This is a genomic window from Pseudarthrobacter defluvii, assembly GCF_030816725.1.
GTDB classification, from domain to species: Bacteria; Actinomycetota; Actinomycetes; order Actinomycetales; family Micrococcaceae; genus Arthrobacter; species Arthrobacter defluvii_A.
The window spans coordinates 1-115,343 of sequence record NZ_JAUSYG010000001.1 but is presented as its reverse complement, the minus strand read 5'-3'; the positions used below and the strand labels follow the sequence as shown (position 1 = coordinate 115,343).

At 63.7% G+C, this 115,343-nt stretch carries 83 protein-coding genes, 3 rRNA genes and 5 pseudogenes (1 of these 91 running past the window's edge); 38 read left to right on the top strand and 53 right to left on the bottom strand.

The features are described from left to right. Both QF031_RS00455 and QF031_RS00450 read right to left on the bottom strand, forming a co-directional pair. A protein-coding gene (locus QF031_RS00455; RefSeq protein WP_307422606.1) for an MFS transporter crosses the window boundary here: on the bottom strand, positions 1-90 show its 5' end (the start). Its footprint begins 1,428 nt before the window's first position; only the first 90 of its 1,518 coding nucleotides appear in the window; it begins with the start codon at positions 88-90; its stop codon lies beyond the left edge, outside the window. 1 nt (position 91) lies between these two features. After that, entirely contained in the window at positions 92-1,084 is a 993-nt protein-coding gene (locus QF031_RS00450) for an LLM class flavin-dependent oxidoreductase (RefSeq protein ID WP_307422603.1), read from the bottom strand. Between the two features lie 140 nt (positions 1,085-1,224). Here QF031_RS00450 and QF031_RS00445 point away from each other — a divergent pair, with 140 nt between their 5' ends. Beyond that, positions 1,225-2,097 carry an aldo/keto reductase gene (locus QF031_RS00445; RefSeq protein WP_307422600.1) on the top strand — a complete coding sequence of 291 codons (873 nt, stop codon included), beginning with the start codon at positions 1,225-1,227 and terminating at the stop codon, positions 2,095-2,097. 64 nt (positions 2,098-2,161) lie between these two features. After that, the gene (locus QF031_RS00440) at positions 2,162-2,857 is read left to right on the top strand and encodes a type 1 glutamine amidotransferase domain-containing protein (RefSeq protein ID WP_307422597.1); all 696 of its coding nucleotides are present in this window, start codon (positions 2,162-2,164) and stop codon (positions 2,855-2,857) included. A gap of 107 nt (positions 2,858-2,964) precedes the next feature. Here QF031_RS00440 and QF031_RS00435 read toward each other — a convergent pair whose 3' ends face one another. After that, positions 2,965-5,298, bottom strand: coding sequence for a chromosome segregation ATPase (locus QF031_RS00435; RefSeq protein ID WP_307422594.1), 2,334 nt, complete (start codon positions 5,296-5,298; stop codon positions 2,965-2,967). Positions 5,299-5,480: 182 nt separating this feature from the next. Here QF031_RS00435 and QF031_RS00430 point away from each other — a divergent pair. After that, a pseudogene (locus tag QF031_RS00430) lies at positions 5,481-6,117 on the top strand (transporter substrate-binding domain-containing protein); the annotation flags it as partial. 65 nt (positions 6,118-6,182) lie between these two features. Here QF031_RS00430 and QF031_RS00425 read toward each other — a convergent pair. Continuing rightward, positions 6,183-6,338 carry a hypothetical protein gene (locus tag QF031_RS00425; RefSeq protein WP_307433576.1) on the bottom strand — a complete coding sequence of 52 codons (156 nt, stop codon included), beginning with the start codon at positions 6,336-6,338 and terminating at the stop codon, positions 6,183-6,185. Further along, a complete protein-coding gene (locus QF031_RS00420; protein ID WP_307433027.1) occupies positions 6,310-6,882 on the bottom strand; it encodes a maleylpyruvate isomerase family mycothiol-dependent enzyme in 573 nt (190 codons plus the stop codon). The genes QF031_RS00425 and QF031_RS00420 overlap by 29 nt, the downstream gene beginning before the upstream one ends. Before the next feature lie 330 nt (positions 6,883-7,212). On the opposite strand from QF031_RS00420, the gene QF031_RS00415 reads away from it, so the two are divergent. From QF031_RS00415 to catC, 4 genes are all read left to right on the top strand, one after another. Then, positions 7,213-8,586 carry an MFS transporter gene (locus QF031_RS00415; RefSeq protein WP_307422589.1) on the top strand — a complete coding sequence of 458 codons (1,374 nt, stop codon included), beginning with the start codon at positions 7,213-7,215 and terminating at the stop codon, positions 8,584-8,586. Positions 8,587-8,661: 75 nt separating this feature from the next. Continuing rightward, positions 8,662-9,576, top strand: coding sequence for a LysR substrate-binding domain-containing protein (locus tag QF031_RS00410; RefSeq protein WP_307422586.1), 915 nt, complete (start codon positions 8,662-8,664; stop codon positions 9,574-9,576). After that, complete coding sequence (locus tag QF031_RS00405; protein ID WP_307422584.1) at positions 9,573-10,673, top strand: mandelate racemase/muconate lactonizing enzyme family protein; 1,101 nt, start codon at positions 9,573-9,575, stop codon at positions 10,671-10,673. The genes QF031_RS00410 and QF031_RS00405 overlap by 4 nt, the downstream gene beginning before the upstream one ends. A 29-nt stretch (positions 10,674-10,702) precedes the next feature. Then, the gene (gene catC / locus QF031_RS00400; RefSeq protein ID WP_307422580.1) at positions 10,703-10,981 is read left to right on the top strand and encodes a muconolactone Delta-isomerase; all 279 of its coding nucleotides are present in this window, start codon (positions 10,703-10,705) and stop codon (positions 10,979-10,981) included. Between the two features lie 28 nt (positions 10,982-11,009). Here the strand turns inward: catC and QF031_RS00395 are convergent, their stop codons facing one another. From QF031_RS00395 to QF031_RS00370, 6 genes are all read right to left on the bottom strand, one after another. Continuing rightward, a complete protein-coding gene (locus tag QF031_RS00395; RefSeq protein ID WP_307422577.1) occupies positions 11,010-11,345 on the bottom strand; it encodes a helix-turn-helix domain-containing protein in 336 nt (111 codons plus the stop codon). Further along, positions 11,317-13,839: an AAA family ATPase gene (locus QF031_RS00390; RefSeq protein WP_307422576.1), complete on the bottom strand. Its 2,523-nt coding sequence runs from the start codon at positions 13,837-13,839 to the stop codon at positions 11,317-11,319. The genes QF031_RS00395 and QF031_RS00390 overlap by 29 nt, the downstream gene beginning before the upstream one ends. A 60-nt stretch (positions 13,840-13,899) precedes the next feature. Beyond that, the gene (locus QF031_RS00385) at positions 13,900-14,727 is read right to left on the bottom strand and encodes a 1,6-dihydroxycyclohexa-2,4-diene-1-carboxylate dehydrogenase (RefSeq protein ID WP_307422574.1); all 828 of its coding nucleotides are present in this window, start codon (positions 14,725-14,727) and stop codon (positions 13,900-13,902) included. Continuing rightward, complete coding sequence (gene benC / locus QF031_RS00380) at positions 14,727-16,298, bottom strand: benzoate 1,2-dioxygenase electron transfer component BenC (protein ID WP_307422572.1); 1,572 nt, start codon at positions 16,296-16,298, stop codon at positions 14,727-14,729. Before benC ends, QF031_RS00385 begins: the two co-directional genes overlap by 1 nt. A gap of 124 nt (positions 16,299-16,422) precedes the next feature. Next, a complete protein-coding gene (gene benB / locus QF031_RS00375) occupies positions 16,423-16,959 on the bottom strand; it encodes a benzoate 1,2-dioxygenase small subunit (RefSeq protein WP_307422570.1) in 537 nt (178 codons plus the stop codon). Positions 16,960-16,994: 35 nt separating this feature from the next. Beyond that, on the bottom strand, positions 16,995-17,834 hold the full coding sequence (locus QF031_RS00370; protein ID WP_307422568.1) for an SRPBCC family protein: 840 nt from the start codon (positions 17,832-17,834) through the stop codon (positions 16,995-16,997). Here QF031_RS00370 and catA point away from each other — a divergent pair. Then, entirely contained in the window at positions 17,833-18,714 is an 882-nt protein-coding gene (catA, locus tag QF031_RS00365) for a catechol 1,2-dioxygenase (RefSeq protein WP_307422566.1), read from the top strand. The genes QF031_RS00370 and catA overlap by 2 nt on opposite strands. A 93-nt stretch (positions 18,715-18,807) precedes the next feature. Continuing rightward, a complete protein-coding gene (locus tag QF031_RS00360; RefSeq protein WP_307422563.1) occupies positions 18,808-20,091 on the top strand; it encodes a benzoate/H(+) symporter BenE family transporter in 1,284 nt (427 codons plus the stop codon). 60 nt (positions 20,092-20,151) lie between these two features. Here QF031_RS00360 and QF031_RS00355 read toward each other — a convergent pair whose 3' ends face one another. Then, the gene (locus QF031_RS00355) at positions 20,152-20,340 is read right to left on the bottom strand and encodes a hypothetical protein (protein ID WP_307422559.1); all 189 of its coding nucleotides are present in this window, start codon (positions 20,338-20,340) and stop codon (positions 20,152-20,154) included. 152 nt (positions 20,341-20,492) lie between these two features. Between QF031_RS00355 and QF031_RS00350 the strand changes: the two genes are divergently transcribed. The 4 genes from QF031_RS00350 to QF031_RS00335 all read left to right on the top strand — a co-directional run bounded on the left by QF031_RS00350 (position 20,493) and on the right by QF031_RS00335 (position 26,128). Then, positions 20,493-21,089 carry a TetR/AcrR family transcriptional regulator gene (locus QF031_RS00350; RefSeq protein WP_307422558.1) on the top strand — a complete coding sequence of 199 codons (597 nt, stop codon included), beginning with the start codon at positions 20,493-20,495 and terminating at the stop codon, positions 21,087-21,089. Positions 21,090-21,221: 132 nt separating this feature from the next. Beyond that, the gene (locus QF031_RS00345) at positions 21,222-22,760 is read left to right on the top strand and encodes an aldehyde dehydrogenase family protein (RefSeq protein ID WP_307422555.1); all 1,539 of its coding nucleotides are present in this window, start codon (positions 21,222-21,224) and stop codon (positions 22,758-22,760) included. Next, positions 22,761-24,401: a GMC family oxidoreductase gene (locus QF031_RS00340; RefSeq protein ID WP_307422552.1), complete on the top strand. Its 1,641-nt coding sequence runs from the start codon at positions 22,761-22,763 to the stop codon at positions 24,399-24,401. 149 nt (positions 24,402-24,550) lie between these two features. Continuing rightward, a complete protein-coding gene (locus tag QF031_RS00335; protein ID WP_307422549.1) occupies positions 24,551-26,128 on the top strand; it encodes an APC family permease in 1,578 nt (525 codons plus the stop codon). Positions 26,129-26,216: 88 nt separating this feature from the next. On the opposite strand, the gene QF031_RS00330 is transcribed toward QF031_RS00335, so the two are convergent. Then, positions 26,217-27,488 (bottom strand): wax ester/triacylglycerol synthase domain-containing protein, encoded by a 1,272-nt coding sequence (locus QF031_RS00330; RefSeq protein WP_307422546.1) that lies wholly within the window; start codon positions 27,486-27,488, stop codon positions 26,217-26,219. Positions 27,489-27,600: 112 nt separating this feature from the next. On the opposite strand from QF031_RS00330, the gene QF031_RS00325 reads away from it, so the two are divergent. Together QF031_RS00325 and QF031_RS00320 are read left to right on the top strand one after the other, a co-directional pair. Further along, positions 27,601-28,173, top strand: a complete 573-nt coding sequence (locus QF031_RS00325; RefSeq protein ID WP_307422545.1) for a hypothetical protein — start codon at positions 27,601-27,603, stop codon at positions 28,171-28,173. Next, positions 28,170-31,025 carry an ATP-binding cassette domain-containing protein gene (locus QF031_RS00320; RefSeq protein ID WP_307422541.1) on the top strand — a complete coding sequence of 952 codons (2,856 nt, stop codon included), beginning with the start codon at positions 28,170-28,172 and terminating at the stop codon, positions 31,023-31,025. Before QF031_RS00325 ends, QF031_RS00320 begins: the two co-directional genes overlap by 4 nt. Before the next feature lie 20 nt (positions 31,026-31,045). Here QF031_RS00320 and QF031_RS00315 read toward each other — a convergent pair whose 3' ends face one another. Then, positions 31,046-31,840 (bottom strand): DUF6994 family protein, encoded by a 795-nt coding sequence (locus tag QF031_RS00315; RefSeq protein WP_307422539.1) that lies wholly within the window; start codon positions 31,838-31,840, stop codon positions 31,046-31,048. Positions 31,841-31,910: 70 nt separating this feature from the next. Then, positions 31,911-35,555, bottom strand: a complete 3,645-nt coding sequence (gene metH, locus QF031_RS00310; protein WP_307422536.1) for a methionine synthase — start codon at positions 35,553-35,555, stop codon at positions 31,911-31,913. A 366-nt stretch (positions 35,556-35,921) separates the two neighbouring features. On the opposite strand from metH, the gene QF031_RS00305 reads away from it, so the two are divergent. The 10 genes from QF031_RS00305 to QF031_RS00260 all read left to right on the top strand — a co-directional run bounded on the left by QF031_RS00305 (position 35,922) and on the right by QF031_RS00260 (position 48,481). Beyond that, a protein-coding gene (locus tag QF031_RS00305) for an IS5 family transposase (protein WP_307422534.1) occupies positions 35,922-36,819 on the top strand; the annotation gives its coding sequence in 2 pieces (ribosomal slippage) (positions 35,922-36,272 and positions 36,274-36,819; 897 coding nt in all). A 383-nt stretch (positions 36,820-37,202) separates the two neighbouring features. Further along, complete coding sequence (locus tag QF031_RS00300) at positions 37,203-40,064, top strand: SIR2 family NAD-dependent protein deacylase (protein WP_307422532.1); 2,862 nt, start codon at positions 37,203-37,205, stop codon at positions 40,062-40,064. Positions 40,065-40,829: 765 nt separating this feature from the next. After that, entirely contained in the window at positions 40,830-41,945 is a 1,116-nt protein-coding gene (locus QF031_RS00295) for a hypothetical protein (RefSeq protein WP_307422529.1), read from the top strand. Between the two features lie 598 nt (positions 41,946-42,543). After that, positions 42,544-43,050: a phage integrase N-terminal SAM-like domain-containing protein gene (locus QF031_RS00290; RefSeq protein WP_307422526.1), complete on the top strand. Its 507-nt coding sequence runs from the start codon at positions 42,544-42,546 to the stop codon at positions 43,048-43,050. A 78-nt stretch (positions 43,051-43,128) separates the two neighbouring features. After that, positions 43,129-44,691 (top strand): IS21 family transposase, encoded by a 1,563-nt coding sequence (gene istA / locus QF031_RS00285; protein ID WP_307422523.1) that lies wholly within the window; start codon positions 43,129-43,131, stop codon positions 44,689-44,691. After that, a complete protein-coding gene (locus QF031_RS00280; RefSeq protein ID WP_141002472.1) occupies positions 44,688-45,434 on the top strand; it encodes an ATP-binding protein in 747 nt (248 codons plus the stop codon). The genes istA and QF031_RS00280 overlap by 4 nt, the downstream gene beginning before the upstream one ends. Positions 45,435-45,454: 20 nt before the next feature. Next, positions 45,455-46,270 carry a tyrosine-type recombinase/integrase gene (locus QF031_RS00275; protein ID WP_307422520.1) on the top strand — a complete coding sequence of 272 codons (816 nt, stop codon included), beginning with the start codon at positions 45,455-45,457 and terminating at the stop codon, positions 46,268-46,270. A 5-nt stretch (positions 46,271-46,275) separates the two neighbouring features. Further along, positions 46,276-46,608 carry a helix-turn-helix domain-containing protein gene (locus tag QF031_RS00270; RefSeq protein WP_307422516.1) on the top strand — a complete coding sequence of 111 codons (333 nt, stop codon included), beginning with the start codon at positions 46,276-46,278 and terminating at the stop codon, positions 46,606-46,608. A gap of 181 nt (positions 46,609-46,789) precedes the next feature. Next, complete coding sequence (locus QF031_RS00265; protein WP_307422514.1) at positions 46,790-48,136, top strand: hypothetical protein; 1,347 nt, start codon at positions 46,790-46,792, stop codon at positions 48,134-48,136. A gap of 66 nt (positions 48,137-48,202) precedes the next feature. After that, positions 48,203-48,481, top strand: coding sequence for a hypothetical protein (locus QF031_RS00260; protein ID WP_307422510.1), 279 nt, complete (start codon positions 48,203-48,205; stop codon positions 48,479-48,481). Positions 48,482-48,580: 99 nt separating this feature from the next. On the opposite strand, the gene QF031_RS00255 is transcribed toward QF031_RS00260, so the two are convergent. Then, a complete protein-coding gene (locus QF031_RS00255) occupies positions 48,581-48,883 on the bottom strand; it encodes a DUF4193 domain-containing protein (RefSeq protein WP_307422508.1) in 303 nt (100 codons plus the stop codon). Positions 48,884-49,180: 297 nt separating this feature from the next. On the opposite strand from QF031_RS00255, the gene cspE reads away from it, so the two are divergent. Continuing rightward, positions 49,181-49,384 carry a transcription antiterminator/RNA stability regulator CspE gene (cspE, locus tag QF031_RS00250; protein WP_104046164.1) on the top strand — a complete coding sequence of 68 codons (204 nt, stop codon included), beginning with the start codon at positions 49,181-49,183 and terminating at the stop codon, positions 49,382-49,384. 362 nt (positions 49,385-49,746) lie between these two features. Here cspE and QF031_RS00245 read toward each other — a convergent pair whose 3' ends face one another. Next, a complete protein-coding gene (locus tag QF031_RS00245; RefSeq protein ID WP_307422505.1) occupies positions 49,747-51,315 on the bottom strand; it encodes a hypothetical protein in 1,569 nt (522 codons plus the stop codon). Between the two features lie 874 nt (positions 51,316-52,189). Between QF031_RS00245 and QF031_RS00240 the strand changes: the two genes are divergently transcribed. Further along, positions 52,190-52,756 carry a recombinase family protein gene (locus QF031_RS00240; protein ID WP_307433024.1) on the top strand — a complete coding sequence of 189 codons (567 nt, stop codon included), beginning with the start codon at positions 52,190-52,192 and terminating at the stop codon, positions 52,754-52,756. Positions 52,757-52,910: 154 nt separating this feature from the next. Here QF031_RS00240 and QF031_RS00235 read toward each other — a convergent pair whose 3' ends face one another. After that, positions 52,911-53,519, bottom strand: coding sequence for a hypothetical protein (locus QF031_RS00235; RefSeq protein WP_307422502.1), 609 nt, complete (start codon positions 53,517-53,519; stop codon positions 52,911-52,913). Between the two features lie 494 nt (positions 53,520-54,013). On the opposite strand from QF031_RS00235, the gene QF031_RS00230 reads away from it, so the two are divergent. Continuing rightward, positions 54,014-55,177 carry a hypothetical protein gene (locus QF031_RS00230; protein ID WP_307422500.1) on the top strand — a complete coding sequence of 388 codons (1,164 nt, stop codon included), beginning with the start codon at positions 54,014-54,016 and terminating at the stop codon, positions 55,175-55,177. 392 nt (positions 55,178-55,569) lie between these two features. On the opposite strand, the gene QF031_RS00225 is transcribed toward QF031_RS00230, so the two are convergent. The 17 genes from QF031_RS00225 to QF031_RS00145 all read right to left on the bottom strand — a co-directional run bounded on the left by QF031_RS00225 (position 55,570) and on the right by QF031_RS00145 (position 80,194). After that, positions 55,570-57,522: an eCIS core domain-containing protein gene (locus QF031_RS00225; RefSeq protein ID WP_307422497.1), complete on the bottom strand. Its 1,953-nt coding sequence runs from the start codon at positions 57,520-57,522 to the stop codon at positions 55,570-55,572. A 315-nt stretch (positions 57,523-57,837) separates the two neighbouring features. Next, positions 57,838-60,195 (bottom strand): hypothetical protein, encoded by a 2,358-nt coding sequence (locus QF031_RS00220; protein ID WP_307422494.1) that lies wholly within the window; start codon positions 60,193-60,195, stop codon positions 57,838-57,840. Continuing rightward, on the bottom strand, positions 60,192-63,071 hold the full coding sequence (locus QF031_RS00215) for a baseplate J/gp47 family protein (protein ID WP_307422491.1): 2,880 nt from the start codon (positions 63,069-63,071) through the stop codon (positions 60,192-60,194). Before QF031_RS00215 ends, QF031_RS00220 begins: the two co-directional genes overlap by 4 nt. A gap of 140 nt (positions 63,072-63,211) precedes the next feature. Further along, the gene (locus QF031_RS00210) at positions 63,212-66,199 is read right to left on the bottom strand and encodes a putative baseplate assembly protein (protein WP_307422489.1); all 2,988 of its coding nucleotides are present in this window, start codon (positions 66,197-66,199) and stop codon (positions 63,212-63,214) included. Next, positions 66,196-66,558, bottom strand: coding sequence for a GPW/gp25 family protein (locus QF031_RS00205; protein ID WP_307422486.1), 363 nt, complete (start codon positions 66,556-66,558; stop codon positions 66,196-66,198). The genes QF031_RS00210 and QF031_RS00205 overlap by 4 nt, the downstream gene beginning before the upstream one ends. 5 nt (positions 66,559-66,563) lie before the next feature. Then, the gene (locus tag QF031_RS00200) at positions 66,564-66,905 is read right to left on the bottom strand and encodes a hypothetical protein (protein WP_307422482.1); all 342 of its coding nucleotides are present in this window, start codon (positions 66,903-66,905) and stop codon (positions 66,564-66,566) included. A gap of 26 nt (positions 66,906-66,931) precedes the next feature. Next, positions 66,932-67,483 (bottom strand): phage baseplate assembly protein V, encoded by a 552-nt coding sequence (locus QF031_RS00195; RefSeq protein ID WP_307422480.1) that lies wholly within the window; start codon positions 67,481-67,483, stop codon positions 66,932-66,934. Beyond that, positions 67,480-68,616 (bottom strand): hypothetical protein, encoded by a 1,137-nt coding sequence (locus tag QF031_RS00190; protein WP_307422476.1) that lies wholly within the window; start codon positions 68,614-68,616, stop codon positions 67,480-67,482. Before QF031_RS00190 ends, QF031_RS00195 begins: the two co-directional genes overlap by 4 nt. After that, positions 68,613-68,996 (bottom strand): LysM domain-containing protein, encoded by a 384-nt coding sequence (locus tag QF031_RS00185; protein ID WP_307422473.1) that lies wholly within the window; start codon positions 68,994-68,996, stop codon positions 68,613-68,615. The genes QF031_RS00190 and QF031_RS00185 overlap by 4 nt, the downstream gene beginning before the upstream one ends. Beyond that, positions 68,993-69,655 carry a hypothetical protein gene (locus tag QF031_RS00180; protein WP_307422469.1) on the bottom strand — a complete coding sequence of 221 codons (663 nt, stop codon included), beginning with the start codon at positions 69,653-69,655 and terminating at the stop codon, positions 68,993-68,995. The genes QF031_RS00185 and QF031_RS00180 overlap by 4 nt, the downstream gene beginning before the upstream one ends. Beyond that, the gene (locus tag QF031_RS00175; RefSeq protein ID WP_307422465.1) at positions 69,652-71,709 is read right to left on the bottom strand and encodes an eCIS core domain-containing protein; all 2,058 of its coding nucleotides are present in this window, start codon (positions 71,707-71,709) and stop codon (positions 69,652-69,654) included. Before QF031_RS00175 ends, QF031_RS00180 begins: the two co-directional genes overlap by 4 nt. A gap of 262 nt (positions 71,710-71,971) precedes the next feature. Next, the gene (locus QF031_RS00170; RefSeq protein ID WP_307422462.1) at positions 71,972-74,263 is read right to left on the bottom strand and encodes an AAA family ATPase; all 2,292 of its coding nucleotides are present in this window, start codon (positions 74,261-74,263) and stop codon (positions 71,972-71,974) included. Continuing rightward, positions 74,260-75,531: a DUF4255 domain-containing protein gene (locus QF031_RS00165; RefSeq protein WP_307422458.1), complete on the bottom strand. Its 1,272-nt coding sequence runs from the start codon at positions 75,529-75,531 to the stop codon at positions 74,260-74,262. The genes QF031_RS00170 and QF031_RS00165 overlap by 4 nt, the downstream gene beginning before the upstream one ends. Before the next feature lie 925 nt (positions 75,532-76,456). After that, positions 76,457-77,182, bottom strand: coding sequence for a hypothetical protein (locus tag QF031_RS00160; RefSeq protein WP_307422456.1), 726 nt, complete (start codon positions 77,180-77,182; stop codon positions 76,457-76,459). A gap of 14 nt (positions 77,183-77,196) precedes the next feature. After that, on the bottom strand, positions 77,197-77,715 hold the full coding sequence (locus QF031_RS00155) for a phage tail protein (protein WP_307422452.1): 519 nt from the start codon (positions 77,713-77,715) through the stop codon (positions 77,197-77,199). 10 nt (positions 77,716-77,725) lie between these two features. Next, positions 77,726-79,243: a phage tail sheath family protein gene (locus QF031_RS00150; protein ID WP_307422449.1), complete on the bottom strand. Its 1,518-nt coding sequence runs from the start codon at positions 79,241-79,243 to the stop codon at positions 77,726-77,728. A 6-nt stretch (positions 79,244-79,249) separates the two neighbouring features. Then, positions 79,250-80,194 (bottom strand): hypothetical protein, encoded by a 945-nt coding sequence (locus tag QF031_RS00145; protein WP_307422447.1) that lies wholly within the window; start codon positions 80,192-80,194, stop codon positions 79,250-79,252. A 247-nt stretch (positions 80,195-80,441) separates the two neighbouring features. On the opposite strand from QF031_RS00145, the gene QF031_RS00140 reads away from it, so the two are divergent. Then, on the top strand, positions 80,442-80,573 hold the full coding sequence (locus QF031_RS00140; RefSeq protein WP_307422444.1) for a hypothetical protein: 132 nt from the start codon (positions 80,442-80,444) through the stop codon (positions 80,571-80,573). Positions 80,574-80,593: 20 nt separating this feature from the next. Here the strand turns inward: QF031_RS00140 and QF031_RS00135 are convergent. The 6 genes and pseudogenes from QF031_RS00135 to QF031_RS00110 form a co-directional block, all read right to left on the bottom strand. After that, a pseudogene (locus tag QF031_RS00135) lies at positions 80,594-80,725 on the bottom strand (IS110 family transposase); the annotation flags it as partial. 520 nt (positions 80,726-81,245) lie between these two features. Continuing rightward, positions 81,246-81,653: a pentapeptide repeat-containing protein gene (locus tag QF031_RS00130; RefSeq protein ID WP_307422441.1), complete on the bottom strand. Its 408-nt coding sequence runs from the start codon at positions 81,651-81,653 to the stop codon at positions 81,246-81,248. Positions 81,654-81,910: 257 nt separating this feature from the next. After that, positions 81,911-83,058 (bottom strand): IS3 family transposase gene (locus QF031_RS00125; RefSeq protein WP_307422438.1). Its coding sequence is split into 2 segments (ribosomal slippage): positions 81,911-82,785 and positions 82,785-83,058, totalling 1,149 coding nucleotides; the frame shifts between segments, so codons are not numbered across the junction. A 302-nt stretch (positions 83,059-83,360) separates the two neighbouring features. After that, positions 83,361-84,965 carry an ROK family protein gene (locus QF031_RS00120; protein ID WP_307422436.1) on the bottom strand — a complete coding sequence of 535 codons (1,605 nt, stop codon included), beginning with the start codon at positions 84,963-84,965 and terminating at the stop codon, positions 83,361-83,363. Positions 84,966-85,223: 258 nt separating this feature from the next. Beyond that, a pseudogene (locus QF031_RS00115) lies at positions 85,224-85,392 on the bottom strand (transposase); the annotation flags it as partial. A gap of 335 nt (positions 85,393-85,727) precedes the next feature. Next, on the bottom strand, positions 85,728-86,780 hold the full coding sequence (locus QF031_RS00110) for an LLM class flavin-dependent oxidoreductase (RefSeq protein WP_307422434.1): 1,053 nt from the start codon (positions 86,778-86,780) through the stop codon (positions 85,728-85,730). A gap of 174 nt (positions 86,781-86,954) precedes the next feature. Here QF031_RS00110 and QF031_RS00105 point away from each other — a divergent pair, with 174 nt between their 5' ends. After that, positions 86,955-87,899: an alpha/beta fold hydrolase gene (locus tag QF031_RS00105; RefSeq protein ID WP_307422433.1), complete on the top strand. Its 945-nt coding sequence runs from the start codon at positions 86,955-86,957 to the stop codon at positions 87,897-87,899. Positions 87,900-87,979: 80 nt separating this feature from the next. Here QF031_RS00105 and QF031_RS00100 read toward each other — a convergent pair. After that, a pseudogene (locus QF031_RS00100) lies at positions 87,980-88,474 on the bottom strand (nucleoside deaminase). Between the two features lie 1,437 nt (positions 88,475-89,911). On the opposite strand from QF031_RS00100, the gene QF031_RS00095 reads away from it, so the two are divergent. Continuing rightward, on the top strand, positions 89,912-90,694 hold the full coding sequence (locus tag QF031_RS00095) for a neutral zinc metallopeptidase (RefSeq protein WP_307422430.1): 783 nt from the start codon (positions 89,912-89,914) through the stop codon (positions 90,692-90,694). A 301-nt stretch (positions 90,695-90,995) separates the two neighbouring features. Here QF031_RS00095 and QF031_RS00090 read toward each other — a convergent pair whose 3' ends face one another. The 4 genes and pseudogenes from QF031_RS00090 to QF031_RS00075 all read right to left on the bottom strand — a co-directional run bounded on the left by QF031_RS00090 (position 90,996) and on the right by QF031_RS00075 (position 94,243). After that, entirely contained in the window at positions 90,996-91,307 is a 312-nt protein-coding gene (locus QF031_RS00090; RefSeq protein ID WP_307422427.1) for a putative quinol monooxygenase, read from the bottom strand. Positions 91,308-91,353: 46 nt separating this feature from the next. Beyond that, positions 91,354-92,182: pseudogene (locus QF031_RS00085) on the bottom strand (aldo/keto reductase). A gap of 52 nt (positions 92,183-92,234) precedes the next feature. After that, entirely contained in the window at positions 92,235-93,170 is a 936-nt protein-coding gene (locus tag QF031_RS00080) for an NAD-dependent epimerase/dehydratase family protein (protein ID WP_307422424.1), read from the bottom strand. A gap of 650 nt (positions 93,171-93,820) precedes the next feature. After that, positions 93,821-94,243 carry a hypothetical protein gene (locus QF031_RS00075; RefSeq protein WP_307422422.1) on the bottom strand — a complete coding sequence of 141 codons (423 nt, stop codon included), beginning with the start codon at positions 94,241-94,243 and terminating at the stop codon, positions 93,821-93,823. A 176-nt stretch (positions 94,244-94,419) separates the two neighbouring features. Here QF031_RS00075 and QF031_RS00070 point away from each other — a divergent pair, with 176 nt between their 5' ends. The 7 genes from QF031_RS00070 (at position 94,420) to QF031_RS00040 (ending at position 103,556) form a co-directional block, all read left to right on the top strand. Next, positions 94,420-95,463, top strand: a complete 1,044-nt coding sequence (locus QF031_RS00070; protein WP_307422420.1) for a LacI family DNA-binding transcriptional regulator — start codon at positions 94,420-94,422, stop codon at positions 95,461-95,463. A 129-nt stretch (positions 95,464-95,592) separates the two neighbouring features. Then, positions 95,593-97,050 carry an extracellular solute-binding protein gene (locus QF031_RS00065; protein WP_307422418.1) on the top strand — a complete coding sequence of 486 codons (1,458 nt, stop codon included), beginning with the start codon at positions 95,593-95,595 and terminating at the stop codon, positions 97,048-97,050. Beyond that, positions 97,047-97,976, top strand: a complete 930-nt coding sequence (locus tag QF031_RS00060; RefSeq protein WP_307422416.1) for a carbohydrate ABC transporter permease — start codon at positions 97,047-97,049, stop codon at positions 97,974-97,976. The genes QF031_RS00065 and QF031_RS00060 overlap by 4 nt, the downstream gene beginning before the upstream one ends. A gap of 8 nt (positions 97,977-97,984) precedes the next feature. Beyond that, on the top strand, positions 97,985-98,896 hold the full coding sequence (locus QF031_RS00055) for a carbohydrate ABC transporter permease (RefSeq protein WP_307422415.1): 912 nt from the start codon (positions 97,985-97,987) through the stop codon (positions 98,894-98,896). A 22-nt stretch (positions 98,897-98,918) separates the two neighbouring features. Then, a complete protein-coding gene (locus QF031_RS00050) occupies positions 98,919-100,433 on the top strand; it encodes a glycoside hydrolase family 32 protein (protein ID WP_307422412.1) in 1,515 nt (504 codons plus the stop codon). Between the two features lie 157 nt (positions 100,434-100,590). Continuing rightward, positions 100,591-102,384, top strand: coding sequence for a helicase HerA-like domain-containing protein (locus QF031_RS00045; protein ID WP_307422410.1), 1,794 nt, complete (start codon positions 100,591-100,593; stop codon positions 102,382-102,384). A 179-nt stretch (positions 102,385-102,563) separates the two neighbouring features. Next, a complete protein-coding gene (locus tag QF031_RS00040) occupies positions 102,564-103,556 on the top strand; it encodes a hypothetical protein (RefSeq protein ID WP_307422408.1) in 993 nt (330 codons plus the stop codon). A gap of 128 nt (positions 103,557-103,684) precedes the next feature. Here QF031_RS00040 and QF031_RS00035 read toward each other — a convergent pair whose 3' ends face one another. The 7 genes from QF031_RS00035 to QF031_RS00005 form a co-directional block, all read right to left on the bottom strand. Continuing rightward, positions 103,685-104,503: a DUF559 domain-containing protein gene (locus QF031_RS00035; protein ID WP_307422405.1), complete on the bottom strand. Its 819-nt coding sequence runs from the start codon at positions 104,501-104,503 to the stop codon at positions 103,685-103,687. Positions 104,504-104,722: 219 nt separating this feature from the next. Further along, on the bottom strand, positions 104,723-106,741 hold the full coding sequence (locus QF031_RS00030; RefSeq protein WP_307422402.1) for an NHL domain-containing thioredoxin family protein: 2,019 nt from the start codon (positions 106,739-106,741) through the stop codon (positions 104,723-104,725). Next, positions 106,741-108,921 (bottom strand): cytochrome c oxidase assembly protein, encoded by a 2,181-nt coding sequence (locus QF031_RS00025; RefSeq protein ID WP_307422399.1) that lies wholly within the window; start codon positions 108,919-108,921, stop codon positions 106,741-106,743. Before QF031_RS00025 ends, QF031_RS00030 begins: the two co-directional genes overlap by 1 nt. Before the next feature lie 122 nt (positions 108,922-109,043). Next, on the bottom strand, positions 109,044-109,328 hold the full coding sequence (locus QF031_RS00020; RefSeq protein ID WP_011693739.1) for an HU family DNA-binding protein: 285 nt from the start codon (positions 109,326-109,328) through the stop codon (positions 109,044-109,046). A gap of 281 nt (positions 109,329-109,609) precedes the next feature. Then, positions 109,610-109,726: ribosomal RNA gene (rrf, locus tag QF031_RS00015) — 5S ribosomal RNA — on the bottom strand. A gap of 170 nt (positions 109,727-109,896) precedes the next feature. Beyond that, positions 109,897-113,024, bottom strand: a 23S ribosomal RNA gene (locus QF031_RS00010). A gap of 546 nt (positions 113,025-113,570) precedes the next feature. Further along, a 16S ribosomal RNA gene (locus QF031_RS00005) occupies positions 113,571-115,094 on the bottom strand. The 16S, 23S and 5S rRNA genes sit together here, the layout of an rRNA operon. Between the last annotated feature and the right edge of the window lie 249 nt (positions 115,095-115,343).

Here is a 115,343-nt window from a genome sequence, read left to right as displayed (position 1 = left end):
GATGGCCACGAGTCCCGTGGACAGCATCAGGGCAATGAGGATGGGCCCGCGCTCGGACCGGAACCCTACGCCGTCTTTTGCGTCGGCCATCCTAGACAGCCACCAGCCCTGCGGCCTGGGCCAGCAGCTCGACGGACCGCAAGCGCTCCTGGGTGCCGTTGCTCTGGTGCGCCACGATGAGTTCGTCGGCGTCCGCGTGCTTGCCGAAGCTGTCCAGGTAGTCGATGACGACGTCGGGCGTCCCCACTGCCGAGTACGTCATCATTTGTGCCATGTGCCGTCCCTGCGGCGAGTCCAGGATCATGTCCGCCTCGTCGTCGGTGAACTCCCGGGTGCCGCCGCCGAAGAACAGGGAGACGCGGGCACGCTTGGTGGCTTGGAACATTGCCTGCGCTCCGGAAGCGGAGTCGGCGGCGATCACGTTGACGCCGGCGATCACGTGCGGGGCATCCAGCTGCGCGGACGGCTTGAACTCGCGGCGGTAGATGGCCACCGCGTCCTGCAGGGCGGCCGGGGCAAAGTGGGATGCGAAGGCATACGGCAGGCCCAGCTGCGCGGCCAGGCGGGCGCCGAACAGGGATGAGCCCAGGATGTAGAGCGGGACGTTGGTGCCCTTGCCCGGGGTGGCTTCGACGCCCTGGATGCGGGTGGGGCCGGTCAGGTAGCCCTGCAGCTCGAGGACGTCCTGCGGAAAGCTGTCCGCGGACATGGGATCGCGGCGCAGCGCGCGCATGGTGTTCTGGTCGCTGCCCGGGGCCCGGCCCAGGCCCAGGTCGATCCGGCCCGGGTGGAGGGTTTCCAGGGTGCCGAACTGCTCGGCGATGGTCAGCGGGGAATGGTTGGGCAGCATGATGCCGCCAGCGCCCAGCCGGATGCTTTCGGTGTGCGCGGCAACGTGGGCGATCAGCACGCTGGTGGCCGAGGAAGCGATGGAGGACATGTTGTGGTGCTCGGCGTACCAGATGCGCCGGTAGCCCAGCTTCTCGGCGCTTTGCGCCATGGCCACGCTGCCTGCGAAGCTCTCCGCCGCCGTCTGGCCTTTGCCGATGGTTGCCAGGTCAAGGATGGAGAGGGGAAGAGTCACGTCGGGTGCGGCCTTTCAGGAGCGTTTCGTATGAGTCGCCGGCCGGATTGCGGCGGGCACTTCACGCATAACGACGGCGGAGCCCCGCTTATTTCTGTGATCCGGGGAATACTCAGCATACTGATGATGTTGCCGCCCCTATGAGCCAAGATTCAACGAACCAGCTGGAACTGTCCGCAACCATCGACCTCAAGGACCTGGGAACCGTGCACCGGCTCGGTTTTGGTGCCATGCGCATCGTGGGTGACGGTGTCTGGGGTGAGCCCAAGGACCGCCAAGCCGCCGTGGCCGTGGTGCGCCGCGCCGTCGAACTCGGGGTGGACTTCATTGACACCGCCGACTCCTACGGCCCCAACATCAGCGAGGAAATCATCGCCGAGGCGCTGCACCCGTACAAGGAGGGGCTGAAGATCGCCACCAAGGTGGGCTTCACCCGGACCGGGCCCAACAAGTGGATTCCCGTTGGCCGGCCGGAATACCTGCGCCAGCAGACCGAGCTGAGCCTGCGCAAGCTGAAGGTGGACACCCTGGACCTGCTGCAGCTGCACCGGATCGATCCCAAGGTGGACGCCGAGGAGCAGTTCGGCGTGCTTCGCGAGCTCCAGGACGAGGGCAAGGTCCGCGCCCTGGGCCTGTCCCAGGTGAGCGTTGAGGACCTGGAGGCGGCCAGCAGGCACTTCACGGTCTCCACCGTGCAGAACCGGTACAACCTGACTGACCGGTCATCGGAGGACGTGCTGCGCTACTCGGAGGAGAACGGGATCGGCTTCATCCCCTGGGCGCCCATTTCCGCGGGTGAACTCGCTCAGCCGGGCGGCCCGCTGGACGAGGCCGCCAAGCGCCTGGGCGCCACCACCTCGCAGGTGGCCCTTGCCTGGCTGCTGCGCCGCTCCCCCGTGATGATGCCCATCCCGGGCACCGGCTCCGTGCAGCACCTGGAAGAGAATATGGCCGCCGCCGGCATCACGCTCGACGACGACACGTACGCTGAGCTTGAAGCAGCTGGCAAGTAAGAACGCGGCTTCAGCCACTTACGTCAGCAAAGACACTCACGTCAGCAAGGACAGGAGAAACAGCATGGCAAACATCCTGATGGTCGTCTCGGCCGCGGATTCCCTCACCATGAAGGACGGCAACGAACACCCCACCGGCTACTGGGCGGAGGAACTGGTGGTGTCCCACCAGACCCTGATCGAAGCCGGCAACACAGTCCACATCGCCACGCCCGGCGGCAGGAAGCCCACCGTGGACCAGGTGAGCCTGGCCGCTGAGTCGGCCGGTGGCGAGGACCGGGCGCAGGGTTTCCGCGACTACCTGGCCAAGATCGACGGCGAGCTTGCGCACCCGCTGGTCCTGGCCGACGTCGACATTGCCGCCTACGACGCCGTGGTGATGCCCGGCGGCCACGGGCCCATGGCAGACCTGTACAAGGACGCCGACCTGGGCCGCATCCTGGTGGCAGCGGACCGGAGTGGCAAGATCATTGCGCCGTTCTGCCACGGCCCCGCCGGTCTGCTGAGCGCTACGGAAGACGGCGCGTTCGCTTTCAAGGGACGGCGCCTCACGGTCTTCACCAACGAGGAAGAACTTGGCGGCGGCACCGGGGAGAACACGCCCTGGCTGGTGGAGGACGCGCTCAAGGAGAAGGGCGCGGTGATTGAGAACGCCGCGGCCTGGACCTCCAACGTGGTCCGGGACGGCAACCTCATCACCGGGCAGAACCCGCAGTCCAGCGAGGACGTGGCCAAGGAAGTACTCGCGGCGCTGGGCTAAGCGCTGGGCTTACCTCCAAGCCCCACATCCAGAAGGGACCAGTTCGGCTGAACTGGTCCCTTCTTTGCGGCGCGCGTCGTTGAGCGCCGGTCTCTATGCCTTGTGCATCAGGCGGCGCAGCCTCCGTTCGCGATGGTTCCGTCGATGGCCTTGATCTGGTCCTGGATGCTTCCAAGTCGGGCCGTGAGCTGGTCAACAACGTCCTTCTGCGTCTTGATCGCCGCAGTATTGTTGCCCTTCTTGGCCTGCAGATCCCGCAGTGTTTTCTGTGCAGCGGTCAGTTGGTCGTCCACTGCGGTCAGCTGCGATTGCAGGGAAGCGAGATTGGCCTGTGCCGCGCTGATCTGGCCGGTGAGTTGGTTGAGCTGGTCCAGCAGCGGTGCTACCCGACCCTGCAGGCTAAGCACATCTGCCTCCGCGGCGGCGATCAGCTTATTGAGGTCGTTGAGCTTCGTCGACAGGCTGTCGCCCAGGAGGTTCAGCTGCGCAATCTGCCCCGTCTTCTCCGTAACCGCCTGGTTGGCTGCATCCAGCGTTGCCTGCAGGCCCTTGAGCTGGTCCTGCAGGGTGGAGATTTCCGATTGTTTGTCCTCCACCGCGGTGTTGGCCTTGGCCAGTGCATCCTGCGCCTGGGTCAGTGCAGCCTTCTTCGCTTCCAGCACCGCCTTCTGGTCCGTGATGGCCTGCTGGGCCTGCTCCACGTCATCGGCCATGCCTGCCAGGGGCGCTTCGAGGTCCGCCAGGATCTGCTCCTGGGCTGTTACGGCGCTTGCCGCGTCCTTCGCTGTCTGTTCCAAATCCGGAAGCTGGTTCTGCAGGATCCTGAGGTCGGTCTGCTTGCCCTCAACTGCGGCGTATGCATCTTTGGCCGCTGACTGCAGCGAGGAAACCTGCGACTTCAGGACTTCGATTTCACCCTGCTTGGTGGTGACTGCGAGGTTGGCGGCTTCAAGAGATGCCTGCAGCGGTGCAGCGTTCTTTTGCAGGGTGCTGCTTTCCTGCTGTTTGGACAGCAACTGGGAATTCAGGCTGTCCACCTGTGCCTGCAGAGTCTTCAGGTCACCCTGAAGCCCTGAGATTTGTGTGTTCTTGTCCGTGATCTGCGTGTTCACAGTGGCGAGCTGCGCGGCGACGGCGTCGCGCTTGGCGATCAGGTCACGCTTTTCCTTTGAGTTGCCGTTGATTGCATCGATCTGTTTGTTCAGGTCAGCGATCTGCGTCTCCAGGCTGGTCTTTTGTGCCTGCAGGGCGGCGAGGTCCTTCTGGGCCTGGGCGATTTGGGCCTGCTTGGCGGCAATCTGGCTGGTCAGCGTCGTGATCTGGTTCTGGAGGCTGGTGATCTCGGCGTTCACGGTGGAGATCTTGTCGTTGTTGTCGGTGACGGCCTTGGCGGCTGCCGCCGCGTCGGCCTGGAGCGTTGCCAGGCCGGCCTGTGCTGCTGTGATCAATGCGTTCTTGGCGTCGAGGGCTGCCTTGGCCGCGGACGCCGTGGATTTCAGAACGGTGAGCTCCGCCTCTGCCGCGGCGATCTGGTCCTTCTTCGCGGTGACGGCTACGTCGGCGGTTGCAGCAGCATCCTGAACCCTGGCCAGCGTCGCCTTGGCCGCCTCCACCTTGTCTTGCTGGGTCTTCAGTGCGTCCGCGGCAGCTGTTCCTGCAGCCTCAAGCTCCTTCAGCTGGGCCTCAGCCCCGCTCACTTCCGTCTCTGCTGCGGTCACAGCGTCGGCGGCCTGCTGCGCCTGAGTGATTAGGGCTGCCAGGTCCGCCTGGGCCTGCTCGATCTGGGCTCCCTTGGCCGCGACGTCCGCGGCGGCCTTGGCGGCGTCCTGCTTCAGCGAGTCCAGCACGGCCTCAGCGGCGACGATTGCTTGGGTGTTGGCGGTCTGCTGTGCGGCCAGATCGGAAGCCTTGGCCTTGAGGTCGGCGGAGGCAGCCTGGGCGGTTTCCAGTTCCTGCTGCAGCGGCGCCAGTTCGCTGGCAACGCCTGCCTGCTGGCTCTTCAGGTTTGCAATGTCAGTCTCCGCAGTCTTCACCGCAGTCGTTAGACCCTCCTGCTCGAAGGTCAGCTTGTCCACCTCCGCCTGCGCTGCTTCTACCTCGCTGTCCAGCTGAGTCTCCTGCGCCCCAAGATCGACCAGCGCCTGCTGCGCTGCCGCAACCTGCGCCGTGAGCGAGTCTGCGGAGGTTTGAAGCTTCGCCTTTTCTGCCTGCAACGCGGCAATCGCGTCGGCGTTTTTCTTGGCCGCGGCCTTCAGCAGATTCTCCTGCACGGCGCCGCGGTGCGACAGCTGGTTGACCACGCCGTTGCACATGCCGGTGGTGGACGTCGTAGCTGCGTTTGCCGGCTGGACCAGCACCATGCTCGTGGCGAGCAGCCCTGGCAGGACAATAGCGGCTGCCAGTCGGCGGGTGCGGGCAGAGGGGGACGGGGAAGTGCGCATGCGAGCTCCTGTTGAGGCCATTGCAGCGGCCCACTCTGGCCGCTTTACATAGCCCACCGTAGGGTCCGGCATAGGGGTAGAACACGCGTAATCACCACTTGTCTTTTTTCCCCGAGTACTCGCTTTCTGCTGAATCCGTGACGGGCCTACTCGGCTGCCGGGCAGGTGACGGACGAACCGCCCCCAAATTTGACCGCCCCGGTCGTCCGGTTAACTGCTATGCAGACCCCGCGGCGGCGGCGCTCGTCCCGGAGGCCGTCAATGCCGACGGCAAGCTCACCGTGGTGACCACCGGAGGCGCGGCACCGCTCAGCCTGTTCGCGACGGACAACAAGACCCTGATCGGCAGCGAGGTGGACATCGCCTATGCAGTGGGCGGCGCGTTGGGCCTCGAGGTCGAGGTCCTGCCGGTGGCGTGGGCGGACTGGCCGCTGGGCATCGAATCGTCCAAGTACGAGGCCGTGCTCTCCAACGTCACCGTCACCGAGGCGCGCAAGGAAAAATTCGACTTCGCCACCTACCGCAACGACCTCCTGGGCTTCTACGCCAAGAGTTATTCCGGCAGCGGCGAGATCAAGGAAGCCAAGTACGTGGCCGGCAAGAGGATCGTCGTGGGCTCCGGCACCAACCAGGAAGCCATCCTGGTGCGCTGGGACGAGGAGAACAGGAAGAACGGCCTGGCTTCCATCCAGTTCCAGTATTACGACGACGATTCAGCCTCGAGCCTGGCCAAAGCGGTTGGGCACGCTGGAGGGCGGCTGGCCGCTGAAGGTCGATCTCGCCTTCACCACGAAGAAGGGCAACGGGCCGGCGGTCGCCGACGAAGGAATCCCCGCCGGGTGTGTCAGCAATCCGCTGGTGCCCGGCGGGGTCTTTCTATGGCTTTACCAGGCCGGCAGCGCGGGCACCGGGCCTGCCGCCTCAACATCATCGGCGGCGCCGCGTGCCAACCATTTCAGGAGGCCCTCCCGGTCCGACTCAACCCGCAGGGCGCCGTCACCGATGACCCATTCATCCCGTTCCTCGGTTACCAGCGTCATCCCCCGGCGCCCCCTTGGCGCGCATGGCCCGTACCACGGCCTCGATGGCGTTCAGCAGCGAATCGGGGTCGGCTTCCTCGATGGTCCAGGCGGTTTCCAGGTCATGGTGGTGCACCACCACCTCGGCAATCCGCAGCGCCACAATGGACGTGGCCGGCAGCTCCCGGCCGCCCACCTTTACTTCCGGTACCGCAAGCTCTCCGGTCAACCGCTGGGCTTCACCGGCGAAAGCGGTGGCCGAGTCCCGCACTTCAGCCAGGAGCTCCTCCCGCGGCATGGCAGCAAGGGCTGCGATAGCCTCCGCGCGCGCTTCAGGGGACGCGTACAGCTGGCGTTCCTCCCCGGACGTGGCCCAGTCGATCAGCCCGACCAGGGCGCGTCCGCTGGATGCGACGTGCGCAATAACTTCGGCACGGGTCCAGCCTTCACACAGCGAAGGAGCAGCCAGTTCTTCATCGGACAAGGAGGAGACCGTGGCAAGGAACATGTCCGTCTCCCGGCCCAGGCGGGACAGGTCTGAGTGCAGCCGTGCTGGATTGTTCATTCCGCCAGCCTAACCGCGGCGCCAGGCCCCCGGCCATGGTTACGGGCCGCCTGGTTCATACCGGCCGCGTATGGACTAAGACTGGTCCTCCCACCACCGCCAGAAAGCCGCTGCCGCCGGGTGCGTTTGGCCTGTTCCCGCGGGATCCATCACAAAAACTACCCCTTTGATATGCGGAAACGGCACAATGCACCCCCGGCGGGAAACCGGGTATTCCCCTCATATGCCGTGCGTCACATTGCCTGTCAGGCTGGGTTGCCGAGGCCCCGGCGCGGATCCATCCGAATCCCGCGACGCCTCCCCACCCGCCCCCCTGAAAGGACATGCGCCATGACGCTGCCGCACCCCCCATCCACGATCTCCGGAAACCCGGGAAAGGAGACCCGGACAGCCAACTGGGTGGCTTTCGTCATCTGCGCCGCCCTCCTGTTTGATGGCTACGACCTGGTGGTCTACGGCACTGTCCTTCCGGGACTGCTCGCAGACGCGGGCCAAATCGGTCATTTTGATGCGGCCACCGCCGGGCTCCTGGGATCCTGGGCCCTGATCGGGGTGCTGGTGGGGTCGCTGGCATGCGGGGCGGTCGGTGACTTCTTCGGCCGCCGCCGGCTGATGCTCGCGGGCATCGCGTGGTTCTCCCTGGGCATGTTCGCTACCGCCCTGGCCACGGATGTCACCGCCTTCGGTGCCCTCCGGTTTGCCACCGGGCTGGGCCTGGGCGTCGTCATCGCCAGCGCCGGCGCCACGATGGCCGAGTTCGCACCCGCGGGACGGCGGCAGTTCTACAACGCGATCGTCTACTCCGGGGTCCCCGCGGGCGGCGTGCTGGCATCCGTCCTGGGCATCGCGTTCCTGGACAGCATCGGCTGGCGCGGTCTCTTCATCATTGGATCCCTGCCCCTCCTGGTCATCCTGCCCATTGCCTGGCGGAAGCTTCCGGAATCCCCGCGGTGGCTGCTGGCCCGGGGCCGGGAAGAGGAAGCGCTGGCCGCTGCATGGCGCACCGGGGTGCCGCTCGCCGAAGAGCAGGTGATCCGGGAGGCCGGCGCCGTCCCGCGGAAATCCGGGTTCGCCGCCGTCTTTTCCCGCCAGTTCGCCGTGGCATCCATCCTGCTGGGCCTGATGTCCTTCTGCGGGCTCCTGCTGACGTACGGGCTCAACACCTGGCTTCCAAAGATCATGGAGGGCTACGGCTACGGCCGGACCTATGCCCTGTTCTTCCCGCTGGCCCTGAACCTCGGTGCCGTGGTGGGCGGACTGGTCGCTTCCCGGATGGCCGACCGGAACGGACCGCAGCGGGTTATCGCTGCCACGTTTGCCCTCGCCACCATTTCCCTGGGACTGATGACGTTCAGCTTTCCCCTGCCGCTGCTCTTCACCTTCATCGCCACCGCAGGGGTGGGAACCCTGGGCACCCAGGTGCTGGTCTACGGTTTTCAGTCCAACTACTTCACCACCAATGCCCGGGCCGCCGGCGTCGCCTGGTGCGCCAGCGTGGGCCGGCTGGGCGGGGTCCTGGGACCGATCATCGGCGGCTGGCTGGCAGCGGCGGGGATCGGCGGGGCAACAGCCTTCTACATTTACGGGGCGGTGGCCCTGCTCGGCGGCGCCGTCACCGTCCTGGTACCGCGCCAGCACAAGGTGGAGGAAGCTTTGCCCGTAGTTGAAGAGAAGCAAGATTACGTCGAAAAAGTATCTAAGTAAGGCTCTTTATGGTTACTCTATGAATCAATGAGGCAGCGTCGCGCCTCCCCCGACCCGTTAGAAAGGTGGCACCGGATGGAAATCCGCCAGCTGAACTACTTCATCGCGGTCGCGGAGGAACGGCACTTCGGCAGGGCGGCCAAGCGCCTGCACATGGCCCAGCCGCCCCTGTCCCAGCAGATCCGCCAGCTGGAAGACCAGCTGGGCGTCCAGCTCCTCAACCGCACCACCCGGCGGGTGGACCTGACGGCGGCGGGCCAGCTCCTGCTGGACCGCGGCCGCCAGATCGTCAACGACGTCGAGACGCTCCGGGCGGATGTCTACCAGGTGGGCAAGGGCGCCACCGGCGTCCTCCGGGTGGGGTTCTCCGGCTCGGCAACCTACGGCGTCATGCCCCGGATCGCGCGGCTCACCAAGCAGGTCCTTCCCGGCCTGTCGCTGGCGCTGAACGGCGAGATGCTGACGCCGTCCATGGAAGCGGGGCTGCGGAACGGGACCCTGGACGCGGCGCTGCTGCGTCCCCCCGTTGCGTCCGAGGAGATCGACTACCGCGTCGTCACCCAGGAGCCACTCGTCGTCGCGCTTCCCTCCTTCAGCGCCCTGGCGGTGGACCGGCCCGTGGCCATGCACGAACTGCAGGACCAGGACTTCATCGCCTACGCTCCGGAGTCCGTGCTGAACCGCATTACCTCGGACCTCTGCCGCCAGGCAGGCTTCCAGCCGCGGATCACGCAAGTGGTTGGTGAGACCTCCACAATGCTGGCGTTCGTGGCCGCGGGCGGTGGGATCGCCGTCATGCCGTCCAGCGTGCGTGCCTTCCAACTCGAAGGCGTCGCTTACCGGGAGATCGACAATGCTCCGCCGGTGGAACTCGCCGTCGCCTGGCTGCGCGGCCACCGGTCCGCCCTCCTGCAAAACTTCCTGGACGTTGTGGCCACGGCAACCGCTGACGCCTCCGCTCCCGCTGATGAAAGGCACCTCCCATCATGAAGATCGCAGCCATCGAGGCGATCCCCTACTCGATCCCGTACCGCCACCCGCTCCATTTCGCCTCCGGCTCCGTGCACGAGGCCGACCATGTCCTGGTCCGTGTCCACACCGATGACGGCGTGGTGGGAACCGCAGACACCCCTCCCCGCCCGTACACCTACGGTGAGACGCAGAAGTCCATCGTCGCGGTGGTGCAGGATGTCTTCGCCCCGCAGTTGGTGGGCATTGATGTCTTTGACCGGGAAAAGATCCAGGCCGTCCTGGCCCGGACCATCCACAACCAGACGGCCAAGGGCGCGGTGGACATCGCCGTGTGGGACGTCATCGGCAAGACCCTGGGGCAGCCTGTGACCAAGCTGCTGGGCGGCTACACCGACTCGCTGCGCGTCTCCCACATGCTTGGCTTCAAACCCGCCGAGGAACTCCTGGCACTGGCCCTGGAGTTCCGGGAAACGTACGGCATCAACACTTTCAAGCTGAAGACAGGCCGCCGTCCGCTGAACCTGGACATCGAGGCCGCCAGGGTGCTGCGGGAAGGCCTGGGCGAGGACGCCGAGCTGTACATGGACGCCAACCGCGGCTGGACAGCCAACGAGGCCGCCGAGGTACTGCGCCGCACCGCCGACCTCGGCCTGCAGTTCCTGGAGGAGCCGGACGATGCCCGCGAAGTCCTGGGCCGCCGCCGCCTGGTCACCAACTCCCCCATCCCCATTGCCGCGGACGAGTCCGCCGCCAACCTGGGCGAGGCTGCCCGCGAAATCCTCACTGGCGGGGCCAACCTCCTGTCCGTCAAGACCGCCCGGTCCGGCTTCACCGAAGCCGCCAAGATCGTTGGCATGGCCGAGGGCATGGGCATCGACGTCTACATCGGCAACCAGATCGACACGCAGGTGGGCACGGTGGCCTCGGTGGTGTTCGGCGCAGCCTTCGCCCACACCGCCAAGCGCGCGGCGGAGCTGTCCAACTACCTCGACATGACCGATGACCTGCTGGCCCGGCCGCTGGCGATCACCGGCGGCCGGATCCGCGTTCCTGAAGGTGCCGGTGCGGGCACTGACGTGGATGACGACAAGCTCGCCCACTACCGCACAGACTGACACCCACCCCTAGCACCGAGAGGTCATCCATGAAGTACCTGGTCCATATGGACGTAAACCTGCCCGCCGGCATGCCTGCCGAAGAAGCCGCCGCAATCAAGGCCACGGAGAAGGCCTACTCCCAGGAACTGCAGCGCTCAGGGAAGTGGCCCGAGATCTGGCGCGTGGTGGGCGAATACGCCAACTACTCCATCTTCGACGTCGACTCGAACGACGAACTGCACGGCATCCTGCAGGACCTTCCCCTGTTCCCGTACATGGACATCACTGTTGTTCCGCTGGCCAAGCACCCTTCGGACGTGAAGTAGCTACCGGTTAGCGCTGCGGCGTTGCGGGTCAGTCCTTGGCCCGAAACGCGGCCGCCAGTTCGCTGCGTGACCGGATTCCCATCTTCCGGTACAGCCGCGTCAGGTGGTACTGCACCGTCTTTTCGGCCAGGAACAGGGCCCGGGCCGCCTCCTTGTTGGTTGCCCCGGCAGCCACCAGCTCGGCCACGGCCTGTTCCTGGGCCGTGAGCTGTTGATGGTGGCCGCCCACCGAAGAAAGCACCGGATCCGCCGGGTCCGGCAGGTTCCCCACGTCCAGGCCCGTGGCCTTCAGCTCACGGTCGCACCGTTCCACGTACGTTGCCGCGCCGAGGGTGTCATACAGGTCCCGGGCCGCCCGCAGCACCGATGACGCCAGACGGCGCTTTCCGGCCCGGCGCATGCTTTGCCCGAACGCAAAACTGATCCGTGCCCGCAGATAGGGGCGGTTGAGCCCGCGAAGGTGCCCCAGCGCCGCCTCGAAGTACTCCCTGGCCGTGTCCGGGTCCCCCTGCGCGGCCAGCAGCCGCCCCCGCGCCCACGCCACGCGGGCCAGGTCCGAAGGCACTTCCCGCTCGCGATGCACTCCTTCGAACGCGGTGAGGAACGTCTCTGCGGCATCGAGCTTGTCGGTCATGACCAGCGCGTTGACGTAGGTGTCCTGCCACGGCCAGAAGGACACCCGTTGATCGGTCCAGGGGTCCAGTTCCGCCAGCGGCTGCAGGGCAGCCAGTGCACTTTCGTAATCCGCCCGTGCCTCGTGGAAGCGGGCACGCGCCAGGCTGGCCGGGACCTGCATGGCCCGGTAGGTTCCCGGCTGCACCGCGGCCTGTGACACGTAGTAGCGGGCCCGGTCCCAGTCGCCCCGCATGGACCACAGCTCGGCGGCCGTCCAGTACAGCAGCGGCCGGATCAGCGGCATCCGCGAGGTCTCCAGCCGGACGCTTGCCCGGGAGATGGTGGCGGCGGCCGCGTCCCAGTTGCCCAGCACAAGGTGGGTGCGGGCCAGCCAGGCCTCGGCCCACAGGGAGATCCGCAGCGATCCCCCGGGGATCGGTAGGGGCGGCCGACTCAAAATTCACCAGCGCGGACTCGGCGTTGTCCAGGCGCAGGGCCAGCCAGCCGGCACCCATCTGCACCCGCTGCTTCTGGGCATTCTCGGCCGCCTGGGCAGAGGCCCGCTGGTAGGAGGCCTCGGCGTCCGCTATCCGGCCCTGGGCATAGAGGCCCAGTCCGTAGATGGCCTCCGACTCGATGTGCGCCGGAGTTCCGGCCTCCGTGAGAGCCATGGCGCGTTCGGCCCAGCCGGTAATCATCGGACCGTCCCAGGAGGCCACCCCGTGGAGGACGAACCGCTGGGCCACCTGTGCTGCCGCGGCGGGTTCACGCTGCGGATTGCTGGTGCGCCAGGCCATCTCCAGTTGGCTTTGGGCGCTGTCATTCTGGCCGGACACCGTGGACAGGTACCCCAGCACCGAGGAGCGCAGGGGCGACGGCGGCAGGGCATCCACTGCCCCGGCCCATGCCTGCGCCTGGGCCACGTTGCCGGAGCCCACCAGGGCGTCGACGGCTTTCAGGAGCCGAAGGTTCCGGGCGCGGATATCAGGAGACAGCCGCGAGGCGGAGAACAGCGCGGTGGAGGCATCCTGCCATGCGCCGACCATCGCCTGCCGCCGCGCGAACTCTTCCAGTTCCGTGGCCAGGGCTTCGTCTGCGGCCGGGGTGGCCGCAAAGCGGTGGCCCAGCTGTTCGCCCTCGGACTGGACAACCTCGGCCGCCTTCCGGTGCAGGGAAATGCGCCGGCTGGGGACGATTTGTTCGTAGACGGCTTCCGCGGTGCCGGGTTCGAGGAAGGCGACGGCGGAGCGGGACTGGTCCACGGACAGCCCCAGCAGCCCCGCACGGTGCCCCTCGTCGAGCGCCGGCATGACGGATTCCAGGCCGCCCACCCTGGCCACCTCGGCCAGGCCCGCGCCGGGGCCGAGCACCGCTGCGGCTTCCGCGGCGGCGGCCAGGGCGGGGGACGCTGCGGCCAGGACGCTGCGGACCCTGGCGCGCACCCGGGAGGTGGGCGGCAGGGAAGGGAACCACGACTGCCACGTTTCCGGGGGCAGCTCACGGAGCAGCTCCACGATGGACTGGGCAATCCCGCCGGTGTGCGTCACCAGGCCATGGGCCGCCGTCGCGCTGAGGTCCAGGCCGAACAGGCTCCGGGCCAGGTCCTGGACCTGCTGCGGCGAGAGGGGCTCCAGCGGAATACGGGCCACCTGATGGCCGGTGAGGAAGTCGAGCACGCCGGCGGGGACGCGGGGCGCGTCAACAGGGTTGAGGGTCAGCAGGAACAGGACCCGCTTGTCGTGCAGCCTGCGCATGACGAAAGTGAGGATGCGCAGGCTCTCCTCGTCGAGCTTGTGGACGTCGTCGACGGCGACCACCACACTGCCGTGCGTCTGCAGGCCTTCAAGATGGGTGCTGAGCGTGGAGGCGTAGTTGACCACCTGGTCAGGGGTCAGGGAGGCGACGGGCCCCGGCGCCAGGGCCGGGCCGCCGTCGTAATCCTTCGCCGTCCGGAGCGGCAGGGTCCGCATGAGCTGGGAGTAGCCTGCCAGGGCGAACTGCGCCTCCCAGTCGTCCCCCATCGCGGACAGCACGCGGACGCCGCGGGCGGCCGTGCGGCAGTGGTCCAGGAAGAGTTCCAGAAGCGCGGTTTTGCCGGAGCCCGAGGGGCCGGACAGGACAACAGTTCCCACCTTGCCTTTGCGGACACTTCGGAGGATTTCCAGCAGCTGCTCGAACGCCGCGGCCCGGCCCGCCAGCGGGAAGTCCTCCGCCATCTCGCCCTGGGTGGAGCCCGCTGTCATGGCCGCAATCCTACCGGAGCGGCCCGGGCGCCCCTGGTGCCGCGCGTCCAGCACCGGCCCCTACCCCAGGTCGCCGCCGGCCACCGGGAGGATGCTGCCGGTCAGGTAGGACGCCTCGTCCGAGGCAAGGAACACGATGGGCGCCGCCTGCTCGTCCAGGGTGCCGTAGCGCTTCATGAATGAGGAGTCCACCGTCTGGTCAACGATGGTCTGGTACCAGTCCTTCTCGGTGGCGGATTCGGCGTCCGGCCCGCGCTTGACCTTCCGCGGCGGGGCTTCCGTGCCGCCCGGGGCGGTGGCCACCACGCGGATGCCGTGCCCGGCCACCTCCATGGCCAGCGACTGGGTCAGGGCGTTCACGCCACCTTTCGCCGCGGCGTAGGGCACCCGGTGCATTCCGCGGGTGGCCACCGAGGAGACGTTCACGATTGTGCCGGAGCCCTGCTCCATCATGGCCGGCAGGACTGCCCGGCAGGTCCACAGCGTGGGAAAGAGCGAGCGGCGGATCTCCTTCTCGATCTTCTCCTCGTCGTACTCCTGGTAGGGGCGGGCCCAAATGGTGCCGCCCACGTTGTTGACCAGGACGTCCACCCGTCCGTGGGCCGCGAGCGCGGCCTTGATGGCCTGGGTGGCGCCGGCGAAGGTCTCCAGGTCCGCGGTGACCGCCGTGGCCGACCCGCCCGAACCCGACACCTTGGCGGCTTCCCCGATGCCGCGGGCAACGTCGTGGACCAGGTCCGCGCGGTCCACCAGGACCACGGCACCGCCTTCGGCGCCGATGCGCTCGGCCACCTTCTGGCCGATTCCCTGGGCGGCACCGGTGACGACGGCGACCTTGCCGCCGAACCTGCCCGGGGTCACGTATTGCCCGGCGTACGGCGCAGCCATCAGTGGGCAACCTTGGCGTCGATGGCCCCGACCATGGTCCCCTTGGCATCCTGGGCGTGGGCCATGATGACTTCGCGCAGCCTGGCTTTGTCCCCGCGTTCAAAGGCGTCGACGACGTCAAGGTGGTCCTGCGTGACGCGCTCGAAGATCGGCGTGCCGGCTTCGAAGGCCGCGGCCATCTGGGCGTGGACGTCCAGGCGCCGGTAGGACTCGAGGAGCATCGGGTTGTCGCAGACCATGAAGAGGTACTCGTGGAATTCCTCGTTGGTGCGCGCGAACTCCTCGGGGTCCGTGATGTTCCCGCCCCGCACCGAGCCGGTGGTGGCTTCCGCGAGCCGGCGGAACTGGCGAAGTTGCTGTTCGCTGAGCCTTCCCAGCAGCAGTTCGCTGACCGCAAGCTCCAGGCCCATGCGGGCGTCCAGCTGGGCGAAGCTGTCCTCTTTCCGGAAGTCGAGGCGCCCTGTTTCCAGCGAGGACACGGCCTCGCCGCGGCTCATGGTGTCGCCTTCGGCCTGGATCTTCCCGGCCGGTGCCGGGGCGCCGGTTTCGGCGTCGCCCCCGGTGGTCTCCTTCGGCGCGAAACGTTCGAAGTAGAAGTTGGCGGGCTTGATGCCTTCGGCATCCAGCCACTTGGAGACGGCGTTGACCATGGGGGGCGGCCCGCAGAGGTAGATGTCCACGTCGCCGTCGTTGAGGTGCTTCGGTTCGATGATCTGGGTGACGTAGCCGGTGTGCGGGGCGGAGGTGCCGGGCTCCGAGGCGATGTAGTCCCAGGTGAAGCCGGGCAGTTTCGCCTCGTAGGCGCGGAGCCAGTCAAGGCCCACGATGTCGGCCTCTCGGGTGAGCCCGTAAATGAGGTGGACCGGGGTGGACGGCGGGTTTTCGGAGAGCTTTTCCAGGATGGACAGCAGTGGGGCCAGCCCGGTGCCGCCGGCCAGGAGCAGCAGGGGCCGCTTCGGTTCGCGCAGGAAGAAGGATCCGTAGGGGCCGGTGAATTCGATGGCGTCGCCTACTGCGGCGCGGTCGCGCAGGTACTCGGACATGGCGCCCTGCGGGGTCACGCGGACCATGAAGGACGCATCGTCCACCTCGGGGCCGCTGCTGAAGGAGTAGGAGCGCTCGGCATCGGTGCCGGGGACCTTGACGTTGACGTACTGCCCGGGGAGGAAGGCCAGCGCGTCACGGTTCTCCACCTCGAGGGTGAAGGACACCGTGGTGTCGGTGTGCCGGTTGAGCTCCTTGATGGTGGAGGTGAAGGACGCGGCTGCCGTCTTCGCCGATTCGGACGTGGCCGGGATCTGGATGGCCAGGTCGGACTCCGGCACTGCCTGGCAGGTGAGCAGGTAGCCCTTTTCGAGTTCCTCCTCCGTCATGGCATCGTCGATGAAATCGCCCGGGTCGAAGGAACCGGAATCACAGAAGGCCTTGCAGGTGCCGCAGGCGCCGTCCCGGCAGTCCGAGGGAATGTTGATGCGCGCCTTATAGGCGGCATCCATGACGGTCTCATAGTCGCCGACCTTGATGACTTTGGTAACGCCATCTTCGAAGCTGAGGGCTACTTTGTGGCCCATGGGGTCCTCCTGACTGGCCGGGCGCGCCATCGCGGCCCGGAAAAAGTTATGGCGTGCCCGGCGGGCACAGTGGTGGAAGCTGCCGTGCGGCGCCCGTACGTCCCGGGCGCCGGCTGCAGGCGGGTCAGATCATGTAGACGTCCACCACGTGGTGGATGTAGTCGTTCTTCAGGACCACTCTCTTCTTCAGGATCACCGGCTGCGGACCGGAAAGGTCCAGCGTGTAGTAGCTGGTGCCGAAGTAGGTGTCCGTCGTGTTGTAGCGGAAGTAGAGGGTGAACCAGTTGAAGCGCACCTCCACCTTGCCGACGTCGTTCGCCAACACCTCGACGTCCGTGATGTTGTGGCCCGTGCGCGGCTCCGGGAGGGAGGTGGCCGAAGACCTGTCGGTCTTGATCCGGAACACCCGGTCCTCGATGCCGCCGCGGTTGTCGTAGTAGATCAGGGAGATCTCATTCTGGGGATCCTGCGTCAGCTGGTCGTCCACGTCCCAGGCCGGCATCCAGAATTCGGAGTCCGGGTGGTAGCACTCCAGCCATTCATCGAACTGGCGGTCATCCAGCAGGCGGGCTTCCCGGTAGAGGAACGCCCGGACGGTTTCGAGGGTTGCGATCTCCTCCGCGGTCTTCAGGACCGGGGCGGTGTGGGTCAGGTTGGTCATGGGTTCTGCGCTCTCTCTGGTTCCGGCGGGCTCTCTCAGGCGATGACGGGAACGGATTCCAGGGCGGAACACTCCTCTTCCTCCGCCAGGGCCCGGTCCATGACTTCCTTCCAGTAGCCGTGCTGGATGGGGTAGAGCCCCTCGTCTTCGGTGCGCACGCCGGAGGCGATCACCCTGGTCATGCCCAGGGCCTGCGCCTGCTCATCCGGGCCGGCGATCTCGTGTGTGGAGCCGCGGGTCATGTCGTTCCACGGTGCGCTGGTGGCCCAGTAGGTCTTGTTGCAGGAGCGGAATTCCTCCAGGTCGTCCGGCGTGGCCATGCCCGTGGCGTTGAAGAAGTCCTCGTACTGGCGGATGCGCTTGGAGCGGTTCTCCTGGGACTCGCCCTTGGGGGCGATGCAGTAGATGGTCACCTCGGTCTGGTCCGCGGAGATCGGCCGGAAGTGGCGGATCTGCGAGGAGAACTGGTCCATGATGTAGACGTTCGGGTACAGGCAGAGGTTGCGGGAGATGTTGATCATGAAGTTGGCCATCTCCTCGCCGTACTTGGCTACAAGCTCGTCGCGGCGGTCCCAGAGCGGGCGGTCCTCGGGGTTGGTCCATTCCTGCCACAGCAGCAGGTGGCCGTGGTCGTAGGAGTAGAACCCGCCCTTGACCTTGCCCCATTTGCCGGCGTCCATGGCCTTGGTCTTGTTGGCGGAGTCTCCGGCGCTGCGGCGGGCCGTGGTGGCTGCGTAGTTCCAGTGCACGGCGGTGACGTGGTAGCCGTCCGCCCCGTTCTCGGCCTGGACCTTCCAGTTGCCGCCGCCCCGCAGGCAGCGTGGGGAGCAGGAGCCCTTCCTGTCCCATTCAACGAAGAAGGTGGACATCGTCATGACCCAAACCCCAACGGACAGCCGCACGGAAAACGAAGGCACCGCCGTCGAAGCAGGCTCCAAGGCAACCGAACGGTTCGCCGCGTCAGGAAAGCTCTCCCGCGTGGATGTATCCAAGGAACGGCTGAGCCTGCTGGCCGGCGCACTGATCAAGGCCGCCAACGACATCGTCGTCGAGCACCAGGTCACCTACGAGGAATACAACGCCCTCAAAGCATGGCTGATCAAGGTGGGCACGGACGGTGAATGGCCGCTGTTCCTCGACGTCTGGCTTGAACACACCGTGGAGGACGTGAACTCCCAGGACCGTCCCGGCACCGTGGGCACCATCGAGGGTCCCTACTACGTTCCCGGCTCTCCGGAACTCCAGACGCCCGCCACCGTGGAAATGCGCGACGACGAAGAGGGCACCCCGCTGCGCTTCACCGGCCAGTTCACCGACACCAACGGCAGCCCCATCCAGGGCGCCCAGGTGGAGATCTGGCACGCCGATGCCGCCGGCTTCTACTCCCAATACGCCCCGGGCCTGCCCGAGTGGCTCTTCCGTGCCACCGTCAAGGCCTCCGACGACGGCCGGTTCGAAATCAACACGATGCGTCCGGCGCCCTACCAGATCCCCACGGACGGGGCCTGCGGGCAGCTGATCAGCGCCGCGGGCTGGCACGCCTGGCGTCCGGCGCACATCCACATCAAGGTGTCCGCACCGGGCTACGAACCGGTCACGCAGCAGCTGTACTTCCCCGGCGACCCCCACAACGCGGACGACATCGCCTCGGCCGTGAAGCCTGAACTGATGCTGGACCCCCGCCCCCGTACCGACGGGAAGGGCGAGGAAGTAGTTTATGACTACGTCCTGGCAAAGCAGGGCCAGAAGAAGTAGCACGCAAACTGGGAGACACCCCCCCGCACGGAGGCGCTCCGGAGCTGATGCTTCGGAGCGCCTCCGGTTTTTCCGCGCCAGCCAGGAGTTCCGATGAGCCATCCCCGCCCCGACCCGGCCGCCACATCCGTCGGGTCAGCCCCGCCGGCCCCGGCGCCTAAACCCCTGCTGGAACGCCCGGGGGTCCGGCCCGCAGGCCCGCGCCGGGTTCTTCGCGACCTGGGCTTGTCCTATGTCTCCAACGGGGCCATCGGGCTCATTTTCGCGGCGTCCGGGCCTATCGCCGTCACCCTGGCGGTCGGAACGGCCGGCGGCCTGACCGAGGGCCAGCTGTCGTCCTGGGTTTTTGGCATTTTGTTTTCCGGCGGGGCGGCCACGCTGCTGATGTCGCTGATCTACCGGCAGCCCCTGGGCTTCGCATGGTCCATCCCCGGCACGGTGCTCCTGGGACCGTCCCTTCAGCACCTGGCCTTCCCCGAAGTCGTCGGGGCCTTCTTCACCTCCGGCGTGCTGATCCTCGCCCTGGGCGCCACCGGGGTGGTGCGCAAAGCCATGGCGCTGGTGCCCATGCCGCTCGTGATGGCCATGGTGGCCGCGGTATTCCTGAAGTTCGGCACAGACATCGTTGCCTCCACCCAGGACAACCCGGCGGTGGCTGCTCCGATGGTGGCCGCGTTCTTGGTCCTCACCGCAGTTCCCAGCCTTGGCAGGTTTCTGCCGCCGGTCCTGGGCACGCTGGTGGCAGGCTGCATTGCCGTGGCCGCCAGCGGGCAGTTCAGGCTGCCGCCCGGCGGACCGCTCCTGGCCACCCCGGTTTTCACCGCCCCTGCATTCACGTGGGCTGCCCAGCTGGAGCTGGTGGTTCCGCTGGCCCTCACCGTGCTGTTCGTCCAGAACGGCCAGGGCATCGCCGTCCTCCGCGCCGCCGGCCACCGTCCGCCCGTGAATGCCTTCGCCATTGCCTCCGGCGCGTTTTCGGTGCTGAACGCCGGTTTCGGGGCCGTTTCGGCATGCGTTACGGGCCCCACCAACGCCCTGTTGACCTCGTCCGGGAAGAGGGAGCGCCAGTACACGGCGGCCGTGGCGTACGGGCTGCTGGCCCTGGTGTTCGCAGCGTTTGCCCCCACGCTGACCCGGCTGATGCTGGCCGCGCCCAAGGAGTTCGTCCTGGCACTGGGCGGCATCGCGATGCTGCGGGCCCTTCAGCAGGCCTTCGTCACGGCCTTCGCCACCAGCTTCACCCTGGGTTCGCTGGTGACGTTCGTGGTGACCATCTCCGGCATGAACCTCTTCAACATCCACGCAGCGTTCTGGGGCCTGGTGATTGGCTACGGAGTGTCCCGCCTGCTGGAGCGGGCGGACCACGCCCAGCCGTGAGCCGGACCGGGCGTTTATGCGTGCCCTGGTGCCCTGGTGCCCGGCAGGGATCCTTCTGCGTCAGCTCAGGTCCGGTTCCAGCGCCCATGCCAGCCGGTGCAGGAGAGTCGCGGTCCTGCTCCTGAAGGCCAGCCAGGCAACCGATGCCCACCCGGACTTCGTGATGACTTGCGGGGCGTTGGGCTGCGCGCTTTCGCCCGCGCGGATGGGGCCGGCGAATAAGAGGGCAAGAAGGCTTGCGCTTTCCATCGTTCTCCAAGATGTACTGGTCAATCCCGGTGTACAACCACCGTGCCCTGCGGAAGAAGGCTTCAAACATCATCAGCGGCCCCGTCGGATTGCGGGGAGGGCGTGGCGGTACCGCGTTATGCACGTGCAGTGTTAGGCAATAGTCTGGCCAGATGGGGACCAGTGCCGTGAATTCCGGCGAACAAGTGGACAGGCAGACCCGGATTCTCGAAGCGGCGATGGACCTGCTGTCCCGCCACGGGATTTCGGGCGTGAGCATGCGCGCCGTGGCGCGGGAAGCCGGCGTGGCGCTGGGCCTGGTCAACTACTACTACGACGACAAGACCACCCTGATCCGCGCTGCCCTGCGCCGCGTCGATGAGCATGACCTTTTACTCGTCGCCCCGGACCCGTCCGTGGCGCCCGATGAACAGCTGCGCCGCGCGCTCCGGCGCGTTGCCGGCGCTGACCTTTTGACCACGCGCTACCTGTCCCTGCGCCTCCACCTGTGGGCCCTGGCCCAGGCGGACGAGGACTACGCACAGATCAACGCCGCCGCCTTCGACCGGTACATCGACGGGCTCGCGGCGCTGGTGTCCAGCGCCAGGCCCGGACTGTCCTGGAAGGCGTGCAGGGAGCGGGCGTCCGACATCGTGGTCATCCAGAACGGCATGTGGCTGACGGCGCTGCTCGGAGTGGACAAGGCCTCCATCGAGCGGAGCATCCAGCGCACGGAGGACATCGCCTTCGCACCCGGGCCGGGACAGTAACAGCGCCGGCGCCCAGCCGCCGAATACCGCTGAAGTACCCGCCGCAAGGCAACGCTAGCCCCAAAAGTAATGTTGAACAAGTGTTCAAGAAAACTATTGAACACTTGTTCAAGCTGCATTACTGTCCTTCCTATGACTTACGCCACAGCAACACAGGACGTCGCCCAGAACGCGGAAACCAGGACAGCATCCTCCCTGTTCATCAACGGCAGGTGGGAGCCCGCGGCCTCCGGGGCGGTGCGGGAGATCCGGAACCCGGCGGACGGCGAGCTGGTGGCCACGGTGTCCGAAGCCAAAAAGGAAGACGCCGAACGGGCCATCGCTGCCGCCCGCGCCGCCTTTGATTCCGGCGTCTGGTCGAGCGTCCCGGCACCGGAGCGCGGCGCGTTTCTCCTCAAGGTGGCCGCCGGCCTCCGCGAACGCCGGGAAGAGTTTGCCCGAGCCGAGTCGCTTGATACGGGCAAGCGGATCGCGGAAAGCCGCATCGACATGGACGACATTGCCGCCTGCTTCGAGTACTTCGGCAGGCTCGCCGGGCAGCAGGCAGGCCGCGTCGTGGACGCCGGAAATCCCGACGTCGTCAGCAGGATCGTCTACGAACCCGTCGGCGTCTGCGGCCTCATCACACCGTGGAACTACCCCCTGCTCCAAGCGGCTTGGAAAATCGCCCCCGCCCTGGCCGCCGGCTGCACCTTCGTCCTCAAGCCCTCCGAACTGACGCCCTCCACCAGCATCCTGGCCATGCAGCTGCTGCAGGACCTCGGCCTGCCCGACGGCGTGGCAAACCTCGTCACCGGTGCCGGCGCACAGGCGGGCGCCCCGCTCTCGGAACATCCCGACGTCGACCTCGTCTCCTTCACCGGCGGCCTGGAAACCGGCAAGCGCATCGCCGCGGCCGCCGCCGCCACCGTCAAGAAGGTGGCGCTGGAACTCGGCGGCAAGAACCCCAACGTGGTGTTCGCGGACGCGGACTTCGACGCCGCCGTCGACAACGCCCTGAACGGCGCATTCGTCCACTCCGGGCAGGTCTGCTCCGCCGGCGCCCGGCTGCTGGTGGAGGAATCCATCGCCGAACGCTTCGTGGACGAGCTGGTCCGCAGGGCCGAAAGCATTCGGATCGGGGGGCCTTTTGATGACACCGCAGAAACCGGGCCCCTGATCTCCGCCGCGCACCGTGACAAGGTCCACGCCTACGTCCAGCGCGGCATCCAGGAGGGCGCGCGGCTGCGCACCGGCGGTTCGGCGCCGCAGGGAGAAATGTACGACGCCGGGTTCTACTACCAGCCGACCATCCTGGACCAGGTGCAACGCGGTATGTCCGTGGTCACCGACGAGGCGTTCGGCCCGGTGGTGACGGTGGAAACCTTCCGCACCGAGGACGAGGCCGTGGCCACCGCCAATGACACCATCTACGGGCTGGCCGGCGCCGTCTGGACCCAGGACGCGGGCAAGGCGCAGCGCGTGGCGTCCCGGCTGCGCCACGGCACCATCTGGATCAACGACTACCACCCTTACCTCCCCCAGGCCGAGTGGGGCGGCTTCGGCCAGTCCGGCGTCGGCCGCGAGCTGGGCCCCACCGGCCTGGCCGAATACCAGGAAGCCAAGCACATCTACCAGAACACCAGCCCCCAGGTCACCGGCTGGTTTGCTGACCACGGCAAGGAGAACTAGATGCACTACGACAACATCGAGGACGTGACCGAACGCGGGTTCGACTACGTCGTCATCGGCGGCGGGTCCGCCGGCGCAGCCGTGGCAGCACGGCTGAGCGAGGATCCGGACGTCACCGTGGCCCTCGTCGAGGCGGGCCCGGACGACCGCAATATCCCCGAGATCCTGCAGCTGGACCGCTGGATGGAGCTGCTCGAATCCGGCTACGACTGGGACTACCCCATCGAGCCGCAGGAGAACGGCAACTCCTTCATGCGCCACGCCCGCGCCAAGGTGATGGGCGGCTGCTCCAGCCACAACTCCTGCATCGCCTTCTGGGCCCCGCGCGAGGACCTGGACGAATGGGAGTCCAAGTACGGCGCCACCGGCTGGAACGCCGATGCCGCCTGGCCGCTGTACAAGCGGCTGGAAACCAACCAGGACGCCGGGCCTGACGCTCCGCACCACGGGGACTCCGGCCCCGTGCACCTGATGAACGTGCCCCCGGCGGATCCTGCCGGCGTCGCCCTTTTGGACGCCTGTGAACAGGCGGGCATCCCCCGCGCGAAGTTCAACACCGGCACCACCGTGGTCAACGGCGCCAACTTCTTCCAGATCAACCGCCGCACAGACGGTACCCGCTCCTCCAGTTCCGTGTCCTACATCCACCCCATCGTGGACCGCCCCAACTTCACCCTGCTGACCGGCCTGCGGGCCCGCCAGCTGGTGATCGACGCGGACAAGCGCTGCACCGGCGTGGATGTGGTGGACGGGGCCTTCGGCCGCACCCACCGGCTCACCGCGCACCGGGAAGTCATCGTGTCTACCGGCGCCATCGACTCCCCCAAGCTGCTCATGCTCTCCGGCATCGGCCCGGCGGCGCACCTGGCCCAGCACGGCATCGAGGTGCTGGTGGACTCCCCCGGAGTGGGCGAGAACCTGCAGGACCACCCGGAAGGCGTGGTGCAGTTCGAGGCCAAGCAGCCCATGGTGCAGACCTCCACCCAGTGGTGGGAAATCGGCATCTTCACCCCCACCGAGGACGGCCTGGACCGCCCCGACCTGATGATGCACTACGGCTCCGTGCCGTTCGACATGAACACGCTGCGCCACGGCTACCCCACCACGGAGAACGGCTTCAGCCTCACCCCCAACGTCACCCACGCCCGGTCCCGCGGGACGGTGAAGCTGCGCAGCCGCGATTTCCGCGACAAGCCGATGGTGGACCCCCGCTACTTCACCGACCCGGACGGACACGACATGCGCGTCATGGTGGCCGGCATCCGCAAGGCCCGCGAAATCGCCGCCCAGCCCGCCATGGCCGAATGGACCGGCCGGGAGCTCACGCCCGGGATCGGGGCGCAGACCGACGAGGAACTGCAGGACTACATCCGCAAGACACACAACACCGTCTACCACCCGGTGGGCACCGTCCGCCTGGGCCCGGCCGACGACGACATGTCGCCCCTGGACCCCCAGCTGCGGGTCAAGGGCGTCACCGGCCTCCGCGTCGCCGATGCGTCCGTCATGCCCGAACACGTCACAGTCAACCCCAACATCACCGTCATGATGATCGGCGAGCACTGTGCCGATCTCATCAAGGCGGACTATGCCGGCGCCGACGCCCTGGAAGAGAAGGAGCTCACCACGTCCCTCGCCTGAGCGGCGGGTCATCAAGGGGGCCGCATTCCCCAACAATGGCGGCCCCCGCAGAACGTTATCTCGCCGCACCCCAGGGCGGCCGGTCCCATCGTGCTTTTCTGAACTAGGAGTCCATATTGGAACCCAGCAAGAGTATTGATTCAAGCGGCATGGATGAATTTGGCTACACCCAGACCCTCGACCGGAGCATCGGCAAATTTGCCAGCTTCGCCGCAGGTGTCAGCTACATCTCCATCCTCACCGGTGTCTTCCAACTGTTCTACTTCGGCTTTTCCATGGCCGGACCGGCGTATGCCTGGTCCTGGCCCATCGTGTTCGTCGGCCAGCTGATGGTGGCCCTGTGTTTTGCCGAACTGGCCGGCCGCTATCCCGTTGCGGGCTCGGTCTACAACTGGGCCAAGCGGCTGTCCTCTGGGACCTCGTCCTGGCTGGCCGGCTGGCTGCTGCTGCTGTCCTCCATCATGGCGCTGGGCTCGGTGGCACTGGCCCTGCAGATCACCCTCCCCCAACTCTGGGAGGGCTTCCAGTTCGTCGGTGACGGCACCGGCCCCTACGACTTCGCCATGAACGGCGTGGTGCTGGCCACCATCATGATCACCATCTCCACCCTCATCAACGCGTTCGGCGTGAAGCTGATGACCAGGATCAACAGCATCGGCGTCTTCGTGGAGCTGGTCGCCGCCGTGCTGCTGATCCTGGCCCTTGGCTGGCACGTGGTGCGCGGGCCGGAGGTCTTCTTCCAGACGAACGGCTTCGGCGAAGGCACCGACCTTGGCTTCTTCGGTGTCTTCCTGATCGGCGCCATGGCCTCCGGGTACGTCATGTACGGCTTCGACACCGCCAGCTCGCTGGGCGAGGAGACCAAGGACCCCAAGCGCACCGCACCCAAGGCCATCCTGCGGGCCGTCACGGCGTCCTTTGTGCTGGGCGGGCTGATCCTGCTGTTCGGGATCCTGGCCGCACCGGACCTCACCGACCCGGCAGTGGGTTCTCCCGACGGCGGTCTGCAGCACATCGTGCTCTCCGTCCTGGGCGGCCCGTTCGGCAAGGCCTTCCTGGCCTGCATCGTGGTGGCCGTAGTGGTCTGCACCCTGGCCGTGCACGCCGCCGCCATCCGGATGATGTTCGCCATGGCCCGCGACAACAACCTGCCCTTCAGCCGGCAGCTCAGCAAAGTGGATCCGGTCCGCCGGACGCCCACGGTGGCGGCCATCGTCATCGGCGTCATCGCCGTCATCCCGCTGCTGGTCAACGTGATGCAGCCGGCCATCTTCACCATCCTGTCCAGCATCAGCATCGTGCTGATCTACCTGTCCTACCTCCTGGTCACGGTCCCCCTGCTCCGCAAGCGGCTCGCCAGGAAGTGGCCCATCCTGGACGACGGATCCGAGCCCGGATTCTGCATGGGCAAGTGGGGGCTTCCCGTGAACATCCTCGCCGTCCTGTGGGGCGCGGCGATGACCGTGAACCTGGTCTGGCCCCGTCCGGAAATCTACAACTCGGTGCCGCCGTTCGAGTGGTACCTGCAGTGGGGCGGGGTGTTCTTCGTGGCCGCCGTGGTGATTGGCGGGGCCATGCTCTACCGCCTGAAGATCCGCCATCAGACCGGGGTGCTGGCCGAGCACGCCGCGGCAGTGGCCGCCCACCCGTCGTCACGTGCCGAACGGCACGTGACGACGGAGGATGCCCTGGTCACGGACGGGGCCCTGGCAACAGAATCCGCGTAACACCTTCCGTAAGGGGCCGACGGCGGCACTCACCCGAGTGCCGCCGTCGGCCCCTTTGCGTCTGAAGACACTGTTCCAAGCACAACGCTCACCTGCCCAGGCGTGCCAGCTCCTCCCCCATGGCCCGCGCAAACACATCGCCTGGGACATTCGAGGCATCGAAGTGGATGCCGCAACACAGGTTGCCGGCGTAGGAGACCGCAGCGACGCCGAGCCGCACGTTGCCGGCAAGCACCGCAACCGGCCAGAGCGCGGTGACCGGAGCCCCCGCGAGGAGAAAAGCTCCTTTCGGACCCGGCACATTGGTGACGAACCCGCCCACCAGATGTTGCCTTCTGGCGAGGTGGTCCATGACGCGCGCGCCAATCGGGCCGCGCATGAACTCCAGGGTGCCCTGGTCCCTCGCCCGGAGCTTCTCGTCACGCGTCTGGGCTGCGATGAGCCGCAAGCGCTCATCTGGGTCCGGCTCGCCGAGTGGCAGCCGCACCAGCATGACTCCCACCTGGTTGCCCGCAGTGCCGCGGCGCCTCAAAGCCACCGGTTCCGAGACCGGCAACCAAGCCGGAACCGGTTCACCAGCCGCCAACAAAGCTGCCCGGAACCCAGCCGCGGACGCAGCCAGCAGTGCATCGTTGACGGTGGCACCCCGCGGGCGCACCGCCGTCTCAAGGGCTTCGATCTCAAAAGCGACGCCATGGTGGGCGCTGCGCTCACCGAGCAGCACCGTGCGGCCCACGCCCTGGCCCCATAAAGTTTTGCGGATGCGGTTAAGCCCCGTCCCAAGTCGACGAAGTGTGCTGCGCGGATCGTTCCGAGGATGGCGTCGCGGAGTCTCCGCCGGCCGGCGCACAGGCGGCTGGTTCAATGGGCTCTCCCCCGGTTCACCGGGGTCAAAAAGCCGCTGTACGATGATGGCTGCCGTCATCCCGTCGGCCACCGCGTGATGGATACGCAGCACGACGCCGAGTCCTCCCGCGGTGGCGCCCGGTACCACCAGGATTTCCCACAAGGGACCCTCCCCTGCCAGCGGCTGCCCCATAAGTTCGGCGCACCTGTCCCCGAGTCCTGTGAGGCCATCCACGGGCTCTACGGCGCGGATGTGGTGCTCAAGGTCGGGAATGGCTTCAATCCAGTGGTGTCGACGGCCTGCCTGGACGGCGCTTTTACGGAGTGCCGGCAACTCCGCAATCCGTTCACGGAGGACCGCCCTCAGCGCTGCGATGTCCGCGGTGCCGTCCGGTGCCAGGAAGCCGCCGGGTGCGAGCAGCGCAGCGACGAGGAACACGTTGACCTGGCCGGCGTGGTCGAGCACCAGGTTCGCCTCATCGGCAGGGGCCAGCCGTTGTGTCGCTGGGCGCATGTCTCGAGAGTAGCGGTGAAACAGCGGGACTGTCAGTGGTTCAAATGGAGACTTGGCGTCATACAAGGGGAGGGCCTCCTGCTCCGGGCGGGCAACGCCCTACCCTTGACAGGTGACATTGACTAAACTCCGCACCGCGTCCGCGGGCTCCCTCGCCGCCGCAGGCCTCCTGCTTACCCTCGCCGCCTGTTCCACGCCGGCCTCCACCCAGCCAAGCTCCTCGGCCCCTGCCTCATCTGCAGCTGCTTCGTCGAGCGCCAGCGCCGCTTCAACCTCTGACGGCCCCTGCGCGGGCGTGAAGGTCATCGTCGATTCCGGCGCCCTGAAGCAGTCCGCCGCCGACACCTCCACCTGCGTGTCCGTGGACGGGCCCACCGTGGCCGCAAAGGTCCTCGAAGAGGCCAAGGTCAAGACCGAGGGCACCACGCAGTACCCCAATGAACTCGTCTGCCGGGTGAACGGTGTGCCCGCCGCCGACTTCGACATCAAGCACAAGGACGGCACTTACCGCGAAGAGTGCAAGGGCATGCCCGCGGCGTTCGCGTACTGGTCGCTGTGGGTCAAGCCTGCCTCCGGCGACTGGGCTTACGCACAGGAAGGCGCGGCAACCCAGCAGGTCAAGCCCGGCGAGAGCCTGGAACTGCTCTTCCAGGTGGACGGCGCTCCGGCGGCACCCGCGTCATGACCTTCCGGCCCGCGCCGTTGCGCGCAGCGGCGGTTCTCGCTGCTGTGTTCATCGCGGCGCGGGTCGCCTACCGGGTCCTTTTCAACGGGGTGGCCACTGGCACCCCGGTCCTGCTGGACCTGCCGCCGCTGCGGCTTCCCGCCCCGTACGCCCATGTGGTGTTCCTGGGCCCGATCACGGCCCCGGGGCTGTGGACGGCGGTGCTGTCCGCGCTGCCAATCGCCGCGACCATCCTCGGCTTCGGCCTACTCAATTCCTGGGTGGATGTGTCCCGCGGCTTTGTCCGCCTGGCCCGCGGCGGCCCGCTGCAGGGCGTGGCCCGCATGCTGGTGGTGGCGTGGGCGGCGCTCCCCGCGCTGTCCGACGCCGTGGCCTCCGTTCGCCTGGCCTTCCGGCTCCGCGGCGAACGCTTCGGCCCGCGCGCCCTGGTCCCCGTGCTCGAACGGACCCTGGAGCACGCCGCCCGCATTGCTGCAGCCTTGGAGCTGCGCGGCTTCGGCAGCCGCGCGTCCTGCGAAGGACGTCACGACGACGGCGCGCCTCTTCTGGTGCGGGACGCGCAGTTCCGCATCGCTGACACATGCATCAGGGTTGATTCGTTTGCAGCGCCGGCCGGGTCCGTTGCGGTGATCACCGGGCCCACGGGCTCCGGCAAGTCCACCATCCTGCGCGGCCTCGCAGGCCTCCTTTCCCATGTGGACGGCGGCGAGCTGTCCGGTACCGTGCAGGTTGCCCGAACTGACCGCGCCGGCGCCCCGCCGCGCGATAACGCGGGGTTGGTGGGCGTCGTCCTCCAGAATCCGCGCGCCGCCTTTGCGACCACCCGGGTCCGGGATGACATCGCCCTGGCCCTCGAACTCCGTGGCGTGCCGTCCGCCGCCGCGAAGGCCCGGGTACTGGAAGTGGCGGATCGGGTCGGGGTTTCCGCGCTGCTGGACCGGGACGTCAGCACCCTCTCGGCAGGTGAGGCAACGCTCGTGGCCATCGCCGCCGCCGTCGTGGACCAGCCCCGGCTGCTGCTGGTGGACGAGCCCCTGGCCGACCTCGACGCCACGGCACGCAGCCGCGTCATCACCGTGCTCAGCACCCTGGCCCGCGAACACGGCGTGTGCGTCATTGTGGCCGAACACCGGGCTGCGGCCCTGGTTCCGGTGGCTGACTCCTGGTGGACCATCGAGGGCGGCGCGCTGGTGCCGGGCACCGCTCCCTCCCCCTCCGCTCCGGCCGTTGCCCGGACACTACCCGGTCCGGATCACGGCCGTGCCCCCGTGCTGACGGCAACCCACCTCGAGGTGCAACGGAAGGGCACGCCGCTGGTCCGCGACGCCTCCCTGGCCCTGCACCGCGGCGAGATCGTGGCGTTGGTGGGGCCTAACGGGGCCGGAAAGTCTTCCCTGCTGGTGGCGCTGGCCCTCGACGAAGGTACGGGCGCTGAGGGAACGCGCCGCTTGGAAATGGACGACGGCGGCAGGGTCGCCCTGGTGCCGGACGCCTCGGACGACCTTTTCACCAGGGACACGGTCGCGGGAGAGCTGCGGTCGGCGGAGCGGCGGCTGGCACGCAGGAAGAACAGCACGGCAGTTGCGGCGGCCCGCCTTACCCGGCTGCGGGGAGACGTCCACATTCCCATCGGGAACGAGCATCCACGAGACCTCTCCGCCGGCGAGCGCAGAATCCTGGCCATCACTCTGCAGACGATGGACAGCCCCGGGGTGCTGCTGATTGACGAACCCACCCGCGGGCTCGATCCGGCCGCACGCGCAGCGGTGGCGGCGGCCCTGCGCATGGCGGCGGATGACGGCGCCGCGGTCCTGATTGCCACGCACGACATCGACTTCGCCCACGGCCTGGGCGCCCGGATCCTTCCGATGCGGAACGGCGTGGCACCATCCCTGGAACCTGCGCCTGACCCGGAACCGTACGTCCCGGCACCCCGCATCCAAACATCCGGGCCCGCTCTTGCCGGAGCGCAGGCGGGGACGTCACCCGCTGAACAGGCAGACGTACCGGCCACCCATAGACCCCACCGGGTCCGGACGCCGCGGGGCGCCGAGCTTGCTGTCCTGGCTGCCGCCAACCTGGCCGCCCTGGCGGCGTTCTGCTGGCCCCTGCTTGCCGCGGCACTCCCCCAGGACGCTGCCGCCGCTACCCCGTACGCGGCCCTGGCCATCGCACCCGTGGCCGCGGTCGCCGTCGTGCTTTCCCTGGACGGGTCCGTCCGCTCGGCACACACGGTGGCGCTGCTCGGCGTGCTGGCTGCCGTCGGTTCCGCCGTGCGGGTGGCGAGCACCGGCGTCGGCGGCGTGGAGGCGGTGTTTATCCTGCTGATCCTGGCGGGCCGCGCGTTCGGTGCCCGGTTCGGCCTGCTGCTCGGTGCCGCCACGATTGCCGTCTCCGGTGCACTGTGGGGCGGGATCGGGCCGTGGACGCCGTTCCAGGTCTTCGCCTGCGCGTGGGTGGGCGCGGGAGCCGGGTTGCTCCCCCGCCGGGTGCGCGGCAGGGCCGAACTGTGGATGCTGGCGGCCTATGGCGTGGTGGCGTCCTATGTGTTCGGGCTGCTGCTGAACCTCTGGTTCTGGCCCTTCGCGGTGGGGGGCGGCACCGGAATCTCCTACGTTCCGGGCGCGCCTCTGGGCACCAACCTCAGCAGCTTCCTGCTGTATTCGCTGTTGACGTCGACGGCGGGCTGGGACACCCTGCGCGCCGTCACCACGGTGATCGGGATCGCCGTGGTGGGCCGGGCAGTGCTCGCCTCGCTGCGGCGGGTGAAGCCGGTGTCCGGCAGCGTTCCCGGCCCCGACGGGCAGGCGCGCTCCGCTCAGGCCCGGGACCGGCTACAACTCAGGGTTTGACGCTTCGGAACCTCAAGTAACTACTCGCGAACCTCGATGTCCGGGTGGTTCTCCTCGACCCATTTAGCCATGCGCTGCGCCCGCTTGTTGATGAAATCCAGTACGTTCTCCCGGTACTCCACGTACTCCGCAGTCGTGGCCGGTGTCCCGCGACGCTGGAAGTTGTCGAACGGCAGGAAGAACCGTACCTCGTTGTAGTCGGTCGTAATCAGGTCCTGGAAGTGGAAGAAGTCCACAAAACACCTGAACCCCTCCTCCCGCACACCGAAGAGCGCGAAGAAGTCCGCGTAGGCTCTGATGACATCGGCAAGCGGACTCTCCGGTTCTCCTGCGTAGTGACGCCTGATGCACTCAAGGGTGAGGTCCATGCGGTCAGAGATCAGCGACCTGATCCCTCGTGCCTGGTTCATGGTGGGTCGGTCCTTGGACCTGACGGGCCAAATCATCGCACTGCCGACGGTGTACGGCGGATTGAGGTAGCGGGCCCGCTGCTCCTCGGTCAGACCGGCAATGGCGTCGACCAAAGCCTTTGGACGCATATATGTCGTGTAGGAAGCGGTGATGGCGTCGCTGCCGTAGCAAAACCTCGCCCCGGAAGCGTCAGTGTAAATCAGGTACTCGTTCCGGCCGGCAGAGGAGGCGCTCGGGGAAAAGACATCGCCGGAGCAAAGTTCCTTCGTCCACAGCAGCTCGTGGTCTGCCCGGAGCCTCCCGCTGTTCGCATCCGGGTCGCCCAGCTCTTGGACGCCCTTGCCCCGCTTGGCCTTCCGGGACTCGTCGGTCATGTAGTCGAATGAGGTATCGAAAACGCGCATGGTGGGAGTGTATGCGCAGCTCAAGACATTTTGGAGGCTCTGGGCCCAAGTTACACCTCGAAGTACAGGCTCACACCTTGAAGTACTTCGCCTCCGGGTGGTGGAACACGAACGCGTCGGTGGACTGTTCGGGGTGCAGCATGAGCTCGTCGCTCAGGATGACGCCCATGCGCTCGGGCTTCAGCAGCTCGGTCACCTTGCGGCGGTCCTCCATGTCCGGGCAGGCGGGGTAGCCCAGCGAGAAGCGCGCGCCGCGGTAGTCGAGCTTGAACAGTCCGGCCTTGTCCTTGGGCTCCTCGGCCGCGAAGCCGAGCTCCTTGCGGATCCGGGCGTGCCAGAACTCGGCCAGCGCCTCGGTAAGCTGCATGACCAGGCCGTTGAGCTCGTAGTAGTCGCGGTACTGGTTGGCCGCGAACATCTTGGACGTGAACTCTTCGATCTTGGAGCCGGCGGTGACCAGCTGCACCGGCAGTACGTCGATCTGCCCTGATTCGCGGGACTTCACGAAGTCGGCCAGGCAGAGGTGCCGGTCACGGCGCTGGCGCGGGAAATCGAACCGCAGGCGGTCGGTGCCGATCGGGCCGCCTGACCCACCATCCGGGGCGAGCAGACCTGCCTGGCCCAGGACGCCGTCGGGATCCTCACCGTGGTGCAGCACCACCACCTGTTCCCCCTCGGAAACCACCGGGAAGTAGCCGTAGGCAACGGACGCGTCCAGCATCCCCTCGCCCAGGATGCGGTCCAGCCAGTAGCGCAGGCGCGGCCGGCCTTCGCGTTCCACGAGTTCCTCGTAGGAGGCGCCGTCCTCGCCGCGGCCGGGCTTGAGGCCCCACTGCCCCATGAAGGTGGCGCGCTCGTCGAGGAACGCGGAGTAGTCGTGGAGCGAAACGCCGCGGACGATGCGCGTGCCCCAGAACGGCGGCACCGGCAGGGGATTGTCGCTGGCGACGTCGGAGCGGCCGGGCATGGCTTCCGGCTCGGTCACGGTGAACTTTGCCCCGCCCTTGTGGATGCGCTTCTTCAACGGCGGCAGGCCGACGTCGTCCGGTGATTCACCGCGGGCCACGCGGACCAGCGGTTCCATGAGGGCAAGGCCCTCGAAGGCGTCCTTGGCGTACCGGACCACGCCGTCGAACTGCTCGGCCAGGTCCTGCTCCACGTAGGCGCGGGTGAGGGCTGCGCCGCCGAGGATCACGGGCCACTTCTTGGCCAGGCCGCGGGACTGCAGCTCGGCGAGGTTCTCCTTCATCACCACGGTGGACTTCACCAGCAGCCCGGACATGCCGATCACGTCCGCGTTGTGTTCCTCCGCCGCGGCCATGATCTCTGCGATGCCCTGCTTGATGCCGATGTTGATGACCTTGTAGCCGTTGTTGGTGAGGATGATGTCCACCAGGTTCTTGCCGATGTCGTGCACGTCGCCGCGCACGGTGGCGATCACCATGGTGCCCTTGCCGGAGGAGTCCGACTTCTCCATGTGCGGCTCGAGCAGGGCGACGGCATTCTTCATCACCTCGGCGGACTGCAGCACGAACGGCAACTGCATCTCGCCGGCGCCGAAGCGCTCGCCCACCACCTTCATGCCTTCGAGCAGGTGGTCGTTGATGATGCCCAGCGGGGTCATGCCTTCACTGCGGGCCAGGTCCAGGTCTGCTTCGAGGCCCTTGCCTTCGCCGTCGATGATGCGCCGTTCCAGGCGGGCGCCCGTGGGGAGGGCGGCGAGTTCGGCGGCGCGCTGGTCCTTGAGCGCTGCGGTGTCGACGCCGGCGAACATGTCCAGCATGCGGGCCAGGGGATCGTAGGTGGTGTTGCCGTCGGCGTCGTATTCGCGGCGGTCCCAGACCAGATCCAGGGCCACCTTGCGCTGCTCCTCCGGGAGCGAGGCGAGCGGGACGATCTTGGCGGCGTCAATGATGCCGCTCGTCAGACCGGCCTGGACGGCTTCGTGCAGGAACACGGAGTTCAGGACGATGCGCGCAGCCGGGTTGAGGCCGAAGGAGACGTTGGAGACGCCGAGGGTGGTGTTGATGCCCGGGTACTTCGCGGTGATCTGGCGGATGGCCTCGATGGTTTCGATGCCGTCCCGGCGGGTTTCCTCCTGGCCGGTGGCGACGGGGAAGGTGAGGCAGTCCACGATGATGTCCTCGACGCGCATGCCCCACTCGCCCACCAGGGAGTCGACCAGGCGGGAGGCGATGGCCACCTTGCCCTCGGTGGTCCGGGCCTGGCCCTGTTCGTCGATGGTCAGGGCGATCACGGCGGTGCCGTGTTCCTTGACCAGCGGCATAATGCGGGCGAAGCGGCTGTTGGGGCCGTCGCCGTCCTCGTAGTTGACCGAGTTGACCACCGGGCGGCCGCCGATGAGTTCCAGGCCGGCCTGCAGCACGGGAGGTTCGGTGGAGTCGATGACCAGCGGGAGGGTGGAGGCGGACGCGAACCGGGAGACGATCTCCTTGACGTCGGCCACGCCGTCGCGCCCCACGTAGTCCACGCAGACGTCCAAGAGGTGGGCGCCGACGCGGATCTGTTCGCGGGCGATGTCTACGCAGTCGTCCCAGCGTTCTTCGAGCATGGCCTGGCGGAAGGCCTTGGAGCCGTTGGCGTTGGTGCGCTCACCGATGGCCAGGTAGGCGGACTCCTGGTCGAAGTTCACGTGCTGGTAGAGGGAGGCGACGCCGGCTTCGCGTTCTTCGGGGATCCTCGCCGGCGCTGTTTTATCTTCGGTGGCCACGGCTTTGTTGCGGAAGGGAGCCAGACGTTCGACGACGGCGGCCATGTGTTCCGGCGTCGTACCGCAGCAGCCGCCCACCAGGCCCACGCCGAATTCGCGGACGAACTGTTCGTGCGCGGTGGCGAGTTCGGCGGGTGACAGCGGGTAGTGCGCGCCGTTGGCGCCAAGGACGGGCAGGCCGGCATTGGGCATGCAGGCGATGGCGACGGAGGACTGCTTGGAGAGGTGGCGGAGGTGCTCGCTCATCTCGTCCGGGCCGGTAGCGCAGTTCAGGCCGATGGCGTCGACGCCGAGCGGTTCCAGGGCGGTGAGCGCGGCGCCGATTTCGGAGCCCATGAGCATGGTTCCTGTGGTTTCGACCGTCACCTCGACGAAAATGGGCAGGCGGATGCCTTTGGAGACGATGGCCTGCTTGCAACCGTTGACCGCGGCCTTGGTCTGCAGGAGGTCCTGGCTGGTTTCGATGAGGAACGCGTCCGCGCCGCCGTCGATGAGGCCTTCTGCCTGGAGAGCGAAGGTCTGCTTGAGCCAGTCGTAGCTGGTGTGGCCCAGGCTGGGGAGCTTGGTGCCGGGGCCCATGGAGCCGAGGACCCAGCGCATGCGGCCGTCTGTTTCCTCTGCAGCCTCGGCACGTTCGCGGGCGATTCTGGCGCCTTTGCGGGCGAGCTCCCCAATTCGGTCGTCGATGCCATAGTCGGAGAGGTTGGACCAGTTGGCGCCGAACGTGTTGGTTTCGACGGCATCGATGCCGGTGGCGAAGTAGGCGTCGTGGATGTCTGCGATGACGTCCGGGCGGGTGTCGTTGAGGATCTCGTTGCAGCCCTCAAGGTTCTGGAAGTCCGTGTCCAGCTGGAGGTCGCGGCCCTGCAGCATGGTGCCCATGGCGCCGTCGGCGATGACCACGCTGTGGTTAACGGCGTCCAGGAGTGCCTGGGCGCGGGCGGGGCGGGGGACGGACTCGATGTCCAGTGCGAAACGAGGCATTTAAACAGGTTACGGGCGGCCGCGCCTGCACTGCGCTGTGTGTCTGGATGCTACGGGGGCGGGTGGTCCTAAGCTGGCCAGGTTCGGAGCCGGCCGGACACCTGCCGAAACCGATAATTTAGCTTACGTCAGTTCAGCCCAGCTCGGTTGGGAAGGCCGACTGCGTCGGTAGGGGTTTATGCGCAGCTCTCTTGCCATGTCCCCTGGCAGTTGAACTTCACACATTGAGGCTTTCGCGTCAGGCTTTGGTTGCTCGAGGGCCTGATACGGCAGTATCGTCCGCCTTGTGGCATAGGAGATACGGCCCGCTGACGGGCTAGGGCGTGTCTCCTAAATCCGGAACCTCTTACCCGGGATGCTTGATGTGTGTCTCGTACTTCTGTTTTGACTGACGGGCAGTGGGCCCGGATTCAGTCGTTGCTGCCGTCTTCTGTTGGCCGCCGGGGTCGTCCTTTCCGGGATGATCGCCGTGTAGTCGAGGGCATCATCTACCGGTATCGGTGCGGGATCGCCTGGCGGGATGTGCCGGCGGAGTTTGGTCCCTGGCAGACCATCTGGAAGCGTCACCGCCGCTATAGCGGTGACGGGACCTGGGACAGGATCCTGGCGGCCCTGCTGACGACCGCGGATGCCCGCGGTGAGGTGGATTGGTCGGTTTCAGTGGACTCGACGGTGAATCGTGCCCACCAGCACGGCACCAACCTTCCGCGCACCACAGGGGGCCTGCTCGAATTACATGAATCTGTTTGCTGAGCCCACCGATCACGCGATTGGGCGTTCCCGCGGCGGATTAAGCACCAAGATCCACGCCTTGGTCGATGGTAAAGGCAGACCCCTGGTGCTGCTCGTTGCCCCCGGCCAGGGCGGGGATGCGCCCATGTTCACTCATTTGATGAACCAGTTGAAGATCAACCGGACGGGTCCGGGCAGGCCGCGCACCCGCCCGGACCGTGTTCGCGGTGACAAGGCATACTCGTCCAGAGCGATCAGGACCCACCTTCGCGACCGCGGCATCGCCGCTGTTATCCCGCAACCATCCGACCAGATCGGCCACCGGAAACGACGCGGATCCACCGGCGGCCGACCCCCGGCCTTCGACAAGGAGGACTACAAAGGCCGCAACGTCGTCGAACGCAACTTCAACATCTTCAAGCAGTGGCGGGCCCTGGCGACCCGCTACGACAAACTGGCCCTCACCTACCGCGGCGGAGCAGTCCTCCGCGCGATCAGCATCTGGCTGACAGCTTTAGGAGACACGCCCTAGCGAACCTAGCACGCTAACGTTAGCCGTCGGGACTAGAAACCGGAACAGGTTGGGACTTAGATCAACGGTGTCCTCCGTCTGATGGGTGCACCAGAGAAACAGCATCCAAGACACGAGTCCTTGAAAGTCAAAGCCTCCGCCTTTCGCTGCAACAATAGGGGCTGGAGGTTGCCATGCTATTTGGCTGGCAATGGAGAAGCGAAGGACCCGGTTTGGAAGAGTTACAAGAGGCAATCGCCAAAGGCCGCTGCATTTTCATAGTAGGGACCGGCTTGTCTATTTCTGCTGCCGACCGGGCTACCTGTGCAAGTTGGAACGGGTTTATAGCTGAAAGTCTGAGCTACATGCGAGCTCGACAGATGGCACCGGACGCGTGGTACAGCATGATTAACTCAACCTTCGAGTATGCCGATAACAACAACGACACGGATGCCTTGATATCAGTTGCCGGACTCATACAACATAAAATTGCAGAAGCTGGCGGAATGGCACCAAACAACTGGCTGTCAGAGACTATCGGTAAACTACCGCTAGTCGATGACAGCTGGCCCCGTGCTCTGACGAGTGTTGGAAGTCCTATTCTGACGACCAACTACGATTCCTTGATAGAGCGAGCTACCGGTCGGGAAACTGTCACGTGGGAAAATAGTGCGGAAATCCAAAAGATGCTCGCCAATAATTCGACTAAGATCGGCCACCTTCACGGATACTGGGAAGAACCAGATTCCATAGTTTTCAGTCATGCTGACTACACTCGTCTGCTCAGCAGCAGTAGTGCCCAAGAGCTTCAAAGGGCTGCTTCTGCCTTGAAATCTATCGTTTATGTCGGCGTAGGCTCCGGATTAACTGATCCAAACTTCAGCCGATTGATCGAATGGCATCGATCGACCTTCAAAAATTCCGATCTCCAGCATTTCCGGCTTTGCAGAACTTCTGAGCTCGAGGCTCTCCAAGCAGAGCACCGTTCGGATCACATCCGGCCCGTCGTTTACGGGGAGCAGTACTCAGATTTTCCGGCGTTCTTGGGCTCGTTGTCCCCTCGCCCGGAAAATCATGTAGTTCTGTCAGAAACGGGACTTTTGCTTAGCCCCGTGCAGCTGGCGGTTGATGCCTTAGCTGACCGGGTCAGAATGCAATCCATAGTTTGCGAAAACACTCCTGATCGAGATGCCAGGAGAGTGGACGAACTATTGATCCCGCCCGTTCTTTTCCCGGTTGCAAGCGACCGTATACAAGCGGCAGAACAGATGAGCGACCAGAAGAAGGTCACCCGTTCTGATCCTCATGAGATCAGTCGATATAACGGGGTGACAGTGATTGTAGGAGACGAAAACTCAGGCCTAACTACCGCCCTCCAATGGATCCTGTCGGAGGCAGCAGCGGCCTCTGGAAAGCCGCCAATCCTCGTTGACTTCAACAGGTTCACCAAAGGCGGCAAGCCCTTGCTAGTTCAACTTAGGGCCGAAGGAAGATCCCTTGGCATTCTTCCGGCCAACAGAAATGACGTACCAGATTCGGTCATTGCCATCGACAACGTAACTCCTTACGCTGGACGCCTTTGTGACCAGATGATCGCGGATCTGCTTAGTCTGAACCTTCGCCAAGTGTTCATAGGCTGCCGGACAGAAAATGAAGCCGAACTAGTGGAGAGGCTACTCGCAGCTAACCTCACGCCGGAGGTACGGTACGTCGGTCCCTTCAACACGCAGGATGTAGTCAAGCTTGTCCGCTTGGCTACGCCAGTTCGGCCAGAGTCCGTCGCTACCCGAGTGATGTCTGTGCTGAATCAGCAAAACCTTCCGAGAACACCATTCATCGTCTCTCTTCTAGCTTCGATACTTCTTGCGGGAACCTCCATAGCGGCGAACAGTTCTCCCACCACCCTCTTGGACCAGTACCTGAGCCAGCTCTTGGGCCGCGGCAACGTGGATGAAGATGCGCGCTGGTCGATTGACTCGGGTCTTCGCGAAGCAGTATTGGCAGATTTGGCAATGTTGTTCGTTGAGCAAAGGGCCGGTTCGCTTCCCGGATCGGTAGTGACGTCCAGGGTGGAGACTTATTTTGAAAAACGCGATATTTCCGAGTCTGCCTTAGAAATTCTTGAATACTTCCGTGCTCAACGCGTCCTCAGATCCGACCGGAATCTTGTTCGATTCAGCCATCACAGCTATCTATATCTCTTTGCCGCCAAGGCAGCTGCTGAAGATGCCGAATTCCGTCAGACAATTCTCACGGATCCAACGCTTTTTGCACCGATTATTCGGCACTATGCCTCGCTGAAGAGGCAAGACACCGACCTGCTGGTACGAATGGAAGCCTACCTGGAGGCATCCCACATCCTCGCCGAAGAAAGAAGTCCGCTTCGCAAAGTGGAACTTGTCGAAGCACCCGAGGATTTTGATGATGAGTATGAGCTCGCTGAGTACGGAGACGACGACCCGGACGACGACACGGTCTCGGAGGACGACGATGTGCAGCTTCCCGAAGACCACCTTGTGCCCTACCAGGAAGCAGAAGCCTTCCCGCTGACAGTACCCGAAAATCTTCCCGCAGCGTACAGGTACTCAATTGTTGTAGACGTTGTTTCTACAGTTCTACGCGACTGTGACCAGGTCCCAGACCCGGCTCTTAAGTCCCGGCTTCTTCGGAAGGTTCTAACCGGTTGGGGCCGCTTCTTTGCGATGTTCTCTGATGACCCCGATCTCACCGAGGCCCTACGGAAGGTAGCCGAAACAACTGCTCACGCTTTGGAGATCCAGGAGGATCGGCGGCAGGAGTTCATCGATCGTGCAGCGGAGATGTTCCCGGCCATCTTCACCATGTCGGGGATTTCGGCCTCTCTCTCTTCGAGGAAGCTATTAAAGGCGCTGGATAAAGCTATTGATGATAAAGCCTTTGCAACTGATGGAGAAGGCGCTATTTCTGCAGCTTTCATGGTTCTTGACATCCATGAAGAAGGTTGGGCGAGCAAGCTTAGCGGCATCACCGAAGAGCACGTTACGCTTGAGGTCATTGCCGGGTTCTTTCACGACTTTTGTTCGTATCAATTCTTTGAGGCGTCAATGCCCGCTGCCGATGAGAATGCTTTGGCTCGCTATATTGCGGAATTGTCAGTGGCCAGTTATAGATTCAGGGACGAATCTCATCGGAAGGTCAGTGTGGCCAGGATTGAGCAAGTGCTCAAATCTAAAAAATCTCAACAGCGGGCCATGCGAGCATCCAAGGCAAGACCGATGCTGGAATAGTTTAGTTATTGATTGTCCAACTGGTGTGCCCTTACAAATACACGACGTGCAGAGCCTCTAACAGTCCGTAGTCGGGGCGCTCTGGGCAGGAGGACGATCGTCACTGTGGTCGTGGCTTTCTACAGTAGGCGCACGTCCACTTACAGTCTCTTGAGCACCGCTCCCCGGCCATTTGGAAACGCCGATAATGAAGATTCTGTAAAGCTGGCCCAGTTTTCTCCTGGTGCCATCGTGCAGCCCAAGGGAGGAGAAGGTCACTCCAACATGGCCCGACGCACGTCTTGGTAGACCGTTTCCCGGCTGATGCCTTAATCACGGACGAGGGCAACTTTAGAGACACCGCTGCCGGCGCCATGGACCAGTTCGGCCGCACGTTCCGGCGTGAGGATTCTCTTGCACACAGAAACGTGAAACGGGGATGCAATTGGAGGATTCATCTGCACGTGCCCGCTTGCAGCCACACCTCGAACTTCAAGTAACCCTTTAGTGTCAAACCGTAAGTTGTGGAAGGCTGGACGGATGGCTAAGCGGATCCCTAAGTGGATGGGGCGGGTAAGGGTCCCTGGCATTTCTAACCAAGCGGCAACTGATGACCTTTCGGGCCTGCAGCTACTTGCACTCTTGGCAACTTCGAGGAAGTGGGTGCACCGTCGCGTCACTGCCCTCCGCCTCGACGCTGAAGGTACGACTCGACAGAGTACGTCCGTAGACATAACGGTTCCAGAAGACATGGCCATACCCGCCAGCTCCAAGAATAGAGTCGTAGTGCCGCTCGGGATGCTGGTAAAGGGCGCTAAGCAACGCTTGGATGCAAAGCACGACGGCAAAGGCGTCGCCGTACTTGGTCGGGTGGACAATTCTAGGTTGGCTATCAAAATGTTGCATGACGCTGCGCGCAACTTGCCGCGCCTCTCCTCCGCGAATGAACCCGACGACGGCACGGTTTTCGCTGCTGTAGTGGAGTCTGATGCTGCTGATTCCTCAACCAAAGTGGACGCATATGAAGACTGGAAAGCATCGTCGCTAGACAGCCGAAATTTCACCGAGAGCCACAAACGAAGACTCTTACTGCTGGACATGCTTGTGGCTCGATTGGCTAAGAATTACCTCTTCTTGGTCGAACTTGATGCCGACTTGGTTGGTACTCGGACGACGTTGAAGTACTCCCTCGATGAAGACCTTCCGGAGTTGGAAGATCGGGGACCGCAACAGATTCGTTTCAAGCTCTCGATCCCTGACTATGGGTTCGCAGCAAGCCAGCACGTTGAGTTCGAGGTCCCGAAGGGTTTGTGTATTCAGTCGATCGACTTCGTGGCCTTTGATCGGAAGCTACTGGCCATCCAATCGTCTGGGCATTCTGTCACTAGTCCGACTCGAACGGCCCACGAGGTCTTGGCGCCTAAGTCCGTATTTCACACTGCGGATGCTTGGGTGGCAGCCGCTCCAGCGAGGCAAGGGGTCTTCTCCTTTTCTAAGTGGGCTGCCGTCATAACTACCTTCATCGTTCTGGCTACAATTCCAGTTCGAATATGGAACAACGAAGTACTCCGCCCCGAGGCCCTGATTCCCTCGCCTGCAGCCTCGATCATCCTTGTCACTCCGGCGCTCTTGTTATCATGGATGAGCAAGGAACCGGAGCACGAACTCGTCGCTCGTCTTCTTGCGCCACTGCGCGGCATACTTCTGGCCAGCGGAGGCATCTTGCTGACTATGGCGGTCCTGGCTGCTGTACCCGTCTCTCCCTGGATATGGTGGGGTTCGTGGTTCATCATCTATGGCGCCACCGCATGGATGGCAATCCATGCTTCAATAGTGTTTTCTAGCTACAAGAAAGTCGTAGGTCCAGACTATTCTTCCAGCATCGAAGGGAGGCTCAAATGAGCTTGATTCACGAGCATCGAAGAACCGGTTCAACGAGGCCCAGCGTTGTTATAGGACAAACACGGCTTTCAGACCTCAGCTCTGACTCGGACATCGAAATCAGTTCGGGAGGGGAATCAGTTTTTGGGTCGAAGAAACTGTCCCACACCGATGACGCCGTTTTCGAGTCTGCCATCGCTGACCTACTAGACGAGGTCCGTCAGGTCCGGTGGGCATCACGGAGACGACGTTAGCTCACTTTTTGAAATTTTGAAGGCTCACCTAGGCGGTGAGCCTTCAAAATTTAATGGGTGCGCCGCGAAAACACGAGCAGTCCCTTAGCAGGCACTCCCTCGTAAGCCCTAGCACGCCGATAATTGACCTTATGTCAAGCTGAATAGTGATTATTGCATCCGATGCACGATCACCCCTCCTCCGCCCATTGCCAAGCGGCATCCCGCGACTTGAACCAGAAAAGTGCCTGTGACTTGCGGAAACACCGTGCAGTCGGCCGGTCGGGCCCCTGGTAAGTCCACCAAGCGGCCTTCGTAAGCTGGAGTGCATCAAGTTGGAAATGGCCCTCGGATCCGCAGATTTGCGCCGGTTCTGCATTAATTGCATGATTCTTGCATCCAATGCAATGTATCGGGAGGTTTTCGTGGCGGTCGATTCAGCGGGACGGGTGCTCGACTTCGGCGCTGTGCGTTACCTTCACCCCGAGGACCACGTGTTCACCCAGATGCTTACCGGCTGGCGCAACCAGCAGTTGAGCCGGAACCTGTCGTTTGGCACCATCGAGGGCCGGGAACGGCTGGTGACGCGGTTCCAGGAGTTCACGAATGAGTATCCATGGCAGTGGACGCCGGCCCACGTGGACGAGTTCTTCGGGGATCTGCGCAGCGTGAAGCACGTCGCGCAGTCCACCATCCGGAGCTACCAGGCAGCGCTGAGGGCGTTCTGCGCCTACGCAGCGTCGCCTGAGTATGGCTGGGACCGGGTCTGCGAACAGTACTTCGGTACGCACCCTGCTCAGGTCTGTTTGAATATCCGCGCTTTTGGGGTCCATCCGTCGTGTGTTCGGGGGCCAACGGCCAGAGCGCGCAGTAGCGGTCCTGGGTGCCGGTAGTGGCGTGTTTGGGGGCCACCCCGATTTAGGCTCCTTCCGTCGTGTGTATAGGGCGCACGGCAGAAGGAGTAATCATCAATGGTACGGAAGATCAGAGCGAAGCTCGTGTTGCAGCTGCGCGCCGAGGGCCTGTCAGGCCGGGCGATCGCTGCGTCGCAGGGCATGTCCCGTAAGAGCATCACGGCGGTGCTGGAGGCTGCTGACGCGGCCGGTGTGGCGTGGGACGATATCGCCGACAGTTCAGAGGGCGAGGTCTATGCCCGGCTGTTTCCTGGGCGGGGTGAGCATCAGAGTGTGTTCGCGCAGCCGGACTGGGATCAGGTGCATAGGGAGATGGCCCGGGTCGGGGTGACGCTAAAGCTGCTGCATGGCGAGTACGCGGATTCACGCGCGGCTGCCGGTGAGCCGGTGATGGGTTATGACCGGTTCTGCAGGACCTATCAGCGGCATGTGCTGGTCACTGGGGTGGCGTCCCGGGTCGGGCACAAGGCGGCGCAGACGGTGGAGGTGGACTGGTCGGGCCCGACGATGCAGCTGACAGATCCGGTGACGGGCAAGTCGAGGACGGTGTATTTGTTTGTGGCTTGCCTGCCGTTTAGCCGGTACGCGTTCGTTGAACCCGCCCTGGACATGAAACAGGACACCTGGTTGCGGGCCCATGTGGCGATGTTCGAGGCCTTTAGCGGTTCGGTGCCGCGGATCGTGCCGGACAATCTGAAGACCGGCGTGATCAAGCATCCCCGCGAAGGCGAAGTCGTGCTCAACGACGCTTACCGGGAGATGGCGGCGCACTATTCAGCGGCGGTGCTGCCGGGGCGCATCCGGGCACCGAAGGACAAGGCGAGCGTGGAGAACACGGTCGCCCACGTGGCTACCTGGGTCATCGCCGGGCTGCGCCAGCAGCAATTCACCTCGTTGCTGGAGCTTCGCGCCGCCATCACCGACCGGGTAGCGGCCTATAACGCGGAGCCGTTCCAGAAACGGCCAGGGTCCAGGACCAGCGTGTTCGCAGCTGAAGAGCAGCCGCTGCTCACGGGGTTGCCGGCGGCCGCCTACGAGATCAGCAGGTGGGCCTACGGGCGCCGGGTGGGCCGGAACGGGCACGTGGTCTGGGAAAGGAACTACTACTCCGTGCCGTTCGCCCATGTTGGCACGTCGGTGGACCTGAGGATCACCGATCGGGTGCTTCAGGCCTACCGGGGCAGCGAACGGCTGACCAGCCATCTGTTGCTGCCCGAGGGCGCGACCAACGAGTATCGCACCAATGACGCGGACCTTCCCGCCGGCGAGAAATACCGGCAGTGGGACCCGGCCCGGGCGCGGGAATGGGCCGGACGGATCGGCCCGGCAGCGGTGACCGTGGTCAACCGGATCTTCGAGTCCGTCCCGGTCGACGAGCAGGGCTTGGACGCGGCATTGGCCGTGTTGCGGCTCTGCCGGCGTTATTCGGCCGAACGGGTGGAGGCGGCCTGCCGGCTTGCGTTGGCAGGCAGGGTGCGGTCCCCGCGGTATGCCCATCTTCAGCCGATCCTTGCCACGGAGCAGGACAAAGCCGCCGGGCTCAGGCCTCCACGGGATGAAGGAGTCGAACACGGCGGTTACGTGCGCGGCGCCGAGTACTACGCAGGTGGCGCCAAATGAGCGGGATCGATACTGAAACCAAGCGCAAGCTCCGTGAGATGGGTGCCGTCCCGATGCTCGAAGCGCTCGAGGCCCAGGACGAGGCACTCGTACTCGGCATGGCCTTCGAGGAACGGCTCCGCCTGGTCGTGGACGAGGCCCACTCCGGGTTCAATCACGCCAAGGTCGAGGGGCTGATCCGACGGGCCGGGCTACGCTACCCGGGCGCGGACCTGCGCCGGCTCGACCTCGTGGACGAACGCGGCCTCGACCGGAGCCTGATCGCCCAGCTCGGCACGTGCTCGTTCATTGAACGGCAGCAGAACGTCGTGTTTCAGGGATTCACCGGGTCCGGGAAGTCCTACCTCGGGTGCGCTCTGGCCAAGCAGGCCTGTCTGCACCGGATCCGGGCCCACTACGTTCGAATGCCCGACCTCGAGGAAGCCTGGGCGCTGGCGAAGGACAAGCCCTTGGGTGCCACGAAGTTCCTGAAGAAGTACGCGGCCTTCACTTTGCTGGTGATCGACGAGTGGCTCCTCGACCACCCCGACGAGGGCATGCGCAGCATGCTGCTGGAACTGCTCGAGCGCAGGTACGACACAGCTTCGACCGTGTTCTGCACGCAATACGCCAAGAAGGACTGGCACCAGCGGCTCGGCTCCGGGGTCCACGCCGATGCGATCATGGACCGCATCGTGCACAACACCATCTGGGTCGATACTGGCAACCACAACATGCGTGAACACGCCACCATGACGCAATAAGAAAACGTCGGTGGGAGCCGGTGGCCCCCATCCCCGCGGCCGCTGGCCCCCACCGGCAATATCACTGGCCCCCAAAGGCAAGATCGACTGGCCTCCAAGCCTTCAAATACTCAGTCTGTTTCGACTGGAACACCGCGGTCCATGCCCAGGCGACCGAATCGGCTCCTAAGCGGCGGCCCTTCACCCGGCAGGAACTGCAGGCGTTCTTTGACCGGGCCGATGACGAGGTGGACCGCATCGCTGGCCTGGGCCGCAAGGGCTGGCTGCCGGCCTACCGCGACGCGGTCCTCTTCAAGGTGGCCTACTGCTGGGGGCTGCGCCGTAACGAGGTCAGGCACCTGCAGACAGTGGATTTCTCCAGAAACCCGCACGCCCGGGAGTTCGGCAAGTACGGGGCGTTGCAGGTCCGATATGGGAAGGCAATGCGGGGTTCTCCCCCGAAACGCCGCAGTGTCCTGACAGTTTTCGACTGGTCGGCGGAGATCATCGATGACTGGCTGGAACGAGGACACCTACACATGACTGATGGTCTGGACCTGTTCCCCTCTGAACGCGGCACCCTTGTCTCCGAAACCGCCCTGAACCGCCGCTTCAACCGGTACTGCGAAGACCTCGGCCTCTCCCCCGGATTGGACATCCACTCGCTGCGCCGCTCCTACGTCACCCACCTGATCGAATCAGGAATGGACCCCTTGTTCGTTCAGCACCAGGCCGGGCACGAACACGCGTCAACAACAGCCCTCTACACCTCCGTCTCCAGCGACTACCGCGTCAAGACACTGCGCCGTGCCCTGGACTCCACCGTCCGGGACGCCCTTGCCGGAATGGAAGACTGAAGCTCATGAAACGAGAGATCGACTACCGGTGGCGGCTTGCAGAACTCATGGCAGCCCGGGGAATGCACAACAGCACCGACCTGAGCCCCCTGCTGAAAGAACGCGGCATCGAACTCTCCGCCTCCCAGGTCTATCGGCTCGTCACCCAGCGTCCGGAACGGGTTTCACTCATGATGGTCGCCGCCCTTTGTGACATCTTCGCCTGCGGACCACAAGATCTGGTCACCGTCACGGCCGCAGACGCCAATGTCCGCAAGGTCGCCTCGGATGCCAACGTCGTCGATCTGAACAAGACCGTCAGGCCCAAACGGGCCCGCGTGATCCGCGATGACGGCTGACATAACCTTGCGCCCCACAGTCCGCGGCCGCCCTCGCGCGACCGGCGCGTTCATCTGCGCCAGATGCTTCAGGGCAGCCGGTAAGCACCGCGCCAGCTGGCCTGAAGGCAGGATCTGCGGGACCTGCTTCGCAGTCGCCATGCGCACGCACGGACCTTGTCCCGGCTGTAGAACAGAGCGCATGCTTCCCGGGCGGTCTGCTGCCCACGGCGATCAACCGGTCTGTGTCGATTGCGCACATATCACCCAGGACTACCACTGCTCACGCTGCGGCACGGAAACCGAGCACTACCGCCAGGACACGTGCGCCCGCTGCTCGCTTCGGGACGACCTCAGCGTCCTGTTGCGCGTCGACGATGTCCGGGGATCGGAAGCGACGGCGACGAAACTGCTCGCCGCCCTCTGCGGAGCCCAGCGCCCCGAAAGCATCCTCACCTGGCTCCGCAAAACCGGCGTCCGCGACCTGCTCCAACGACTTGCCACCGGCGAGATCCAGCTCAGCCACGAGGCACTGGATCAGGAACCAAACAGCCTGCGGGTGGAACACATGCGCAGCCTGCTCATCCATCACAAGCTACTCCCGAGCAGGGACCACTACCTCGCTCTCTTTCAACGATGGCTCACCATCAAGCTCGAGGACGTTGACGACACCGACATCCGACGGCCCGTCGAGTCATTCGCCCGGTGGCACCACCTGCGACGCATCCGGAGCCTCTCCACAGACGGGAAACCCACCCGCGGCCCCGTCCATAGCGCGAAGCAGGAACTCACCGAAACCATCAAGTTCCTGACTTGGCTCAAGCTCACCCACGGGCGGACCGTCGCCTCCTGCCTCCAGGGCGACGTCGACTCATGGCTGGCCGACGGCCCCACCACCAGGCACCTCATCCGGACCTTCTTCGTCTGGGCGGTCAAGAACCGGACCTGCACCAACATCACCATCGGATTCCGACAAGCCAAGACAGTTCCCCTACTCACCCAGGGCCAACGACTCGCCATGCTCAAAGCCTGCCTCACCGACGAAGTGGACACCCTGTCCTATCGGGTCGCCGCCACACTCCTGCTGCTCTACGCCCAGCCAGTCGTGAAGATCGCCGCGATGAAAAGCACGGATGTGATCCTCACGCCGAATGGCCTGCGTCTGTCACTAGGGGAAGGAGATCCAGCGCCTGTGCCTGAGCCTTTCGCCTCACTGCTCACAGAACACGTTGCCTCACGCCCGAACATGCGCACTGGAAGCAGCTCGGGCAGCGAATGGCTGTTCCCCGGCTACCGGCCCGGGCAACACATCCACCCCAACACGCTCATGCTGCGTCTGAGGGAGGTCGGCATCGACCTCCGAGGCGCGCGCAACGCATCCCTCCGCGCCCTCGTCACCGAGGTGCCCGCCCCGCTCGTGGCCGAAATGCTCGGCTACAGCTACCAAGTCACCCAGAAACACGCCGCAGCGGCCGCCGAACCCTGGTCCCGCTATCCAAGAATCAACCCCACGCGGATAATGACCAACACCATAGGAATGGATCGATAGCCGCTCCTACACTTCCTCTGGAGCGGAGCCGGCCTCAGGACAATGGCCCGACAAACGGAGGCAAAGGTGGCAACAAAGGAAGAACTGCAGCGGAGACTTCAACGCATCCTCCGCTGGTTCCTTCCAGTAACGATCATCATGGTGATCTCCACCGTCCTAAGTCTCGTTGGTGTCGATTCGGAGCCATGGTTCTGGACTCGGACCATTCTCTTCGGCATCGCCGCCGTCGTATTCTGCGTCCAAGTCACCAGATTCTCGCTATGGCAGCGGGACGAGTACTGGCGGGAAAAAGGACGGGATCCTAAGCACCCGGACCGCTTCCCCTCGCGTGGCACTGCTGAATAGTTCCAAATCGAATAATGCTGGTTACCAGTACGCGTTCCGAGGGGGCGGAAAAGGCCTTAAATATGCTTGTTTGCTGGCTAACGCTTAGAGCAGGCTGCGTCAGCCTTCGCGCTCCACGCAGTAGGCATGGCCGTTGCTCTCCCGCGCCCGCTGGGACCGGTGCCGGACGAGGAAACAGGAATAGCAGGTGAACTCGTCCGCGGCCTGGGGAATCACCTGCACGATGAGCTCGTCAGAGATGATTTCGCCGCCAGGTATCAGCCCGTCGTCTAGGGCGTCGGCTTCGTCCAGTTCGGTGACGACGCTGCGGGCATCAGGGGCGTTTACGGTCTGCAAGTCCTCCAGGGAACGCTCCTGGGTTTCCTTGACGTCGGAACGGACTTCGTCGTAGTCGGCTGCCACGTTGGTGCTTCTTCCTTCAATCGTCGCTCTGATGCTCATTCCGGATGAGCACTGTAACGTGCACGGTTGCGCGGTTGTTCCTCAGGAGGCAGCGATATCGATGCGTCGAGTAAAACCCGCGCGCCGGCTGGTTACTCGAGGTCGGGTTGCCGCCAATTTCGTGGTCGTCCTCGGGAGTCCTGCCTTTGACCAATCTCTTGCCCGCCCCCAGTGCTCGCACATAGGCTCATGGGGTGAGTGGCGGGGACGGCAATCCGAAGAGCGGATCCGGCCCGCGACCCGAGAAGGAAAACAAGCATGGCAACAGGTACGGTCAAGTGGTTCAACGCCGAAAAGGGCTTCGGTTTCATTGCCCCCGACGACGGAAGCGCTGACGTGTTCGCACACTTTTCGGCAATCGCCTCCAGCGGTTACCGCTCCCTCGACGAGAACCAGAAGGTTCAGTTCGACGTCACCCAGGGCCCTAAGGGTCCCCAGGCGGAGAACATCCAGCCGCTCTAAGCGGTTGTAAAGAAGCTGGTCGGCACATGCTGGCCGGCTTTTTTCGTTCACACCACGCCGAGCCCGCCTCGTCATTCAAATGGCGTTCTCTTCGGCCCGGTAAGCCGGCACCCGCGAAACGTGGTTGTCCCCATTGGACTTCGCCTAAATGGCAAGAGCTGATAGCCGACTATGCAAAGGTGTGCCCGGCGTATCTCATCGGATGAATCCTGCGGGCCGTCTCCTGGTAAGTTCCGGGCCGCGCGGGTAGAGAGCTGTTGTGCACACCATTCAAGGGTTTTGCCCCATTCCGCTCGATGCCCGGACTATGGCATCAGCCGGGAACCTGTCTACCAATACCTTCGTCATGCAGGGCAGATTGACTAGGAAGTGACTTCCTTCCTGGTCAACGCCAGGCAGAACTCGTCGTTGAACTTGATTATAAGAGCTATAAGCATTCTGAGAGCGATGAGGTAAGTCCGGAAGTGTTCGGATTCGCTTGCGGAGGTTGGTTGCGATCCGTGCAGGTACATGTTTCGGAGCTCGGGCCCGTTGCTGAACTCGGTCTTGTTCAGGAAATAGTTGAAGTAGCTGGCTTCCCCTTCGGTCAACAGTGAGGACCTGCGGAGCACCCATCCGCGGGTTTCAAAGGCATCGACCGTCTCACGCCCATGGGGCGAGAGACGGTAGTACGCCGCAACCTGCTTAGTAAAGAGCCTGTGCAAGAGCATCAACTGTTGTGTGTCCGCAATCTCGATGCGCGCCCCGGTGTCTTCAACCACGCCCAGCTTGATCAGCTGATCCACAATGGACCGTTGGTGCTCCCGGAAGTCTGAGTACGAGACTTCATTTTGAATTAGAAGTTGAGCGGTGCTCTCGCCCTTGAGCGTGTCATTGATGTACTTCAATCTCGACTGGTCGTCGAAGAGTGTGTGGAGAACACCACGGATCTCCTCGTGGTCAGTTGCATAGACATACTTTCCGTCCAACAGGCTGGGTATTTGCTTGTAGAGCACGGGATCGGACGTAATTGAGAGGAGCTCCCTGTCTAGCTCCCCGTCCTGGACGTAATGCCTGAACTGGTTCACGAGTCCCTCCATCTCGGCGAACAGGTGACGTGCCCTCTCCAGATAGGAAGACGCCGCTGCGGACGGTGCGAAGGAGAAGTTGAGCGCGTCAAATTCCTCTACCAAGTAGGTATCAAAGAACCAGGCAATTACGGTCTCCAGACTGATGTCCCGTGAGGACAGATAATCCTGGTAGAGGCGCGTTTGCAGCAGAGAGCCAAGGTCTTTGGCATTGAACGCGGCACCAGTCTGATAATCCTTGCGCCCCGTAGTCGTCATAAACCTGTCGAAGATGCCCAGTTCAGCGGGGTACGACGGAAGCGTCAGTAGGGCTTGATCATCAGCAAATTCGAACAAGTGCTGGAAGTTATTCAGGATGCTTGCATTGTCCAAGGTCTCGTCAAACCAACTCCTGCTGTAGGCGAAGGTCGTCACCATATCATCGAGTTCCGCTTTCACAGGCTCGTGCTGGGAGTCGACGAGCTGCACTTCGACCCCGGTTTTGATCTTCACCGCAGATTCTTGCTTGAAAAGTTCCTGGACCAACCGTTCGCTTCGGCGTTTAGCCTTGAGTTTGAGTTTCGCGTCCACTCCTGCTTGGGCGTCGGTGGGGGCAGTCGCAACTAATCGAACATAGTTGAGATTTGCATCGGCACTATCTAGGTATTTATCCAGCAATTCTCGGGTGTCCGAGGGAGTGAAGCTATCCGGAAGGTTTATTTTGGTAGACGCATCTTTTTGAAGGTACTTCCGAACGAGATGCTCCGCGTTACTCACGTCAGCCATCAGCGCATCACGGATATGACTGTCATAGGCCGAGACGAGTCTCCTATTACCAAGCTTTTCGGCGAGGCTTATCCCGGCATGGGCAAGTGCCCGGAGCATGACTCGGGCATCGCAGCGCTCGAAGGCCTTGGTCTGGGCGAGAAGGTCCAGAAGATCAGACTGGTAATAGTACGGAACCCCGTGAGGTGAGCAACCAGGTTAGTGTTATCCATTGCGCCAATAAATTTGTAGGCCACGGCCCGCATTCTAGGGGCGAGTGCCTCCGCGGCCGCTCGTTCAACCGGGCTGTACGCGACGGGAAGAATCCCGGACTCGATGTACAACTGCACATTATACAGTTCAATGGCATCAGCTATGGTCCGCGGAGCTCCTGTGGCATCGAACTGAGAAATTATCTGTCCGATGCGCTCAAACTGCCAATACGACGCAAAGTCAGTTGGGCCATAGAACTTTACCTGCTTTGGTTCTTCGCTGCCTTCCGTCATGCTTCAATCAGTTCCCATCTGCCCAGAATTGCAGGACCGATGAGGTCCATTGAGAAGAGGATATCGGGCGCACTCCCCCGCCTCTTCCAATCGGCCGATCGAGGAATGAAGCGGCGGAGGGTTGACGGCATCTCCACTATCGCCCTCTGTGGTCGGGTGCTCTAATGCACTCGGCCGAGGAAGCCGTCGCGGACGCGTAAAACCAGTCTTGCTTAACCATTTCTACTGTTCACCGTGCTGAATAGTAGAAGAAGCGGTGTGCGAGCTATCGCCACCATCAGCCTGGCTCCTGCCTCAGCGGAGTGCTGATTGGCGCCGCCCTCTTCCATTGAGCATCGGATTGCGCGCTGCCCAGAAGGAACCGGCCCGCCTGTTTGCAGAGTGTGGAGTTGGAGCACATCAAACCTGACGAACCGGGGCAGCATGCCTTGACTTTCTTCTGAGAGGGGCCTAGAACTCAACCTGACAGGATGAGCTTGGAGGCACCGGTGACTGGACAGCGGATCGGGTACGTACGTGTGAGCACGCTTGACCAGAACGAGAAGCGCCAGCTCGAAGGCCAGGTTCTGGACCGGGTCTTCACGGATAAGGCCTCGGGCAGGGACACCGCGAGGCCAGAGCTTACAGAGTTGCTGCGGTTCGCGCGAGATGGGGACACCGTGGTTGTGCACAGCATGGACCGGCTGGCCCGGAACCTCGATGATTTACGTGCTCTTGTCCAGAGACTGACCCGCAAAGGCGTGCGGGTGGAGTTCGTCAAAGAGAGTCTGGTCTTCACCGGGGAGGACTCCCCCATGGCCAACCTCATGCTCTCCGTTATGGGCGCCTTCGCCGAATTCGAACGCTCCCTCATCAGGGAACGCCAAAGAGAAGGCATTGCCCTGGCCAAACAGCGCGGGGCCTACAAGGGGCGGAAAAAGACCCTTACGCCGGAAAGAGCGTCTGAACTCGTCCAGCGGGCCGGCAGCGGTGTACCGAAGGCCCTACTTGCCCGTGACTACGGGATCAGCAGGGAAACGGTTTACCAATACCTGCGCCAGGCCAAGGTGGAGTGAGGCACGTTCCCCTGCCTTGCGCCGTCGAGTGCAGGACCTGGGTTCGGGCGAGTTTGGTTGCCTGGTAGGTGTGGCCGGCCGTGCGGAGTCGCTGTATGAGTACGTTGCCGGTGCAGTGGCCGGTGTAAGCGACCCTGTCGCGGTCGGCAGCCGGTCACCGTCGAGGGCGAGAGCGAGTGCGATTTCGCCCGCCCAAGACGGCGGTGGCGGCATAGCCGGGATCACCGGGGCCAGCAGCAATCGCCTGGTAACGGTGCCCGTCCTCGGTGCGGGCGGTCACCTGGGAGTGAAACCAGCCCGCGCGCTGCGTGCCGGCGCTCGGGCCCGCACCTGGTGCCGGAAGAGAGCGGTCGAGCACACGCCGGGTCGGCGCGAACGCCATCACCTCGCCGTACTGAAGGGCGCGGCCGTAGGCCCAGCCCTGCAATGCGTTGCTGCGGCGCACTATCCGGGTGTTGAACGGAGCCATGATGAAAGGCGCGGTCCAGGTGCCGTCATCGGAACGGCGCACAGGACCGGCGTCAAGAGGCTGTTGTGTCGTCGGCTCCCGTATGCGGTCAGGGTTCAGAGCGTAAAGGTCCGCGGCTAATGACCGCAGGGCGGTGCTCGATCGCATCGCGTCGAGCTGCCCACGCATCGATTCGAGCGTGCCTCCGCTGATGCCAGCCTTGGCCGTAGCAACGAGTTGGACCTCGACCAATCCGCCGGCGCCATCGGCTTCTGCCGCCTGATGAAGGAGCAGTACGGCGAGGTCGGACGGCACGGAGTCGTAGCCGCAGGAGTGCACGATCCTGGCCCCGGCTCGTCCTGGCGAGAGCGTCGCAGCGATCGATCGCCTCCCGGACGAACGACACCTCACCCGCGAGGTCGGCGTAGTGAGTACCGGCCCGCGCGCAGGCATCGACGACAGGTAGTCCGTGTTTCGGATATGGCCGACGGTTGTGAAGAGCACGCGTGTGCCCGCGGCCAAGGCGGCGATCGAGTCCGCGTCCTCCGAGTCGGCTTCGATGAGGGCCCATCCGTGCGCCCCGACCGGCAACTGCGACCGAACCGCCCCCAGCCTGGACCTGGACCGGCCCGCGAGTCCGACTCGCATACCAGCCGGTGCATGCTCTGCCTCGGGTTGGTCAAGCGTTCTTTGTTCCCCTTACGCGCCCTCAGGACAGGGTTAGTGGCTCTCTCGATGTTTTCCGGAAGGTGCGAAGGCGCGCCGAGTATTTAGGAGTAGCAGGCCAGCCTCCATAGACTTGTCCTGCCATGAGGAGTACACCAGTAGCTGACGAAATGGTGTGGGCGGCCATTACCCGTCCGCCGGTCCCGCTTGTGTACCTGGACCTGAACCACTACATCCAACTGGCGAAAGCAAGCCGGGCTGCGGCCGGGCGCACAAACGAGACTGGCAAAGCCATCAAGGTGCTGCCCGGCTACCAGGCACTCCTCGAATCGGCGCGACGCGCAAAGGTTGAGCGTCGTGCGGTCTTCCCGCTGTCCTCTGTGCACTTTCTGGAGGTCGCTCACGCAGTCCCGAGCCCACGCCAGCGTGGACACGTCGCGGACATCATGGAGGAGCTGTCTGACTTCGCCTACATCCTCGGCCGTTCAGCCTTGGTGCAGTTGGAGATCTCGGCTGGATTGGACAAGCTCTATGACACGCCTGCCACCTATGAGGCCGCACCACTGCTAAAGAACAGCGCGCTCTGGGCCTTCGGTCATAACAGCGGATTCAGATTCATCAATGAATACACCGGAGAAGACCTTGAAGCTCAGCTTCGCAAGGAGTTGGGCGACGGAACGTTCGAGAACCAGCTGGCAGAGATGGACTACATACGTGAGCGAAAACTCCTGGAAGGTCCGCAGGATGCTGAGATCGCTGACCTTCGTAAAATTGGATATGCTCCCGAGACATACAAGGTCGCTTCACAGAGCCGGCTGGACTACGAGCTCCAAACGTCGGCCATCCTCGACGAAGACCCCTCCTGGCGGCGCGGTCGTTTGCGGGATCTCGTCTTTGGACGCGAGATCGCTCATGAGTGGATGGAAGTTTTCGTCCTCCATCTGCAAAACCGCGAGAAAGATGGGTTCAGGCACGACATCCCCGATGACTTAGTGGCCTTCTGGTCAGCCTTGCCGCAGGTTCAGGTCGCGGTCAGCATGAAGACCCGTTATCACCGGAATCCGGCACATCGGTGGAAAATCAATCACATCGCAGACATTGATGCCCTCGCGATAGCGTACGCCTATTGCGACGCACTTCTCACCGATGCCGAGGCCCGGGCCGCGCTCACCGGCTCTCGTGAGTTGCGCTCTTTCGGCGCCAACGTCCCTCGCAACGCGCAGGAGATGGCGGATTGGCTCGACGGCCTACCCGCTGCCCCGAGCCCGGACACCACCGTCAGCCATCTGCGCCATCGCCCTGCCTGAAAATTAGGTTGGTGTGGTCCGCCAGTCTCACAGCGATACACGTTGGGCCCCATTTAGCCCCCATTCAGCCCATCAGCCAACCGGAAAGCCGGTAGGTCCTGAGTCGCGGCAGCATTGAATTGATGCTCGAGACGCTTTGCAGCGGAGCGAACCACTCCACGCAAGTTGCTGCGTCACGTCAGGCTGGAGTGACAGCCCTCCCCCAAAGCGACACCTCGCTCGCCCATATGGCGCCCATGTAGCTTTACGGAATCTCCATTATCGGCGGTTAACTCGGACAAGTCGAAACAGATGAGAGATCGACACGGCTCGCTAATTCCGGGGCCGTCAGGGGGCAGGCGGGAACTCGGTGTGACGACAGCCCGGACTCCAAGTTTCCTTAAGACTCCAACTCATATGCACGGTCTCCGGCAAACTCCGGCAGTTAGTCGTTCGATGATCCGTGCGGCAACCACTGCAGGGGCGACCAAGCAGCGCCGTGTTACCCACCGAGCCCTCCCATGCCGTTCCAGATACACCGCCACGGGTGGCGAGTAGTGATAATACCAGCACACGAAACGTCGTCCCGGAATGCTTGCTAGGAGAACTTGATCCCTGAAACGGCGGAGCACCTCGATTTGAGGGGCGAGCGGGGTTCCATAGCAGGCGCTGGCTATGAAGCAACCATCGCCGACTCTGTCTTCGCCGTATCTGTTGACCAACTCCTGAAAAGAAGGCGGGATTACGGCAAAATGCACCACTTGGCTGAACTCAGTGGCGTTGTTGAAGAACAAGGTCGCGTTGTCCGCCTTCAACGGTTCGGCTCGCTCGGTAACCGGGGAAGTGCCGACCGTAATCGCGTTGGCATCCATGCTCCGGAAATTTAGATCGAGAATCGAGTCCGGCCTCCCGGGCCCAAAGATCAGGCGCCTGGTCAGGGACAAATCGAAGTGCACCGCAAGGGTGACATTCACGTACGGCTGCTTCTTCTGGTCCTCGATCTCCTTGATCACACGTCCGAGCCTGCGGAAACTTTCCTCGATTTTTCCAACCAGGAAGGTGTCGTAGTACGACTGGATTTGTTGCGTCAGGACTTTGCGGTACTTTTCCTCCGCTTCACGCTGCAGTTGTGCCAAATACGGAACCACGATGAGTTCCCAAATGACTGTAACCAGCAGTGCTACGAAACTCAGGGCAGCCCCGGCCGCCGCTCCGGCAGCCCCGACAGCGAAGCGACGGACACGTCCTGGTCCCCGAACAGCGGCGCCCTCCACAGCTCCCAAGCCTCTGGCTCCCTCAATACTCTTAGGGATCGCCGCTTCCACGGGAAGTTTGGGTGCGCCCGCCACCGGGAGCTTGGGTGCGCCTTCCGCCACCGGGAGCTTGGGTGCGCCTTCCGCCACCGGGAGCTTGGGTGCGCCTTCCGCCACCGGCGACGGGGACTCAGGGCCGGTACCCGGGCCCTTCTTCGGGGGCTCACTTCCACCAGGTTTCGGGGGTATCCGCGGGACGGGCTTGACGCCACGGTAGAGAGAGGCGGAATCAGGATCAACAATCCTAAGTTCGGAACCCAGCGGGAGGGCGGTGTTGACCTTTGAAACCTGCCGGGAGAGCTCCTTTCCGGTCCGGGTGCTGACCATCGGCTTCTCGGGCCCCTCCGGTTGGGAGTACGTGCTCCGGTCGCAGATCTGGCACGGCTCCTTTTCCACTAAAAGTGTCGCCTTCCGGATATCAAGCTCCTCCATCTTGGCGGTTGCCTTGCCCTCGACGTGCGAGGAGAACCCCTGACCACCCCCGCTCGTCAACTCGAACTGTCGGCCGTCCTCAGTGATAAGGACACCCACGATCGCGGTTGACCGTTGATTGGCCGGGACCAGCCGCACTCGGATCTCGTTGAGGAGTCGACGCTCTGCCTCGGTGAGGCCGCTGCTGCGGGGCGGAGGCGCTAGAGGATCCGGGTGCCGGGCCAACCGCAATCCACTGCGGCCGCGGACGGTCGTCCCCCCGCTGGACGCTGTACGATGGGAGACGTTCTGGGCCTCGCGCTCGAGTCCGTCGTCCGTTGAGGGCCCACCGCTCGCTACGCGATTCGTCGTCTGTTGCACGACGTGGGTCAGTTCGTGCGTGAGGAGTTGCACCCCGGCTGCCGTCTCCGGCGCATATCGCCCCGGTGCGAAAACGATGTGCTCGCCGACTGTGTAAGCGAGCGCGTGTTGCGCGCGGGAGTCATCTGCCGCCGCTGCGTCGGTGTGCACACGTACCGCCGAGAAGTCGTGACCGAACCTTGCCTCCATCGCAGCGCGCGTCGACGGGTCCAGCGGCACGCCACCGAGCGTCGCGGCTTTGGTGGCACCCTCTGCTGGCATACCGGCCACCTGCTGCACATCATGAACCACTGGAGGTACAGAATCCGCCAACTGCCGGGTAACCGCAGCGCGCTGCGATGACCGCGTTCCCGCGGTGCGTTTTTGTCTGTCATGTGCTGCCGCATAGACTTCGTACACTTCGCTCCAATCCACGGCCAGAAGGAACTGGCGTTGATACAACTTGTAAGGGCCGTTTTGCCCCGACAGGGGTTTGACCCGCCGCCGCCGCCGCCGGTGAACAATAGGTCGGTTTTGGAATTAGCGGATTTCTCTTCACGTGTTTCCGCGACTCCGGTTGATCGTCATTGGAACTGCTTAAGTCTGGTAGGTGACGTCAATGGTCCACCCTAGGGGCAGATAATCCTCCAGAGCGGCCTCTAAATTCATCCGGCGCTGGGACTCGAAAAGGGAATGGAATACACCCATTTCGGAGCCATCGTCGGCACCCTGGCGGAGCTCGTCTGCGCAGTCGTCCGCCAGTCGGCAGTAATTCGGTCGGCCGTAGCGCAGTTCGGGGTCCATGAAGACAGGTTTAACTCTGTCCGCCTCCGTGTCCTTGTCCGGGGGTGCCGCAGCGTCGATCACTAGGTCCGGTTGGCAGGCGTGCCGTCGCGGGGTGCGTGAGTCGGGTGGGACGTAGCAGTAGCGGATGCATCCTATCTGGCGGCGCGCTACCTTAATTTCGCCGAGAAAGGTGCTGTTCTGAGCCAGCTCCACCGCGTGGGTCCAGGTGCTGCCGATGACGGTGCTGGCATCCACTGTCAATAGTGCGTGCGCGCGGCGCTCATTCGGTGCTGTAATGGCTCGGAGTTGGGTGTCGGTGGCGTCCACTGTGCTGCAGCGCAGCAGCAGGCTCAGGGGCTCGGCGTCCACCTCGTCGCGCTGAACAATGATGGTGCCCGTGATGGTGTGGTCAAGTTCCACGCAGGTTCCGGCGGAAGCGGGATGCTCCTGCGCTGAGGCGAGCTTCGTATCCTCCTCGAGTACCGGAAGATCTGTCAGAATGAGGCTGGGTTCTTCCCCGTTCCGGGGCCAGCAGGCCGAGTCCAGCTCCCATCCGGGTACCAGGGTGCAGTGCCGCAGCAGGATTTCAGACGGGTGGCCGGTAATTCGCACGGGATGAGAGGCGACCATGATGCCGTTCATTTCCACCCGGCTGTTCTCTCCGCAGGCGATGATCATGTCATCAATGTCTGCCCGGCGCCCCGGCAGGACGATGGTGGGCCGGCATCCGTCGGCGGCCCGCAATGAAAACGTATGGTGTGCTGGGACGTCCACGGTGACTGGCTCGACATACAGCCCGCTGTCGGCCAGCACCACTACCATGCAAATCGGGGGCCGCGGGGAATCCTGCAGGCTCCGCACCGCTTCCATGATTACCGGCTGGCGTCCCTTCGCAACTACATGGACGATGGCGAAGGCACGCCGGATGGCGTCAGGATAGTGGGCTTCCAGGATGAGGCGGTTTAGCCGGATGCGGCCTGAGCCTAGCGGTGCGGCGTTGATCAGGCGCAGCGTTTCTTCGTCTAGCCGGTCCGCCTCCACAGGCCCCTCGCTGAGGTTTTCCGCCTGCAGGATCCGGTTGAGTTCTGCGTCCAGAGTAGCGTCCTGCTTCAGCTGCTGGGCCGGCTGCTCGTCCTTGGGAAGTTCGGCCAGTGCGCCGGGGGTCAGCAATGACCGCAGGTAGACGGTGAAGGCTCCGTCACCGGTGGCCAGGATGCCCGAGAGCACACGGCCGGCCTCGTTCAGGTGGCCGGGACCGAACAGGAAAGCTGAGACCGGTGGTGGTGCCTGCGGCCTTCGGTACTCGCCGCCGCCAAGGGCTGTGGCAAAACCGTAATGGTAGGAAGCAGTTATGCGACCGATCTGCCGGCGCTCAGGGAACATCACCCGGCCGCGCACCGGATCCACGGCGATGTCCTCCCCGAACACTTCGGGCCGCCAGCCGCTCAGGTCTTGTGCCTTTATCCGCTCGGCAGGAATCGGCACGCCATTTTCAAACAGGCACAGGCTCTGGTCCGGTCCGTAGAGGGCTTCGGCACGGTCCCGCAGGAAGGCAGTATCAATCGGCCGGGGAATCAGCGGCTCTATGTCCGGCGGATCCCCGCTTTCTTGGGAATCTGTGCGTTCGTACAAGGGCGCATCATTGCCCAACACGCTCAGGGTGAAGCAATTGGTCCGTTGGGGCAGCAGAAACGGGCGGACCCGGGTCAGCGGCCAGGACGGCAGGCGCCAGAGGTCAACCTTTAACTCGTGCGCACCACCACCTCCAGGGCCGATTTCGTCGGAGATGGCAGCGGGCCAACCCGCCACACTTGCAGCCACATCGTCGAGGACAGAGCGGGTTCCCTTGCGCCGGCGCAGCCTGAGGGTGTCGGCGACCGCACGGCGCGGGATGAGCAGCCTCAGGTCCTCCGCCCCGGACGCCCCGTCCTCCCCGGGTACCGGCAGTCGCCGGTACCCGACCAGGTCACCGAGGTACGGCACGACCCAGTCCTGGCAGGTTTCGATGAAGAGGTTGGCATACATGCTCCGGATGTCTGCCTCCAGCAGATCGGCCTGTTCCCCCAGAACACGGAGCAGGTCCCGGAGGGCATGGCCCTGTTCAGCGTCGCGGACCCGGATGATGCCGGGCAGCAATCGGTACAAGCGGTCGGGGTCGGGGGTCATCATGAGGTCACCTCGAAGGGAGTTAGCAGCATCGTTCCGGGCGCCGCGGGCGAGAGGTAGGCGATGTCACCGGGACCGACGACAGGCGCGGACGCCGAGTCTCCGGTCAGAAGGTCCTTGGCCCTTTGGGCGACATCTTGCGGTATTGAGGGCGAATCCGGGGTGCCGGTGCTGATGGCGCCGAACGCCTGCAGGTTCACCCAGGCCACGCCTCGGACTGTCTGGATGACCGCCATCGCTTCGCCCGGGCGGGCGACCTGGCCGATCTCCCGTGCTTCGAAGCCAAAGGCGCCAAACAGGGCCGCCTGGATCCGAGGCAGTACAGCTTCCCAGACATGGCCCTCCTGCAGCCGGACCTGCGCCCGCATTCCCAGCAGCAGTGCTTTGCGGATCCGCAGTCTGAGAGTCACGGCTGGATTTCCGGGTGTCTTCAGCACGTCACCGGGCCCGGGCCGGAAACCCCCGAATTTTCGGAGCGACTCCCGGAGGTTGCCGATCAGGGCCGACTCTTCCGAGAGCGGAACATCGTTCTCCCCAGCCAGGATCAGCGAGTAAGCCAACGGTGCCGGGTTTTTTGTTCCGGGGTTTTCAGAAGAGACCAGGGAAGCTTTTCCGATGCCTGCGAAAGCCCGCGCGAAATCAGCGAGATCGGACGCCGAGACGAGTCGGTCCAGCGCCGCGAGCCCCACTGGCGTCCGCCGCCTGATGCTCTCGACGCCGTCGTGGTCCGCCCCGCCAGAGGCCGCAAGGGGGTTCAGGACGCCGGTCACCCCTTGGGGGCGTGTGGCCAGCACGCTGATCTGCCCGGCCTTGACGTTCCCTGCGGACCCCAGGCCACTGCGGTACAAGGCCTTGACATTATTGGTGCCGGTGGGCAGCCTAGCGCCCAATCCGATCACGACGGCGGTGCCGCCACCGTCGTCGGTCTTCAGGACATAGCGGCGCTCCCCTGCCGCCGCAGCGGCGGGGTTCGGCTCTTCCTGCCACCTGATGTCATTGACGATGACTTGCAGCGTGGACTGTACACCGTCCGGGGTCGGGGCGGCAACGTACGTTAGAGGTCCCTGTTTGAGGCTGAACTGCTGGAGGGCCCGGCCGGCGTCCCCGCTGCCGAGCAGTTCGACGCGGCTCTCCCCGTGGGTTGCAGGCGCCACATTGCCGCAGAGCCGTACGGTGTCCCGCCGGTAGCTAAATTTCAGGCCGGGTTCGGCAAAGGACAGATAAGTGTGGATAGTGTCTTTGGACGCCTGTCCGTCCACGTCGTTCCGGGCCAGGTGTTTTACGGCCGTGATCATCAGCAGCTCTGCTGTCCGTACGCCGCTGACCGTCGGTTTCTTCCCGGAACCGCCAAGGTCCGAGCGCTCACCTGTCACAAGCACCCGACGTCCGGGGTGGAGCCCCTCGTAGTAGCCGTCCAACTCGAGGTAGTCGTCCAACTCGAGACGGTCTTTCGCCACCGGCTCTTGAATCGGCACCTCGACAGGCTCCAGCAGCTCGCTGTGCGCATAAATCACCGTTCCGCGTACAGCTATGTCTTCTTCCTCCCTGAGCCATGGCGCATCCAGGGTGAGCACCGTGACACGGGATGGCAGGATGAAGTTTGTCCGCGACATGGTGCGGACGTTCTTGACTGCGTAGACATCGACCCGCTCCTCGCCTCTGCCTTTCGCATCCGGTGCGCCCGGCCGCACGATCATCACCCGGCTCTCGGGAAGGATCTGGTCATAGACGGCGTCCAAGGCCAGCTCATCGCGCCCGAGGACCACCACTTCATCCCCCCGGAGCAGGGCCTCCGGGGCGGCGGCGCCACCGGCTGTCTCGGTCCCGGTCATAGTGCCATCCGCCTCGGTGGCGCCCGGCCCGGTGCCAGCGGGCTCCGTCAGGCTGATTACCCCGTCCTTATGCATCGGGCCTGTCCCGTCAGCGTTCCACTCCCGGTAACCGGTCACGACTCCAGGCTCGCCTTTGTAGACCGGAATCAGCGCGGCATTGTTGCCGTGCAGGGCAGCCTTGATCCGCATGGCATAAATGCGCACCCCTGCCTCGGCAGCACCCAAAGTGGTGCCGCCCAATGCTGCCCCCAGATGCTCCTTCAGCTGCGGATAGGACGCCTCCAACAAACCGTAGGCGGCGTAGGAGTTCTGTGTGAAAATATCCTCCGGACGGAGCTGCAGCCGCTCCCGGGTGCCCGTATACAGTGAGGGCCGCTGGATCAGGCTCTCGAGCAGCGCCTTGCTAATGGGCGCGGGACCCGTGGCCTCCGGTCGCGGCGACTCGGAGTCCAGTTCCACCCGGGTCCGGTCCTGTCCCGGCAGGGCCTCCACGGCCGCCGCCACGGCCCGCAGGGGACGTTCGTCCGGTTGGAACACACCCTCGAGCAGCAGGGTATCCCCCTTGCGCAGCCCTGTGCTGATGCCCTTAAAGTACAGCACCCGGCTGGACGGCAGGATCCGCTGAGGTTTGGTGAGCCGGGGCAGCATCTCGTTCCAGCGCGGTCGACCGGAAAGTTCCTCACTGGTTTCGAAGGGCTGCATGGTCTCGCCGGGTCCGGGCTGGCTGTAGGCGCGCGTGCCTCGTGGGACGTGCAGGACGGCCTGCTTGTCCATATCGTCCAGGGTGAAGGCCAGGTAGGCGTCGGCCGCGACGCCGGGTCTGGGGGCGTACCCGACGAGCCGCGCCAACTCCACGGCAGAGCGCCGGTCGGTGCAGGTGCGCAGATAGTGCTCGTTGACCAGGCGTTCATTGTAGAAGTTCAAAATGTGGCTCAGGCAGGACCAGCCCTCCAACAGCGCCATGGCCGGATCCAGCTGCTCCTGCAGCATCCGGGCCGTCAGCCTCCGTAGGGCCGGCAGATCCGAGCTGGAGAGCCGCCCGGTCATCCTCGCTAGCGTGGGCCCATAGCCGGCCTGGCCGAAACTCAGGGCCGCCCGACCGGGTGGGTTGGTTCCGCCCCGGCATCCTGCCCCGCAGGACCGGTCTCCGTCGCACCCGCCGGTATGGCACGCGCCGCAACCAGTGTTCATCGGGCCACCTCCAGTTTAATGCTCAGCCAACCGCGGTCCGGGACGTCGGGGTTCTGATCAAGCCGTGCTATTTCATTGGGATTCAGTTCCAGAAACCCGTCCGGCGGAAGACCCGTGCCCCCGATCCGTGCCAGTGACCTCACTGACGCCCAGGCAACACCCGGCACGGAGTGGGCAGCAGCGGTAATGGCGCTGACTGCGATGCCCTGCCCGAAGGTCAGCTCGTCCGGATGGAAGAAGCCGCGGCCGCCGTCGGGCCGGACACCATTGCTGAAGCGGTCTAGCAAGGCTCCCAGAACCGCGCCTTGGCGATGATGCGGGTGATATCCCACGGTCAGTTCCAACGTCAGCGGAACATAGCTGGCCGTGCCTACCTGGACCTCGTGGCCAATCCGCCGGTAGCGTTCCAAGTGGTTCTTCACCCCCGCCCGGAATTCGGCATCGTCGTCGACGGTGCCGAGGGGATCGACAGTGACCTTGATCACTACCGGTCCTTTCTTGGGTACCTGCATGAGCGCCGCCGCCCGCTGCACTGTTCCGGCGTAGTCCCGCATCACAATGGCCGCATAGTCCTCGGCAGTGATCGCCCGTTCCAGCCGGGTCCGGAAAGCGTGCGGGGCCCTCAGCCGCACCTGATCCACCGGTTCGGGATCGGTGCCGCCTTGGGCCGCCAACGGATTACGGACTCCGACAATGCTGCCCCCTTGGATCTTGCCGCGGCGCATGACGTGCCGGATCGCATCACTTCCCACGTTTCCGGCGGATCCGCCGCCGGTCCGGTACCAGGCAAGGAACCGGGTGTCGGGGGCCGGCCGCGCGCCCAGCACATTGTCGCCGAAGCGCAAATGGGCCACGCCGTAATCGTCCACTTCGACCACAAAATGGCGGTCATCGGTGTCACTGGCCAACAGGTCCGAGCGCGGCAGCCAGCGCTCATAGGGCAGGGGTGTACCGGTTGTGCCGGGCTCGGGCAGCCGTTCGAAGATCTCCAGCCTCGGGTGCGCGAATTCCACCGGGCTGAACAGTGCCACCTCCGGCCGGGCCGCGGCCGGGTCCTGCCGGAGCAGCCTGCTGGCCGGGACTCCCGCTTCGGGGGGCTGGCTGAAGACCAGCGGAGCGCCGGCCAGCACCGGCTCGTACTCCACAGGTCCTTCGGACCGGTCGCCCGGGCGTCCTTCCCCCACGCAGCACAGCTGCACGTTTGGCGCGGGAACAACATCGTGCGGTGGCGCGAACGGCACTGCAATGATGACGGTCCCCCGCTCGCCGCGCAGCCGGGCCGGGTCCGGTTCCAGGACCGTTTGCCCGTGGTCCACCAACAGCACGTTGCCGCGTGCGACGGCGAGATCTGTCAGCAGCGCACACTCCGGCGCCGGTCCGGTGGCTGAGAGCACCAGGGGGAACGGCAGCGCGTCGGCTTCGTCCCAGGACACTTCCACCACGGGGGTGTTCCGGAGTTGGTCCAGTCCGGGCTGGACGGCGGTGAGCCGGACGGCATGGCGATGCGCCGGATCCGCATCGGCGCTGCTTCCGGTCCCCGGATGAACGAGCTCCTCGAGGATCAGGATATCCCCCACCCGCAGTTGCTCCAGTCGGCGAGTACCGGCTTTTTCGTCTCGCCAGCGGTCCCGCAGGGTTGCCGCGACGGCGCCGCGGGGCAGGCAGCAATTTGTGGAGCCCCAGGTGTAGAAGACGAGGGTGTTGTGTGCTTCATAGAAGTGCAGTTGGTCCGTAGCGGCCAGTCCGTTTCCCAACATCTGCTCAAGGGCAAGGCGGTTCCGGCCGCGCAGTCTGCTGCCTTTGAGCGCATTGGGTGATCCGTAGCGGGCGATGGCATCGCTGACGGCGCCGGGATCCACCGAGACCATGCCCGGGTCATCCAGCAGGGTATCCAGCAGGCCGGCCAGTTCGGTGAGCAGCGCCGGAAGCTCCTCGGGGTTCTTTTCGGCCTCGAGCAGGGCCTTCAGCCGGTGTTCGGTCAGGCGTGACCGGACATGGCCCGGCACCGGGCCGACGCTGCCTGCGAGGTGCCGGACAAGCACCTCCGGGTCTGTTATGTCGTGTTCGCTGATATCGGAGCGGGCCGGCAACGGCAGGATTTCGAACACCCGGTAGCTGGCCTGTGGCAGCAGCCGCAACGTACCCGGGAGCACCTCGGTTTCCCCGGCGGGGATGCCCTCCGGGTGCGTCATGAAGGCCAGGTCATGGAGCTTCACCCGCGGATTGTCGCGGACCTGGAGACAGACCCAGGTCCGCGCGTTGCAGCCTTCATGCATCGGGTAGTCCACCAGCCGGACATGGCGCCGCAGGGAGGTCCGTAACCGAGCGGTGTCAAGATACGCTTCGGTCCCGACGGCGTCCTGGGCATAACTGAGCTGGTCCGCCACGTAGGCAAGGATCTCCACGAGCGTCAGATAGAGATCCGGGCTGTGCCGCTCCAGCCATCCCGGCAGGGTGGCGGAGAGCCGGTCCAGTAACAACTGCCGGAAGCTGGCATAGTCCTTGGCAAGATAATTCAGGTCGGGAACAGTGGTCTGCGGGGCGGGGCGGCCGGGGCTCCGGAGGCAGTCGATCTCCAGCGGCGTCTCCGGCAGGAACGAAAAGGTGGCGCTGCGGTAGCGCGGATCCACATCCTCGAGCGGAAACTCCGGGCTCGGTACCAGCCGCAGCACGTACGGGGAGCGGCTGCCGGTCTGGTCAAGGGGGATGACGGCGACGTCGTCCCGGTCCCGGTTTTCCCCCCGCCGGAAGACAGGATCGCCGGGTTGGACCGGCTCGGCATCGGGGCTCGCGTCAATCAAAATGTTCGCCGCGGAGAAGAGACGGACGTCCTTCTCGGGCGGCAACGAACGCAGCAGGAACACGTGCAGCTCCGGCTTTCCGTCATCGCCGGTCTCCACCTCGGCGTAGTCGATACCGTTCATGCTCGGGTTGGCGCGGACCTCGGCGCGGCGCCCGTCGTCGTGGTACTGAAGCTCCCTCATGCCGCTCCCTCCCGGGGGAAGACGGCCGCGCCGGGGTTGCCGGAACCCAGCACCACGTATTGGACCTCGACCTGCAGCGCCGCATCCTCGCTGCGGACCTGCAGACTTTCGAGCGAGAGAATATCGCCGAGTTCGCGCAGCACTGCCGCCTCCAGGGTGAACTGCAGCGCCGCGGCCAGCTCGGGGCTGTTGGGGGCGAAAACCAGTTGGCGCAGGCCGCAACCGAAGCCCGGCCGGTTCACCCGCTCGCCAGGGTCGGTGAAAATCAGGAGTTCCAGCAGGTCCCTGACGTGCTCCTCATAGTCGGTCTCGGCAGTGCGTCCCCGGGAGTCGTAGTGCCACGGAAAATCGATGTTCATTGTCCTCACATGCCTGTCACGCGGGCTTGGAGGGAAGCAATTACTGGAGGGCCTTGGGGGATCTGCTCGGCGCTGGAACAGATGCCCTGCCCGGTGCCGGGCATCTGGACCACTGCGGGCTGGCCGTGGACAAAAACCCGGGCCGCCGGAGCCCAGCGGATGGTGGCGCAGGGCTGTGGTTTGGGGCCGGGAACGGTGAAGGGGCAGCCCGCGACGGAGTGCAGGTCCGCTGCGGTGATCACCAACGTCGTGCCGACAAAGACGCGCGTATTGCTGGTCTGCACCGTAGCTGGGGCCATATGGGCGCATTGGACGCCGGCCCCGACATGCAGCAGAAACCTGGTCATGACTGCCTCCTTACTTCACCAGAGCCTTACTTCACCACGAGCGCGCCGGCATTGACGGTGACAATCCCACCGATCAGGGTGATCTGTCCGCCTTTGCCGTCGCTGATATAGATGCCCGAATCGTTGACCACAATGGAAGCCCCGGTGGCACTGCGCAGCACCACTCCGCCCGTCGCCGGCGTCGGCGGCGCGTCGCTGAGCTGGATTGCATTCTGCAGCGGGGTCTGCATGGTCATGGCCGGAATCGGAGGTGTCACCATCTGGACCAGCGGGGGGACTTCGGCTCGGGTGCTGTAGTAACAGCCCGTCCAGATCGGAAAGTCCGGATCACCCTGTTCGAACTCGATCCAGACGCCGGCGCCGATTGGCGGTACAGCGACGGCGCCCATCTGGGTTCCGGCCACCGGGAAGCTGGGCATGGCCCAGGTGGAGGCGAGCGTAAAGACGCCGATCACCTGGGCCTGTAGCCGTCCGATTCCCATCGGGTCCACGTTTTGCAGGACAATCCCGCGGTACTTACCCAGATACTGTTTCCTGTTCCGGCGGGTTTTGGCGCCGGATACCGTAAGAATGCTCATACCGGGATCCTTTGTATCGTGGAGATGAGGCCGTTGCGGACCAGCTTGAAATTCTGTTTGAACTCGCCCCGGCGCAGCGTGCTGGTGACATGTTCGACGTAGTAGAGACCATCGAAGGCGGTCCCCACCCCGCGTAACCCGGCCAGCCGGCGCGGTTTGAGCACGCCACCGTACCGGAGAGCATCCAGGGTTCCCTCGGCGATCACCGAACGGTTGCTGGCCGCTTGGTACGCCCATGCCTGCATTAGCGCCCGCGGAAAACCCTTGCCGGCACTGTCGTCGATAATTTCGAAGTTCTTCGGTACCGGCGGGAGCAGGCCCAGCGGCGGGTCCAGCGGATTGATCAACCCCAGCGGAATGGGAATCGGCGGTGTCCTGGTGAACGGGTTTTCGATGGACACGATCGGCATGGCTGCGGAGTCGTGCTCAAAGCTGCAGTTGACGGATTCCACATTCGTTTCCGCGTCCATGTCCACACTGAGTGCTTTTTGCACTGGCCCGATCCGCAGGACCGGGCCCCAGTAGGCCAGGCTGGTGCCCACCGTGGGTCCTGGCTCCATATAGAAGGTGTAGCCGGACATGGCCGCTAGGTCGCGCAGATAGACCAGATCGGTGCCCCAGTGCTGTTCGATTCGTTCCAGCGGATTGTTAATGTCCATGGTGGGTGTGGGAACGATCAGCGGGATGACTCCCAACACCATGTACTTGGCCAGGATGAGTGCAACGCGGGCCTCGAGCGGCATGGCCGGATAGAGGAAGAGCCCGCTTAGATCTACGCTGTCCATGGCATGGCTGATGTCCCGGCCCCTGACCACAAGTTGGGTAGGACCGGAGCCGGTATCCGGGGCGATCTGGGTCTGGGTGACCAGTCCGTCCATCAGGACCTCGGTGGTTCCGGAGACCGTGACGGCAAGGACCACACGGATCAGCGGCGGCACTGCTCCCCCGCTCAGGAGGAAGACGGTCTGCAGCATGGAGGAGTCATGGCCCACGCTGAACTTCAGTTCGAACCCGTCCTCTCCGGCGCTGCCCGCGTGCACTGTCACCTCGGTTAGCGCTTCGACCAGCGCCCGCGGGGCCGGCAGCGCGATGGCCGGTCCGACGTAGAGCGAAAGCGTCACGGCATTGCTCACGGCCGGTTTCCGTCCTGGCCGGCCAGGTTCTCCGGCAGCGTCAGGCGCAGCCGCCGGCCCGGTTCGCGCACCAGTTCCGCCGGGAACACTGCCCGGTTTCCGTCGCAGATCCGCCAGAACAGCTCGGCATCGCCCAGCGCGGCGGCGGCGATGGTGTCCGGGCGCTGCCCTGCTTCGACGGTATGCACCCCGGTTTGCTCCAGCCGTTCCGGCCGCGGCACAAACCGCCGAGTGAGATAGATGACCGGCCGGTCGCCTTCGGGGTTCTGCACCGCCGTCGCAAGTCCCGCGTAACGGCTCGAAGGCGGGAACAGCGCGGCGTCGAACGAAGGCGGCCGCAGCAGCGCCTCGAGCCGGGCCTGCTGGTCATTGACGGTCATGTCGGTATCTCCTTCAGTCCCAGCAGGCCTGGGGAAACGCCGGCGCTCATCGCTGCGAGCCGTTCCTTGCCGAGCTGATAGCGCAGGTACAGGGATCCGCCGCGGTGATCGAAACCAAGGTCACTGACGCTGAGCACCCGCATGCCCAGGCTCACCTTGGCCCGGATCGGATTCAGCGCGGTGTCAAAGAATTCCTCGGTGATGCTGAAATCCGTGACCCGCACCGGCGCCACCCGGCTGGTACTCCAGATGAAAAGAGTTAGCGGCGCCTCCACCGGGGAAATTTGCAGCTGCCCCCGCGCCGCCGCAGCGTGATGGTCCCGGAGCTGGGCGATGCTCGGGTAGACGAGCATCTCCAGCGCCGCCAGATGCGGCTGAATACCCAGCCTTCCCACCAGCAGGTCGCCCTCCTCCAGCTGGTCGACCGCGTCGATCTCGGCGTCCAGCTTGTAGGACTCGACCGGCGGACCCTTCAGGCGCAGGGCCTGGGACCGATCGGCGTTCCCCTCGGCGCCGACCGCCTGCGCCTGCAGGGTCCGGCTGAGGGTCTCGGGGTTGTACTGCAGGGCAATCAGCCGGACCACCCGCCCCGAGTCCACGTCAATCAGCGCCAGGCCGCCCTTGAGGATACGGGGTGAGATTTGTGGAAACGGGCTCATGATCGTCCCCCTTCTGCACCGGCACGCACCGTGTCCCGCCGGCGTCCGAAGAGGCCCCCAATCAATCCGCCCAGGAGCAGCCCCCCCAAGGCTCCGATCACGCCGCCGACCACCCCGCCCAGCAGGACCCCGGCCACCACGTGACCGCTCACGCTGGCCTGCGGAACAGGGGCGGTCCCTGGGGAGACCAGCTGCTCAGGACGTCCGCTGAAGTAGCGCCGCGCATAGTCTGCGCGGATCCTGCCGATCATCGGGATGAAAAAGTTGGTATATGTGAACCGAGAGATCAGATCGATGCACGTTGCCCTGAAGGAGGCGATTCCGCTGCCCAGTTGGTTCCCCTTGGGGTTCGGCGGCTTGTCGCTGCTTATCGGATCAAGGTCGTTCCCTTGAGCAGAGGAGGAAGCAGACGGATCCGCCGACATAGCGAGCTGCTCTCCGGCTGCATAACGCAATTGGAGATCCCAGTCGCGCGGGGACCATGGCGGATACTCCTCGAGCTTTGGACGCGGTAAGTGGTTCAGGACTGGAAGGAGCGACGACGGTTGCTGCCCCTTGGCGGCCTGCCACATCTGCCTGACTGATTCGGCCGTCGCCGCGGTCACGTGCTCCAAGGTCGGGCTCAGGGTTCTGCCGCCGGGCGCCGCATCCTTGTCGGCATAGTCATCGCCATAGGTTTTCCAGCTTTCGCCTCTGGCATTGTCCACGTCAACGCCAAAGAAGTTGTCCAGGTCATGCCAGGCCAGAGAGGGGATGTTGACACAGTTCAGCACACTGCCCACCGGCATAAATCCCAGAAATTCCGTGGTGTAATCACGGAGCAATTCCTGCCGGGGTGTCACGATGTGTCCAGCGGCGAAGGCGTCGGTGAGAAAATGGTCACCGAACCCGTTCATCGCCATAGCCCTGACGGCCAGGTCATTGGCCTGAGCACGCAAGGCCTGACATTGCGTCTGCTTTTGCTGTGCCCGGCCCAGCAGCGCTTGCATCCGGTTCAACGCCGGCTCCAGGGTTTTCTCGGAGCCCTCCTTTAGCATCCTTCGGACGTCCGCCGACGCCGCATCGAACCGTTGGAGGTGCGCCCGCACTTCGGCCTTCAGACCGTTTGCCCCCTCACCCACTTCCCAGGCGCTGCCCATGGTGTGGAGCGCCTGCCAATGCCATGGCTGCCATGACATGTAGTTGTGCGGATGGAAATGGGCTGTGTTTCGGGCGGCTAGATCAAGATACTGCGTCTTGTCGCCCAGCCAGTCCCAGACGGGGCTCAGCAGGGGAATACGAGTTCCCGTGGATCTGCTCTGCCGCTCCTCGAGTAATTCAAAGCTGGCAACCTCATCTGCCGCGGCGACCAGCTGCCCGTAGCTGAGGCCTGCTTCCGTGCCGGGCTTGAAGTTCAGTTCTCTGAGCCGGGTACGCAATGACGCGTCGACGGCAGGAACCGCCGGCGCGGAAGGCCCCGACTGCGTCTCGGCGAAGGCCCGGCTGTAGGCGCCTTCGCCGATCCGACGATGCTCGCCCTCCGAAAAACGGCGCAGCACCGGTCCTTCGGTGATCCCGTTCCCCTCACCTGCGGGATGTTCGAGGCCGAAGACCGAATCGGCCGACCGGTTGGCCGCCGCCTCGGCCGGATCACTGGAAGCACCGATGATCAGCGGGACCCCAGGATCCGGTGGTCTTACCTGCTGCCTGACATGCATAAGTTCATGAGCCAACAGGTGCAGTCCGCGTTGATTCGCCCCCTGGTACTCGCCGGCGGAAAAAACAATATGTTGCCCCACGGTGTACGCCACAGCTTTGACCGCCCGGGCGGACCGCGCCGCCGCCATGTCGGTATGCACGCGCACGGCGGAAAAATCATGGCCCAATGAGGAGTTCATCTTTGCGCGGACGGCAGGGTCCAGCGGCTGTCCGGGGGAACGGAGCACATCACGGACAGCCTGCGGGGCCGCGGCACTGTCAGCGACAGGACGGGCAGCACCGGTTTGCGCCGGCACGGGAAGCGCCGTTTTCGCGGGGGCAGGGCGGCTCGTTTCCGCCAGCTGGGCGTTGCTCATGCCGGGTCTCCGGGCACAGTGAGGGCCCCATGGATGGCGCTGGCGATTTGCACGCCGAGCGGCCCGGCCCTGCCTGCGGGCGCCCTGAGAGGAGCACCTTGGACACTCCTGAAAGTTCCCCTCGAAGCCAACCCGGGATGCAGACCCGCCTCACCGAGCAGGCGCCCAAGCTCGGCCTGAACGGCTGAGCCCAGCTGCGCCGTGTCCAGCGCCCCGGACGGCAGCCCCTCAAGGATCAGGCTCTCTATATGTACCCGAATGGTCAATGCACCTCTCCTGCCTCTGGGGTGAACAGCTGATCGGAAGGCTGCGCGGACGTCGCCACGGGAGTCACCCAGCCGGTGAAATCCGCTGCAGCGATCGGTTTACCGTGCTTGCGCAGTTCATCCCGCGCAGCTTCCCGGAGCAGTTCCATGGTCACGGTCCCGTCTCCCGCCGCCGCAAGAAACGCGCCGTTGACAGCGATATTGCGGATCTGCCCGCCGGTCAGGCTCGCGCGGGCCAGGATCTGGAAATCCAGCCGGTCTGCGCCGGGAACCAGGAACTCCGGCGGTGCGGGATCCGCGCCGGGAACGGATGGGAAGATGTTCCGCCAGATCCGCTCCCGCTCGGCCCCACCGGGGTAGCTGAAGGTGACGATAAAACGCAGCCGCCGCAGAAACGCAGGATCCAAAGCGTTCTTCATGTTGGTGGTGAGAATCGCCAGGCCCGCATAGGCCTCCATGCGCTGGAGCACGTAGCTGACTTCAATGTTGGCGTAGCGGTCGTGACTGTCGTGGACTTCGCTGCGTTTTCCGAAAATGGCATCGGCTTCGTCGAAGAGCAGCACGGCCCCGCTCTGCTCTGCGGCGTCGAAGACCCGCCGGATGTTCTTCTCGGTTTCACCGATGTATTTGCTCACCACGCTGGAGAGATCTATCCGGTACAGGTCCAGGCCCAGCTCATTGGCCAGGGCTTCGGCCGCCATGGTCTTGCCGGTACCGCTTTCTCCTGCCAGCAGGGCTGTGATGCCCAGGCCGCGGGACAGCCTGCCGCGGAAACCGAAATCGTCATAGACCCGCAACCGGTTGCGGGTCTGGTCGCGGACTTGTTCCAGCAGCCGCATCTCGTTGGCGGCTAACTGTACATCCGAGAGTCGGGTCAGGGAAGTGCTGCGTTGCGCCAGTCCCTCCAACCTCGGCCGAGCCCGGCTTCGGCAGGCTTCCCAGGCGCTCTGCCCTGGATCATCCCCGGTGCCGGCAGCATCCAGCCCCACGGCAGCGGCCTCGGAGATTTCGGCCACATTCAGATCGAACTGGCCGGCCAAACGTTCCGGCCACTCGCTGCCGGCCCTCAGCTCCCGCTGCCACACGGAGCGCTGCTCGGCGGGTTCGGGTCGGGCGACGTCCAGAATTAATGCGGTGTCCTGGCGGGGCAGAGGCTCCGGAACATCCACTAGGACCAGGCCCTCCACACCGTCCAGCAGCCGGCTCAGAATGGGAAGGGTTTCGCCGCTTGCCTCCGTTGCGTCGATGAGCAGCGCCACCTGCTGCAGGCGGGTCTCCCTGTTCCACAACCGTAGAAAGGATCCGGGATCGCCGTTGTGCCCCAGCTGATCCAGCGGCAGCCGTTGCAGCTGAAGTCCTGCGGCGTCGACGATCTGCTGCGCAAACAGCCGTTTGGTAACCGAGTCTCCTCCGGGCAGTTGCACCAGCAGGGAGGGCGCTACGCGTGTCGGGCGCCGCAGGTGGACGATGGCGGAAGCGGCCCTGCTCTGCTGGGAACCGCTGAGCGCCGGCTCGGCTCCGCCGTCATCGGCCGGCACCCCTTCCAGCAGGGCTGCCAGCCGCTCGTCAAGATAGTCAAGGCCCATCAGGTGGTTCACTATGCGTTCGTCCATCCGCAGCGGGCAGCTGATCAACGCCTCGCCGCCCGTCCGGACAATGTCCAGCATCCGCCAGGTGCGCAGCGGCCGGTCCGGGGCCAGCGCATCCCACTCAGGCACGGCGGCCAGCCTGGTCAGGGTGCCTTTTTCCTCCTCCGAGGCGGCTTCCCACTGCGGGTCCGCGGCCAGCCCCAAGGCGAGTGCGAAAGTGGGGAGCCCGCTAAAACTCTCGGGCATGGCGGCGCAGAGCCGGGCTACCTCGGTGCTCACCGCATGCCCCAGGCAGAGCAGTGCCACGTCACGTTCGAAGGGAAAAAGTTTAAACGCATCACAGAACCGGGTAAAACGGGGTACAGGATCCCCTGCCATGGCCTGCTCAAGCTCAAGGCGTGCCCGGCGCAGTTCTTGTGGTGCGCTGTGGTCTGTCTTGGAAGGGGGCAACAGAAGTGCCAGTTCATCATCCTCGACACCGGCGTCGCGCGGACTCCAGTCACTCTGCGGAATCGACAGGCGCCGGCGCCGCCGCCATCCCTGCGACGGCGGCGAAGAGTCGGGCACTGGAGGCTTCGATGCAGCAGGAGCGGGATGGGCCGCCGGCTCCACGGACGGATCTAGGATCAGCCGCAGCCACGTCATCGCAGCCTCCATCATCGCCCTGTCGGCGTTGCGCTGGCGCTGGTCGGCGCTCATGGCACCGTCACCTGCGGGGAGGGAGGTTGCTGTGGGTCGGTGTCGAGATGTAGGTCAAGGAAGCTCTCCGCGCCGTCCACCTGCACTCGGACCAGGTAGGTGCCTGCGCTGACGGGCCCGCGCAGGAACCGAAGCTTGTCCATGGGCGCCGTGGGGGGCGCCTCGGGCTCCAGCTGAAAGAACCGCGGTGCCTCTGCCGGGGCCGGGTCGGCGTACTCATTCAGCAGCAGCACCACCCGCTGCCCTGGACGCACCAACGGAGTGAAGGTCACCTCTACTGCGTCGCCGGCCGGATCCGGATTGGTGTCGGCGTCAAGAACCAATTCGGCGGTGATGGCGGGCCGCAGCACAAAGGCGGCGGCAGCGGACTCTACGCCGTGGTGCTGCGTCGGCGGGTCACCGATCAGGACGTCATGGACCACCTGAACGCCATGGCGACCGGCCGAGAGACTGGCCCCTGACACTATCAGGCGCCGATCGGAGGCTTGCAGGACCGGTTGCGGATCCTCGTCGTCAAAGCGGACGAGCGTGACCGGCCCGCGCAGGTGCCGACCGGTGATTTCCAACTCCAACGCCCCTGAGCCCACAACGGCACCGTCCCCCGGGCCGCCTTCCGCCGGCGCCCCCACCGCCGCGATTCGTTCAATCAGGGGCTGGCGGACCGGCAGCGTATCGACACCACGACGCCGCACCGGCAGGGGTACCCGGGCGGGGAGATCGGACTCGATCAACACCACACTGGCCTCGAAGGCGGCCGAAATCCGATAGGGAACCTGGAGAAAAACGGACCAGATCTTGGCAAGGTCATCGAGGGACAGCGCCGCCATGGTGAACTTGACCGATTCGATTTCTTCGGCGAGGTTTGACTCCGCGAGCCACGGCTCCCCCTGGGTGGCCGCCGCCAGTTCCGCCCGACCCAGCATCGGCCGACTGTGCAAGGTCTCCACGGACCGGCCCAGCATCCGCTGCGGAACCAGCTGCTCATCGTCCCCCGAGAAGCTCAGCAAATAATGCAGGTCAAACGCTGCCCGTGGGCGCTGACGGATTTCCTTGCCGTCCGAGCCCCGGGTGGGCAGGTCGGAGTTGCGCAGCGCGCCGTTCGGGGTTATCCGATACAAGAAAACTGTCACCACGCTGGCGGTCAAGCCATCGCCAGCGTCGGGGCGCCTTGCTACCACGTCCACGCCGGAGAACTCGGGCTTAATCGCGCTGTCCAGCCGCAGGCGTAAAGCCTCGGTAGCGGTAGCGATGGCAAGATGGTTGGCCATCAGGAGGTCCGCCGGCGGCGTGCGAGATACTCGGGGAGGGCTGACACATGCGATGGATCCACAGCCCGTCGGCGGGCCGGCGGTGGGACCGCGGTGGCGGGACCGCGGATTTCGATCCGGCCGATGGTGACCTCAACGGTAGGTCCGGGCTGGGGCGGTGCGGACCGGTCTCGCGAGGAACCGCGACCTTCGTAAGGCTTCTGGAGGGGCCGCAGCCCCCGCTCCGCCGGATGGCCGGGCGTTGCGCCGGGCGGGAATTTAGCTGAAGGAGGTCCGGCGGCGGCCGGCGGTGCGGTCGGCCGCGGGATTGCCACGGGCAGTGCCACGCGAGGAGCCGGTCCCCCGGCCCTAACCGGCACGGGAACAGCGTTTTGCGAGAGTACCGATTGCGGAATCGGCAAGGGCGCCGGGCTCTGCCCGTAGCCCGCGACAGGGTCGCCCGGTGGCAGCGCCCGAGCGACACCCTCCGCTGGGGCGGTAGCAGGCTCCGCGCGAGGAGCCGTCGTTCGCGTCTGCGTCCGATTACCGACCGCGGGTTCGCGGTATCTCATAACCGATTGATCGGGCGGCAACGATGCTCTGTCCGACAAAACAGGGACCGGTACGGCAAGCGCCGGTGAAGCCAGGACTTGGAAAGCAGGGTCAGGATGGCTTCGGACCCCCGCAGCGGAAGAAGGCGGCATGATTTCCGCCTGCGTTTCTTCACCTGGACCGGGTTCTGCCTGTGAAGAAGGGGAAATGACAGCGTCCCGATCCACCGGCTGGGCCGGCGGAGGCAGGCCCGGCTTCTCCCCTCGCTCCTCCTCCATGTCATATGCGGTATTTTCCGAACCGGGAAACTCGGGTTCAAATCTGACCGCAGGCCGTGGAACAATCGCCTCGGCCGTTCCGGTGAGGCGGGAAATCATGTGGGCGAGGAAGTCGGTCACCAGCGCACCATCTCCAGATACTGCGAACGTCTCCAACTGCTCAAGGCGAGGATTTCCGCCTCGGTCCACGCGTAGGCGCAGGCCAAAGCATGAACCTCCGCCAGCAACCGCTGACACCAGGAATCCAACTCGGCCCAAAAAAAGACGAGGATGTCGAATACCGCGCTCCAGGCGTGTCCACAAGAAAAGCACTCGAAGGCCAAGTGGACGTCAGCCTGCGGATCGGCCTGCCCCAGAGCGACTCCAAGTTCGGTCAACACGTTTGCAGGCAAGTCCCGGGCTGGCACCGGGGTGTCCTGCAACCGTGACTGGAGCACACAGCGCTCAATCAGGGCCATCCGCGCATCGCCCTCTCCCGCTGCCCCTGCCTCGGTCACCGCCAGAAGGTCCCCGGACGTCGGGGGCCGGGCCTGCACAACACAACCGTCCAGGGACAACTCAATCGGGGCACCGGGATCACCGGGGGCCTCCACGCGCACATCCTCGAGATCGAACGTCGTCTCCAACCACTGACCGCAACGGGGGCACACGGCCACGCCGACCACCCGCGAACTGAACACGCTCCGCCGCAGAGCCATCAGCAGCGAGTCGCGCTGCCCGACACTCAGACGTGCTGCTGTCTCAGGTTCCACGCCCACAAGCCCCAGCAGGCGTTCCGCCCTGCCGGGCAAAGAAAGGACCAAACCCTGTTCCCAGGAGTTGAGAAGATCGGAGGTAGTCAACACGCGCGGGACCGCTACTCGCTCAGGGTCGGCTCGGTGAGTTCGGTACCGTCAGGGTCCCGCTCCCACCCTTCGTTTTCCAGCTTGATGCTCTCAATGGCCACGGCATTAGCGTTCGCGTCCAGATCCGGCAAGGTCTGGAACTCGGAGACCCAGCACCGATAGACCTTGAAGGTCTTGACCACCTGTCCGGCCTCGTTGCAAAGGTCGATCAGGATGTCCTTCCGGAAGTCCTTCAGCGACACTTCCTGGCCCAGGCCGTTGCCGTGATGCCAGACCTTGTTGGCCCAGTGCTCGAATTCAAGATCCTGCGTAACTCCGCGCTCCAGGGTGATGGCTTCGTATTTGGTCCGGCCGGGTGACTTGCGGCTGGTGCTGGGGTCCCCGCCCTCACGGTGCTCCACTACTTCTGTCGTTCGTTTCAACGCACCGACCTTGTTGACGCCAGCCACGTATCGGCCCTCCCAGCGGACACGGAACTTGAAGTTCTTGTAGGGATCGAAACGCTCCACGTTGACATTGAACTGGGCCATTTCCGTCTCCCTAAGCCTGAACCTGTCCAGCCATCTGCTGGAGCTTGAGAACTACAAACTCCGCCGGCTTCAGCGGCGCAAACCCCACCAGGATGTTGACAATCCCAAGGTTTATATCGCTTTGCGTGGTAGTTTCCTTGTCGCATTTGACGTAATAGGCTTCCTGCCGAGTAGCCCCTTGGAAGGCGCCCTTACGGAACTGGTCGTTCATGAAGGCCCCGACATTGAGCCGTATCTGGCCCCACAGGGGCTCATCATTAGGCTCGAAGACTACCCATTTCAGACTCCGTCGCAGCGATTCCTCAATGAATAGAGCGGTGCGCCGCACCGGTACGTACTTCCACTCGGAGCCGATCTCATCATTGCCCCGGCAGGTGCGTGCTCCCCACACGACATTTCCGTAGACACTGAAAGTGCGTAGCGCATTGACGCCCTTCTTATTGAGTGTCCCGGATTCCGGGTCGGTCAGGGTATTGGAGAGACTGCGGACCCCTGTGAGACTGGCATCAGTTCCGGCCGGCGCCTTCCACACGCCGCGGGAAGTATCGGTGCGGGCGTAGACACCTGCGACCACTCCACTGGGCGGGAAGGTGCGGAGCCTGCCCTGAGCCTTCGGGTCCGCCAACCGCACCCAAGGATAGTAGATAGCAGCGTTAATACCCGAGTCGCCGCTTACAGGTGTGACGGTGCCTTCGTTGATGGTCTCCTCCCCATCGGCGATGAGGAACGCCCGACGTTGCCGGCAGAAGCCGGCCAGCAGTTCGAGGTTGCCCAGGTCGGTCAGGCCTGGCACGCATAGCAGATTGAACAGGTCCACCCGGTCCAGGTGGAAGACACCACCGAGCCGGCCGTCGTCGTCCGGGTCGGTAGGCCACGCCGCGGCCCAAAATTCCGGGTCGCCCGGCTGCAGGACTTCGCCGTCGGTGCCGTCGATGAGCATTAGGCCGATTGACTCGGAAATGGCAGTACCGTCCGCTGGATCCTCAGCATTGACGAGTTCCGACTGCTCATTGACTACACTGCCGACAAAGCGTGCATCGTCCTTCGCCATGGACAAATCAGCGAATACCTCAAGGTCCTGGCGCGCCGAATCGTTTGGATCTCGGCGGAAGACCGTTAGGGAGAACCTGGCGGGATTATCGGCATCGGTGCCGGTGCCCTCGCGGATTCTGATGTCTACGCCGTAGTCGTTGGCCCAAGAACCGGACCCTGTAGCAGTCAGACGAAGGTCATCCACTCCCGCTCCAGCCGTGCCTGCCTCGGGGTCCGCCAATCGGATGATGTACGCTTCCTGTCCGCCGTTGGCAAAAAAGTGCGAGACGGCGTAGCTGACCCAACTGTCCCGGTGGAGGCCGCCGAACCGGCGTTCATAGTCACCCCAGCCGAAAATATGCCCTGCCGCACCCACCGGCCCTCGGGGCGTCCACCCCACAAACGCAGCGATCGATGTCGCCACTCCAGTAATGGTCCGCACACCGCTTGGAATCTCTTCAACGTAGACGCCGGGGTACGAAAGTTGAACAGGCATGGATGGTCACGCTCCTTTGGGCAGGACTTGGTCCTCGAACGGTTGAACCGCTAACTGCTGGATTTTGGCTTTGCGTCCATCCTGCAGTTCTTTCAGCTCTTTCCGGCGCTGGGCCAGCAGGGCTTCTTTCTTGATCAGCTCCCCCTGTAGCCGGGAAAGTTCACCACTTGCAGTGGAGAGTTCGCTCGCGGCGTCCTGACGCTCCTTCAGCAGACGCTTCTCGTAGGCCTGACCCACCCATTCCTTGAGCATGCTGTTCTGCTGCGTCGCGTCCTCGCGCACTACGCAGGCTTTTTGAGCCTGGCCCGAATCGCGCGCCGCGACCAGCTCAACCAGCAACTTCCTGACTGCACCGACCCCGTCAGCAATCTTTCCGGGCAGACCTGAGACCCTTGCCAGGGCTTGGTCGTATGTGGCTCTGCGTCGGGCAGTCTCGGATTCCTGGTTCAACTTCTGCGTGCGAAGGCTATCCAACTCCGCTGCCTCGGACGAGACCTTGCCCCGTGCATCCTGAATGTCTTGATCTACTCCAGCCAGACCCTGTTGAATTCCCTTTACGACATGATCTTCCAATGAATCGATGAGATTTTCCACGGAAGCAAAAACCTTGTCCGCTTCCGCGGTCGTGGCGGCGGCATCCGCACGCGCACCCGTAATGCCACCGACTGCCCGGGAGACATCTCCGGACTCCTTTTTGAGCTTCTGCTGCTCAGCCTCGATGTCCGCCAGGTGGGCCTTACTGCGTTTGATCTTGTTGTCCAGGGCGGCCTGCCGCTCTTGGAATTCGCTGAGCAACTCCACCAGATCCCGGGCCGGCTCTTCGACCGGCCCGCCAGGTTTGGAGGCGGTGGCTTTATCCATCGCCTTCTCCGGTGCCTGCTCCGTTGCCTTTGCCGATGAGTCGGCCGACCCCGCCGCGGACGCCGACTTTTCCTGTTTCTCTTCGCTCATCCCGCATCTCCGTGCTCGTGCGGCCACGGGCCGCGGCCAACACCTGAAGACTAAACTTGCGGCGTTACAGTCGCGTTACTGGGCCTAAGCCCTCGTCTCCCGAATCCAAACGAGATGCTGCCACTACCAATGTCACTGCCGAATAGCAGCGATACTCGCCGGTACCGTAGCTGCCCACAGATTCCCCGTCATCGAGGCTCCTCTCCTGGATGCCAGGAAGAACCGCGGCGTCGGTAAAACCGAGGCCTTGGACCACCGCCTGGCCATGGCTGCACTGCCGGACAAGCTGGTCAAGGTCAGCGAAGCCGCACCCCTGCTCGAGGAGAAGGGCTTTCAGGCGGTAGCCGCGGCGAAATGTTTTCGTGGCGTGGTCGCATGAGGGCAGAGCCATTTTTAGGAGTCGCAAGTCATCCTGGTGATCGCAGCCATGTGAGGGCACTGTTGAGCCTTCTATCGCCTCCACGGTTCAGCCGATGCCGGAATGGGATTCACGCCGGCCAGACAGGAGAATGCAGCCTCGCTACGGACCCGTTGAACGGCTCGTTCTTGAAAGTACCGACTCATGGCTGACCGCTACCGGGTGAGGTATAATTCACCCCACCTATTATCTCCTGCTGCGCGAACATCACGGAGGGAGGCGAACTTTTGGTTACACAAACAAACTTTGTGCGTCCGCGTCATTGGGCATTTGGAGCTAAGGCCAAAGAAGAGCGCCACGCCTTCCTCCACTCCTTTCCAGAACAGGAAAGGAGTGAGGTGGGGCAGCGTATGGTTCACCACATGGTTTATCTAGAAAGGGAGGGCGAACATCCTGAGGAACTACTTCCCCGACGCTTTTCTATGCGCGCCATCCCCGGTTATACTTCTCCATCTCGGGCCATGTACCTGATATTCACGCAAGTTGACGGCATTTATTGGGTGCTCAAGGTAGCCAATTGCGACGCTTCTGATTCAGTGTCTGGTAACCCCCTTAGTTCCAGACCACCCATGTCAGAAGAGGCATGGGCAACCGCGCGGACTCGGTTCACCTCGGGCAATTGGCGATAAAGAACTAAGGAAATGAGGCTGGCTGCCCAGATGTTGTCTTTAGCTGACGATCATCGAGGTTAAGGGCACCCGATAAGTGCGCACCTGAAAGGTCACAATCTAGCATTACCGCCTCGTAGAAGTTCGCGCGTTGCAGCCTCGCCCCGCTTAGGTCGGTAGCAGCAAAATTAGCACTGGAAAGAGTCGCCGCTTCTAGATTTACGTTTCGGAGCGTTGCGTTCTTCAGGTTTGCATCCGTGAGGTTTGCTCCTGTCAGCACCGCCTCATCCAGCCAGACGCCCTCGAAGTTGGCGCCCACAAGATCCGCTCCTCGAAGATGGACTCCACGTAAATCGAGTGGTAAGTGCAGCTTCGAGTCGTTTGCAGGCCTTTGCCCAATTACCAAAAGAGCAGCACGAATGTCAGTAGCCATCGGCTTCCCAGGTTTGGCTCTCTCTCGAATCAGGGCCGACAAGATCTGCTCGACAACTGGCCAGTAGCGGCCGTCCTCTATGGCGAGTAGACGTAGACTGTGGACTCCACCCACGCGTATAGCCTCACTGTTTTGGTCGCCTATGTGTCCGATCGCTTTTGCAAACCGGTCGGCACGCTGCGTAGATCGAGAAAGAGCAAAAGTCCTTGCGGAATATATGAAACCTCCTGGTTGGACCCCCGTTAGCAGTCCAGCGCCTATGCGATAGCTAATTGGTTTTCTTGCGTCCAGTTTTCCCAGTAGCGCTTCGGCGTCATGCCGTTCAGGGATCCATGGGGCCGTTCATGATTGTAGATAGCTTTCCATTCGTCGGCCAAATACTTGGCTTCGGCCATGGTGTCCATGATTTCTCCGGAGAGTTGTTCCCTTCTGAACTGGGCGTTGAAGGACTCGATGAAGCCGTTCTGCCAGGGTGATCCCGGGTCAATGAAGGCGGTATCCACGCCGGCGGTGTTGCACCACTCAATCAGTGCGGCGGCGGTGAATTCGGGCCCGTTGTCACACCTCACGTAGGTCGGGGCGGTGCCGGTCTCGGCGATGATGTTCTCCAACACAGCGACCACGTCGGCGGCCTTGAACGACCGGCGCGGAATGACCGCCAGCGCCGTGCGGGTGTATTCGTCGATGACGTTAAAGAACCGGATGTGCCGTCCGCAAGAGGTCACATCGGACTGGAAGTCGAAACTGACCACATGCATCGGGTACTGGGCAGTTAGGCGCTTCTGTTCACCGGCGCCGGGCCCGGTCCGGCGCTTCTTCCTCGCCCGGGGTTTACAGACCAGGCCTTCATCGCGCCAGAGCCGTCGCACCCGCTTCCTGTTCAGCACCACGCCGTCCCACTCAGGCTGAGCCAGCAGGTGCCAGCGCACCTTCCGCCAGCCCCACGCGGGGTGCTGCCCGGCGACGGCGCGCAAGGCTGCACGGAGCCGGGCTTCCTCAAAGCCCATATCGGGCTTCTTCTTGCGGAACGCGGACCGGTTCTGCCCCAGCACCGCGCACGCGAAACGCTCGGACGCCCCGAACTTCTCCACCGCCATGCGCACGGCACGACGGCGGGGTTCGGGGCTCAGAATTTTCCCTTGGCCACCTCGTTCAGGATGTCGATGGCCAGTTCCTTCTCCGCCAGCAGCCGCTTAAGCCGGGCGTTCTCTTTCTCCAGCTCCTTGGTCCGTTTGGACGCCTCGGCGTTCTTCTCGGACCCGTACTGGTTCAACCACCGATACCAGGTCGCCTCGGTAACCTGGAGCTCCTTGATTACCTCGACCATCGGGCGCCCGTCATTGAGCATCTTCTGGCCCTGCCGGACCTTGGCGATGACCTGCTCAGGGGTGTGTCTGCGTGCCATGATTCGTGAATTTCCTCCTGCGTCCATTCTCGGACACGAAACTCACACAAACACTGGACTTCTATCTGGGGACCCAACCACTCCAACTAGCCCCGTGAGGCCAAGAAGTTGTATCAGCGAAACGCGGGCGTCGTTTATTGTTTTTGAACGTTCGGCTGTCTCCCCGCCGACCAACAGCAAGGCAGCGATCTGTATTACAGCGGCGAGCCCGAAGAAGGCCAAAGCTACAGCAGGCAGAACGACAATAGCCTTGTGCCTTTGGATAACATGGACCCAGTTTCTTTCTCGTTTAGCCACTGACATTAAGCCGCCGCCCAATGAACCTCCTGAGAAGCGAGAAGGCTGGGAGCCCAGCGGATGGGATGCTTCAAGAAATTCCAAAGTCCTGTCGCGCCCGCAGCAGTAGCTCGAACAAGGTCATCGAGTGCATGCCACTCGTATCTAGGAGGGGCAGCCACGGAAAGTCGGCTGGAAGAGGCCTCGGAGAGCGCTGACTGCACGCCGTCTTGAAAGGCGCGGGCGCAGGCATACTCCCGGCTGGCCAGATAGGGGTGAATGTATGTCACTGCTCGTTCCGGATCAAATAGTAGGACGGTTGTTGCCAGGAACCTCCCGTATGCTTTTCCAGCATTATGGAGAGCTGTCTGCGAACGCTCGTCTCCATTAGAGATTCGCTCGTTGGCAATAATCAGGCCGGCTGTCCGTTGTTCCGAGGTTCCCGCGGGTATTCCCAAGCGGCCTAGAATTCCCTCGATGCTAGCCATTGTCTCCAGGCAGCCTCGATGTTCATGTCCTGCTCGACAAGGCAGCCCCTCGTGGTCGACAAGAGTATGTCCGGATTCTCCGGCTGCCGAATGAGCTCCGTGAAACAGCTTTCCTTCCATAACAAAGCCCGCACCGATACCGGTACCGCTAAGGAGGGCGACCGCGACGGAGTCGTCACCTCGTCGAAGGTATTCCCAAGCGGCCAATGCATTGGCGTCGTTCTCCACGGCCACTTTCAGTGGCTCAGGCAGCCGCCTGCTGATCTCCTCCTCCAGATCATTCCCGAGTTCAATACCAGACCAAGGATCCAACTCAGACTGGAGTTCCGGAGCGTAGTCAACCCGCCCAACCTTCGGGTCGACTACGCCAGCCACACTGACCCCTACACCAAGTATTCGCCTGTCACTCGCATGACATAGCTGCTCTACGACGTCTGCAGCAGCAGAAATAGTGGCCTGAGAGGTTTTGCCCTCTGGATATGACGAGGTCACTTGGCGCATTGCTTGACCGTCTAGGTTCATCAGGACACCAACTATTTGGTCACGCTCTAGAGATATCCCTATTACATATGCGATTTCATCAACCAGTGAATAGACACGCTCCGGCCCCTCACCAACACCCCGAGCCCAGCCTTCTGCCTGAAGGATTGAAAGCAGGGGCCTGATCACTGGCTCGGGCAACAGCATGGCTTCCGCGAGGGACTTAAGGGTTCTTGCTTGCTCGTCTGATTGCCTTACCAGAGTCGTCAGCAGAGGAGTCAATGCCGTCTCTTGAGCGAAACGAGCATTGGTCGAAGCCTCAGCAGGGAGCGGCGAATCAGGGTTGACCAGCTTGAAGTCAAATCGGGCATCAAGCGCTCTGGCGTACCGTTGTAGTGTGCTCAGCTGAGGATCTACACGACCGGACTCAAAGTCAGAAACAGCAGATTGCGTGGTACCCAACAAGGAAGCTAGGGCCTTCTGACTCAGGTGCTTCTCTCGACGCCATTGCTGCACTCCCGACAGGAATTCCAACCTTTGCATCGTCTCCTGAGCTAAGCGCGCTGCATTCGGGTCAGCCTCCGCCTGTGCCAGCAGTTCTTCGAACTCTTCATCCGTTTCCGCGTAGTTGACCGTCTGCGGTTCGTGTGACTCAGTGGCCATGAGAAGCCTTCCAGGATTATCGGGGCAGGATGCCGTATCGGTAACTACAGATATCTTACAGCCGACTTCGATCGGTTACAACCGATGACTCAAGTTTAAGCAGACAGGCACAACCCACAACGGCGTCTTCCTACGCCTAAAGCCCAAGCGTTGAGCCAGCACTAAGCAATCCAGCCACCTCCCGCGGCACCGTCTCTACTAAAAGGCGGGGGAGCCCGCGGTGGAGCTGCTTGGTCCGCCAATCCGGGCGGCGGCTACTGCAACCCGCTGGAGGCGAGCTCCCACACCGGTAGAACAGGCGGCGGCTGCACCTAGCACAGCGGCTGCACTTGCCGAGTGCCGCTTTGAGGTATTTGTTGCCAGGCAGGATGTGCGCGGATTTGACCCGGCCAGCTGATTCGTTGGACCCGGGACAGACACCGGTCCAACCTAGACCACACCCTTTGCAACTCTCCAGACCGGCCATTACAAGACTCCAGCAACGCCCATCGTCTGGGTGGGGAGAAATCCTGCTTCTTCCGGCGCCTTGCATGACGGGTCCGACCACGATTGAAGGCCCCTGAGGCGGAACAATACAGGGCGAACTCGGCAGCTTAAGGCACACCCCAACCTGACGTCAGGCTTGGGATCAGTTAGGCGTCAGAATAGGGCCCCTAGGGGACTTATTAGACAGGTTCTACGAATAGTCTGAGAACCAAATCTGACAGTTCCATCCTGATGGACTCATGGCATCGAGGCGCCTGCGGTATTGGAGTCCCTTTGCTAGAGCTTTTGCTGTGCCACTTTTCCGACGCCCCACCCCAAAACCGGCCCCAGCTTGCCTGCGATGTCCGTCAGGATCTGCACGTAGTCCTCGTGCTCAAAACTGAAAGGCAGTGCGAACGCCACCTCGTCCACTTCTTGGAAGCCGGCGTGCGCGTACAGCTGCTCGGCGATCGACTCGCTGGTGCCAATGAGATCAGCCGCGAACATCATGCCCCGCGGCCCCTGCGGCGCCGCAGTGCGCGGAGTGCGTTCATCCACATACCGCTGGTACTTCTCCCGCTGGGCCAGGGTCGCGGAGTCAGTAGGGATCACCACCAGGCCCTGTGAGACCCGCGCCCCAGCATGCCCCGCGGCAGCAGCAGCTTCCCGGAACGCCCGGATTTGCGACTGCTGGACCAGTGCGAAGTCCGGTTCCTGGTCTTTGTCCGGGAAGATCACGCTGCTGGACAGCAGGTTAAAGCCGTTGGCGCCAGCCCACACGGCCGACTTCGTGCTGCCCGCCCCGTACCAAAGCCGGTCCCGCAGCCCCGGCGAATGCGGCTCCACCCGGTTGGAGAACTCCTCCACCACGCCCTGCTTGCCCGAAAAATCCCGCACCGGCTCCCCCGCCAACAGCCGCGCAAACCTCTCCACCCGGGCATAGCTGAAGTCCTCCACGTCCGCAGTATCCGGGTACAGCTCATGCTTCACGGTGTCGTACTGCATCGGCTCCCCCACACTCACTCCGGGATTGATGCGCCCGCCGGCCAACAGGTCCACGGTGGCCAGGTCCTCGGCCAGGCGTAGCGGGTTCTCCCAGCCCAGCGGCGTCACGGCAGTACCCAGCTCAATCCGCGAGGTCCGTTGGCTCGCGGCAGCCATCACCGCCACAGGCGATGAGATGCCGAACTGCAGGTGCCGATGGCGCAGCCAGGCGCTGTCGAACCCCAGCCGCTCACCCAGCTCGATGATCTGCAACGTCGACTCATGCCCGGCGGCTGGATCAAGAGGATCGAACAGCCCAATGGTGAGGAAGCCAAGCTTGCGCAAAGGACGGTCGGGCTGCGGCATGGCTTCCTCCAGGATCCAGGGACGTGGCTGGTGTTCAGACTAGGCGCTCAGACGGAGCATGAACCAACATGTCCCACGGCCCGGTGCCGCATGCAAAGACAACCTTGACGGCGCCGTCCACCAAGACGTTAGGCTCGCCACAAGCCAGCGACGGCGCAGGCACGGGAGGAACACATGTCACTGCAGGAAATCGAGTTCACGTCCGCCAACGGCCGCGACACCATCCAGGCCTGGGTCTACGAACCCATCGGGCAGCCCAAGGCCATCGTGCAGCTGATCCACGGGCTCGGCGAGCACTCCCGCCGCTACCTCCACCTCATTTCCACCCTGGTGGACGCGGGCTTCATCGTGGTGGCGGGCGACCACTCCGGGCACGGGCGCACGGCGATGCAGCAGGGCACCTGGGGCGACGCCGGCGAGGACGCCGCCAGCGTGGTGGTCGCGGACGAGGTGACCCTCCAGGCCAAGGCCAAAGAGGCGCTCCCCCAGCTTCCCTACGTGGTGTTCGGCCACAGCTGGGGATCCATGATCGCGCGCGGCATGGCAGTGGACCCGCGGACGCAGCTGTCCGGCTTGGTCCTCTGCGGCATCGCCGCCCAGATGCGCGGCATCGAGAAAATGATCGACCGGCCCGAACTGGCGCGGCTTGCCTCCGGCGAGCGCGGTGCAGAGCCCGCACCGCAGGAACTGGTGGCCCAGCTGTTCGACGGCTTCCTGGGCCGCTTCGGCGAAGGCACCGGCCCCACCGCCTGGGTCGCGTTGGACGCGGACGTGGTTACCGACCACGGCCGTGACCCCTTCAATAACTTCGGCGCACCCCTGAGCGCCCGCTTCCTGCAGGGCTTCGTGGACCTCTACGACCAGGTCACCTCCGACGACTGGTACAAACAGCTCCCCGCGGAACTCCCCGTCCTGATCCTCGCCGGCGACCAGGACCCGGTGACCAACTACGGCGAAGGCGCCTACCATGTGGCCAACCGCCTGGCTGATTCGGGCCACACGGACGTTCGCACCCGCGTCTTCCCCGGCGTCCGGCACGAGGTGCACAACGAACCCACCACCCGCGCCGAGACGGAGCGCGAGACGGTCGAGTTCATCCAGCGGGTGGCAGGCACCTGACGGCCCCTCAAGCACCTCCCCGGAGGGTACGACGGCGGCACTCACGTCGCCGCCGTCGTCGTGCCTTCCAGCAGGGCGAGCTATCCGGCGGGATCTTCCGCGATGTCCTCGGCGCACAGTTCCGGGTTGTCCTCCTGGAACGTCCGCGTCATGTCCACGCACCGAGGATCGTCCAGGACCACCACCTCAACGCCGCGTGAACGCAAAAGGTCGAACTCGCCGTCGAACGTACGCCTCACCCACCACCACCCAGGGGATCTTGAACTGGGTGATGGTCCCCGTGCACATGGCACACGGGGCCAGGGTGGTGTAAAGCGTGGTGTCCCGGTAGCTCTTCTGCGGTCCAGCGGCACGGAGTGCGGACATTTTCCCCGTGCGCGATTGGGTCGCCGTTCTGGACCCGTTCGTTGTGGCCGCTGGCGATGACCACACCGTCACAGGCAAGGGGCCGCCCCGATGGGAATGCCGCCCTCGTTGAGGCTCTTTTGCACGGCCTGGTAAGCGGCCTCGAAGGCTGGACCATGGGGGGCGTGCCCCGTTGCTGCGGCGGTAGAAAGCGTCGGCTCGTCCGTCACGCGGTCATTCTCGCATGGAGGCGTGGCCCGGGAGATGGAACGGCTCGTCTCCGGCTCCTTACCGGTACGCGACCTCGACAGATCTGGAAACCAACTCACCGGGTGCTGCATTGGGCCTGTCAGTCTTGAGCAGCCAGCGACCCTCACTGTCAGTTCCTTCACCGAAAGGGTTGGAGTCATCGGACGGCGGACGCGCTGTGTCGAAGCGGCTGTAGTAGAAAGTGCCGTCGGTGCAGAAGCCCTGGAATCCATAATCACCCACGTGTTCCATACCGGACTTTTGAACCGGTTGGCAGACTGTACCGTCGTTCAGCTGCAGGTAGACGTAGTTCGCCTCTTGAGCTCCTGGGTGTTCCGGTGGCTCGCCGCCCATTGAACGGCAGCCCCCGGACAATCAACCAGTGCAGGCCTTTTTCGAGACATGCATACTCGTCCTTGGCGGAGGGGTTGCGGATGCACAGCGTGTCAGGGGCCCGCCCCATGTTGTTATCGAACAGGCACATGTACGCGTCGGGCCGTACGGTGACGCGTGAAGCGGCGCACCAGCTGTTTTCGGATGGCGCCGCAGATATGGTGGGCGCCGGGGTTTGCCGGAGATCCTGCTTCCACGGGTCAACTCTGATGACCTTCGTGCCTTGCAAGGCAGAGGTGGGGGGAGGAACCTCCATCCTTGCGTTGGTGGAGGATTGCTGGTTGTTTGCGGCATTGTTGTCCGTGGCGCTGCAGGCCGCGAGCGTCGCCGCGGCGGCTAGGAGGACGACAATTAGCGCTCGTTGCATAGGTAGGCCTCCCCAATAGTGCGGAATCCGCCCATTGTGGCCCTTGTCTTTACTGCTTTCCTAGAGGATTCGCTCCCCTATTAGGCGGCATGCGTTCCGCTACCAATTTGGGGTGTTTTCGCTCCCTCTGTAGATGCAACCCATCAAACAAATGGAAAAAGGGTAGGCCACTTCGTTGACATCACCTTTATTACGGCGACATGCTCAGACTCTGAATCATGTTTAGTCCTGCCTGGCCTCCAAAGGACGCGAGCCTCCTACGCCGATTGAAGTGGCGTGACCCTATCTCCGTAACCACATATCCATCGCTCAGGTGGTGCACATGCTCGGACACAGAAAGCCATCTTTACTCCTATTCCTGACAGCCGCGGCCGTCTGCGCAGGTGGGTGCAGCCCGCCGTCCGTGCGCGGTGGGGAAGTAACGTCCACTCCGGTCGTTACTTCCACCCCGGAAATGGTACCTAGCATCTCGGAGCCCACAGCCCCGGCTCAAGCCCCGAGCACTGTGGCCACAGAGGCGTTTCCCACTTTTGAGCAGACTGAGCCGGGCAGTACCAGGAGCTCGCGGGCAAGCGCGGAAGGGAAACCCATCAAGGCAACTGTCCAGGCAACACCGACAGCTGAGGCCTTTTCAGACAACGATGGACCCGGTGAGGGGGTGCCCGAATTCTCCTCCGATTCCTGCCTGCAGTCAGAAGCCCGAGGCTGTCTGGAGACAGTGGATAAGGCTCCACTGGGGGCCGCACCGCCACAAAGCGAAGTAACCGAAACGGCCTACCCCTATACCGTGACGAGTTACGTGGAGTGGATTATCACTAAGCTGCATACGATGTGGACCGGATGGTTTGTCCAAAATGACTTCGAACCACCACAGGTCTACTACAAAATCATCCAGCAGGACGAAGCGCCGTATGTCTCGAACTGCAAAGGGGATCCGGCCTCAGTACCGCATGACTATCCAAACGCCTTCTACTGCCCGTCCGATCCGTACGTCGATCTAAGGGGCACTTCAGAGGACGGATTGATCATTCTCCCGGTAAAAACCCTTCAGCGGATGTGGTCCGGTGAGGTGTTGGGCCGGAAGAGCAAGCAAGCCGGTGATTTTGCCGCCGCCATCACTGTCGCCCATGAATACGGGCACAGCGTGCAGGATGAGTTGGCCATTCAGTGGGAAAAATACTATCCGGGGGAAGTGCAGAATTTCACGGGATCCAACACAGAAGCGATCGCCGACTGCTTCGCAGGGGTCTGGATGAACACCGCCTACTATGACGGAACCCTTGAACCAGGAGATTTCGAGGAGGGTGTAGCGGCTCTCAACGCTATCGGGGCAACTCAGCCAGGATCATCACATCCCACGTCACCACAGCGGGAAGCCGCCCTGAAGCTGGGCTACAACACCGGAGATCCAATGCAGTGCGTCGACGCTTACTGGAAGTAGCCGCACCGCGACGGTTCACAGGAGCTGCAGCAGACGTTTAACTGACATCTGGGGTGAGCCTGTACCTCCCGGTTGGGCCTGGAAACCTATACCCCGCTGCTCCCGACTTCAAAAAGGAACCCCCGATGGAAGGATCGATGACGGCACTCGCTTCGTCGCCGCCATCGACCCTTTCCGCGACGCTGCAGAGCCCTGGTGACAAAACAGACCGCTGCTGATCGCTGCAACAGTCTCCGGATGCGCAAAAAAATGAACGGACTTGCCTGCAATTAGACGCCCATCACCACGGTGACCTAGGGCATTACAGGGCGCCCTGATGTGCGGTGCCGGCGGGGATGGGGGTCAGGCGGGTGACCTCGACGGGTTCCGCCAGGAGTCCTTCGAGTGAGACGTTCAGCCGCTTCACGGCGTCCCCGACGCCGTGTGCGTCGAGCAACTCCGTGCTCTCCCATTTCTCGATCATCACAATCTGGCCGTTCGGCGCGTCGTGGATGGCATACAGAAGGCACCCGGGTTCTTCGTGGACCTCGGCGATTGCAGGCTCAAGGGCGGCGACAACCTGGTCGCGGACGCCGTCCTTGGGTGTGAATACTGCTGTGACGATGATGGTCATGATAGTTCCTTTACTCTCGGGGGGTTCCCGTATCTAGTGAGGCAGCCTACAGTTGGCTGTGCGCGGCCACGGCAGGATCCGAACCGGCACGGGCGCCTGACTCCAAGGCTGTTATGTCCGCCATCTCGGCCGGGGTGAGTGTAAGACGCACGGCTTCCAGGTTTTCCCGCATGCGTGTGGAATCCGCTGACTTCGGGATGACGGTTGTGCCCTTCGCAAGGTGCCATGCCAGCAGTATCTGGGCCGGGCTTGCCCCGTACCTGCCCGCAAGTGACTTCACTGTATCTGCCGCTAGGTCCGCGCCCTGGCCCAGGGGGCTGTACGCTTCCACTGCGATGCCCAGGGAGCGGCTTTTCGCTGACAGTTCCTGCTGCTGGAATGTGGGGTGAATTTCGATCTGGTTCACGGCCGGAACAACGTCCGACGCTGCCAGGAGCGTGTCCAGGTGTTCGGAGAGGAAGTTGGAGACGCCAATGGCGCGGACCTGGCCGTCAGCGTAGAGCTTTTCCAATTGTTTCCATGCCTCAACAAACAGTCCCTGGGACGGTACCGGCCAGTGGATGAGGTAGAGGTCCACGTAATCGACGCCGAGAGCCCGGGCACTGTTGTGGAACGCTTCTTTTGCCTTGCCCTGTTCGCCGTTGCGCAGCTTGGTGGTTATGAAAATCTCCTCGCGAGGGATCCCCGACGCAGGCAATGGCTGCCCCGACGCCGGCCTCGTTTCGATAGGCGGCAGCTGTGTCTATGTGGCGGTAACCAGCTTCCAAGGCATCCTCCACGATGCGCTGGGTCTCTTCCGGCGGGACCTGGAACACGCCGAACCCAAGTTGCGGGATCCGGACGCCGTTGTTGAGGGTTACGGCGGGAACGTTCATTTCTTGTGCTTGGGACGTCATCGATTTCTTCCGTCGGCTGGTTTGGCTTCGTTCAAATAGAACTGCACGTCTGTGGATACTCCCGATCCCACGCCGAGAAGATTAGCGGTTGATCATGTGTCCTTCGGCGTCCAGGTAGTCGCGCCAGGACCGCTTCGGGGGCCCAACCGAGCATTCGTTGGGCTTTCGCACTGGAGATGCCTGAAGCATCGGCACGGTCAAGGCTGCGTAATTCGATGCTGTCACCGTAGTACTTGGTCAGGACCTCGGCGAAGTCGTGGCCGCCCACGTTGTCAGGGGAAGCGATATAGAAGACTTCGTGTCCGGGGAGGTCTGACTCAGTGGCCAGCACGATGGCGTCGGCGAGGTCGTAGACGTCGACGTAGCTCCAGAGATTGGGGCTGAGGACCGACGCGTCCCGGACCTGCGGTCCGAGGTTCGTCTCGTAGTTGCCCTCGAACTGGACCCAGCTGGGCCGAATGGAGATGCACTGGATGTCGGAGCGGGCGATTGCGGCGTCCATGAGCTGCTCGCCGAAGTGCTTGGAGAGGGCGTAGGGGTCCTCCGGGTGGATCGGGTGCTCCTCGTCCACCGGTGCATAGTCAGGGAGGAAATCGCGCTCGGGAAAGAAAAACCCGGGGACAGTCTCACTGGAGATGTAAACGAAGCGCTTTACGCCAAACCGAATGGCGGCCTCAAGAACGTTGAAGGTCGACATGAGGTTGGTTTGGAATACGACGTGCGGCGGATGAGCAGTGGGTTCCGGGATAGCAGCAATATGTACGACGGCCTCCACGCCGCGGACGACGGCGTACGCTTCCCCTGCGTCCGTGAGGTCGGCCATCATGTACTTCGGGGTGCCTTCAGGTTTGCGCTCGAAGCCGGGACGAGTGAGGTCAGTGGTGAGCACTTCGTGCCCGGCGTCGATCATTGCCTGGGTAGCGGCCCGTCCGACCTTTCCATGGGCACCAGTGATAAGGACCTTCATGATGTCTCCTAGGTGGTACTGCTGTGCTGGTACAGGGTGGGTAGGTACCGGGCAGCTTCAGGTGGCGGCGCCGCAGCTTCACTGCTCAGTCCCCACGGCCCCTTGTTAGTTTATTGCCTGAACTATATGCAGGGAATGAGGCCCGGTCAACGTCATGGGCACCCCCAATATGCTTAACGACCGGGGACTCCGCAATTGGATGCGGGACGGCTTCGGGGGTTACGGGCTACCCGCAGTAGGCGGTGTCCTGGGAAATGTTCGGGTACCCGGACTTCATGCTGCAGGACGCGGACCAGCTCATCGAGGGGCAATACGGCGCCCACCCGCATTTGCGTCGGGTTGCCGAGGCCATCCTCGGCTGGGCACGTCCACCCCTGGTGTTCATATCCAGTTGCGGAAAGGCTTCGTTTCCCTGCGGCTCGACGCCCCAGCCACGGGCCGGATCGAAATGATCAAGACCAGGCCGGACGACCTTTCAGGCTGCATGTGCGGGTAACGGCCCCGGACCAGGTGGACGACGAAGCCGTCCTGGCAGCAGCCCTGGAACAAAACAGCTGACGAACCGGCAGCTGGTACAGACCTTCAGGCACCACCAACTGGTAAGTTCGGGCCCATGGAAGGCGCATGGAATGCGTCCTGCTCCCACCCTCTCAGACGCGGGCGGGGCTCTTTGTGCGGTTCCGGTCCAGGATCAACGCGAGGGCGATTCCGAACATCCAGACGTCCTTTGCCACCACGGTGCCTTGCTGGCTGGGCCGGATCCCGTCCTCCAGCGTCATTTCCGGGATTCTCCGGTACATAGTCAGAAGGGATCCGGAGAAGAGGCCAAGCCCCAGCCCCGCCAGCCGGCTGGGCACGAACGGCGCCAGGAGTGCTGCCCCCAAGGTCATCTCGGCGTAGCTGAGCAGCTTTCCAAACGTTTCCGGCTCCACCCGGGCCACCTGCGGGTACACCTTGGCACCCATGCCTTGCATATGTGCGGCGCTGTCCTTGTCCAGCTTCCGCTTGCTGTAGCCGGCGTTCAATATGAAGGCTCCGGTGGCCAGGCGGAGGGGAATGTGGCTCAGTTTCATCATTGTTTCCCTTCACAGTGCGCGGGGGTGATGCGTGAGAGCATAGTTCGCCCCGCTTTGCACCGCCAGAGCCTTTATCCCGGCGCTTCCTCCCTGCGGAAGCACCCGGCACCACTTGACCGTGACTGCACCTCACACGAGTTAGCTAAGCTGGTCCGAAAGGCAAGGGGATGAGCATGGCCAAACGTAAGGCGACAGCACTGGATGTGGCAAAGCGCGCGGGAGTGTCCCGCAGTGCTGTATCGCTGGTGCTTAATGGCAGGGCGCACGGCAACGTCACGGCCGAACGACAGGAGCGCGTGCTCCGTGCTGCGGCGGAACTCGATTACACGCCCAACTCTGTTGCCCTGAGCCTGCGCAACCAACAGACGTCCACCATCGGGGTCATCACGGATGACATCGTCACCAGTCCCTTCGCCGGCCGGCTGATCAGCGGCGCCTCACGCGCGGCCCTTGCCCGCGGCTACATGGTCCTTGTTGTGGACACGGAGCATGACGTGTCCCGCGAAAGCACTGCGGCACAGCAACTCGTGCACCGGCAGGTGGACGGCATCATGTACGCCACCGGCAGCCTGCGCGACGTTACCACCCCGCTAACGATGCGCACCTTGCCGGCGATACTTGCCAATTGCACTGATGCCGCCTCCCCGCTCCGCTCCGTCATACCCGCAGAGGTCGACGGCGGGCGCGCCGCCGCACAGCTGTTGCTGGACCTGGGCCACCGCCGCATCACGTTGTTGACCGGGACCCTCAGCTCCCCTGCCGCTCCCCAGCGCGAACAGGGTTACCGCGAAGCGATGGAAGCAGCGGGAATAGGCCGGGACCAACAGCGCGTCCATCCGACCGGCTGGGACATCGACGAGGGCTACCGGGCCGCTTCCGTCGTACTGGGCGATGAAGACCGGCCAACGGCGATCGTATGCGCCAACGACAGGGTGGCCACTGGCGTCTTGTTGTACGCCGCGGCCGCAGGACTGCGCGTGCCCCAGGATCTGTCCGTTGTTGGCTACGACGATCAGCAGCATGTGGCCGGCAACCTTGTTCCGGCCCTCACTACCGTGGCACTTCCGCACGCCGAAATCGGCGCAATGGCCATGTCCATGCTCCTGGATGAGGTTGAAGGTAAAGCGCCGGCGGAAGAGACGCCCGAGGGCGAAACGATCCTGGTTCCTTGCCGGATCATCGAGCGGGCATCTACAGGCGCTCCCCCTGCTTCCTGAGCTGACGGCACGATCCTGGCTCCCCTTTTTCTAGGCGTTCTTCTCGCCGTGTAGCCGGGTAAAAGTAATGCTTGACACGTGTTAGGTCCAGCTCCTAATCTACTTAACACGTGTTAGGAGGAGCCGACAATGACGTCTGAAAAGACACCGGGGCAACAAGCCCCCTCGCATCCGCTGCAGTCCAGCAAGCTTTCACAACTCACCCGCCGGTCCATGCTGGGCCTGGGCGGACTCGCTCTTGCCGGAGCCACCGTGGGGGCCTGGCCCCGACTGACCGGCGCCGACATCCCGGGCCGCGGCAGCAAGGCCTTGAACATCGCCATCCTGGGGACGGCAGCCGACGCCGCGGGCCGCCAAGGCCTGATCCAGGCCTTCACCGCCGCCCACCCCGACATCCCGGTGCAGCTGCAGGCCATCCAAGGCGCGGACTGGAAGGACTTCTTTTCCAAGATCCTGACCATGGTGGCTGCGGGGACGCCCCCGGATGTCGTCTACGTCGCCACCGAGGGCGCCCAACTGTTCGCCGACAAGCTCGCCGAGCCTCTGGACAGTTACGTCCGCCGGGACGCTGCCCAGATGAGCGATTACTTTGACGACGTTCATCCCAGCCTGCTGGAAGCCTTCATGTACCAGGGAAGCCTGTACCAGCTTCCACTGGACTGGAACGCGGCGAACATGTACCTGAATACCACTACCTTCGCCCAGGCCGGGCTTGACCGGCCAAAGGACGACTGGACGAAGGATGACTTCACCGCCACCTTGAGGGCCCTCCGCAAGGCCCGCCCGGCGGACTTCACCCCCTACTACTGGACCAACCGGCTGTTTGGCGGAGTTGTGCCGTGGCTCTACGCCAATGACACCAGCTTCCTGTCCGAAACGAAGGCTCCCGGAGGGGACTGGCTTTGGGACAGCTTCTACCCCAACGACCCTGCCCGGGCCACGCGCGGCGGCGGATATCAGTGGCTGGGTCCCAACGCCGAGGATGGCCGCGTGATCGAGACCTTCGACTATCTGCGCGAACTGGTAGCCGAAGGACTGGGCGTGCGTCCCGAATCCGGCGGCGGAAACGCCCTGGTGGGCCTGTTCGGCAACAACCGCATCGGCACCACGCCGGCAGGCGGCTACTGGGCCCAGGGCCTGCATGAAGCCGGGATGACCGCCGACCAGTTCGACGTACAGTTCTTCCCGCGCTGGCGGACCCAGCGGCATCAGTTCGGCGCTGCCGGCTACGCGATCATGCGCACGGCGAAAGACAAGGACGCAGCGTGGGAATGGGTTAAGTTCTGCTCCAGCCGCGAAGCGATGCAGTTGGCCATTCCCAAACCGAACACCACACCCACCCGCCGTTCGATGGTGAACGAGTCCTTTTACTCCGCCACCGGACCACGGCACTGGAAAGTCTTTTACGACACCTTGGACAAGTTTCCCACCTCCGGCCCGATCCCCGCCCCGCCGCAGCAGGCCGCCGTCGAAACTGCCCTGATGAAAAACGTCTCCACCGCTGTCAGCGGCAGCTCCGCCGATGTACGGACCGCGATGGGCGCCCTGCAGCGCGACCTCGAACTGGCTCTGAGGAGGAAATCATGACCACCACTTCCACCGTTCCACGCCAGACGGTGAAACCACCTGCCGTGCACCGCTCCTTCGTGGAGCGTTGGCTGGCGAGGATCTTCCTTGCTCCCACCGTGCTGGGGATGGCCCTTTTCACCTTCCTGCCGATCATCGCCTCGCTGGTCCTGGCCTTTTTCCGCTGGGACATCATCTCAGCACCGCAGTTCGTCGGTTTGGACAACTTCGCCGTCCTGGCACAGGACCCCACCGTCCGCGTGTCCTTCCTGAACACCATCGTGTTCGTCGTTGTCGCGGTAATCCTTCAGCTGGGGATCGCCCTTGGGCTGGCTTCCATGCTGCAGGCCAGGATGCCGTCCTGGCTGAGGGTGTTCCTCCGCTCCACGTTCTTCTTTCCCTTGGTCCTGTCCGCCGCCTCGGTGTCCATTTTCATGCGGTACATGTTCAACGAACAGTTCGGCGTGGTGAACTGGCTCCTGTCGCTCGTGGGGATTCCTGCCGTGCCCTGGCTGACAAGCCCCACGGCGTCCGCCGCCGTCGTTGTCCTGGTCTATGTCTGGCAGAACTTCGGGTTCTCTTTCCTGCTCTTCCTCGGCGCCCTCACCAACATCCCGAAAGAACTCCACGAAGCAGCGAACCTGGATGGCGCCACAGGCTGGAAACAGTTCAGCAACGTGACTCTTCCGCTGATCAGCCCCACGGTGCTCGTCGCCTCTGTCATGGCCATCATTAGCGCCCTGCAGGTCTTCGACCAGCCCTACGTCCTGACCAACGGCGGTCCCGGCGACTCCACCCGGACAGCCGTCATGGTGATCTTCGAATCCGCCTTCCAGCAGCTGGAGTTCGGCAAGGCCTCCGCCATAGGCCTGGTACTCACCGTACTGATCCTTGCCGTCACCGCCCTGCAATTCCGTCTTAGCCGCCGCTTCGTCTTCTACCAGTGAGGCCCCCCATGTCCAGCCAGACTTTGCAGACCGGGACCGGCAAGCATTCCGGTTCCACCACCGACACGCCGGCCACCCCGAAGCCCCGGCGCGTCCGCCGCCTGCCCGCAGCCGGCACCGTCGGCAGGTACGCAGCGTTGGCCGTGGCCGCCGCGCTGACCCTCGGCCCCGTCCTGTGGACCCTGTCCACCTCGCTGCGGACGCCGTCGGAATCCTTCAACCTGCCGCCGTCCTTCCTGCCCATCAACCCGGACTTCACCGCCTATCAGGAGGTGTTCAAGCAGATCAACGTCGGCCTCCTGGTGCTGAACAGCGCCCTGGTGACTGGGCTGATCGCTTTCGGTCAGATGGCTTCGGCCACGCTGGCCGGCTACGCCTTCGCCCGCTTGGACTTCCGCGGCAAGAACGCCATCTTCTCGCTGGTGCTGGCCACCATGATGGTCCCGGTGCAGGTCACCATTGTCCCGGTGTTCATGCTGATCCGCGGGATGGGACTGTCGGACACCCTGCTGGCCCTGATCCTGCCGGCCATTCCGACAGCCTTCGGAACCTTCCTGATGCGCCAGTACTTCCTCGGCCTGCCAAACGACTTCGCGGAAGCGGCCGCCCTGGACGGCGCCGGACCGTGGCGGATCTTCCGGTCGGTCTACGTCCCGCTGGCGGTTCCAGGGATGGCCATCGTGGGGATCCTTGCCTTCAACTTCCACTGGAACGAGTTTTTCCGGCCACTGATCCTAACCATCAGCGAACAGAACTTCACCCTTCCCCTCGGCCTGGTCACGCTCCAGGGCAACCTCGGCACCGGCAGCATCTCGGTGGTCCTCGCCGGCGTGATCCTGTCCATGCTGCCGGCACTGGTCGTCTTCATCTTCGGTCAACGCACCCTGCGGGAAGGCCTCACGGCCGGCGCCAGCAAATAACGCAAACTTCAAAAGGAACCAGATGGAAACACTCACTGCAAATGCAGCAGCCACCGCCGACATTTACAGACCCGCCCTTCACTACGCAGCCCGGAACACTTGGCTCAACGACCCCAACGGGCTGATCTTCCATGAAGGCGTCTACCACCTCTACTACCAGAACAACCCGCTGGGCAACGTCTGGGGAAACATGTCCTGGGGACATGCCACATCAACAGACCTGCTGACCTGGACCGAGCACCCCGTCGCCATTCACTGCGACGAGAACGAAGACATCTTCTCCGGCAGCATTGTGCATGACCGGGACAACACCAGCGGCTTCGGCACCGGTTCCGCTGGCCCCCTTGTGGCCATTTACACCAGTGCCTTCAAACCGGGATCACGGCACGAGGGGATCCAGGCCCAGTCCCTGGCCTACAGCCTGGACGGCGGCTACACGTGGACAAAGCACGCCAACAACCCCGTACTCACCCGGGGATCCGCCAACTTCCGCGACCCCAAGGTCATTAAGTACGACGGCGGTGCGGGCAGCTACTGGGTGATGGTCGCCGTCGAAGCCAGGGACTTCAAGGTGGTGCTGTACAAGTCCGACGACCTGAAGAACTGGGAACCCCTCAGTGACTTCGGCCCCGCGAACGCCACCGGCGGCATTTGGGAATGCCCCGACCTTTTCCCGCTGCCGGTGGACGGCGACCCGGACAACGTCAAGTGGGTCCTGACCGTCAACCTCAACCCGGGCGGGCCCAACCGCGGCTCAGCCGGGCAATACTTCGTTGGCGACTTCGACGGAACCTCCTTCATCTCCACGAGTACCGTGACCACAGGCCTCAACAACCCTGACCTGAGCAGGGAGTACCAGTGGCTGGACTGGGGCCGGGACTATTACGCGGCCGTCTCCTTCAGCGACGCGCCGGACAACCGCCGCCTCATGATTGGGTGGATGAACAACTGGGAGTACGCCAACCACATCCCCACCACACCTTGGCGCAGCCCCATGAGCCTCGCCCGCGAAATGTCTCTCCAAACCATCGAGGGCAGCCTGTCCCTGGTCCAGCGCCCCGCAGGCTACTGGACCGCATTGGCCGGCCAGGAGCCCTTTTCCCTTGCTGATACCACTATTAACGACGGCGAACAGGTGCTGGCGGGTGCGGCCGGTACGGTGCAGCGCATCGACGTCACGCTCACTTCGGGAACTGCCGAGGAATTCGGGCTTATCCTGCGGGGAGACGGCGCCAACGGTACCCGCGTTGGCATCCGCCCGGACGAAGGCAAACTGTTCGTTGACCGGCGGGAGTCCGGCCAGACCGGTTTCCATAAAGCCTTCCCCTCCCTCGACACAGCCCCCATCCGCGCAACATCCGGTTCCTACAGCCTCACCATCTTCGTTGACCGCTGCTCCGTTGAAGTCTTCGCCCAAGGCGGCCAGGTCACCATGACCGAACTGATCTTCCCGGCCGAGAACAGCACGGACCTCTCCGTCTTCGCCGTCGGCGGTACAGCAACGGTCACCAGCCTTCAGGTCACGCAGCTGGCGTAGGGCCACCGTTCCCGGATCATGGTGACCTACCCCCGCCACAAGACCTATCAAAAGCAGATCTGGAAAATACCGGGCCGCTGGCTTTCACCAAAGACCTGCCGAAGAATTGATGGTCCTGTCTCCCGGCAGAAGGGGCGGCCGCCGCTAAGCTAACGCCATGGCCACCAAAACCACAGCAGAGAAGCTTGCCACCATCCAGAAGGGCTACACGCTGGAAGGTGCCACCATCGAGTTGGGTGCCGCCATCATCGACGGCGAGCTCCACAAGGACGCCCCGGTCAGGCTGCCGCTGGCCATGATGAACCGGCACGGGTTGGTGGCCGGCGCCACCGGTACCGGCAAGACCGTCACGCTGCATATGATGGCGGAGCAGCTGTCCACCGCCGGCGTCCCCGTCTTCCTGGCCGACATCAAAGGCGACCTGTCCGGCCTGGCGACGGCCGCCGCCGGCAGCGACAAGCTCAGGGCCCGCACGGACAGCATTGGCCAGGCATGGGCGGGAAAGACGTTCCCCGTGGAATTCCTGGCGCTCGGCGGCGACGGCAACGGCGTCCCGGTCCGCGCCACGGTGACCTCGTTCGGGCCCATCCTGCTCTCGCGGATCATGGAGCTGAATGACACGCAGGAGTCCAGCCTGCAGCTGGTGTTCTACTTTGCGGACAAGAACGGCCTGGAGCTGATCGACCTCAAGGACCTGCGGGCGGTCATCCAGTTCCTCACCTCGGACGAGGGCAAGGACAAGCTCGAGGAACTCGGTGGACTGTCCAAGGCCACCGCCGGCGTGATCCTGCGGGAGATCGTGAACCTGGAGGCGCAGGGCCTGGAGAAGTTCTTCGGTGAGCCGGAGTTCGATACCGCAGAGCTGCTGCGCACTGCCCCGGACGGCCGCGGCGTGGTCACCTGCCTGGAGCTGCCCACCCTGCAGACCAAGCCCATGCTGTTCTCCACCTTCCTGATGTGGCTGCTGGCAGACCTGTTCGAGGACCTCCCCGAGGCCGGCGACCTGGACAAGCCTAAGCTGGTGTTCTTCCTCGACGAAGCCCACCTGCTGTTCAACGGCGCCAGCAAAGCCTTCCTGGACGCCATCACCACCACGGTCCGGCTGATCCGGTCCAAGGGCGTGGGCATCTTCTTCGTCACCCAGACACCCAAGGATGTCCCCGCCGATGTCCTGGGCCAGCTGGCCAACCGGGTGCAGCACGCCCTCCGCGCGTTCACCCCCGAGGACGCCAAGGCACTCAAGGCCACGGTGTCCACCTTCCCCCTCAGCGACTATGACCTCGAGGAGACCCTGACCTCCGCGGGGATTGGCGAGGCCGTTATTACCGTCATGAACGAGAAGGGTGCACCCACCCCGGTGGCGCTCACCCGGCTACGGGCCCCGGAATCCGTCATGGGTCCCAGCGAGGAGGCACTGGTCCGCAGCACGGTGGCGGGTTCTGCACTGCTGGGGAAATACGGGACGGCGGTGGACAACCCGTCCGCGTTTGAGAAGCTCACCGGCAAGGCTGCCGCGCCCACGGGCCCGGCGGTGCCTGAGCCTGCTGCCGGTGGTCCGGCCGCCGGCGGTCCCGCTTCTGCAGGGAACTACGACGTGGACGCTGAGGCGCGGCGGATCGAGGAGGAGATCCTGGGCCGGCCCAGCAGCAGGCCCGCGCAGGCCCCTGAACCCCAATACAGTGAGCCGCAATTCGACGAAGCACAGTACAGCGAACCGCGGGAGTCTGAACCACGTGCGTCCAGGACCCGTGCCAAGGCGCCCCGTACCCGGCAGGCGCAGCCCCGCCAGCCGGAGCCGCAAACGGGCGGCATGATGGGCGACCTCGGCGGGGTTCTTGGTGGTGCCCTGGGCGGCGGACTGAAGAGCATGGCGCGGTCCATGGGCACGCAGCTGGGACGCGAACTGCTCCGCGGAGTGTTCGGCACGTCGTCCCGGCGCCGTCGCCGCTGAGCCCGGTGCTTTACCCAGTCCGGTAAGCCTGCACCTGGTTTCCTGAGCCGTGCCCAAGGCTCCTGTTGACGCGCTGACGGCCGCCCGTCGTCGTGCGTTACGTAGGTGCTGCCCGACGGATTAGGGGGACACCAACTTTAGAGTGCGTCCGCACTGACGTTACTGTGTAGAACGTGCAGATGAGTCAAGCGTTGGTGAGGATCGCGGCCGGTTGGCTGCTGGGCCTCATGCTTGCCGTCGCCGGAGCCATTGTGGCCATCAACGTCGTGAACAACACCGTGGCCAGCCCGCAGCAGCCGGTCCGGGAGTACCTGGACGCGCTGAAGAGCGGAGACGGCGGGCGTGCGCTGGGGCTCCTGAAGGCCGCCGTTCCGCCCAGCAACGCGGCCATGCTGGATGGTCCCGGGCTGCAGACGTCTGCCTCCCGGCTCTCCAACATCAGTATCGGGGACCCGCAGGAACGGCCGGGCAACCAGGTGATGGTGCCCATGGAGTACACGATCGACGGGAGCCGGCTGCAGACGGAGTTCCTGCTCCAGAAGACCGGTACCGAATGGCTGTTCTTCAACACCTGGGCGTTCGTTCCGTCGCGGTTGCCCACGGTGGACATCACCGTGGTCAACGGCAATGAGGCCGTGGTCAACGGTGTTCCGGTGAACATGCCCAACGGCCGCAACTCCTTTGCCGTGTTCTATCCCGGGGAGTACGAGGCCTCGCTGGACGGGCAGTACTTCTCGGCTCCGGCCACCCGTGCCACGGTCACCGCGAAGGACGCCCCCGTGGCCCCGCTTAACCTGCTGACCCAGGCAACGGACAAGCTGAAAGGCGACGTTGCCGCGAAGGTCCGGGAGTTCCTGGACGGCTGCGCGGCGGAGGCCGTGAAGGAGCAGAAGCTCCAGCCGGACTGCCCCTTCTATTACGCCAGCAACAACCGGGTCCAGGACGGCAGCATCCGCTGGAGCGTCACGGAATACCCGAATGTCTCGGTGGAACCGTTCGACGGCCGCTGGGTGGTGGCACCGCTGGACGGCAAGGCCAAAGTAGAGGCGCTGCAGCAGAACTCGTTCACGGGGGCCTGGTACCCGCTGGACGCGGAGGTGGACTTCAGCTTCACCACCCGCCTGGACGTCGCCGGTGACACGGTCAAGGTGACCCCGCAGCTGAGCTTCTAGGCCCGGGGTCTGCCGCGCGCGTCACGCACGGCATGCTTTCAGCAGCACTGGACGCCGCAGCCCTTGATTTCCCGGGGCGAATCCGGTTCCGGGAGTGTGAAAACGTGCTCCACGTGACGCGATCCCAGCTACCGCCGCCTCTTCAGAACGGCAAGCACCTGCTGGACCATGTCCTGCGGCCGGTACACCACATCGGCGTAGTAGTAGCGGAGGGCCGTATAACCCTGAAGGACTGATTCGTTGTTCCGGCGGTGGTCCTTCTGGACCTGCTTCCACTCCGCGTGATGCCTTCCGTCAAGCTCCACCACCAGCCACCCGTCCAGCAGCAGATCAACGTACCCAACACGTTCCAGGTACACCTGTGACTCGACGTGGATGCCTTCCTGCTGGAAATATGTCCGGGCCAAAGTCTCAAGCAGCGAGTCCGCCCCCGTGTCCACCCACTCAAGGACAGCCCTGGCCTTCCCGTTCCGCTTTCCAGGCAACCGCTGACGCAGGAAATTGACGGTCATCTCCCCGCGGGAAACAGCGCATTCCACCATGACCAGAGACTCCGCGAAGGACAGGCACCGCAGGGCATGGATCAAGACATCTGCCAAGGCGGCCACCGGCTGGATCCGTGAAGGCGGGAGCAGGAGCCCGGCGTGGTGGACGCCGTCAATGGAAACCACCTCCTGCCGGCGGTGGTAAACGTGGCGCCGCCCGTCAGAAGGCAGGGACCACAGATCGTAAGCAGTCGCGGCGCTTGCGCACGTCAGCAGTTCCCGGTTCCGCAGCACGGCAACCAGGTCCGGAGACGCCGTCGGAAGCGCGTAAAGCCCGCGGTCGGGCTGCAGCACGCCTGCCCGAACTGCACGCCGGAGGGCAGCATCGTCCACACCGAGCCGGGCCAGTGCAGGCCTCCGTGCAGCTCCGCCGCAAACTTCCAGGGCCTTAAGGACATCCATCCGGCCATGCTGGCCGGTCCAGTGCCCTTGCTGCAGCCTGTGATGGGGTTATGTGGACAATTGAGAACCTTGGCGGCATCACGCGGAGCACGCTTTCGGGGCTCACAAAGAATTTGATGCCCGGAATTCCAGGGCCGCTGCCGGGCCGGAGACGCGAAAGGCTGCTTCCCGTGACGCGAAGTCACGGGAAGCAGCCTTTTCGGCAGGACCCGCGCCGGGTCAGTCCATCCCGCGGAGGTCCAGGACCAGCTCGGTGTCGCCGTCGGTCTGCAGGACCACCGGGATGCCCCAGTCCTGCTGGTAGAGGTGGCACGCGGCGTGGTCCGGGATCTCGCCGTCCTCGGTTTCCGGACCGTCACAGGCAGCCGCGCGGGCGGTAATGTGCAGCACGCCCTCGGGAACATCCGGGGACAACTCAAGCGTCCGCAGCAGCCCCACCGAGGTTCCACCGCCGGACACCAGCAGCTCCGGCGGGGTGGAGGAGATCTTCAGCTGCGTGGGGTCGCCCCAGCGGTCATCGAGCTTCTGCCCGGTGGGCGCTGTGAAGCGGACGGTCAGATCCAGCGTGCCGGGCGCCACGGGGCTCTTGGGCCGGTGGGTCTGGGACGCGCCCTCATCCACCTGCTGCGCTTCCTTGGGGATGGGCACGTACACCAGCTGGTGCTTGTTCGCCTCGACCACCACCAGCAGCGGCTCGGAACCGGCGGACTGGGTGTGGTCCACGATCACGTCGGAGGGCTCGGCAAGTCCCCGGGCCAGCGTCGACACGGTACCGGTTGCGGGGTCGTAGCGGCGTACGGCTCCGTTGTACGTGTCTGCGATCGCCACGGAGCCGTCGGGCAGGATGGTCACACCGAGCGGGTGCTGCAGCCGTGCTTCGGCGGCGGGGCCGTCCCGGAAGCCGAAGTCGAACAGGCCCTTGCCCACGGCGGACTCCACGGTGATGGACGCATCGTCGCCGATAACCAGCTTGCGGAGCGCCGACGTTTCGGAGTCCGCCACCCAGATGTTGCCGTCCGCATCCTCGGCCAGGCCGGAGGACTGGGCGAACCAGGACTCGTGGGCGGGTCCATCCAGGAGCCCTTCCAGGCCGTTGCCCGCGATGATCGAGACGGCGCCGGTGACAGGGTCAAAGCTGAAGATCTGGTGCGTGCCGGCCATGGCCACCACCACCGCATTGAGCTTGCGCGACCACACCACATCCCACGGCGAGCTCAGCGCAACGTCCAGCGGGTCGTTGCCCAGCGAGCCGCTGAAGCCGGCCCCTTCCTCGTCCACGCGGGCTGGCCCTGTTTCGAGCAGGCGCTGGATGCTGTTGCCTGCAAGGGTGGAGGCCTTCCCGTCCGTGAGCGAGAGTCCCCGCAAGCGGTGGTTCACTGAGTCTGCAATCACGACGTCGTAGCCCGCCTTGGCTGCCACATCTTCCGGCAGCAGGACCAGGCCCTGGGGCTCATTGAACTGGGCGCTGGCGGTATCCCCAGCGGCGGGACCGTCGGCGTAGCCCTTGGTACCCGAGCCGAACGTCGCCAGGACGGTTTCGAAGTCGGTACCGAGTTCCACCAGGCGGTGGTGGCCGGTGTCGGTGACCAGCCAGGACCCCTTGTCCGCAGCATCGGAGGCCGCGGCACCTGCTGGCGTGCCGCCGTCGGCCGTTCCAGCCGTGGACCCGCGTCCCGGCGGGAGGAACAGCGCTTTGCCGGGGAAGCGCAGGGTGCCGGAAGTTGCTTCGGGTGCCACGTAGGGGCCGGAGCCGCGGTGCAGGGTGCCCTTGGCCTCGTGCTCGGCGATCAGTTCGGGGATCAGCACTGCGAGCCCGCCCGCGTGGCCTTCTCCGGAAAGGTGCGCCACGATGTAGCCCTCGGGGTCGATGACCACCAGCGTGGGCCACGCACGGGCGGTGTACGCCTTCCAGGTGTCCAGCTCGGGGTCGTCCAGCACAGGGTGGTGGATCTCGTAGCGCTCCACGGCCGCGGCGAGGGCCACCGGGTCCGCTTCGTGCTCGAACTTGGGCGAGTGGACGCCCACGGTAACCAGCACGTCCGAGTACTGCTGCTCCAGCGGCCGCAGCTCATCCAGGACGTGCAGGCAGTTGATGCAGCAGAAGGTCCAGAAATCGAGCAGCACGATCTTGCCGCGCAGGGCTTCGAGGTCCAGGCTCTTGCCGCCGGTGTTCAACCAGTTGCGGCCCACCAGTTCGGAGGCCCGGACCCGGGCATGGGTGCGTACGGTTTCGCTCATCAGCGTCCTTCCAGCTTGTTGCGTTCAGCCAGCCTGGCGTCGCGTTCGGCCAATTTGGCAAACATATCGTTGTAAGCGGTTAGATCGGCGTCGTTATTCCTGTCCGCCGCGCGGTCCACCCGTTTGGTCTCCCGCTGGTCGGACCTGGACCACATGATGGCGACGCCGATCGCCACCAGGAGTGTTGGCACCTCACCGATGCCCCATGCCACAGCGCCGCCTGCCTGCTGGTCCTCGAGGGCCGAGGGTCCCCAGGCACGGCCCAGGTTGCCGAAGTAGTCCGCTGCCATCAGGCCGGTGCCGCCCATGATGGACACACCGAAGAAGGCGTGGAAGCCCATGGTGGCCAGGAGCAGGACCAGCCGCATGGGGTACGGGGCCCGGCGCGGCAGCGGGTCGGTGCCGATCATGCTCAGCACGAAGATGTATCCAGTGAGCAGGAAGTGCAGGTTCATCAGTTCGTGGCCCACGTGCTCGCGCATGGCGAAACCGAACAGGTCCGAGTAGTAGAACAGGATGATGGAGCCGGCAAAGTTGGCCGCAGCGAACAGCGGGTGGGTAACCAGCTGCGAGAACTTCGAATGCACGAAGACCAGGAGCCATTCGCGAATCCCGCGTGAGCCGTCACCGCGGGCCGGCAGGGCACGCAGCGCCAGGGTCGCCGGCGCGCCCAGCACCAGGAAGATCGGCGCGACCATGGTCAGGGCCATATGGTCCACCATGTGTGCGGAGAACAGGATGCGGCCGTAGACCGACGGCGGCCCGGACGTAATGTACGTCAGCACCACCAGGCCGATGACCCAGTTCACGGACCGGAACCACTGCCAGGAGTCGCCCCGGCGGCGGATCTTCGCAACCCCCATAAAGTAGGTCACCAGGCCGAAGAGGGCCACGCCAACCCAGATCCAGTCAAGGCGCCATTCCGTGAGCCAGCGCTCCGGCGTGAGTTCCGGCGGCAGCTCGTAGCCGCTGAGGATGAAGGCGGGGGACGCGTTGGGAGCCAGTTCCGTCGGCTGCGGCGGGGCGGAGCGGCCCAGTGCCACGGCGATGCCGGATGTGGCGCCCATGACCAGGAGCTCGGCCACGATCAGCTGCCACAGGACGCGCCTGGAAGACAGGGTGGAGCCCTTGCGCCCCAGCTGCGGGATGACCCATTGCCGGTGCATGAAGCCGATGCCGCCCAGCACCACGGCGGCGGCGGTCTTGGCCAGGATCAGCTGTCCGTAGGCGGAGCCGAAGAGATCGGACCAGTTGGTGACGCGGATGCTGGCATTGATGACGCCTGAGGCGAAGACCAGCACGAAGGCGAACCCGGCGAGGCTGGAGAACCGGCGCAGCGTGGGTTCGGTGATGTCTGTTGCTGCCCCGGGCTTGGTACCGGTCAGGATCCCCGACAGCAGGGCCAGGATGATGATGCCGCCGACCCAGGTGGTCACGCCCACGAGGTGCAGGCCGAGCGAGTTGATGGCGCCTTCATGGTCCGAGGAGCTTGACGAGTGTCCGATCAGGGCAGTGGGTACCAGGCCGATCAGCGCAAGGATCAGGGTGAGCGCCAGCCCGCCCAGGGACCGGACCCCAAACAGCGCGGTGGTCACCACTGCGGCAATGATGATGACGGCGAGCCAGGCACGGCCCGTTTCGATGTCCGTCATGAAGTACACCAGCGCCTGGGTGAAGGCAGGGTCGCCGGACAATCCCTGCCCGGCTACGTCGCCGTACGTGAGTACCAGGACCGCGATGGCGGACAGCGTCCACACAGCGCCCGCGACGGCTGCTATGGCCAGCGCGCGTGTGAAGGCGGGATGTTCGGGCGCTTCGCTGCCGCCCCTGGGCCCTTCCGCATCGCGGCCGCGGGGGCCACGGCTCCGGGCGTTGAGGTTCTTGGGCAGGATGCCGACGGCGAAGATCAGCCCCCCGACGACGGTCGCCAACGATACGTTGTGGATTGCCTTGCTGACGGGCAGGCCCCACCGCACCAGGGCGCCGGGGTCGGCGACGCTGCGGGCAGCAGCGGCACCGGAGAAGATCAGGGCCGCCGCGAGGCCAAGGAAGAGCGCCGCCAAGCCGGCAAGCTGCCAGGGCAGCGTGATCCCCCGGGTTCCGGCATCCCGGACCACAGATCCCTTGCCGGGATCGGTCTGGGGAGGGGTGGAACGTGGTTTTGCGGCAGAAGACACCATTCCATTGTCCGCCACGGCTGCCCAGGCCGCGAATCCGGGCTGAATGCCCTTAAACGCAAGGAGCGGCAACCAGAAGGTTGCCGCTCCTTTCCGGCCGGCGATGCGCGCCAGCAGGGCAGGTTCTACTTCTTGGAGACAGCAGCCTTCAGCTTGGAGCCGGCGGTCAGCTTGACGCTGTGGCCTGCTGCGATCTGGATGGTCTCGCCGGTCTGCGGGTTGCGGCCGGTGCGAGCTGCACGGTCGGTGCGCTCAACAGCGAGCCAGCCGGGGATGGTGATCTTCTCGCCCGCGGCGACAGAAGTCTCGAAAACCTCGAACAGTGCATCGAGGACGGAGTTCACGGCAGCCTGGCTGGTGCCGGCCTTGCCTGCTACCTCTGCAACAAGTTCACTACGGTTCTTAGCCATTTATGTCCTCCTGGACGGTTCTGATTCTGGAGCCTGCACGCGGCATGCGCACAAGCCACTGTCCGAAAACTTACCAGCTTGGGCCGTTCCGGTCCGCAAATTCCGCGTGTTTCCGGGACTTTTTGAGGTTAATCACCGATTCTTCGGGTATTTTCGACGCCTACGGTGCCGTCCGCCACTTCTGGCCCGATTTCCCGCGGCGCTCCAGCAGGTCCCGCTGCGGTGTGTGTTAAATGTGGGAGGCCCCAACCGTGTGGTTGGGGCCTCGACCTCAATGATTGTTCCGGCGGTGACCTACTCTCCCACACCCTCCCGGGTGCAGTACCATCGGCGCTGTGGGTCTTAGCTTCCGGGTTCGGAATGGGACCGGGCGTTTCCCCCACGCTATGACCGCCGTAACCCTTTCACCCGCTCCCCCGCGTTGGTGTTGCTTTGGGGGTGGGAAGACTGTGGTTACAACATGTGGTGTTGTATTCAGTTGTGTTGGTTCCCTGTGCAACCCGTGTGTTGCGGGGGTTGTTGGTTGGGAACCACATAGTGGACGCAAGCAGAATTTGTATGTTTCTGTGTGGTGTAAGTTGTTGGCCTATTAGTACCGGTCAGCTTCACGAGTCGTTAGTCCTCGCTTCCACATCCGGCCTATCAACCCAGTGGTCTGGCTGGGGGCCTCTCACACATAAATGTGTATGGAAATCTCATCTTGAAGCGAGCTTCCCGCTTAGATGCTTTCAGCGGTTATCCCATCCGAACGTAGCTAATCAGCGGTGCACTTGGCAGTACAACTGACACACCAGAGGTTCGTCCGTCCCGGTCCTCTCGTACTAAGGACAGCCCTTCTCAAATTTCCTGCGCGCGCAGCGGATAGGGACCGAACTGTCTCACGACGTTCTAAACCCAGCTCGCGTACCGCTTTAATGGGCGAACAGCCCAACCCTTGGGACCTACTCCAGCCCCAGGATGCGACGAGCCGACATCGAGGTGCCAAACCATGCCGTCGATATGGACTCTTGGGCAAGATCAGCCTGTTATCCCCGAGGTACCTTTTATCCGTTGAGCGACGGCCATTCCACAATGTACCGCCGGATCACTAGTCCCGACTTTCGTCCCTGCTCGAGATGTCTCTCTCACAGTCAAGCTCCCTTGTGCACTTACACTCGACACCTGATTGCCAACCAGGCTGAGGGAACCTTTGGGCGCCTCCGTTACTTTTTAGGAGGCAACCGCCCCAGTTAAACTACCCATCAGGCACTGTCCCTGACCCGGATTACGGGCCGAAGTTAGATGTCCAAAGTGACCAGAGTGGTATTTCAACGATGACTCCACCCGAACTGGCGTCCGGGCTTCAACGTCTCCCACCTATCCTACACAAGCCACTCCGAACACCAATACCAAACTATAGTAAAGGTCTCGGGGTCTTTCCGTCCTGCTGCGCGTAACGAGCATCTTTACTCGTACTGCAATTTCGCCGAGTTTATGGTTGAGACAGCGGGGAAGTCGTTACTCCATTCGTGCAGGTCGGAACTTACCCGACAAGGAATTTCGCTACCTTAGGATGGTTATAGTTACCACCGCCGTTTACTGGGGCTTAAATTCTCAGCTTCGCCTTGCGGCTAACCGGTCCTCTTAACCTTCCAGCACCGGGCAGGAGTCAGTCCGTATACATCGTCTTGCGACTTCGCACGGACCTGTGTTTTTAGTAAACAGTCGCTTCCCCCTGGTCTCTGCGGCCCCGATCCCCTCCCACCAGCGATGTGGTGTTCAAGGTTGGGGCCCCCCTTCTCCCGAAGTTACGGGGGCATTTTGCCGAGTTCCTTAACCATAATTCTCTCGATCGCCTTGGTATTCTCTACCTGATCACCTGTGTCGGTTTGGGGTACGGGCGGCTAAAACCTCGCGTCGATGCTTTTCTCGGCAGCATAGGATCACCAAATCCCCCCAAACGGGGGTCCCATCAGATCTCAGGCTATGTGAGTGGCGGATTTGCCTACCACTCGCCCTACATCCTTAGACCGGGACAACCATCGCCCGGCTCGGCTACCTTCCTGCGTCACACCTGTTAATACGCTTGCCTCCCGGGATCAGGTCCTGCGCTCCACCAAAACCCTTCACCCACAAGGGGTGTCGGGCAGGTTTCGGGCAGTTAGTATCCCCCGCTCAGCATGGGCGGTTTTTCGCCGGTACGGGAATATCAACCCGTTGTCCATCGACTACGCCTGTCGGCCTCGCCTTAGGTCCCGACTTACCCAGGGCAGATTAGCTTGACCCTGGAACCCTTGATCATTCGGCGGACGGGTTTCTCACCCGTCTTTCGCTACTCATGCCTGCATTCTCACTCGTGTAGGCTCCACCGCTGGTTTACACCGCGACTTCACCGCCCACACGACGCTCCCCTACCCATCCACACTCCTGAACCACGAAGGCTTGGAGAATATGTGAATGCCACAACTTCGGCGGTGTACTTGAGCCCCGCTACATTGTCGGCGCGGAATCACTTGACCAGTGAGCTATTACGCACTCTTTTAAGGGTGGCTGCTTCTAAGCCAACCTCCTGGTTGTCTTCGCAACTCCACATCCTTTCCCACTTAGCACACGCTTAGGGGCCTTAGTTGGTGGTCTGGGCTGTTTCCCTCTCGACTATGAAGCTTATCCCCCACAGTCTCACTGCTGCGCTCTCACTTACCGGCATTCGGAGTTTGGCTGACGTCAGTAACCTTGTAGGGCCCATTAGCCATCCAGTAGCTCTACCTCCAGCAAGAAACACGCAACGCTGCACCTAAATGCATTTCGGGGAGAACCAGCTATCACGAAGTTTGATTGGCCTTTCACCCCTACCCACAGCTCATCCCCTCCATTTTCAACTGAAGTGGGTTCGGTCCTCCACGACGTCTTACCGTCGCTTCAACCTGGCCATGGGTAGATCACTTCGCTTCGGGTCTAGATCACGCCACTCACACGCCCTATTCAGACTCGCTTTCGCTACGGCTGCCCCACACGGGTTAACCTCGCGACGTAACACTAACTCGCAGGCTCATTCTTCAAAAGGCACGCCGTCACAACTACAAGGTTGCTCCGACGGATTGTAAGCACACGGTTTCAGGTACTGTTTCACTCCCCTCCCGGGGTACTTTTCACCTTTCCCTCACGGTACTGGTCCGCTATCGGTCATTAGGGAGTATTTAGGCTTATCAGGTGGTCCTGACAGATTCGCACGGGATTTCTCGGGCCCCGTACTACTTGGGATACTCACACAGGCGGTGCTACACATTACGGTTACGGGACTAACACCCTCTCTGGCCGGCCTTTCAAAACCGTTCACCTATGCGCGCACATCACACCCCACCAGCCCGGCAGAACTGGTATGGAAAGTCCCACAACCCCGACCATGCAACGCCCGCCGGCTATCACACATGGAACGGTTTAGCCTGATCCGCGTTCGCTCGCCACTACTAACGGAATCACTATTGTTTTCTCTTCCTGCGGGTACTGAGATGTTTCACTTCCCCGCGTTCCCCCCACGCACCCTATGTGTTCAGGTACGGGTCACCAAGTCACTCGCGCGCTTGACGGGGTTTCCCCATTCGGACACCCTGGGATCACAGTCCGGTTATCGACTCCCCCAGGCTTATCGCAGATTCCTACGTCCTTCTTCGGCTCCTAATGCCAAGGCATCCACCGTGTGCTCTTAAAAACTTGACCACAAAGATCAAAAACATTTTCGAGAGAACCACAGAAACCAACCACGCACAATCAACACCACCCACAAAGGAGCAGCACCACCACGCGCAGCCAGATCCAGGTTCATATATCTTGGAAATTGCTTCTTATACAAGATGCTCGCGTCCACTATGTAGTTCTCAAACAACAACCCCACACCACACACCCCACACACAAACCCCCAAAGGGATCAACACGCGTGGACCGTCATGGCAGGGAAACCAGAAACAAACAAACCCACCAGAACACCACCCACACCCCGAAAGGCGCAGACAGCGAACCCGTGGCCCTGTTGTCTCAGGACCCAACAGTGTGCCAAACACTAAACCATCCCCACCCCGCACCCCACCGTTCCAGAACCACCAGGGTTCGTACTAGAGAAGAGCGCAGAAAGAAACAGCCGCTATTTGTTGATATTCCACCCATGAGCACCCGCCGCAGGACAATCGCCTGCGCAACGGGCTTGCTTCCTGACAACCCCCACACCCGGACATACATCCAGGCCGGATGGTTGTAGGTGCTCCTTAGAAAGGAGGTGATCCAGCCGCACCTTCCGGTACGGCTACCTTGTTACGACTTAGTCCCAATCGCCAGTCCCACCTTCGACAGCTCCCTCCCACAAGGGGTTAGGCCACCGGCTTCGGGTGTTACCAACTTTCGTGACTTGACGGGCGGTGTGTACAAGGCCCGGGAACGTATTCACCGCAGCGTTGCTGATCTGCGATTACTAGCGACTCCGACTTCATGGGGTCGAGTTGCAGACCCCAATCCGAACTGAGACCGGCTTTTTGGGATTAGCTCCACCTCACAGTATCGCAACCCTTTGTACCGGCCATTGTAGCATGCGTGAAGCCCAAGACATAAGGGGCATGATGATTTGACGTCGTCCCCACCTTCCTCCGAGTTGACCCCGGCAGTCTCCTATGAGTCCCCACCATCACGTGCTGGCAACATAGAACGAGGGTTGCGCTCGTTGCGGGACTTAACCCAACATCTCACGACACGAGCTGACGACAACCATGCACCACCTGTAAACCGACCGCAAGCGGGGCACCTGTTTCCAGGTATTACCGGTTCATGTCAAGCCTTGGTAAGGTTCTTCGCGTTGCATCGAATTAATCCGCATGCTCCGCCGCTTGTGCGGGCCCCCGTCAATTCCTTTGAGTTTTAGCCTTGCGGCCGTACTCCCCAGGCGGGGCACTTAATGCGTTAGCTACGGCGCGGAAAACGTGGAATGTCCCCCACACCTAGTGCCCAACGTTTACGGCATGGACTACCAGGGTATCTAATCCTGTTCGCTCCCCATGCTTTCGCTCCTCAGCGTCAGTTAATGCCCAGAGACCTGCCTTCGCCATCGGTGTTCCTCCTGATATCTGCGCATTTCACCGCTACACCAGGAATTCCAGTCTCCCCTACATCACTCTAGTCTGCCCGTACCCACCGCAGATCCGGAGTTGAGCCCCGGACTTTCACGGCAGACGCGACAAACCGCCTACGAGCTCTTTACGCCCAATAATTCCGGATAACGCTTGCGCCCTACGTATTACCGCGGCTGCTGGCACGTAGTTAGCCGGCGCTTCTTCTGCAGGTACCGTCACCTTGCGGCTTCTTCCCTACTGAAAGAGGTTTACAACCCGAAGGCCGTCATCCCTCACGCGGCGTCGCTGCATCAGGCTTGCGCCCATTGTGCAATATTCCCCACTGCTGCCTCCCGTAGGAGTCTGGGCCGTGTCTCAGTCCCAGTGTGGCCGGTCACCCTCTCAGGCCGGCTACCCGTCGTCGCCTTGGTAGGCCATTACCCCACCAACAAGCTGATAGGCCGCGAGTCCATCCAAAACCACAAAAGCTTTCCACCAACCACCATGCGATAGTCGGTCATATCCGGTATTAGACCCAGTTTCCCAGGCTTATCCCAGAGTCAAGGGCAGGTTACTCACGTGTTACTCACCCGTTCGCCACTAATCCACCAGCAAGCTGGTTTCATCGTTCGACTTGCATGTGTTAAGCACGCCGCCAGCGTTCATCCTGAGCCAGGATCAAACTCTCCGTTGAAGAAAAACAGACACAACCAAGCACCACGGAAATAACGCGGAACCAGGCTGCACAAAATTTGAAACCAGCCAAAAACACCAAACCAATACCACAGGGGCGGCACGATTCGGCAAATTCAACCAATCACATTACATAATCGGTATCAACAAACTTGGCACACTATTGAGTTCTCAAACAACAGACACACCCGGCACCACCCAAACCAACGTTCAGGATCGCTCCGGAGCAACTTTCCAAACCTACCCGATC

Bases quoted from the DNA above. Each gene is read 5' to 3' on its own strand.
- QF031_RS00445 (WP_307422600.1), top strand. From the start codon at position 1,225: ATGAGCCAAGATTCAACGAACCAGCTGGAACTGTCCGCAACCATCGAC.
- QF031_RS00440 (WP_307422597.1), top strand. From the start codon at position 2,162: ATGGCAAACATCCTGATGGTCGTCTCGGCCGCGGATTCCCTCACCATG.
- QF031_RS00435 (WP_307422594.1), bottom strand. From the start codon at position 5,298: ATGCGCACTTCCCCGTCCCCCTCTGCCCGCACCCGCCGACTGGCAGCC.
- QF031_RS00425 (WP_307433576.1), bottom strand. From the start codon at position 6,338: ATGACGCTGGTAACCGAGGAACGGGATGAATGGGTCATCGGTGACGGC.
- QF031_RS00420 (WP_307433027.1), bottom strand. From the start codon at position 6,882: ATGAACAATCCAGCACGGCTGCACTCAGACCTGTCCCGCCTGGGCCGG.
- QF031_RS00415 (WP_307422589.1), top strand. From the start codon at position 7,213: ATGACGCTGCCGCACCCCCCATCCACGATCTCCGGAAACCCGGGAAAG.
- QF031_RS00410 (WP_307422586.1), top strand. From the start codon at position 8,662: ATGGAAATCCGCCAGCTGAACTACTTCATCGCGGTCGCGGAGGAACGG.
- QF031_RS00405 (WP_307422584.1), top strand. From the start codon at position 9,573: ATGAAGATCGCAGCCATCGAGGCGATCCCCTACTCGATCCCGTACCGC.
- catC (WP_307422580.1), top strand. From the start codon at position 10,703: ATGAAGTACCTGGTCCATATGGACGTAAACCTGCCCGCCGGCATGCCT.
- QF031_RS00390 (WP_307422576.1), bottom strand. From the start codon at position 13,839: ATGACAGCGGGCTCCACCCAGGGCGAGATGGCGGAGGACTTCCCGCTG.
- QF031_RS00385 (WP_307422574.1), bottom strand. From the start codon at position 14,727: ATGGCTGCGCCGTACGCCGGGCAATACGTGACCCCGGGCAGGTTCGGC.
- benC (WP_307422572.1), bottom strand. From the start codon at position 16,298: ATGGGCCACAAAGTAGCCCTCAGCTTCGAAGATGGCGTTACCAAAGTC.
- benB (WP_307422570.1), bottom strand. From the start codon at position 16,959: ATGACCAACCTGACCCACACCGCCCCGGTCCTGAAGACCGCGGAGGAG.
- catA (WP_307422566.1), top strand. From the start codon at position 17,833: ATGACCCAAACCCCAACGGACAGCCGCACGGAAAACGAAGGCACCGCC.
- QF031_RS00370 (WP_307422568.1), bottom strand. From the start codon at position 17,834: ATGACGATGTCCACCTTCTTCGTTGAATGGGACAGGAAGGGCTCCTGC.
- QF031_RS00360 (WP_307422563.1), top strand. From the start codon at position 18,808: ATGAGCCATCCCCGCCCCGACCCGGCCGCCACATCCGTCGGGTCAGCC.
- QF031_RS00355 (WP_307422559.1), bottom strand. From the start codon at position 20,340: ATGGAAAGCGCAAGCCTTCTTGCCCTCTTATTCGCCGGCCCCATCCGC.
- QF031_RS00350 (WP_307422558.1), top strand. From the start codon at position 20,493: ATGGGGACCAGTGCCGTGAATTCCGGCGAACAAGTGGACAGGCAGACC.
- QF031_RS00345 (WP_307422555.1), top strand. From the start codon at position 21,222: ATGACTTACGCCACAGCAACACAGGACGTCGCCCAGAACGCGGAAACC.
- QF031_RS00340 (WP_307422552.1), top strand. From the start codon at position 22,761: ATGCACTACGACAACATCGAGGACGTGACCGAACGCGGGTTCGACTAC.
- QF031_RS00335 (WP_307422549.1), top strand. From the start codon at position 24,551: ATGGATGAATTTGGCTACACCCAGACCCTCGACCGGAGCATCGGCAAA.
- QF031_RS00330 (WP_307422546.1), bottom strand. From the start codon at position 27,488: ATGCGCCCAGCGACACAACGGCTGGCCCCTGCCGATGAGGCGAACCTG.
- QF031_RS00320 (WP_307422541.1), top strand. From the start codon at position 28,170: ATGACCTTCCGGCCCGCGCCGTTGCGCGCAGCGGCGGTTCTCGCTGCT.
- QF031_RS00315 (WP_307422539.1), bottom strand. From the start codon at position 31,840: ATGCGCGTTTTCGATACCTCATTCGACTACATGACCGACGAGTCCCGG.
- metH (WP_307422536.1), bottom strand. From the start codon at position 35,555: ATGCCTCGTTTCGCACTGGACATCGAGTCCGTCCCCCGCCCCGCCCGC.
- QF031_RS00300 (WP_307422532.1), top strand. From the start codon at position 37,203: ATGATTAACTCAACCTTCGAGTATGCCGATAACAACAACGACACGGAT.
- QF031_RS00290 (WP_307422526.1), top strand. From the start codon at position 42,544: ATGATTCTTGCATCCAATGCAATGTATCGGGAGGTTTTCGTGGCGGTC.
- istA (WP_307422523.1), top strand. From the start codon at position 43,129: ATGGTACGGAAGATCAGAGCGAAGCTCGTGTTGCAGCTGCGCGCCGAG.
- QF031_RS00280 (WP_141002472.1), top strand. From the start codon at position 44,688: ATGAGCGGGATCGATACTGAAACCAAGCGCAAGCTCCGTGAGATGGGT.
- QF031_RS00270 (WP_307422516.1), top strand. From the start codon at position 46,276: ATGAAACGAGAGATCGACTACCGGTGGCGGCTTGCAGAACTCATGGCA.
- QF031_RS00265 (WP_307422514.1), top strand. From the start codon at position 46,790: ATGCTTCCCGGGCGGTCTGCTGCCCACGGCGATCAACCGGTCTGTGTC.
- cspE (WP_104046164.1), top strand. From the start codon at position 49,181: ATGGCAACAGGTACGGTCAAGTGGTTCAACGCCGAAAAGGGCTTCGGT.
- QF031_RS00245 (WP_307422505.1), bottom strand. From the start codon at position 51,315: ATGCTCCGGGCACTTGCCCATGCCGGGATAAGCCTCGCCGAAAAGCTT.
- QF031_RS00230 (WP_307422500.1), top strand. From the start codon at position 54,014: ATGAGGAGTACACCAGTAGCTGACGAAATGGTGTGGGCGGCCATTACC.
- QF031_RS00225 (WP_307422497.1), bottom strand. From the start codon at position 57,522: ATGCCAGCAGAGGGTGCCACCAAAGCCGCGACGCTCGGTGGCGTGCCG.
- QF031_RS00220 (WP_307422494.1), bottom strand. From the start codon at position 60,195: ATGATGACCCCCGACCCCGACCGCTTGTACCGATTGCTGCCCGGCATC.
- QF031_RS00215 (WP_307422491.1), bottom strand. From the start codon at position 63,071: ATGACCGGGCGGCTCTCCAGCTCGGATCTGCCGGCCCTACGGAGGCTG.
- QF031_RS00210 (WP_307422489.1), bottom strand. From the start codon at position 66,199: ATGAGGGAGCTTCAGTACCACGACGACGGGCGCCGCGCCGAGGTCCGC.
- QF031_RS00205 (WP_307422486.1), bottom strand. From the start codon at position 66,558: ATGAACATCGATTTTCCGTGGCACTACGACTCCCGGGGACGCACTGCC.
- QF031_RS00200 (WP_307422482.1), bottom strand. From the start codon at position 66,905: ATGACCAGGTTTCTGCTGCATGTCGGGGCCGGCGTCCAATGCGCCCAT.
- QF031_RS00195 (WP_307422480.1), bottom strand. From the start codon at position 67,483: ATGAGCATTCTTACGGTATCCGGCGCCAAAACCCGCCGGAACAGGAAA.
- QF031_RS00185 (WP_307422473.1), bottom strand. From the start codon at position 68,996: ATGACCGTCAATGACCAGCAGGCCCGGCTCGAGGCGCTGCTGCGGCCG.
- QF031_RS00180 (WP_307422469.1), bottom strand. From the start codon at position 69,655: ATGAGCCCGTTTCCACAAATCTCACCCCGTATCCTCAAGGGCGGCCTG.
- QF031_RS00175 (WP_307422465.1), bottom strand. From the start codon at position 71,709: ATGAGCAACGCCCAGCTGGCGGAAACGAGCCGCCCTGCCCCCGCGAAA.
- QF031_RS00170 (WP_307422462.1), bottom strand. From the start codon at position 74,263: ATGAGCGCCGACCAGCGCCAGCGCAACGCCGACAGGGCGATGATGGAG.
- QF031_RS00165 (WP_307422458.1), bottom strand. From the start codon at position 75,531: ATGGCCAACCATCTTGCCATCGCTACCGCTACCGAGGCTTTACGCCTG.
- QF031_RS00155 (WP_307422452.1), bottom strand. From the start codon at position 77,715: ATGGCCCAGTTCAATGTCAACGTGGAGCGTTTCGATCCCTACAAGAAC.
- QF031_RS00150 (WP_307422449.1), bottom strand. From the start codon at position 79,243: ATGCCTGTTCAACTTTCGTACCCCGGCGTCTACGTTGAAGAGATTCCA.
- QF031_RS00145 (WP_307422447.1), bottom strand. From the start codon at position 80,194: ATGAGCGAAGAGAAACAGGAAAAGTCGGCGTCCGCGGCGGGGTCGGCC.
- QF031_RS00130 (WP_307422441.1), bottom strand. From the start codon at position 81,653: ATGGCTACTGACATTCGTGCTGCTCTTTTGGTAATTGGGCAAAGGCCT.
- QF031_RS00120 (WP_307422436.1), bottom strand. From the start codon at position 84,965: ATGGCCACTGAGTCACACGAACCGCAGACGGTCAACTACGCGGAAACG.
- QF031_RS00110 (WP_307422434.1), bottom strand. From the start codon at position 86,780: ATGCCGCAGCCCGACCGTCCTTTGCGCAAGCTTGGCTTCCTCACCATT.
- QF031_RS00105 (WP_307422433.1), top strand. From the start codon at position 86,955: ATGTCACTGCAGGAAATCGAGTTCACGTCCGCCAACGGCCGCGACACC.
- QF031_RS00090 (WP_307422427.1), bottom strand. From the start codon at position 91,307: ATGACCATCATCGTCACAGCAGTATTCACACCCAAGGACGGCGTCCGC.
- QF031_RS00080 (WP_307422424.1), bottom strand. From the start codon at position 93,170: ATGAAGGTCCTTATCACTGGTGCCCATGGAAAGGTCGGACGGGCCGCT.
- QF031_RS00075 (WP_307422422.1), bottom strand. From the start codon at position 94,243: ATGAAACTGAGCCACATTCCCCTCCGCCTGGCCACCGGAGCCTTCATA.
- QF031_RS00070 (WP_307422420.1), top strand. From the start codon at position 94,420: ATGGCCAAACGTAAGGCGACAGCACTGGATGTGGCAAAGCGCGCGGGA.
- QF031_RS00065 (WP_307422418.1), top strand. From the start codon at position 95,593: ATGACGTCTGAAAAGACACCGGGGCAACAAGCCCCCTCGCATCCGCTG.
- QF031_RS00060 (WP_307422416.1), top strand. From the start codon at position 97,047: ATGACCACCACTTCCACCGTTCCACGCCAGACGGTGAAACCACCTGCC.
- QF031_RS00055 (WP_307422415.1), top strand. From the start codon at position 97,985: ATGTCCAGCCAGACTTTGCAGACCGGGACCGGCAAGCATTCCGGTTCC.
- QF031_RS00050 (WP_307422412.1), top strand. From the start codon at position 98,919: ATGGAAACACTCACTGCAAATGCAGCAGCCACCGCCGACATTTACAGA.
- QF031_RS00045 (WP_307422410.1), top strand. From the start codon at position 100,591: ATGGCCACCAAAACCACAGCAGAGAAGCTTGCCACCATCCAGAAGGGC.
- QF031_RS00040 (WP_307422408.1), top strand. From the start codon at position 102,564: ATGAGTCAAGCGTTGGTGAGGATCGCGGCCGGTTGGCTGCTGGGCCTC.
- QF031_RS00035 (WP_307422405.1), bottom strand. From the start codon at position 104,503: ATGGATGTCCTTAAGGCCCTGGAAGTTTGCGGCGGAGCTGCACGGAGG.
- QF031_RS00030 (WP_307422402.1), bottom strand. From the start codon at position 106,741: ATGAGCGAAACCGTACGCACCCATGCCCGGGTCCGGGCCTCCGAACTG.
- QF031_RS00025 (WP_307422399.1), bottom strand. From the start codon at position 108,921: ATGGTGTCTTCTGCCGCAAAACCACGTTCCACCCCTCCCCAGACCGAT.
- QF031_RS00020 (WP_011693739.1), bottom strand. From the start codon at position 109,328: ATGGCTAAGAACCGTAGTGAACTTGTTGCAGAGGTAGCAGGCAAGGCC.